Raw genomic sequence first — 83806 nt, forward strand, 5'->3', positions numbered from 1 at the left:
TCCCGAAGATCATCCGAAAAAGGTTTCGCCATCCAGACCAGCCTCCTGCACCGGCCAGAATGGTGAATCTGATTTGCACCACAAAGGGAATCCCTGTTCCGATTCCGACTAAAACAATCCCGCTCTAACGACATTTTGGGGACAGGTATTTGGCCGCATTCTGGCGGGTGTGACCTCGCCGGCAATCTTCTCTCCGGGCTTCGCCAGTCGATATGCGGGAGTCCCCAAACAACGCAGCAACAAGGCGCAAGCAAAGCGAGCCGCCCGGAAGCCCGAACGGGCTGGAGCGGCTCGATCGATCAGGCGGTCGCCTTGTTCTGCCGGTTGGCGATCAGATCGTCGACGACTGCCGGATCGGCAAGCGTCGAGGTGTCGCCGAGCGCGCCGAAATCGTCTTCGGCGATCTTGCGCAGGATGCGGCGCATGATCTTGCCAGAGCGTGTTTTCGGCAGGCCGGGCGCAAACTGGATCTTGTCGGGCGCAGCGATCGGGCCGATTTCGGCCCGCACATGTTTTACCAGTTCCTGGCGAAGCGTATCCGATCCCTCGTGACCGGCCATCAGCGTCACGTAGCAATAGATGCCCTGGCCCTTGATCGGATGCGGATAACCGACGACCGCGGCTTCCGAAACCTGATTGTGCGAGACCAGCGCGGATTCCACCTCCGCCGTGCCGAGCCGGTGGCCGGAGACGTTCAGCACGTCGTCGACGCGGCCGGTGATCCAGTAATAACCATCTGCGTCGCGCCGGCAGCCGTCGCCGGTGAAATACTTGCCCTTGTAGGTGGCGAAATAGGTCTGGATGAAGCGCTCGTGATCGCCATAGACCGTGCGCATCTGGCCCGGCCAGCTGTCGGTGATGCAGAGATTGCCGTCGGCCGGGCCTTCGAGCACCGTGCCTTCATTGTCGACGATCTGCGGCTTGACGCCGAAGAACGGCGTCGTCGCCGAACCGGGCTTCAGATCGGTGGCGCCGGGCAGCGGCGTGATCATATGGCCGCCGGTTTCCGTCTGCCACCACGTATCGATGACCGGGCAGCGCTTGTCGCCGACGACATTGTAATACCACTCCCAGGCCTCCGGATTGATCGGTTCGCCGACCGTGCCGAGCAGCCGCAGCGAAGAGCGCGAGGAGCGCGTGACGAAGTCGTCGCCGGCACCCATCAGCGAGCGGATCGCCGTCGGCGCCGTATAGAAGATGTTGACCTTGTGCTTGTCGATGACTTCCCAGAAACGGCCCTGATCCGGGAAGTTCGGCACGCCCTCGAACATCAGCGTCGTCGCGCAATTCGCAAGCGGCCCATAGACGATATAGGAGTGGCCGGTGACCCAGCCGACATCGGCCGTACACCAGTAGACGTCGCCGTGGTGATAATCGAAGACATATTCATGCGTCATCGCGGCATAGACGAGGTAACCGCCGGTCGTATGCAGCACGCCCTTCGGCTTGCCGGTCGAGCCTGACGTATAAAGAATGAAGAGCGGGTCCTCAGCCTTCATCTTCACCGGCGGGCATTCCGCCTTCACCGTGGCAATTTCCTGGTGATACCAGAGATCGCGGCCGGACGCCCAACCGGTCTTGCCACCGGTGCGGCGAACGACCAGCACCTTGCTGACATTGACATGCTGGCGGGCGGCGATATGGATCGCCGTATCGGTATTGTCCTTCAGCGGCACCGGCTTGCCGCCACGCAGGCCTTCGTCGCAGGTGATGACGAAGGTGGATTCGCAGTCGACGATGCGCCCGGCCAGCGCCTCGGGCGAGAAACCGCCGAAGACGACCGAATGCACCGCGCCGATGCGGGCGCAGGCGAGCATCGCATAGGCCGTTTCCGGGATCATCGGCATATAGATGGTGACGCGATCACCCTTCTTGACGCCGTGCTTCTTCAACACGTTTGCCATCCGGCAGACATGCTCGTAGAGCTCGTTATAGGTGACCTTCTTGTCGATATAGGGGTTGTCGCCCTCCCAGATGATCGCCACCTGGTCGCCATTCGTTTTCAGATGGCGGTCGATGCAGTTGTAGGAGACGTTTGTCTGACCGTCCTCGAACCACTTGATCGACACCTTGCCGGTAAAGGAAGTGTTCTTGACCTTGGTATAGGGCTTGAACCAGTCGATCCGCTTGCCGTGCTTGCCCCAGAACTTGTCCGGGTTCTCGACGCTTTCCTCGTACCATTTCAGGTACTTTTCCTTATCGATCAGGGCGCGCGCCTTCACCGGCTTCGTGACCGGATAGATCTTCTCCGACATGCAACTCCTCCTCATGGGACATGCGACGGGCCGCGTGAGCTAGCAGGGCCCGGACTTGAAATCACGGCAATTCATAGCAGTTCGCACCGTCACGGCAATTAGACGAAGGTCATTTCATTTCGGAAGAATTGCAATTCTGCGACAGTGCGGTTATATAGCGGCATATTTCCCGGACATTGTGGTGACAATCCACGGACCGCGACCGGCGCGGACGATAGAAGGACTATATCCATGGCTCAAACACTGCTCATGCCGAAGGCGACAGCCATCTGGCTCGTCGACAATACGGCACTGTCTTTCGACCAGATTGCGCAGTTCTGCAAACTGCATCCGCTCGAAGTCAAGGCGATCGCCGACGGCGAAGCGGCGCAGGGCATCAAGGGCCTCGACCCGATCTCGACAGGACAGCTTTCCCGCGACGAGATTGCCCGCGCCGAGGCCAATCCGAACCACAAGCTGAAGCTTTCCGAACCGAAGGTGCGGGTGCCGGAATCTAAGCGCCGTGGTCCGCGTTATACGCCGGTTTCCAAGCGTCAGGACCGCCCGAACGCCATTCTCTGGCTCGTTCGCAACCATCCGGAATTGAAGGACGCGCAGATTTCCCGCCTCGTCGGCACGACGAAATCGACTATCGAGCAGATCCGCGAGCGCACCCACTGGAACTCCGCCAACCTGGCGCCGATGGATCCGGTCACGCTCGGCCTCTGCAGCCAGATCGATCTCGACATGGAAGTGGAAAAAGCTTCCAAGGGTCGTCCGCTGCCGACTGCTGCCGAGCTGGGTGCAACGCTGCAATCGGCACAGGAAACCGAGCGCCTGACCCCGAGCTACGAGCGCGAGGAGGAAAAGGAAAAGGAAATCGACGCCGACGCCGTCTTCCGCAAGCTGAGCTCGCTGCGCTCGGCCCCGAAGGACGAGGACGACGATCAGTACTGAGATATCAGTAATTTCATGAAAACCCCGCCGGTATGAGCTGACCGGCGGGGTTTTTTGTTGCGAATTGCCTGTTTCGAATTAGCTGCGGAACAGGGTGAGAATGTTCTGTGCCGAACTGTTGGCGATCGAGAGCGACTGGACGGCGAGCTGCTGCTGTGTCTGCAACGCCGAGAGCTTGCTCGATTCCTCTTCCATATCGGCATCGACCAGACGACCGACGCCGGAGTCGATCGAATCGTGCAGACCGCTGACGAATGTTTCCTGCAGCTGGATACGGGTCGAGATCGAACCCAATGCCGAGCCGGCGGCGGTCATAGCGCCGAGAACCAGTTCGACACCGGTCAGGGCTGCGTCCAGCTGACCCTGGGTGAAACCGGTGATGTCGAGATCATATATTGACGCCATGACGATGACGGTGCCGCCATAGGTTCCGTTGAAGGCCGTGCCGATGATACCGCTGGACGTCTCGATCGCACCGGTGCTCGTCATGCCGAAAAGCACGTTTCCAAGCGAGCCCGAATCGAGCACGTAGTCCGTCATCTTGACGGAGACCGCATTGCTGCCGTCGCGGACGAAGGACGAAACGACGCTCTTCGTGCCGGAGGCGCCGGCAACCCAGTTCTCGCCGGAGAAGGACGCCGATTGAGCGATGCTGAGCAGCTGCTCCTGCAGCTGGTCGAGTTCTTGCTGGATCTTCGTCTTGTCGACGCCCTTTTCCGTGGCGGCGACGATCTTGGCCTTGATGTCGCTGACGACATCGAGTGCGCTGTCCATGGCCGAGTAGGCAGTATCGACCTTGGCCGCGCCGAGACCGAGCGCGTCGGAGACGGCCGAAAGAGCCTGGTTGTCGGAACGCATGGTCGTAGCAATCGACCAGTAAGCGGCATTATCAGCCGCCTTTTCGACGCGATAACCCGATGAAACGCGACCCTGGGTGTCCTTGAGGCTATTGTTTACGCCGCGCAAAGTCTGCAGCGCTGCCATGGCAGCGTTGTTGGTAAGGATGCTTGTCATGATCCGTTCCACAATCGTTGAGAAAGGGGCAATCCGGACTACAGCGCGGCGCGTCTTTCAGACGCGCAAAGGACGCTGTAGCACTTCAACTGCTGCATAATTTTGTCGTTAAATTCCGATCTCAGGAATTATACAGTAGGCCGGTAACGGCGATCGCGTCATGCAAAGCCTGCTATGCAAGCCATTGCCGTTAACAAATGCTTGCATCAACATGGTTAACAATTCCTCAATTAGCCTTACCGAAAGTTTAATTTCACATCGGCAGTGAGCCCAAACCGCGCCCACGCAGCGCCTCGGCAATTTCCTCCAAAATCGTTGGATCATCAATGGTTGCAGGCATTTTCCACGGTATGCCGTCGGCGATCTTCTGCATCGTGCCGCGCAGGATTTTGCCGGAGCGTGTCTTCGGCAACCGGTTAACGGTGATGGCCGTCTTGAAGGCGGCGACGGGCCCGATCGAATCACGAACCATCGCCACGACTTCTGATTCGATCGCCGTCACGTCACGGGAAACATGTCGTTTCAGCACCAGGAATCCGCAGGGCGCCTGACCCTTCAGTGCATCGATCACGCCGATAACAGCGCATTCGGCGACATCCGGATGACGCGCGCAGACCTCCTCCATCGCCCCTGTCGAGAGCCGATGACCGGCGCAATTGATGATGTCGTCGGTACGCGACATGATGAAGAGATAGCCGTCTTCATCGACATAGCCGGCGTCGGCCGTCTTGTAGTAACCGGGAAACTCATCGAGATAGGCCGATCGGAAACGCTCGTCCGCGTTCCAGAGGGTCGGCAGACAGCCGGGCGGCAAGGGCAGCTTGACGACGATATTGCCAAGCGTTCCTGCCTCGATCGGATGACCGGCATCGTCGAGCACCGCAATATCATAGCCGGGCATCGGCAGCGCCGGCGAACCGTGCTTGATGGGAAGGGCGCCGAGACCGAGCGGATTTGCCGCGATCGGCCAGCCGGTCTCCGTCTGCCACCAATGATCGATGACGGGTATGCCAAGCATGCGCTCCGCCCATTTCAACGTTTCGGGATCCGCCCTCTCGCCGGCCAGAAACAGCGCCCGTAGATCCGGCATGGGATATTGGCGCATCAGTTCACCGTCACCGTCCTCCCGCCGGATGGCGCGGAATGCCGTCGGCGCCGTGAACAGCACCCGCACCTGATACTCCGAAACGATGCGCCAGAATGTGCCCGCATCCGGAGTGCCGACCGGCTTCCCCTCGAAGATCAGTGTGGTTATGCCTGATAGCAGCGGGGCATAGACGATATAGGAATGTCCGACGACCCAGCCGATGTCCGAAGCCGTCCAGAAGACCTCGCCCGGCTTCAAGCCGTAGATATTCCGCATCGACCAGTTGAGCGCGACCATATGGCCGCCATTGTCGCGCACGACGCCCTTCGGCTGGCCCGTCGTGCCCGACGTATAGAGGATATAGAGCGGATCGGTCGCCTTGACGGAGACGCAGGCGATCTCGGCGCCACGATGCTGCGCCACCGCCGCCTCGAAATCCTGATCGCGGCCGCTGGCGAGATCTGCCCGAAGCTCCGGCCGCTGCAGCACCAGACAGCGCTCCGGCTTCGAACGCGCGATCTCGATCGCCTGATCGACCAGGGGCTTGTAGGCGACGATGCGACCAGGCTCGAGCCCGCAGCTCGCAGTGATCACCAGCTTCGCACCGCAATCGTCGATGCGCGCCGCAAGTTCGCTGGCGGCAAACCCGCCGAAAACGACGGAGTGAACCGCACCGATGCGGGCGCAGGCGAGCATGGAAAAGACCGCCTGCGGCACCATCGGCATGTAAAGGATGACGCGATCGCCTTTGCCGATGCCGCGCTCGAGCAGCGCTGCTGCGATGGCCATCACCTCGCGAAGCACCTCATCATAGGTGAAACGGCGCTTCTCGCCGTTCATTGCGCTGTCGAAGATGACCGCAGTCTCGCCGCCGCGGCCGGCAGCCACATGCCGGTCTACGCAATTGTGGCAGGTATTGGTTTCGGCTCCAGAGAACCAGCGGCCATAGACGCCCTCATTGGGCGAAAAAATCCGCTCTGGCGGCTTGAACCAGTCGATGCCGACGGCTGCCTCGCGCCAGAAGGCTTCGGGATCGCGTTTCCAGGCCGCATAGGCCTGATGATAGCCGTTCTGCATCTGCTCCTCCCCAGGACATGCAAACCTCGATACCAATCTAGGCGGCATTAAGGGGAACAGGAAGCCCGACCAAAGCCGCGTATCAGCGCGCGCCGAAAATCGCTGACCCCACCCGCACGCTGGTGGCGCCAAAGGCGATCGCCGTCGCGTAGTCGCCCGACATGCCCATCGAAAGTTTTTCGATGCCGCATTTGAGCGCGAGCTTTGCCAGCAGGGCGAAATGCGGCCCGGGATTTTCCTCGGCCGGCGGAATGCACATCAAACCTTCGATCGAAAGACCGAGTTCATCGCGGCAGAGGTCGACAAAGGCCGACGTCTCTTCCGGAGCGATGCCGGCCTTCTGCGGTTCGAGTCCCGTGTTGACCTGGACATAGAGCCGCAGCGCCTTGCCTTGCCGCTTCATCTCCTCGGCAAGCGCGCGGGCGATCTTTTCCCGATCCACCGTCTCAATGACGTCGAAAAGCACTACCGCATCCGCCGCCTTGTTCGATTGCAGCGGGCCGATCAGATGCAGCTCGATATCCTGATGCTCGGCTTTCAGCGCCGGCCACTTGCCCTGGCTTTCCTGCACCCGGTTTTCGCCGAAGACACGCTGCCCGGCTTCGATGGCCGGGCGGATCGCGTCCGCGTCGAAGGTCTTCGACACCGCGACGAGCTGAACGGAACCCGCCGGACGACCCGCTTCGCGTTCCGCGGCGGCGATCCGCGACCGCACGTCGTTCAAGCGCTCTTGAAGTTCCATCAATCTGCCTCGGCATATCAGCATGAAAAGGATCGGCAATGCCAGATCCGGATGATTTTAGGCCAGACCGGCCTAAAATCTGAATCCGGATCTAATCAAAGAAATAGAGCATGGTGTCGTCCGAAAACCGCTCACACTTTTCGGCATCATGCTCTAACGAGCCAATCTGTGCTTGCCAAGTCCCGCCTTGGCGAAATCGCTTGGTGACGATCAAGATCGGACGCTTGCAGTGCCTGCAAAACTTGACGCTACGGTGGTTTCATGGTGAAGGTCTCGACCAACTCCCCTGATTTTCCGGAAATACGAATACCATGGCCACCGAACGTTATAATCCGCGCGACGCCGAGCCCCGCTGGCAGCAGAAATGGAATGAAGACAAGGTCTTCGAGACCGACAACGCCGATCCGCGCGAAAAATATTACGTCCTCGAAATGTTCCCCTATCCGTCGGGGCGCATCCATATGGGTCATGTCCGCAATTACGCCATGGGCGATGTCGTCGCCCGATATAAGCGCGCCCGCGGCTACAACGTGCTGCATCCAATGGGCTGGGACGCCTTCGGCATGCCGGCGGAGAATGCCGCCATGGAGCGTGGCGTTCACCCCGCCTCCTGGACGTATCAGAATATCGCCTCGATGAAGGCGCAACTGAAGGCCATGGGGCTTTCGCTGGACTGGAGCCGCGAATTCGCCACCTGCGACGTCGAATATTACCAGCACCAGCAGCATCTCTTCGTGGATTTCCTGGAGAAGGGCCTGGTCTATCGCAAGCAGTCCAAAGTCAACTGGGATCCTGTCGATAATACCGTGCTCGCCAACGAGCAGGTAATCGATGGCCGCGGCTGGCGTTCCGGTGCGCTGGTCGAACAGCGCGAATTGACGCAATGGTTCTTCAAGATCACCGACTTCAGCCAGGATCTGCTGGACGCGCTCGATACGCTCGACCAGTGGCCGGAAAAAGTCCGCCTGATGCAGAAGAACTGGATCGGCCGTTCGGAGGGCCTGACGATCCGCTGGGAGATCGTGCCGGAAACGGCACCTGCCGGCGAGAGCGAAGTCACGGTCTATACCACCCGGCCGGACACGCTCTTCGGCGCCTCCTTTCTGGCGATCGCCGCCGATCATCCGCTGGCGAAGGATGCCGCCGCGAAGGACCCTGATATCGACGCCTTCTGCGAGGAGTGCCGTCGCGCTGGCACGTCGCTCGCAGCGCTCGAGACCGCCGAAAAGAAGGGCATGGATACCGGTATCCGCGTCCGGCACCCGCTTGATCCCTCTTGGGAGCTGCCCGTCTATATCGCCAATTTCGTCCTGATGGATTACGGCACAGGCGCGATCTTCGGCTGTCCGTCGGGCGACCAGCGCGACCTTGATTTTGCCCGCAAATATGACCTGCCGGTCGTGGCCGTCGTCATGCCGAGGGATGGCGATGCCGCAAGCTTTTGCGTCGGCGACACCGCCTATGACGGCGATGGCGTGATGATCAATTCACGTTTCCTCGACGGCAAGACGCCGGAAGAAGCCTTCAATATCGTCGCCGATCGACTGTCGGGCGCTTCGCTCGGCAATGCGCCGCAGGGCGAGCGCAAGGTCAACTTTCGTCTGCGCGACTGGGGTATTTCCCGCCAGCGTTATTGGGGCTGCCCGATCCCGGTCATCCATTGCGATGATTGCGGTGTCGTGGCAGTGCCGAAGGAGGACCTGCCGGTCAAGCTGCCTGACGACGTCGCTTTCGACCAGCCCGGCAATCCGCTCGACCGTCATCCGACCTGGCGTCATGTCTCTTGCCCGAACTGCGGCAAGGATGCACGCCGCGAGACAGACACAATGGATACTTTCGTCGATTCGAGCTGGTATTTCACCCGCTTCACCGCGCCCTGGGAAGACAAGCCGACCGATCCGGAAGCGGCAAACCGCTGGCTGCCGGTCGACCAGTATATCGGCGGCATCGAGCACGCGATCTTGCACCTGCTCTATTCCCGCTTCTTCACCCGCGCCATGCGCGCGACCGGTCACGTCGCCGCCACCGAACCTTTCAAGGGTCTCTTCACCCAGGGCATGGTGGTCCATGAAACCTATAGCCGCGGCGGCGGCGCCGGCCGCGAATGGGTGGCACCCGCCGATATCCGCATCGACGAACTCGACGGCAAACGCCGGGCTTTCCTGCTGACGAACAACGAGGAAGTTGCGATCGGCTCGATCGAGAAAATGTCTAAGTCGAAGAAGAACGTCGTCGATCCTGACGATATCATCGCCTCCTACGGCGCCGATACCGCCCGTTTCTTCGTTCTGTCCGACTCCCCGCCGGAGCGCGATGTCATCTGGTCCGAGGCAGGCGTCGAGGGCGCCCATCGCTTTACCCAGCGTTTGTGGCGCCTGATTTCCGAAGCTGCGGACGCGCTCTCCGCCGTCGCACCTGCGCCGGCAACCGATGGGGAAGCGCTGTCAATCTCGCAGGCTGCCCACAAGACGTTGAAGGCCGTGCAGAACGACTATGACAAGCTCTGGTTCAACAAGGCCGTTGCCCGAATTTATGAACTCGTCAACGCCCTGGCCGCACCGATGACGAAGGTTGCGGCAGGCGAGGGTGATGCCACCTATCGCGCGGCGGTGCGCGATGCCGCCGAAATCCTGATTCAGCTCGTCTCTCCGATGACGCCGCATCTGGCTGAGGAATGCTGGGCCGCACTCGGCAACGAAGGGCTGCTTGCCCGGGCAAGCTGGCCGCAGTACGACGAAACGCTCGTTATCGAAAATGATGTCGTCCTGCCGGTACAGATCAATGGCAAGAAACGCGCTGAATTGACAATTTCTCGCGATGCAGATCAGGATGCCGTCACCGACGCCGTACTGGATCTCGATGCAGTGAAGAACGCCTTGAACGGACAAGCACCGAAAAAGATCATCGTGGTTCCCCAAAGGATTGTAAACATTGTCGTCTGATATCGCTTGCAAGCTGGCCCGCAATGCCGGCATCGCCATGATCCTTGCCTCCGCGGCTTTTCTCTCCGCCTGCCAGGTTCGTCCGCTCTACTCCGAGAGTTCCGGTGTCACTGAAAAGCTTTCCTCGGTCGGCTTTTCCCCAGCAGGTAGCCGCGTCGAACAACAGGTTCGTAACCACTTGATTTTCCTAGCGTCCCGTGGAGCCGGCGAGCCGGAAAAACCGGAATATCTCGTCGAGATGCACGCCTCGTCGATCGTTGCCGATACGTTGCTGAGGGACTCCGACGACACGTCGCGAGCCGGTCGTGTGACCGTCAGCGTCACCTACACGCTACGCGCGGCGACCGACAATCATGTCATCAAGGCCGGCAGCCGCGCGACCACGGCGCTGGTGGATTTCCCTAACCAGGAATTCGCCAAGCAGCGCGCAATCCGTGACGCCCAAAACCGTGCGGCAGATCAGGTAGCGGAATTCGTGGGGGCCGATATCGCCGCTGCCCTCAGCCGCTGAGGGCGGAGATGTGGCCGAGATAAAATCCCACGAATTCGAGACTTTCCTGCAGAAATCGGCACGGAACTATCGTATTTTCGTCATCTACGGGCCGGATCGCGGCCTCGTTTCCGAACGAGCAGGCTTGCTCGCCGGCAAGAGCGGCGTCGCGCTCGATGATCCCTTCTCGCTGACGAAACTCGATATCGGCGACCTGCAGAAGGATCCTGGGCGGTTGGTCGACGAGGTCCAGTCGATCGGCTTGTTCGGCGGTGAGAAACTGATCTGGATCCCCGGCGCCGGCAACGAGAAATACCTCGTCGATTCCCTGGCACAGCTGGCCGAAAAACCACTCGAAGCCGCCTATTTGATCGTCGAGGCCGGCGACCTGAAGAAGGGCTCGCTGCTGCGCAAGACCGCCGAAGCCGCACGAACTGTCATGACGATCCCGTCCTACGCCGACGACAGCCGCGCCTTGAATGCCTTGATCGATACTGAACTTAGCGCAGAGAAGCTCGGCATTACGCCGGCCGCACGCCAGGCGCTGATCGCGTTGATCGGCGGCGATCGAATCGCTTCGCGAAACGAGGTGCGCAAGCTCGCTCTCTACTGCCGCGGCTTCGATACCGTCGAAGAACATCACGTTACCGAAATAATCGGCGACGCCAGCGCCATTTCGGTCGACGACGCCGTCGACGCCATTCTCGGCGGTGATCTCAATGCCTTTCTGCACGCAATGCAAAAGATCAGCAGCTCGAAAACCGCGATCTTTCTGGTTCTCCAGGCATGCCTGAAACAATTCCAGCTTCTGGATTCGATGCGCGCCGAAATGGATGAAAAACGGCTGCAGCCGCCTCAGATCATGCAGACGATGGGGCGGCATTTGCATTTCCGCCGCAAGCCGATCATCGAACAGGCACTGCGCCAGTGGACTGCGGAAAGCATCGCTCGAGAATCCAACCGGCTGCAGGCCGCTATTTTGCAAAGCAGACGACGACAAGTGCTGGAGGATAGCGTTGCGATGCAAACGCTTCTATCCACCACCCTTCAATCCGGCCGGAAATCCGTCTGATGAGCGCATCGACCCGATAGTCGAGACTGATTATCGGACAGCACATCGCGAGGGTTGAAGTTAGAGCGTCCTTTGGCGCCCGCAGGACGCACGGCGCTCTAACGCCTCTCGAGCAAGCGGCAGATTTCCTCGAGCTGCTCCAGCGACTTATAGGAGATCTTGATCTGACCGCCGCTTGCCTTGTGATTGATCGCGACATCAAGGCCGAGCGCATCGGAAAGTGTCCGTTCCAGCGCCAGCGTGTCGGAATCCTTCTGATCTCGCCGCAAGGCCGCCTGGTGTGGTTCCGATTGGGCCTTGATATTGTTTTGTGCCAGCTTTTCCGCGTCACGCACCGACATGCCCTTGGCAACAATCGTACGGGCAAGACTTGCTGGGTCAGATGTCGAAACCAGTGCGCGCGCGTGCCCGGCCGATAAGCTGCCGGCGGCAAGTAAATCGCGAACCGGATCAGGCAGCTTCAGCAAGCGCAGGGAATTGGCAACGTGGCTGCGGCTTTTACCAATGATTTCCCCGAGGTCGTTCTGAGTGTAACCATATTCAGCAATAAGCTGCTCGTAGCCCAACGCCTCTTCGAGCGCATTAAGATCCGCGCGCTGCACGTTTTCGACAATGGCGATTTCCAGCGCCGTTTTATCATCGACGTCACGGACGATGACAGGAATCTCGACCAGCCCGGCAAGCTGAGCTGCGCGCCAACGTCGCTCACCGGCGATGATTTCATATCGATCGCGCGACATCGTCCGCACAACAATCGGCTGAACGATACCGTGTTGACGAATGGAACTTGCGAGATCATGGAGCTCAGCATCATCGAAGAAACGACGAGGATTGCGGGGATTGCGGCTGACGAACTCGATCGGGATCATCCTGTCGGCACTGACAATCCGCTCGGCTTCCACCGGGACAGGTTGATCCATTTCACCAATTAGCGCCGCAAGGCCGCGGCCCAATCGCCTCTTCGATACATCGTCATTCATGATCTACACTCACCTACACCCCTAAAATGATATCACGCGGCCAGTCTTTGGCGCTCCCGTTGGATGACCTCGGAGGCCAGCTGCAGGTAGGCCTGGCTGCCCGCGCACTTCAAATCATAAAGAATAGCCGGCTTGCCGTAGGACGGCGCCTCGGAAACCCGGACGTTGCGCGGAATTAACGTGTGGTAAACCTTTTCCCCAAGATGCGTGCGCACGTCATTGACCACCTGTTGGGCAAGATTGTTGCGCGCATCGAACATCGTCAAGACGATCCCTTGAATATCCAGACGCGGATTAACCGTTCGCCGGACCTGGCTGACGGTCTCAAGCAGCTGGCTCAATCCCTCCAGCGCAAAGAATTCACATTGCAATGGCACCAAAACCGAATGCGCCGCCGCCATGGCATTCATCGTCAGCAGATTGAACGACGGTGGGCAGTCCAGAAGAATATAGGAAAATGCCATGGCTTCGGGCGAAGACAAGGCTTTCCGCAATTTGAAGACCCGATCGCTCTGCTGCGAGATCTCCATCTCGATGCCAAGCAAATCCATCGTCGACGGGACGATAAAGAGATTAGGAACCGCTGTCTCGAGAGTCACTTCGGGGATGCCCCGATCTCCAACCATCAGATCGTAGGAGGAGAGTTTACGATCACGACGATCGATACCGAGGCCGGTGCTGGCATTACCCTGCGGGTCGAGATCGACGATCAAGACGCGCTCGCCAATGGCAGCAAGCGCTGTTGCCAGATTGATTGCTGTGGTCGTCTTGCCAACGCCACCCTTCTGATTTGCGATGGTGATAATCCGATGTCGTTCGCCAGCCATTGCCGCAATATCCGATCTGTTAAACCAAGCGCCGGAGATTTGATACTTCTAAAATAACAGATTCCTGCCCGACGGCGCTCTTATGTTCTAACAGATCGAATTCCCACCGACCACGTGCTTTGTCGATTTCCTTCTGGTAATCCCGGCCTTTATGAAAAAAGCCACGACAATATTCCTTGCCAAGCATCCAAGGGGCCGAATATCCGACGAGCCCATCAAGATCGGTAAGCGCACGCGCTGAAATCGCACCGCATTCGCCAACCACCCTATAAGCATCTTCGATTCGAATGCTATGCACGCTGCCGCGCGCATTTGTCTCTCGCAGCGCCGTGCGCAGAAACGCTGCCTTCTTATGGCTGCTTTCGACCAGATGGACCCATCCACCTTGCAGCTCGGCCAGAAAAATCGCCGTAATAACGCCAGGGAAGCCACCTCCGCTGCCGAGGTCAACCCAGGTAACAGGCTGCGGATGAATCTGAAAGATTTGGCTGCTATCGGCGATGTGCCGGTGCCATAGATCATCGAGGGTCGATGGCGCCACCAGATTAATTGCTTTCGCCCACTTCTGAAACAGCACTGCGAAGTGTTGCAGCCGTTCCTGTGTTTCACGTGAAACACGCAAACCGTTTAATTCCATTCTGAAAGACTCTCAAATCTTGCAATCAGGCGCTACGGCGAGCTGAGGCGGGTAGGCGACGCAAGTGCACAAGCAACAATGCGACCGCCGCCGGCGTCATCCCTTCAACGATCGCAGCCTGGGCGATGTTGAAAGGGCGAGCAGCGCTCAGTTTCGCCTTGAGTTCGTTCGAAAGGCCGGAGAGTACGTCATAATTGAAATCAAGTGGTATCTGCCGGTCTTCGTCGCGTTGCTGATCGGCAATCGCCGTGGCTTGCCGATCCAGATAAACCGAATACCCAGCCTCGATGTCCAATGCTTCCGCGACTTTCGGCTCGATCGCGTCAAGCGCCTCCGGCCAAACATGCCGGATCGCGGCCAGATCATAATTCGGATAGGACAACAAGTCATAGGCAGTTCGGCGCTGCCCATCGAGATTAATATTCAAGCCAGCACGGCGGGCCTCGTTTGGAGTAACCGTCAGCGACTGCAGCAGCCCTCGACCACTTTCAATTTCTGCCTGATAGGACGTGAATCGCTGTACGCGCTCGCCGCTCACGCATCCAAGCCGCATGGCCAGGGGCGTCAAACGCATATCGGCATTGTCAGCCCGTAAAGTCAGCCGATATTCCGCGCGGGACGTAAACATTCGATACGGTTCCGTAACGCCACGCGAGGTGAGATCGTCAATCATGACACCGATATAAGAGCTCGTTCGACTAAAATGGAACGGATCCGAATCGCCGCTTCGTAAGGCGGCATTCAACCCGGCTGCCAGACCTTGGGCGGCTGCCTCTTCATATCCGGTGGTCCCATTGATCTGACCGGCAAGAAACAGGCCCCTCAACCGTTTGACCTCCAACGATGGCGTCAGCTCCCTCGGATCGACATGATCATATTCGATCGCATAGCCCGGTTGCAGAATTCTGGCCACTTCAAGCCCCGGAATCGTTTTGATGAATTCAGCCTGAACCTCCGCCGGCAAGGAGGTGGAAATCCCGTTCGGATAGACCGTGTCATCGTCCAGTCCCTCGGGCTCGAGAAAGATCTGATGTCCATCCCGCTCTCCGAATTTCACCAGCTTGTCTTCGATAGACGGACAATAACGAGGCCCGACGCCTTCGATCTGCCCGGAATACATTGCCGAGCGCATGATATTGTCGACGATAATACGGTGGGTCGCTTCCGTCGTCCTGGTGACCCCGCATTCGATCTGTGGCGTGGTAATCGCGTCGGTCATGAAGGAGAACGGAACAAGCTCGTCGTCAGCCCCTTGTCGGCCGACGGATTGCCAGTCGATCGTCTTTCCATCCAGCCGCGCTGGTGTTCCGGTCTTCAGACGTCCTAACCGCAATCCCAGGCGGGCGAGGGTCGCAGACAATCCGATCGACGGCGCTTCACCAACACGCCCTGCTGGTGTCTTTTCCGAACCGATATGAATAAGGCCCCGCAGAAAGGTTCCAGTGGTCAAAACCACCGACGGCGCTTTCAGGGTTCGACCATCCTTCATAATCACGCCGGCGACCTGGCCATCAACAACGTCCAGATCAAACGCATCGCCTTCGATGATATCCAGGCCTGACGTCGCTTCGATCGCCGCCAGCATTGCCAAGCGATAAAGCTTTCGATCGGCCTGCGTCCGCGGACCCCGAACCGCTGCGCCCTTCTTCTTGTTCAGCATCCTGAACTGAATGCCCGCGACGTCGGCAACACGACCCATCAGGCCGTCCATCGCGTCGATTTCCCGAACCAGATGGCCCTTGCCAAGCCCACCGATCGCCGGATTACACGACATGACGCCAATCGTGTCTCGTCTATGCGTAATTAGGGCGGTTTTCGCCCCGAGGCGCGCAGCTGCGCTGGCAGCCTCCGAGCCTGCATGGCCGCCACCTATCACAATCACATCGAAGGCATTATCCGTCATTCAAGACTCCAGATCCAGCGGACGTTTCACGTGAAACCAGCGCAGGCCGGCGCCCAGAGTTTCACGTGAATCATTTGCCGATACAAAACTCCGAGAAGATCACCTCGAGCAGCTGTTCGACGTCCACTCTTCCAGTAATTCTGCCCAAATATTCAGCGGCAATTCGCAGCTGCTCGGTCCGCAGTTCGAGATTCACATCCGTCTGCGATATTGCCGCATCGAGCGCCGTTAAACATCTCGTTAGCGAATCCTTATGCCGTTGGCGGCTGGGGATTGCCATAGATAGGCCGGCAAAACGTTTGTCGACAACATTGCCGATCAACCAGCGTAGTTCCGTGAGACCGTCACCCGTCGCCGTCGAAATCTGCAGATCATACCGATCCGCTGCGATATCGATGAGATCCTTCTTTGTCCCGACAGTAACATGTGGAGAGGCTTGCTCCAAGTCGTCAGGAATCTGAGGATCCGTCATGTCAACCAGCATCAGGACGAGATCGGCATCGCGAAGCGCAAGACGCGCGCGCCGCACGCCTTCCATTTCGACCCTGTCGTCCGCCTCACGAAGTCCCGCCGTGTCATAGAGCTTGATCAGAAAACCATTAATATCGAGATCTACCTGAAGGACATCGCGCGTGGTTCCGGCAATCTCCGTAACGATTGCCACATCACGACGGGCCAAAGCATTCAACAGGCTCGATTTTCCAGCGTTCGGAGCGCCGGCGATGACTACCTTGAAGCCGTCTCTGATAATCTCGCCGGCCGAGGCTGCCGCCAGGTGATGCTCCATATCACTGCGAAGCTTCCCCATATCGGCCCAGACCATATCCGACACCGACCCTGGAACGTCATCCTCGTCGGGGAAATCAAGTTCCGCCTCGATCAGCGCTCGGGCGCGCGTTAATCGTTCCGCCCACGAATCGTAAAGTATGGAAAGCCCGCCTGCGCTGTGTTCGACCGCAAGGCGTCGCTGCATTTCAGTCTCGGCGCCAATGAGGTCGGCCAGTCCCTCCACCTCGACGAGATCAAGTTTGCCGTTTTCAAAGGCCCGGCGGGAAAACTCGCCCTCGACTGCCATTCGAACACCTGGGATATCGCCGAGTGCGTGAAACAACGCCGCCAGCACCGCTCTGCTGCCGTGGATCTGCAGTTCGGCAACATCCTCGCCCGTAAACGAATTCGGGGCAGGAAAAAACAGCACCAGGCCGCTATCGATCGGCTGATCGTTACGAGTCCGAATCGTTCGGTAAGATGCCTGCCGGACTGTCGGCACGGATCCAATGAGCCTCACCAATATGTCTTTGGTCAGGGGACCGCTGATCCGAATGACTGAAACCCCGGAAGGCAGGGCGCCGCTCGATAGCGCATATATGGTATCATTCAACACGGCCATATCGCTTGGTCCATTGGAATCGAAATCGATTCAAATAGAAAAGCTGGCGACATCATCACAATGCCTCCAGCTCTTACACGGTGAATCCGGCTAAGGATTAAGTGTTCATCGAGTCGAAGAAGTCGGAATTATTCTTCGTCTGCTTCAGCTTGTCGATAAGGAATTCGATCGCATCGGTCGTGCCCATCGGAGCAAGGATGCGGCGGAGCACGAAGATCTTCTGCAGATCCTGGCGTGGAACGAGAAGGTCCTCCTTGCGCGTGCCGGACTTCAGGATGTCCATCGCCGGGAAGATGCGCTTGTCGGCGACCTTGCGGTCGAGGACGATTTCCGAGTTGCCGGTACCCTTGAACTCTTCGAAGATCACTTCGTCCATGCGGCTGCCGGTATCGATCAGCGCAGTTGCAATGATCGTCAACGAGCCGCCTTCCTCGATGTTACGCGCCGCGCCGAAGAAGCGCTTCGGCCGCTGCAGAGCGTTGGCGTCCACACCGCCGGTCAGGACCTTGCCTGACGAGGGAACGACCGTGTTATAGGCACGGCCCAGGCGCGTGATCGAATCGAGCAGGATGACAACGTCGCGTCCGTGTTCGACAAGGCGCTTGGCTTTCTCGATGACCATCTCGGCCACCTGCACGTGACGCACAGCCGGTTCGTCGAACGTCGAGGAGATAACCTCGCCGCGAACCGAGCGCTGCATGTCGGTCACTTCTTCGGGGCGTTCATCGATCAGCAGGACGATCAGATAGCACTCCGGATGGTTGGCAGTGATCGAATGCGCGATGTTCTGCAACAGCACGGTCTTACCGGTGCGCGGCGGCGCGACGATCAATCCACGCTGGCCCTTGCCGAGCGGCGCCACCAGGTCGATCACACGCGGCGACAGATCCTTGGTGGTGGGAATATCCAGTTCCATCTTGAAGCGCTCGTTTGGATAGAGCGGCGTCAGATTGTCGAAATGAACCTTGTGACGGATCCTTTCCGGATCGTCGAAATTGATGGTGTTGACCTTGAGTAGGGCGAAATAGCGCTCGCCTTCCTTCGGTCCGCGGATGGGGCCCTCGACGGTATCGCCGGTTTTCAGTGAGAAACGGCGGATCTGCGACGGGGAGATATAAATATCGTCCGGGCCTGGCAGGTAGTTTGCATTGGCCGAACGCAGAAAGCCGAAACCGTCCTGCAGCACTTCGACGACGCCTTCGCCGATGATTTCGACATCCTGGCTGGCAAGCATCTTGAGGATCGCAAACATCAGCTCCTGCTTGCGCATCGTGCTTGCATTCTCGACCTCGAGCGATTCGGCAAATGCCAGCAGATCCGTCGGGGATTTACTCTTAAGTTCCTGAAGCTTCATTTCAGCCATGAAGTGACCAATACTCTTTTCAATTTCAAAGGGGAAAGGCGATGTTGGGTCGTATTCGGTACCGCGAAAGGGCTCGCAGACGACTGAACTCTACACACATGCCACGTAGATGAGATGCGCGGAAAATAGCGACTCGCAATCGCCGCCGCAAGAGGCCTGCTTAAAATGAAGCAAATTTAACCTGAAGTCGATTTTCCTCAGAACGGCTTCACCACGACGAGGATGACGATCAGGATCATCAGCACCGTCGGCGCCTCGTTCATGAACCGCCAATAACGCGCCGAGCGGCGATTTTCATCCCGCTCAAAGGCCCTGACGGCGCGGCTGAAGAACATATGAACACCGGTCAGCAGCACGACGAGACCGATCTTGGCATGCAGCCAGCCGCCGTGGAATCCGTAGACCGACCAGGCGAGATAGAGGCCGAGAATCCACGTCAACATCATCGCCGGCGTCATGATGATTCGAAGCAGCCGACGCTCCATCAGCTTGAAGGTTTCCGATTGCACCGAACCGGGCTCCGCATCGGTGTGATAGATGAACAGCCGCGGCATATAGAACAGCCCGGCCATCCAGGAAATGACCGCGATGATGTGCAGCGCCTTGATCCAGAGGTAGAGATTATCCGGGTTCCAAGCAAAAAGCCCGACCGCCATCAGCGCAAAGAAGACCAGCGCAAAATGGGCCCGGCGCCGGGCGTAAGCGCCAGATCTCCGATCGGTCTGCTTTTCCATCGTCACGCCCCGCCTCGCACGCGCCCGCCTCGCACGTGATCGACCAGCAGACGCACATGCTCGGGGTCGGCCTGCGGCGTAATGCCGTGACCGAGATTGAAGATCAGCGGTCCATTGCCGAGATGCAGCAAAATATCGTCGATGCCCTCTTCCAGTGCCCGGCCGCCGGCAACGACGCGCATCGGATCGAGATTGCCCTGAATCGGTCCGTCTTTCTGAAGTTCGGCGGCAAAGGCCAGCGGGACCGACCAGTCGAGGCCGATCGCATCAGCATCCGTCTTCTGACGATAGGTTTTCAGCTGGTAGCCGGCGCCCTTGGCAAAAGCGATGATGCGAGCATGCGGCCGTTGCGACTTGACCGAAGCGATCATCCGCGCAACCGGCCTGATCGCAAACGCCTCGAACTCCTTCTCGCCGAGGACACCAGCCCAGGAATCGAAGATCTGCACGGCATCGGCGCCGGCATCGATCTGGGCGACGAGATAATCGGCTGATACGTCGGCCAGCAGCATCAGCAGATGCTCGAACGCGCGGGGATGCCTGTAGGCGAAGAGACGCGCAGGAGCCTGATCCGGCGTGCCGTGCCCGGCAATCATGTAGGTCGCAACCGTCCAAGGCGCGCCGCAGAAGCCGAGCAGCGTCGTCTCAACTGGCAACTCGTCCCGCAGCCGCCGCACCGTCTCCAGAACCGGCCTGAGATAATCGACAACCTCTTCGCCATTCAATCTGCCGATCCCGGCTTCATCGATCGGATCCATCTCCGGGCCATGGCCCTCGGTGAACCGCACATTCCGTTTCATTGCATCGGGAATGACCAAGATATCGGAAAACAGTATGGCCGCATCGAAACCATAGCGGCGGATCGGCTGCAATGTCACTTCGACGGCGTATTCAGGCGTGTAGCAGAGATCGAGAAAACTCCCTGCCTTTGCCCGCATCTCCCGATATTCCGGGAGATAACGTCCTGCCTGTCTCATCAGCCAGAGAGGAGGAGGGGAGAGGCTCTCGCCACTCAAAACCCTCATGATCTTTCGCCGCGTATCGCTCAAGCGCTTCTTCCCTATAAAAAAACAAAGATATTTTAAAAGGTTTCTATTTCTTAGAGTCGGTGACTATCAAGGATTAAAATCCATCCACTGCCGTTGCCATTTGTCGCGCGCCTGCAAAACAACATCGGAAAGATTTGTCCATCTCGTCCGAATCTCGGGGAGAAGCCGAATCTGAAAATGATTCCAATTCTTTCCGGATCAGCAATTTTTCTTATAGCTGTGGATAGGCTGTGGACAGGCTTTCGACAAATAGATCTCTTCCCCATCGTCCACAGGGCCAATCAAAACCGACCCGCGAAATCCGAAATGTGGATAAGGAGGCATGTTTTCCCTTGCCGGAGACTGCCTCGCCGCCGTAGCTCTGTTTCATCCAGTCTTTTCAACAGGCAGCGGAAAATAGCGTGGAGAACAGAACGAACTTCTTCCATCTGCATCTGATTTCTGACTCAACGGGAGAGACTCTGATCTCGGCCGGGCGCGCCGCGTCGGCGCAATTCAGATCAGCGCAGCCGATCGAACATGTCTATCCGTTGATCCGCAATCGCAAGCAGCTGCTGCCGGTTCTGCAGGCGATCGATGACGCCCCCGGCATCGTGCTCTACACCATTGTCGACCGGGAGCTGGCAAGCCTGATCGATGAGCGCTGCATCGAGATGGGCGTCGCCTCGGTGAATGTGCTGGAGCCGGTGATGAATGCCTTCCAGATCTATCTCGGCGCTCCGTCGCGCCGTCGGGTCGGGGCCCAGCATGTGATGAATGCCGGCTACTTCGCGCGCATCGAAGCGCTGAATTTCACCATGGATCACGATGACGGCCAGATGCCCGACGATTACAACGACGCCGATGTCGTGATCATCGGCATCAGCCGCACGTCGAAAACACCGACCAGCATCTACCTCGCCAACCGAGGCATCAAGACGGCGAACATTCCGATCGTCTATGGCGTGCCATTGCCGGAGAGCCTCTTCGTCGCGAGCAAACCGCTGATCGTCTGCCTGATCGCCACCACCGACCGTATTTCCCAGGTGCGGGAAAATCGGGTGCTCGGCGTGACGCAGGGCTTCGATCGCGAACACTACACCGATCGCGCCGCGATTTCGGAGGAGCTGAAATATGCCCGCTCGCTTTGCGCCCGCCATAACTGGCCGCTGATCGACGTCACCCGCCGCTCAATCGAGGAAACGGCCGCAGCAATCGTTGCCCTGCGGCCGAAGCTGCGCTAAGCGCTGACGAAAAGCCGGCACGCCGAGGAACCCATGACGCCGAAACTCATCCTTGCATCGTCGAGTCCCTTTCGCCGGATCCTGATGGAAAATGCCGGTCTTGCCTTCGAGGCCCATGCCGCAAGGATCGATGAACGGGCGGTAGGAGCGCCACTGGAGAAAGCTGGCGCTAAGCCTGACGCCGTGGCGCTCGTCCTCGCCAGGGCCAAGGCCGAGGAAGTCAGCAGCCGTTTTCCGGATGCCCTGGTCATCGGTTCGGATCAAACGATGTCGCTCGGCGATAGCGTCTTCCATAAGCCGAAGGACCTGGCCGACGCGGCTAGTCATCTTCAAGCCCTTTCGGGCGTAAGCCACCGATTGAACAGCGCCGTCGCCATCGTCAGCGATGGCGTGGTCTTGTGGGAACATCTCGCCCATGCCGAGCTGACGATGCGGCCGCTGACGGCGGAATTCATCGCCAGACATCTGGCCCGGGTTGGCGAACGGGCGCTTTCCAGCGTCGGCGCCTATCAATTGGAGGGGGAGGGCATCCAGCTCTTCGAGAAAATCGAGGGTGATTATTTCACCATTCTCGGCCTGCCGATGCTGCCGCTCCTAAAAAAACTGCGAGAACTGGGAGCGATCGATGGGTGATTCACGTGAAACATTCGGGCCGAAGGCGTTTGTCACGGGCTTTCCCATCAAGCATTCGCGCTCGCCATTGATCCACGGATATTGGCTGAAGACGCTCGGCCTGCCAGGCAGTTATCGCGCTCATCAAGTGGCACCCGAGGCCTTTCCCGCTTTCATTCACTCGTTGAAGGATGGCAGTTCCGGCTTTACCGGAGGTAATGTCACCATTCCCCACAAGGAATTGGCGTTCCGGCTCGCCGACAAGCCGGACGCGCTATCACAAGAACTCGGCGCCGCGAACACACTCTGGCTGGAGGATGGCGCCCTGCATGCAACGAATACCGACGGTCGCGGCTTCATCGCCAATCTCGACGAACGCCATCCCGGCTGGGACCGGCATGGCACGGCCGTCGTCTTCGGCGCCGGCGGCGCCAGCCGCGCGATCATCCAAGCGGTCCGTGATCGCGGTTTCCACGAGATCCACGTCGTCAACCGCACCGTCGACCGCGCGCGCGAACTCGCGGATCGTTTTGGCCCGCGTGTTCTGGCCCATCCGGCCGGTGCGCTTGCCGAAGTGATGAAAGGAGCCAGCCTCTTCATCAATACCACCTCGCTCGGCATGGACGGCGAGGCAGCGCCGCAACTCGATTTCTCGCCTCTTGCAGCTGATGCCGTCGTCACCGATATCGTTTATGTGCCGTTGAAGACGCCCATCCTGGCACAGGCGGAAGAGCAAGGATTTCCCATCGTCGATGGCCTCGGCATGCTCTTGCACCAGGCCGTGCCCGGATTCGAGAAATGGTTCGGCCAGCGTCCCATCGTCGACGCGCCGCTACGCGCGCTCATCATCGCGGATATGGAAGCACACTGATGCTGAAGATTGGTCTCACCGGCTCCATCGGAATGGGAAAATCGACGGCGGCAAAGCTCTTTGCCGATGCAGGAATCCCGGTGAATGATTCGGATGCCGTGGTCCACGATCTCTATGCCGGCGAGGCTGCACCCCTGGTGAATGCTGCCTTCCCCGGCACGATGAAGGATGGAGCAGTCGACCGGCATGAACTCGGCCGCCAGCTCGCTCTTGATCCTGCCGGCTTCAAACGCCTGGAAGCGATCGTCCATCCGCTGGTTCGCAAACGCGAGACGGAATTTTTGGAGCGGCAACGGGCCGCCGGCGCCGACATGGTATTGCTCGATATTCCATTACTTTTCGAAACCGGCGCCGAGGCAAGAGTGGATGTGATCGTCGTCGTCAGCACTGATCCACAGATTCAGCGCCAAAGGGTGCTTGCGCGCGAAGACATGACCGAGGAAAAATTCGAGATGATTCTCGCCCGCCAGACGCCGGACGCCGAAAAACGGCGGCGGGCCGATTGTCTGGTCGATACCAGTCACAGTATCGCGACGACGAGGGAACGAGTGCTTGAGATCGTCGCCGACCTGAAAACGCGGATTGCCAAGGGAGATTTCCGGAATGCGTGAGATCATCTTCGATACGGAAACAACCGGCCTCGACAACCGCGCTGACCGCATCATCGAAATCGGTGGCATCGAGCTCTTCAATCATTTCCCCACGGGCAATACGATCCATATCTTCATCAATCCTGGAGACCAGAAGGTTCATCCGGATGCGCTCGCCGTGCACGGCATCACCGATGAATTCCTAAAGGACAAGCAGCCTTTCGCCGAGGTTGCCGAACGAATCCTTACCTTCTTCGGCGATGCCAAGTGGATTGCCCATAACGCCACCTTCGATATGGGCTTCATCAACGCGGAATTCGCGCGGATCGGTTTACCGCCGATCCTGCCGGAACGGGTGCTCGACACCCTGTCGATGGCGCGGCGCAAGCATCCGATGGGACCAAATTCGCTCGATGCGCTTTGCCGGCGCTACGGCATCGATAATTCGCACCGTACCAAACACGGCGCGCTGCTCGACTCCGAACTGCTTGCCGAAGTTTATATCGAGATGATCGGCGGCAGACAGGCAGCCCTTGGCCTCGGCATGGCCGGCAAGTCCAACCGGGCAGATCGCGGTGACATGGCGATGGAAGACGATGTGGTAATTGCCGCCGTGCTCGAGCGGCCCCGGCCGCTCGCCCCGCGCCTCAGCCAAACCGAGGAGCAGGCGCATGAGGCGCTCGTCGCCAAGCTCGGTGAAAAAAGCGTCTGGGCGAAATACGCCAACCTCGATTAAAGCGGCCCTCAATTGAAAATGCCCGGGACCAGCCCGGGCATCCGCATTTCAGCCAAGAAAGAGCCGGTCAGTTCGGAACAGCCTGAACCTTGGCGCGGGCCTGTTCTTCGGCAACGCGCTGAGCGAACATCTGCGTGAAGTCGATCGGGTCGATCATCAGCGGCGGGAAACCGCCGTTGCGGGTGACGTCGGCGATGATCTGACGAGCGAAGGGGAAGAGCATGCGCGGGCATTCGATGAAGAGAACCGGCAGCATGTGTTCCTGCGGGAAACCGGCAACGCGGAAGACGCCGCCATAGGTGAGTTCGGCATGGAAAACCGTCTTGTCGCCGTCCTTGGCTTCGGCATTCAGCGACAGTACGACATCGAAATCCGTATCGGAAAGCGGGTTGGCGTTGACGTTCACATTGATGTTGATCGTCGGCGCCTTGTCGCGGGCCTGCAGAGAACGCGGCGCACCCGGATTTTCGAAGGACAGATCCTTGGTATATTGCGCAAGGATTGAAAGGGTGGGGTTGGCCGCACCGTTGCTGTTGTTATCGTCTGCCATTGGCTTTTCCTCGAGGGGCATGGGAATGGTGCCGCCATCTAACATTTCAGGGAAGGGCTTACAACCCTGGGCGATTGCGCGGTTGATCAGCCGCAGTGCCTCAGTCGCCGATATGCTTGCCGGACCACGGCGAGTTGCGATCCGGCTCTCTATGATAATCCTCCTCGTCGAGATCGACCACCCTCGAGTTCGGCTTGCGGTCGCGGAGATCGGGTTGCGGGCCAGAGGAAGGGCCGCCCTTGGCATTGACGACGACGAAGCGTTTGGCGATCGCCCGCCAGACGAGATCGCGCACCGGCGGAATGAGAATGAGGATGGCGATAACATCTGTGAGGAAGCCGGGAATGATCAGGAGCAGCGAGGCAATGACGTTCATCGCCGGCCGCAGCAGGTCGCGGCCCGGCATCACCCCATTTCGTCCTTCGCTCGACATTTGGCGCAAAATGCCAATGCCCTGCCGGCGCAGCAGAACTACGCCGAGAACGAAACCCAGCATGACGAGCGCGAGCGTCAGCCACAATCCGATCGCCCGGCCGACAACGACGAAACCGGCAATTTCGGCGAGCGGCAACAGCAGAATGGAAGCTGGCAGGATCGAAAAACGCATGTCGGTCATGTCCCGGGCTCACCGGTCTCCTCTTGGCACCGGCGAAGATGCCAGCCATCATTTGAATCATCTGTATAGGCAGACTATATGGGAGTACAAATCAGAGATGTTAACGGCGGCTGCGATACGATATGAGTTCGAACGACTTCATCACATTGTTTTTCCTGGTGGCGGCTGTGCTGATTTTCTTTCAGCTCCGCTCCGTGCTCGGACGCCGCACAGGAAATGAGAAGCCGCCGCGCGATCTCTATACACCGCGGGATGCGGCTCCGGCCGAAGCCGCCGATGCCGGCAAGGTCGTGACGCTGCCGCGCCGCGATGCGACGACGGAGGATGAGGATCGCTTCGCTGCCATCGATGCTTTCGCGGCACCCGGAACTCCGCTCAACGAATCGCTGCGCGCGCTGAACAAGGCCGATCCCGCCTTCAGCCCGAAGGAGTTTCTGAACGGCGCCCGCATGGCTTACGAGATGATCGTCATGGCCTATGCCGATGGCGACCGGAAAACGTTGAAGAACTTGCTGTCGCGCGAAGTCTATGACGGCTTCGATGCGGCGATCGGCGAGCGCGATGCCCGGGGCGAGAAGGTGAAATCTACTTTCGTCGGCATCGACAAGGCCGAAATCACCCATGCGGAGACGAAGGGCAGCGAAGCGCAGATCACCGTGCGCATCGTCAGCCAGCTGATATCGGCCACCTACGACAAGGCGGATGTGCTGATCGAAGGCGACGCCGAAAACGTCGCCGAGGTCAACGACCTCTGGACCTACGCCCGCGACACCCGCTCGCGCGATCCGAACTGGAAACTCGTGGCGACCGAATCGGAACATGAGTGACCACGCATCGGACTTCGTCCCGCAGGCCATAAGCTTCGAAACTCTGGAAGGCTGGAAGGATGATGATCCCTCCGGCCTTTTTGAAGTCATGCGAAGCTGCCGCCGGCAGATCACCGATGTCAAACCGTACCGAACCGGATCGCTGGGCCTGAGCTCGGAAGACCTGCTTCCGCTTCTCGCTGCCGCCGAAGATTTCACGCCGTCATCTCCGGCGTCGGCGCGCGCCTTTTTCGAGATGCACTGTCGGCCCTTTCTGATCCGCCGCAAGGACGGCAATTCCGGCTTCGTCACCGCCTTCTACGAACCCGATATCGACGTGTCGGAGCGGCCGGACGAAATTTTCCGTTTTCCTTTCTACCGGCGGCCGGACGATCTGATCGACCTCGACGATGCCAATCGCCCCGCCGAGCTCGACAAGGCCTATGCTTTCGGCCGTCTGCATGACGGCCACGTCACTACCTATCCGGACCGCCGCGCCATCGATCAGGGGTTTCTCGAAGGCCGTGGCCTCGAAATCGCCTGGGCGAAGTCGAAGGTCGATGTCTTCTTCGTGCATGTGCAAGGTGCCGCCCGCTTGCGTTATGAGGATGGTCGTATCGGCCGCATCACCTATGCGGCCAAAGCCGGTCATCCCTTCTCGGCGATCGGCAAGCTGCTGATCGAGCGCGGCGAGATCGATCGGGCGGAGATTTCGATGCAGGCGATCCGTGCCTGGCTGGCGCGAAATCCCGAGCGCGTTGACGAGGTGTTATGGCATAACCGCTCTTATATTTTCTTCCGTGATGCACCCGTTGCCGATCCGCAGGCAGGTCCGATCGCAGCCGCCAAGGTGCCGCTTCTCGCCGGGCGCGCGCTTGCGGTCGACCGGATGATCCATACCTTCGGCTTTCCCTTTTTCATTCGCGCCGAAAGCCTCACCCATCTCGACGGCCGGCCGTTCCGCCGGCTGATGCTGGCGCTCGATACCGGCTCGGCGATCGTCGGGCCGGCTCGGGGTGATATCTTCACCGGCTCGGGGGACATGGCCGGGGAACATGCCGGCACCGTCCGCAACGACGCCGATTTCGCCATCCTCATTCCCAATGCCGCCGCCGGACGATTCGACTGATGGCCAGGGATCGCAAGCTGAGCACGGATGAGAGGATCCTCTGGGGCAAGGTCGCCCGCAGCACGCGGCCGATGCCCGGCAAGGCGGGCGAGTTGACCGAACTCGATGCCTTTCTTGCCGAAGCCGAAGCGGCAACCGAACGGGAGCAGGAAAAGCAGGCGCCAGCCACATCTATGCCGCTGCAGCCGGCAGCACCGTCAACCGCGAAGCCATCGGCCCGGGTGCATCATCCGCTGGAAAAGCCGGTCAAGCGTAAAATCGCCAAGGGCCGGCTGGCGCTCGAAGCGCGGATCGACCTGCACGGGCTGGTGCAGAGCCAGGCCCATGCCATCCTTCTCGATTTTCTGATCCGCGCCCACGAGCGCGGCATGCGCCATGTGCTGGTCATTACGGGCAAGGGCAGCTCGATGGGCAGCGACGGCGCGCTGAAGCGGGCTGTGCCTCTTTGGTTCTCGAAGCCGGAATTCCGCTACCTGATCTCCTCCTATGAACCGGCTGCACAGCATCATGGTGGTGAGGGCGCGCTCTACATTCGCCTGGCGCGGCGGCATGGGGAAAGGCCATGACACCCTTCGGAGAGGCGGTTCGCAGGCTGAGAGCGCGCAAGGGCGTCTCGCAGAAGCAGATGGCGGAAGCCCTGAATGTCTCCCCTGCTTATCTCTCGGCGCTCGAACATGGAAAACGTGGGCTGCCGACATTCGATCTGCTGCAGCGCATCGCCGGTTATTTCAACGTCATCTGGGATGAGGCCGAGGAACTGTTCCTGCTCGCGCGCTCATCCGACCCGCGCGTCGTGATCGACACCTCCGGCCTGCCCCCCGAATATACCGAATTTGCCAACCGGCTGGCACGCCGAATCCGCAGCCTTGACAGCGCCGAGATAGGCCGGCTATCGGCTCTTCTCGAAAATGGCGGCAAAGGCGACGGAAAAGCGTCATAATCCCCTGTTTTATGCCTTGTATTAGGGGCTTGCCATTGGGAAGTGGGTTCAAAAAACCTATATACAAGAGTGAAGAAAGCCGGTGATTCGCAAGGCGCGCCGCAGCTTTACGACAACAGGGAAAATCTCGACAGAATGAGCGATACATCCGCGACGGAAAACGGCGTAAGCACCGAATATGGCGCAGATTCCATCAAGGTTCTGAAGGGCCTCGATGCCGTGCGTAAACGCCCCGGCATGTATATCGGCGATACCGACGATGGCTCCGGCCTGCATCACATGGTCTATGAAGTCGTCGACAACGCGATCGACGAAGCGCTTGCCGGCCATGCCGACATCGTCACCGTCACCCTCAATCCGGATGGCTCGGTGACCGTCACCGACAATGGACGCGGCATCCCGACGGACATTCACACGGGTGAAGGCGTCTCGGCGGCCGAAGTTATCATGACGCAGCTTCATGCCGGCGGTAAGTTCGACCAGAATTCCTACAAGGTATCCGGCGGCCTGCACGGCGTCGGCGTCTCCGTCGTCAACGCGCTGTCCGTCTGGTTGAAGCTGAAGATCCGCCGTCACGACAAGATCCATGAAATGAGCTTCACCCACGGCGTGGCCGATGCTCCGCTGAAGGTCACGGGCGATGCGCCGAATGAGACCGGCACGGAAGTGAGCTTCATGCCGAGCACCGGCACCTTCACCATGACGGAGTTCGACTACGGCACGCTGGAGCATCGCCTTCGTGAGCTCGCCTTCCTGAATTCAGGCGTCCGCATCCTGCTGACCGACAAGCGCCATTCCGATATCAAGCAGGAAGAACTCCGTTATGACGGTGGCCTCGAGGCTTTCGTCGCTTATCTGGACCGCGCCAAGAAGTCGCTCGTCGACAAGCCGGTTGCCATCCACGGCGAAAAGGATGGCATCACCGTCGAAGTCGCGATGTGGTGGAACGACAGCTATCATGAGAACGTGCTGTGCTTCACCAACAACATCCCTCAGCGCGACGGCGGCACGCATATGGCCGGCTTCCGCGCGGCGCTGACGCGCCAGGTCGTTTCCTATGCCGACAGCTCCGGCATCACCAAAAGGGAAAAGGTAACGCTGCAGGGCGAAGATTGCCGCGAAGGCCTGACGGCGGTTCTGTCGGTCAAGGTGCCGGATCCGAAATTCTCCTCGCAGACCAAGGATAAGCTCGTTTCCTCGGAAGTCCGTCCTGTTGTCGAAAGTCTCGTCAACGAGGCACTGAACACCTGGTTCGAAGAACATCCGAGCGAAGCCAAAATCCTCGTCGGCAAGGTGGTCGAGGCCGCCGCCGCCCGCGAAGCGGCCCGCAAGGCCCGCGAGTTGACCCGCCGCAAGGGCGCCCTCGATATCGCTTCGCTGCCGGGCAAGCTTGCTGACTGCTCCGAGCGTGATCCGACAAAATCCGAAGTCTTCCTCGTCGAAGGCGATTCTGCCGGCGGCTCGGCCAAGCAGGGCCGCTCCCGCGAGAACCAGGCGATCCTGCCGCTGCGCGGCAAGATCCTGAACGTCGAACGCGCCCGTTTCGACAAGATGCTGTCGAGCCAGGAAATCGGCACATTGATCACCGCGCTCGGTACCGGCATCGGCAAGGACGAGTTCAATGTCGAAAAGCTGCGTTACCACAAGATCATCATCATGACGGACGCCGATGTCGACGGCGCCCATATTCGCACCCTGCTGCTGACCTTCTTCTTCCGCCAGATGCCGCAACTGATCGAGCGCGGTCATCTCTATATCGCCCAGCCGCCGCTCTATAAGGTCTCGCGCGGCAAGTCGGTGCAGTATTTGAAGGATGAGAAGGCGCTCGAAGAATATCTTATCAGCCAAGGCCTGGAAGATGCGTCGCTGAGGCTCGGTAGCGGCGAGGTTCGCGCCGGCCAGGATCTGCGCGAGGTCATCCTCGATGCTCTGCGCATGCGCGCGCTGCTCGACAATCTCCATTCGCGCTATAATCGTTCCGCCGTCGAACAAGCGGCGATTGCCGGAGCACTCAACGCCGAGCTCGCCAGCGATCCGGGGAGAGCGCTGGCGCTGGCAAACGAAGTGGCAGGGCGCCTCGACATCATCGCCGAGGAAACCGAGCGCGGCTGGCAGGGCGATGTGACAACCGATGGAGGGCTGCGCCTTGAGCGCATGGTCCGCGGCGTCAGGGAAATCGTCGTGCTCGACATGGCGCTGATCGGTTCCTCGGATGCCCGTCATATCGACCAGCTGACGGCACGCCTCAAGGAAATCTATCAGACGCCGCCGTCACTGCATCGTCGCGAAGGCGATGTCGAAATCTCTGGCCCCCGCGACCTGCTCGACGCGATCTTCGCAAGCGGCCGCAAGGGCCTCACCATGCAGCGCTACAAGGGCCTTGGCGAGATGAATGCAGAGCAGCTCTGGGAAACGACGCTCGATCCGAACGTGCGCTCGCTGCTGCAGGTCAGGGTCAACGACGCCACCGACGCCGATGGTCTCTTCGCCCGCCTGATGGGGGACGAAGTCGAGCCGCGGCGCGAATTCATCCAGGACAATGCGCTAAGCGTCGCAAACCTTGATATCTAATTGATTTTTCGAAAGTAAGCCCGCCGTCCCTGGACGGCGGGCTTTCGTTCGCCTGGCTACGGCTCAATTCGCGACGAAGCTGCCGTTGAAGGCGACCTCTGAGAGCGGCTTGCGCTGGCTGGGGAATTCGCGGGCCTGATTGCGTTCGGAAAGAACGCTCTTGTCGGCCAGCCGGCCGACGGCGACGCCTGCTTCGACCCGGTATCCCTCGGGAATGCTGAATGCCTGGCTGATTTCCTGGTGTTTGATGCCGCCCATGCCATGGGCGTAAAGGCCGGAGAGCCGCGCTTGGATCGCCAGATACCCCCATGCCGCACCGGCATCGAAGGAATGGGTGTAGCTCGGCTTTTCCTCAGCCGAGCCGGCAGCCCCGGTGAAGGCACGGGACACGACGAAGATCAGCGCCGACGCATTCCTGGCCCATTCCTGGTTGGCGTCGACGAGCAATGCGACGAATTTCTCCCAATGCTCCGAGCCCTTGAGGGCATAGATGAAGCGCCAGGGCTGCTGGTTGGAAGAGGACGGCGCCCAATGGGCGGCGTCGAGCAGGCTGAGCAGCTGTGCTTCCTCGATGATTTCGCCGGTGAAGGCGCGAGGCGACCAGCGATCGAGAAACATCGGATCGATCGGATAGTCGGATTCGCGGTTATTGCTCTTCGTCATGCTTGTTCCAGGGTTCGGGGCAGAATATTTGGATCGGGGATGGGCTTAGTCCATCCAGACGATGTCGAGTTCTTCGCGGAAAGCGAAGCGCTTCAGATGATCGTCGATGACGTGCTGCATCCTTTCCTGTTGCGAGGGATCGGCGACGGAAAGTGTCATGGTCAGCGTCGCATCGTCGGCCGCAAACGTCACCTCGGCGGTATCGCTGAACGGCACCCGGCCCTTCAGAGGATCAAAATCGACGCTGAACTTGTGGCTCCAGTGTTTGCAGAGCTGCTGCAGGTAGCGGCTTGCATGTTCGGTCGGTACGACGGCCTTCGAGAGATGCATTTCGAACTCCACGTCATTTTGTATGGCAAAGACATATTTCCTGCTTCACCGGCTTGGCAAGCGCAGCATCGTCGCAGTTGGAGTGTACAGACTGTCTTCATAAAAGCGGCCTCACGCCGGCGTCGAAGCAGGATAATAAACCGTTTAGTCAATCGATCGGGGAGTTGCGCATGCTGGTGAACGGAAAATGGACGGAAGACTGGCAGCCCGTTCAGGCAAAGGACGAAAAGGGCCGCTTCGTCCGCCAGACCTCGAGTCTCCGCAATTGGGTGACCCCGGATGGCAGCGCCGGGCCGACCGGCGAAGCCGGCTTTGAAGCCAGCGCCGGCCGCTACCATCTCTATGTCGCCTACATCTGCCCCTGGGCCTCGCGCACCCTGATCGGCCGCAAGCTCAAGGGTCTGGAAGACATCATCTCGGTCTCGGTGGTCGAACCGCTGCTGAGCAAGCAGGGCTGGCGCTTCGGTGATTATCCCGGCGCGACGGAGGATCACGTCAACGGCGTAACCTATATGCATGAAATCTATACCAGGGCGGCGCCGGATTTCACCGGCCGGGCCACCGTGCCGGTTCTCTGGGACAAGCAGAAAAAGACCATCGTCAACAATGAATCCGCCGATATCCTGCGTATGCTAAACAGCGGCTTCGGCGATCTGGCAAAAAATCCGATCGATCTTTACCCGGCGGAGAGACGCACCGAGATCGATGCTTTCAACGATCGCATTTATCCTGATCTCAACAATGGCGTCTACCGCGCCGGTTTCGCCACCACGCAGATCGCCTACGAAGAAGCCTTTGCCGATGTCTTTTCCTGCCTCGGCTGGGTCGAGCCGCAGTTCGAGGGCCGGTCTTTTCTCTTCGCCGATCATCCCACCGAGAGCGATATCCGGCTTTTTGTAACGCTGGTGCGCTTCGACGTCGCCTATCACGGCATCTTCAAATGCAATCTGCGCCGGCTTTCCGACTATGCCAATCTGCGCGCCTTCTGTCGCCAAATGCTGGATTGGCCGGGCATCGGTGAAACGGTGAATCTCGATCATATCAAGCGCGGCTACTATTCGATCGAAAGCCTCAATCCGACGAAGATCATTCCCTCCGGCCCGGATCTGGCGGAAATTTTTTAGAGCATGATGCCGGCAGGTACGGGCGGCTTTCGGCAGAAAATCATCCGAATTGCGGCGAAGCCGTACCGCTTCCGGGCAAAGCCGTAATGACACCGATGAATAATTCGTTCATAGGTGGCTGCAAAATCCGTTTTCGATGAGGAGGAATTCCATGAAGCTGATGCGTGTTGGCGAAGCAGGCAGTGAAAAACCCGCACTTCTCGATGCCGACGGCAAGATCCGCGATCTCTCCGGTCATGTCGCCGATATCGGCGGTGAAGCGATCACACCGACAGGCCTTGCAAAGATAGCGGCAATCGATCCGAAGAGCCTTCCGGAAATCGCGCCCGGCCGCATTGGCGCCTGCGTCGCGGGCACTGGCAAGTTCATCTGCATCGGCTTGAATTATTCGGATCATGCTGCCGAAACCGGTGCGACCGTGCCGCCCGAGCCGATCATCTTCATGAAAGCAACATCCGCAATCGTCGGACCGAACGACAACGTCATCATCCCGCGAGGTTCGGAAAAGACCGATTGGGAAGTCGAGCTCGGCGTCGTCATCGGCAAAACCGCCAAATATGTGACGGAAGCCGAAGCGCTGGATTATGTCGCCGGTTATTGCGTTTCCAATGACGTTTCCGAGCGCGCTTTCCAGACCGAGCGTTCCGGTCAGTGGACCAAGGGCAAATCCTGCGACACCTTTGGCCCGATCGGCCCCTGGCTTGTGACCAAGGATGAAATTGCCGAACCGCAGAACCTCGGCATGTGGCTGACGGTCAACGGCCAGAAGATGCAGAACGGTTCATCGAAAACGATGGTTTACGGGGTTGCGTTCCTCGTCTCCTATCTCAGCCAGTTCATGTCGCTGCATCCTGGCGACGTGATCTCGACCGGCACGCCTCCGGGCGTCGGCATGGGCCTCAAGCCGCCGCGCTATCTCAAGAACGGCGACGTGGTCGAACTCGGAATCGAAGGTCTCGGTACGCAGAAACAGACCTTTGTAGCGGATCGTTAACGACGCTTCCTGTTGAGAAACTTAAGTTTTCAGGTCGATTATGATGCCGGAGATCAATTCTCCGGCATTTCTTGTGTATGTCTGGTTCGCCAATGTTGCTGTGCAATAAAAACCTGTTAGGCTGCGCAACGTGCCCGCGTTACGAAAAGGTCCGATGCCTCTCAATCGGTGTCATCTTTTCGATAGAGAAAGGTGGCGCCTTCCGTGTTTTATCAGCTTTATGAATTGAACCATGCCGCCATGGCGCCGTTTCGCGCCGCGGCCGATATCATGCGATTTGCCTATGCCAATCCGCTGAATCCGTTCTCCCACACGCCGTTCGGCCGGACGATGGCGGCAAGTCTCGAAATGTTCGAACGTACGACGCGCCGCTACGGGAAACCGGAATTCGGATTGAAGCAGACAACGATCGGAGAAAAGACGATGTCCGTCCGAGAAGAGGTCGTCTGGTCGCGACCCTTCTGCAATCTTCTGCATTTCGCCCGCAGTGTTCCAGCCGCCCGCGGCAATGATCCGCGCATTCTGATCGTCGCGCCGATGTCCGGTCACTACGCCACGCTGCTGCGCGGCACGGTCGAGGCGCTGCTGCCGAGTGCCGATATCTACATAACCGACTGGATCGACGCTCGCATGGTGCCGATGACGGAAGGCACGTTCGATTTCGATGATTACGTCGACTACGTCATCGAGATGCTGCATTTCCTCGGTCACGACACGCATGTCATCGCCGTCTGTCAGCCTTCCGTCCCGGTGCTGGCTGCCGCTGCCGTGATGGAAGAAGCCAGGGATCCGCTTTCGCCGGCGTCGATGACGCTGATGGGCGGCCCGATCGACACGCGCATTAACCCGACGGCGGTCAACAAGCTCGCCCAGGAGCGGTCGCTGCAGTGGTTCTCCGACAATGTCATCATGAACGTGCCCTGGCCGCAGCCGGGCTTCATGCGCCCGGTCTACCCAGGGTTCCTGCAGCTTTCGGGCTTCATGTCGATGAATCTTGATCGCCACCTCGTCGCGCACAAGGAATTCTTCATGCATCTCGTGAAGAACGACGGCGAGCCGGAAAGACATCGCGATTTCTACGACGAATATCTCGCCGTCATGGATCTGACCGCCGAATTTTATCTGCAGACGGTGGAGGAGGTCTTCATCAAGCATTCGCTGCCGAAGGGCGAACTGATGCATCGCGGCAAACGCGTCGATCCGACGGCAATTCGCAATGTGGCGCTGCTGACCGTCGAAGGTGAGAATGACGATATCTCAGGGGTCGGCCAGACAATGGCGGCGCAAACCATCTGCGTGAACATTCCCGAAAATATGCGCATGCATTATCTTCAGCCGGATGTCGGCCATTATGGCGTTTTCAATGGCTCGCGTTTCCGCCGCGAGATCGCGCCGCGCATCATCGATTTCGTCCGCCAGCATTCCCGTTCTGCCGTCAAGCCTCCACTCCCGCGTGTAATCAAAGGCGGCCGGGCGGGCTGAATCAGGGATAGCTGAATTAGCAAAACGGATTCAAGGTGTTGTCCGATTTCGCGGGCAATCGTCTTGAAGGCGGTTATTGCGGTAACCACATCGATTTCAGCGTTCGGTATTCTGCCGGGCGCGGAAAGCGAGGGATACCCGCACGATGAACCAGTCAGCATTGCTTCGACCGGATTGGACTCCGGCTACCATTGCCCTGATGATTCTCGGCTTCATGGTTTTCTGGCCTCTGGGTCTTGCCATGCTTGCCTACATCATCTTCGGCGACCGTCTGCGTGGCTTCAAGCGTGACGTCAACCAGGCGACCGATGGCATCTTTGCCTCCTGCCGCCGCCCGCATGGCCGTCATCGCCCGCATTTTTCGACCGGCAACGTCGCCTTTGACGACTGGCGCAAGGCCGAACTCGACCGGATCGAGGAAGAGCGCCGCAAGCTTGACGAAATGCGCGAGGAATTCGACACCTATCTGCGCGAGCTCCGCCGCGCCAAGGATCAGGAAGAGTTCGACCGCTTCATGCGCGACCGCAGGAACGCCAAGCGCGATGACAACGGCCCGGTCGCTGAGTATCAGACGCCGTAAACGCCTGAACGATGAATTGATGACCGGCATCTCCCGATGCCGGTTTTTCCATGTCTGCCCTTCCGCCGATCATTTAGATTTGCCGGCGAATCGTATAGAAAACACGCATGTTCTCGCTTCTGAAAACAAGGTCGAAGGCGCGAAAGCCGGCTCCGCCCGAAATGCGGACGCTCGATGTCGCCGGCCGGCTCATGCCGCTGACGATCAAGCAGCATGACCGGGCGACACGCATCACGCTGCGCATCGAACCGGGTGGCCGCGCCTTGAAGATGACGGTGCCGAAAGGCCTTGCGGCGCGTGAGGTCAATGCCTTCCTCGATCGTCACCAGGGGTGGCTGCTCACCAAGCTTGCCAAGTTTTCGACCGATGCCGGCCTGCGTGACGGCGGCGAAATCCTCCTTCGCGGCGTTTCCCATCGCATCCAGCATAGCGGCAGCTTGCGCGGGCTGACGGAGGCGGTGTCCATAGATGGCATCCCGGTGTTGCGCGTCAGCGGCATGCCGGAACATGTCGGACGGCGCGTAGCGGCCTTTCTCAAGAAGGAGGCGCGCGCTGATCTCGCAAGACTGGCCACGATGCATGCCGCAACGATCCGGGCGCCGATCCGTTCGATCTCGATGAAGGATACCCGCAGCCGCTGGGGCTCGTGTTCGTCGGAGGGAAATCTGAGCTTTTCCTGGCGTATCGTCATGGCGCCGCCGTCGGTGATCGATTATCTCGCCGCCCATGAGGTCGCCCACCTCAAGGAAATGAACCACGGTCCGCACTTCTGGGCGCTCTGTGGCAAACTTTGCCCCGGCATGGACGAGGCGAAATCCTGGCTCAAGCGGCATGGCAGCCAGTTGCATGCCATCGATTTCGACTAAAGCATGTCGCGCAAAAGTGTGCAGCGGTTTTGCGCTAACGACATGCGTAAAAACAAAAGCTAAAGCGCGACAAGCGAATCTGAAAGATCGCGACGCGCTTTAGCGCATAACCCCGAAAATCGAATCGGTTTTTCGAAAAGGATTATGCGCAGATTTAAAGTGATAGAGCGTCCTTTGGAAGCGCGGCGCTCTAGCTGAGAGCCGCGCTAAATTCAGCGTCCGTCGCAAATTGGCTCGACTCTTTCCGCATTTCGTGTCACTTCGCTGCCATGAGACCGGATATCAAGATCTGTGGTTTGAAGACGCCTGAGGCTGTCGATCGCGCGCTGAAGCGCGGCGCGACCCATATCGGTTTTATCTTCTTCGAAAAGAGCCCACGTTATATCGAGCCAGACCTGGCGGCAAAACTTGCCGAACCTGCGCGCGGCAAGGCGAAGATCGTCGCCGTCGTCGTCGATCCGACCAATGACGAACTCGATGAGATCGTATCGTTGTTGAAGCCGGATATGCTTCAGCTTCACGGCAATGAGAGCCCCGAACATGTGCTGACCATAAAGGCGCTCTATGGTCTGCCCGTGATGAAGGCCTTTTCGGTACGCACGGCAGACGACCTGAAGCGCGTCGAGGCCTATATCGGCATCGCCGACCGTTTCCTCTTCGACGCCAAAGCGCCGAAGGGTTCGGAACTGCCTGGCGGCAACGGTATTTCCTTCGATTGGAGCCTTCTCAGCTGGCTTGACGGCAGCGTCGACTACATGCTTTCCGGCGGGCTGAACAAGGACAATGTCGCCGAGGCGCTTTTCATCACCAAGGCACCGGGTATCGACGTCTCCTCGGGAGTCGAAACCGCGCCTGGCGTGAAAAGCGTCGCGAAGATCGATGAATTTTTTGACGCGGTCGAAAAGGCGAATGCGCCGATGATGGCCTCAGGGAGTTGAGAGTGAACGAGACGCCTAAACCGAATTCCTTCCGTTCCGGCCCCGATGAAGATGGCCGTTTCGGCATTTATGGCGGTCGTTTCGTCGCCGAAACGCTGATGCCGCTGATCCTCGACCTGCAGGATGAGTGGAACAGGGCAAAGAACGATCCGGCATTCCAGGCCGAATTGAAGCATCTCGGCGCGCATTATATCGGCCGCCCGAGCCCGCTCTATTTCGCCGAGCGGCTGACGGCCGAACTCGGCGGCGCGAAGATTTATTTCAAGCGCGAGGAGCTGAACCACACCGGCTCGCACAAGATCAACAACTGCATCGGCCAGATCCTGCTCGCCAAGCGCATGGGCAAGACCCGCATCATCGCCGAAACCGGTGCCGGCCAGCACGGCGTCGCCTCCGCGACCGTTGCAGCCCGCTTTGGCCTTCCTTGCGTCGTCTATATGGGCGCCACCGACGTCGAGCGTCAGGCGCCGAATGTTTTCCGCATGAAGCTGCTCGGCGCGGAAGTCAAACCGGTCACGGCAGGCAGCGGCACGCTGAAGGACGCCATGAACGAGGCGCTTCGCGACTGGGTCACCAATGTCGGGGATACCTATTACCTGATTGGAACGGCAGCCGGCCCGCATCCCTATCCGGAGATGGTCCGCGATTTCCAATCGGTGATCGGCATCGAAGCGAAGGAGCAGATGCTGGCAGCCGAAGGCCGTCTTCCGGATCTGGTCATCGCTGCCGTCGGCGGCGGCTCGAACGCCATCGGCATTTTCCATCCTTTCCTGGATGATCCCTCTGTCAAGATCGTCGGCGTCGAAGCCGGCGGCAAGGGTCTGCAGGGCGACGAACATTGCGCCTCGATCACTGCCGGTTCGCCGGGCGTGCTGCACGGCAACCGCACCTACCTGCTGCAGGATGGTGACGGTCAGATCAAGGAAGGCCATTCGATTTCGGCGGGTCTTGATTATCCCGGCATCGGCCCCGAACATTCCTGGCTGAACGATACCGGCCGCGTCGACTATGTGCCGATCATGGATCACGAAGCGCTCGAGGCTTTCCAGATGCTGACCCGCCTCGAAGGCATCATCCCGGCGCTCGAGCCTTCGCACGCGATTGCCGAGGTGATCAAACGCGCACCGACGATGGGCAAGGACGAGATCATCCTGATGAACCTCTCCGGCCGCGGCGACAAGGATATCTTCACCGTCGGCAAGATTCTGGGAATGGGACTGTAAGACATGACCGCACGCATGGACAAACGCTTTGCCGAGCTGAAGGCCGAGGGCCGTCCGGCGCTTGTGACCTATTTCATGGGCGGCGATCCTGACTACGACACCTCGCTCGGAATCATGAAGGCGCTGCCGGAAGCAGGCTCCGACATCATCGAACTCGGCATGCCCTTTTCCGACCCGATGGCCGACGGCCCGGCGATCCAGCTGGCCGGCCAGCGGGCGCTTAAAGGCGGCCAGACGCTGAAGAAGACGCTGCAGCTGGCCGCCGATTTCCGCAAGACCAACGATGCGACGCCGATCGTGATGATGGGTTACTACAACCCGATCTATATTTACGGCGTCGAGAAATTCCTCGACGACGCGCTCGCCGCCGGCATCGACGGCCTGATCGTTGTCGATCTGCCGCCCGAGATGGATGACGAACTCTGCATTCCGGCGATCCGCAAGGGCATCAATTTCATCCGCCTGGCGACGCCGACAACCGATGAGAAGCGCTTGCCGAAGGTCCTGAAGAACACCTCCGGCTTCGTCTACTACGTCTCCATGAACGGCATCACCGGTTCGGCGTTGCCCGATCCGTCGCTGGTGTCGGGCGCGGTCGAGCGCATCAAGCAGCATACCAAGCTGCCCGTCTGCGTCGGCTTCGGCGTCAAGACGGCGGAACATGCAAAGGTCATCGGCGGCTCGGCCGACGGCGTCGTCGTCGGCACCGCGATCGTCAATCAGGTTGCGACCAGCTTGACGCATGACGGAAAGGCAACGGCGGACACCGTTCAGGCGGTTGCCACGCTGGTGCGCGGTCTTTCCACGGGAACACGTTCGGCGCGCCTTGTTGCTGCCGAATAGTTTGCCCACATTGGCAATAAAGCATGTCGCGCAAAAGTGTGCAGCGGTTTTGCGGCAACGGCATGCGGGAAACTAGGACCTAAGGCGTGGCAGCCAATCTGAAAGATTGCGGCGCGCTTTAGACTATCAGGAGTATTCGAGTTGAACTGGATCACCAACTACGTTCGCCCGCGGATCAATTCCATGCTGGGCCGTCGCGAAGTGCCGGAGAACCTCTGGATCAAGTGCCCGGAAACGGGCGAGATGGTCTTCCACAAGGACCTGGAAGGCAACAAGTGGGTCATTCCGGCGTCCGGTTATCACATGAAGATGCCGGCCAAAGCGCGCCTTATCGATCTTTTCGACAATGGCGAGTTCGAATCGCTGCCGCAGCCGAAGGTCGCGCAGGATCCGCTGAAGTTCCGCGATTCGAAGAAATATAGCGATCGCCTGCGCGACAGCCGCCTGAAGACCGAACAGGAGGATACGATCCTCGCCGGTGTCGGAAAGGTGCAAGGACTGAAACTCGTGGCCGTTGTGCACGAATTCAACTTTATCGGCGGTTCGCTCGGCATGGCCGCCGGCGAGGCGATCGTCAAGGCTTTCGAGCGTGCGACGTCTGAAAAGTGCCCGCTGGTGATGTTCCCCGCTTCCGGCGGGGCGCGCATGCAGGAAGGCATCCTGTCGCTGATGCAGTTGCCGCGCACCACGGTTGCCGTCGACATGCTGAAAGAATCCGGCCAGCCCTATATCGTCGTGCTGACCAACCCGACGACGGGTGGCGTCACCGCCTCCTATGCCATGCTTGGCGATATTCATCTGGCCGAGCCCGGCGCCGAAATCGGCTTTGCCGGCAAGCGCGTGATCGAACAGACGTTGCGTGAAAAACTGCCAGAAGGCTTCCAGACCGCCGAATATCTACTGGAGCATGGTATGGTCGATATGGTCGTCAAACGCCACGATATTCCGGAAACGCTGGCGCGCCTCTTGAAGATCCTGACGAAGAAGCCGGTTTCTGCGGCGAACGACATGAATGGCGGCGCGATTGCCCTGGCGGCGAGCGCCTGATAACCGACAAGCAGGCGGGGTGCCGAATTGATACCCAGAGGCCAAACCGCGGTGAGCGAGGCAGCACAGGAGATCGACAAGCTCATGGGATTGCATCCCAAGGGTTTTGATCTGTCGCTCGATCGCATCACTCGTCTTCTCGATCAACTCGGCAATCCGCACAAGAAACTGCCGCCGGTGATCCATGTCGCCGGCACCAACGGCAAGGGGTCGGTCACCGCCTTTTGCCGCGCCCTGCTCGAAGCCGGCGGCTACAGCGCCCATGTCCACACCTCGCCGCATCTCGTCAATTGGCACGAACGGTACCGCATTGGCGTCAAAGGCGGACGCGGACAGCTTGTCGACGACGCGGTCTTTGCCGAGGCCGTGCGTCGCGTGGCCGTTGCCAATGCAGGACAGCACATCACCGTCTTCGAAATCCTGACGGCGGTCACCTTCATCCTGTTTTCCGAACATCCGGCCGATGCCGCGATCATCGAAGTCGGTCTCGGCGGCCGGTTCGACGCCACCAATGTCATTTCCGATCCGGCCGTCTCGGTGATCATGCCGATTTCGTTGGATCACCAGCCCTATCTCGGCGACAGGGTCGAGCTGATCGCGGCCGAAAAGGCCGGCATCATGAAGCCGGGATTTCCCGTTGTCATCGGTCATCAGGAATATGACGCAGCACTCGATGTGCTGATGTCGACGGCCGAACGGCTGCATTGCCCGAGCGCCGTCTTCGGGCAGGATTTCATGGCGCATGAAGAATATGGCCGGCTCGTCTACCAGGACGAATTCGGCCTGGCCGACCTGCCGCTGCCGCGCCTTCCCGGCCGCCATCAATATGCCAATGCCGCCGCCGCCATTCGTGCCGTAAAGGCGGCGGGTTTCACCGTCACCGAGACGATGATGGAAAAGGCGATGAGTTCGGTCGAATGGTCGGGCCGCCTGCAGCGTCTGAGCGAGGGCCGGCTGCTGTCGCATGCGCCCGCCGGCGCCGAGATCTGGATCGATGGCGGACATAATCCCGGTGCCGGCGAAGTGATCGCCGAAGCCATGGCCAATTTCGAGGAGCGCCAGTCTCGGCCGCTTTTCCTGATTACCGGCATGATCAATACCAAGGATCCGGTCGGCTATTTCAAGGCCTTTACCGGCTTGGTCGAGAAGGTTTTCTGCGTGCCGATCCGCGGCAGCGAAGCGATGATCGACCCGGTGATATTGTCGAATGCGGCTTATGATGCCGGTTTGGTTGCCGAACCGATGTCGACGGTCGGCGATGCGCTGGAAGCGATCAAAGCCGTTCTCGATCCGGAGGCATTGCCGCCGCGCATCCTGGTCGGCGGCTCTCTCTATCTTGTCGGCGACGTACTCGCCGACAACGGCACGCCCCCGAAATGAAGGCTGCGAAATGAAAAAGCCCGGTCGAGCCGGGCTTTTTCGTCAATGTGATACAAATTCGTCGATATCAATCAGGCAGCGCTCGAAATCCAGTTGGAAAGAGCCGTCTTCGGCTTTGCGCCGACCGAGATATCGGCAACTTCGCCGCCCTTGAAGATTGCAAGCGTCGGAATGGAGCGCACACCGAACTGTGCAGCGAGTTCCGGATTCTCATCGATATTCAGCTTGGCGACCTTGACCTTGCCTTCCATCTCGACGGCGATTTCTTCGAGGCTCGGAGCAATCATCTTGCACGGGCCGCACCATTCGGCCCAGAAATCGACGACGACGGGTTCTGCGGATTCCAGAACTTCCGACTGGAAGTTATTGATATCGACTTTTACGGTAGCCATGGGCTGCTCCTTTACCGGAATTGGGTGTTGAACCACATGTGATGGTGCGGTGCCGAATTTTCAATGTCCGGTATTTCACTTTGTCTTGACCGCTGCAAGCGCCAAACCGAGCGCCTTTTCGCTCAGCGTGAAGAGCGAAGCGTTCTCGGTATAGACAAGCATGCAATCGATACGCTTGTCAGGATAGAGCGGCGTCAGGATCTCGCGATAGATCGCCAGCTGCGCCCGGTGCGCGAAGGGGATAGCCTCCTCTGTTGCCGGCGGCACCCGATTGGTCTTGTAGTCGAGAATGACGACGCGATCGGCAAGGACGGCAAGCCGGTCGATGCGGCCGGAGACGGCATAGCGCCGGTCTTCGAGCGTCAATGTTCCCATGATCGAGACCTCGGGCTGGGCCTGCGCACTGAGGACAGCCTGCAGACCTTCCTCGTCCAATAGTTTCAGAACCGAATCGACAAGCTTGCGCCTTTCGGCTTCCGGCCAGAATCGTGCCGCCCTTTCGGCATAGCGGCTCGCCGCATCAGGTCGCTCGCCAAGCGGAATTTCGGGAAGCGCCTGCAGCATGCGATGGATCAGCCTGCCTTTCTCCAGCGAACGATCGCTGCGCTCCTTTTCGCTAAACAGCGGCGAGACGACCAGCAGGCCGCCCTCGTCTTCATCGATGATCGTCCCGGCGCCGGAAGGGCTGAGCGGCCGGGGCAGCTCAGCCTGCGTCGGCAATGGCCGCAACAGGCCGGCCGGCAAGGTCTCCTCGCTGCCACGCTCTTGGCTGCGATCGATGCGTTCGAAGCGTCGTTCCACCCGCGGCACGCGCCATTTGATGCCCGGCCATTCCCCATCGGAACCGGAGAATATGGTCGCCTCCACATGCGGATGGTCGTCGCGCAATGCCGTCGAAATCATCATATGCCAAGTGTCATTGTTCACACGCACGCCACGATAGCCGCAGACGACCAGCCGGTCGGCGGCGCGCGTCATGGCGACATAGAGCAACCGGCGGTATTCTTCTTCCGCCAGCATCTGGATACGCGCGGCATCGTCCTGGGTCAGCGAATTGGCAAGATCGGAGACAGGAACCCAGACGGGCATCGGCGGCTCGTCGACACCGGTCTCGATCAGGCGAAGCTTCGGCAGATGCGTATGGGTGAAGGCCTTCGAACCACCGTCGACAAGGAAAACGATCGGTGCTTCAAGACCCTTGGAGGCATGCACCGTCATGATCCGCACCTCGTTGCGCCCCTTGTCCTGCTCGCGCTTCATTACCGGGGCTTCGAGTTCCAGCGTCGAGATGAAGGATTGCAGACCGGGAAGGCCGGAGCTCTCATGGTCGAGCGTGAAGGTCAGGAATTCGTCGAGGATATCGCTGACCTCGGTGCCGAGGCGGGCAAGGAATTGCCGCCGCCCGCCATAGCTGCTCAGCACGCGCGCATAGAAATCATGGACCGACAGGCTCCTGGACTGCCGGAGAAACAGCTCCAGCCTCTCGACGGCAGCGCGAAAACGCTCGGTGCCGTCGGCGGCGAAGCTTTTGAGATGGCTCCAGACGCTTTCACTGTCGCCGCGCAATGCGGCGATCGCAAAGATGTCGTCCTCGGAGAGATCGAAAAGCGGGCTCTTGAGCACGGCGGCGAGCGAAAGATCGTCTTCCGGCAGAAGCAGGAAACGGCCGAGCGCCAGCAGATCCTGCACGGCGATATGGCTGGTCAGCACCAGCCTGTCCGCACCGGCGACGGGAATATCGCCGCGGCGCTTCAACGCGCGCGTCAACGCATTGACGAAGGCATCGCGCTTGCGCACCAGCACCAGGATGTCGCCGGCCTCGATCAGGCGCTCCTCGCCTTTGTCGATGATGGTTTCACGGCCAACAAGCGTGCCGATCGAGTGGGCGATCCGCCGCGCGAGGATTGCGGCCGGCGCGCTTTCCGGCGTCGCGTCGAAGGGCGCCGTCCAGTCCTCTTCCTTCACCACTGCTTCCGGCGCAACCATCTCCCAGAGATCGACGGCGCCGGGATGTCCGATGCGGCTGGAACGATGCACGACCGGTTCGCCGAGCGCGCTAAGGCCGCGCGCGTTCTCGGGTGTCTTGAAAATGTGGTCGACCGCCTCGAGCACGTCGGCAGTCGAGCGGAACGACAGCGGCAGCCGCACCGAAGAAAAACTCTGCCCGCTATCGGAAACGCGCCGCCGCGTCCGGTCGCTCTCCTCGGAAAAACGCTCGGGCCTTGCCCCCTGGAAGGAATAGATCGACTGCTTTTCGTCGCCGACGGCAAAAAGCGTGCGCACGATCGGCCGGGCGCTTTCGCCGGAGAAGAAATCTTCGGCGAGCGACTGGATGACGCTCCACTGGATCGGGCTGGTATCCTGCGCCTCGTCGACGAGGATATGGTCGATGCCGCGATCGAGCTTGTAGTGGATCCAGGGACCGACGCCACTTTTGGTCAGCAGGTCGGCGGTGCGGGTGATCAGGTCCTCGAAATCGAGCTGGCTGCGCTGCTTCTTCAACTCCTCATAGTCGTGATTCAGCCGATCGGCGAGCACGAGCGCTGCATGTGTGGCGCCGTACATCCGCATCAGTTTCAGTCGGTCGCGGCTTGCTGCGACATGCGCTCGGGCAATGGCGATGGCCTCCGCCAGCTGCGGTGCCTCGGCAAGCATGGCCTTGACGAAGAATTGCGAGTCCGCCTTGGGCTCGCCCTTCAGGGTCAGAAAGATTTTCTCGAGAAATTGCGCGCGCCTTGCGTCATCGCGCTCCCGTCCGGCGAGCCTGAGGCCATAGGCAACCTCCTGCGCCTTCGCACCGCCCTTCTGGTCGGCAAGCGAGAGATAAAGCTCCAGCGTACCGCCCGAAAGCTCCGGCAAAGGCCAATATTGCGCTGCAATTCTTTCTTCCGTGTCGCCGACGGCAAGGCCGAGCCTTTTGCGCAGGACCTTCTCCACACCTCCTTGCTGTTCGGCCGTCGCGGTGAAACGACGAATGGCATTGCGGTTGGCGACGATGTCGCCGAGCAGGTTCTCCAGCCCGGATTCGTCGCCGAGATTGAGCACGTAGGCGAATGCCTCGGCAAGGGCGCTGTCTTCGTCAGGTGCCGTTGCCGTCAGCAGCGCCCGGCGCGCATCGGAAAGCAGCGCCACCGCCGCGCGATCGTCGAGAACCGAAAAATGCCCGGCAACGTTGGCCTCCAGCGGGAACTGATGCAGCAGTGCCTCGCAAAAGGCATGGATCGTCTGGATCTTCAGTCCGCCGGGTGTTTCCAGCGCCTTGGCAAACAGCCGGCGTGCCTCGGCAAGCTTCAGTCCGTCGGGAGCCGTGCCTTCGATCTGTGTGATGCGCCGGCCGAGGTCCTCATCGTCAAGCACCACCCATTCCGCCAGCCGTTCGAAGACGCGGTTCGACATTTCCGACGCTGCGGCCTTGGTGTAGGTGAGGCATAAAATGGCGGAAGGCCGCGCACCTGATAGCAGCAGCCGGATGACGCGCTGTGTCAGCACATGCGTCTTGCCGGACCCGGCATTGGCCGAGACCCATGCTGAACGCAGCGGATCGGAGGCAATCGCTTGCTGGATCGTCGTCCAGCCGATCCAGGCGCCCGGATCGTCATCGTTGGGAAGGGCGGTCACATCACTCATCGCCGCCCTCTTCGGTTTCGGCCGTCGACCATTCGGAGACGCGGGCGAGATGATCATAGTCGCCGCCGAAATCGAATTGCTGGGCCGGGATCAGCCGCGAGGTAAAGCCTCTTTCGCTGGATTGCAGCAATCCCACGAATTTGACCAGCTGGTCGATCGATTCGGCGGCGAGATCCATCGCCGATTTCGCCTTGTCGCTGCGGACCGCGCTCTCGTTGTTGACGGTATCGACTTGAAAGCGATTTCCCGGGCGCAGACGCACATAGAGAAGATCCTGCGGCACGAGGCTGCCGGCATCGCGAAAAGCGCCGGCGCTCAAGGCCGCCGCTTCAAGCGCAAGCTGCGGATCGAGAAGCACGCGCGCCTGCGCCGGTGAGGGATTGTAGCCAGTCTTGTAGTCGATGATATCGGCCGAGTGTGGTCCTGTTATGTCGATCCGGTCTGCGACGCCGGTGAGCCGGATATTGATTGGCTCCAGCTCCATGCCGCCCCGCACCTCCGTCAGCGTTTTTAGGATGCCATGCCGGCGTCCAGCCTCCCATTCGAGGAAGGCGCGGGCCACCGCGCGAAAGCGCGGCCGCCACACGGCATCGATATGCGGCGGCAACTTTTCCATGTCGAAAAGCTCGGAAAGGACGTGCTCCATCGCCGCTGCCGCATCCGGCGTGCCGGCGATATGGGCTTCGCGGATGAACCGGTCGATGATCTTGTGGTAGAGCGTTCCGCGTTCGGCCGCACCCGGATCGCTATTGAACGGGTCGACCGGGTCGAGCCGCAGGATGCGACGGGCAAAGATGGCATAGGGATCTCGGCGCAGCCGGCCGACTTCGCTGAAGGAATAGGATTTCGGCTGCAGCGCCAGCGGCGGTTTCGGCGAGGGTCGTTGCGCCGGCGCTTGGGCCTCGCCTCGATCGATGAGAGCGGCCCATTGGAGAAACCGACCACCGCGAGCCCTCAATTCCGCTTCGAACGCCTCTCCGCCGAGCGCCAGCAGCCGCTGCAGCCAACGCGAGGCAACGGTCGGCGTCGAGCCCTGGCGCAGCGCGCGCGAATAGATCAGATGGCGTGTGCCGTTTGCCATCTCGAAATCATGCGCCAGCTGGCCGATGCGCCGCTCCGGCGGCTCGAGGCCGATTTCCGTCTTCATCATTCGCGGAATGAAGGGATTGTTAGCGGTCTGTCCCGGCCAGGTGCCTTCGTTCAGGCCGCCGAGGATCAACGTATCGACGCTCTGCAGGCGGGCTTCCAGCGTGCCGAAGATGAAGAGGCGAGGATGGCTGAGCGCCCGTGGCTTCACCGCATGACCGGCGGCAAGAGCTGCCATGATGTCGATCCATTGCGGTCCGTCGGCCTCCATCTGGCCGTCCGTGTCGATCACTTCACCGAGCAGGGCGGCGAGGGCATCTCCCGCTTCGTTCGACCAGAGATCGGCGAGATTGCCGTGCGGATCGACTGCGATTGCTTCCAGCGAACGGCCGGTGCGCTCTGCCCATTCGGACAATGTGAAGCGCACTGTTCTTCCGCGATCTTCCGCCCGCTCCCGCATCAGTGCCGAAGCCAGAGGCTCGGTTGCTTGTGTGACCCGCCGGGCAAGGTCGTATGCGGCGTCCGCGGCCTCGGGCGAAAGCGCTTTTCGCCATTGCGGCGCGTGCCTGTCCAGGGCCTGTTCGGCAAGTTGGTGGGCGAGCAGCGGTTCCAGCGTGCTGATATCCACCTCTGCCACGCCGCCGCGCAGTGCCAGCAGCTCGAGCGCCTCGGTAGCGGAAATCAATGCGCCGCGCTCCAGGCCGAAGCGGGCAAGCGGATGTTTGAGTAGCGAGACGATCGCCACCGGATCGCCCGGCCGCAGCGCTGCCTCCAGCAGCAATTGCAGCAAGGTGCCCTGCGGCATGGCCGAAAGCGGTGTGCCGGCCGAATCGTCGGCGAGGATGCCGAAGCGGGAAAGCTCGGCCATCACCCGCCGCGCGAGATTGCGGTCCGGAGTGATGAGTGCTGCCCGGCTCTCGCTGTCCTGTCCCGGCCTCTCCAACGCAAGCCGGAGCGCGATGGCAATGGCGGTTGCTTCCTCGCGCTCATTGGCGGCTTCAATCAGCGAGATATCAGAAAAGGCAGAAGACAGCGCGCCTGCCGGCAGGTCGTTTTTCCACGCTCCCCAGTCGCTGGTCGCCTCCGCCGGGGCAAGTGCCCGCGACACGATTTCGGCACGCCGCTCAACATCGGCCTCCGGTCTGTCGAGCAGCGTGACGTCGGCCCGCGTCAGCTTCAGCCGCTTGAGCAGAGACGACAGACCATATTGCGGATGGCTCCGGCTTGCCGGATTGGCATGTTGGCCGGGCGCCGGTTCCGGCGCGACCATCTGCCAGTGCTTCTCGGGCATGGAGAGATCGAGGCCCGGAAGCACGATCACACCTTCCGGCAGATGGGCGACGGCGGCGATGAGATCGGCGGTGGCGGGAACGGAACCCGTCGAACCGGCGATGATGATCGGCCCGGCGGGTTTCGTTGCCGAAAGCCGGCTTGCTTCGGCCCGGAGAATGGCGTTTCTGTGCCGCGCCGGCGAGGATTTGCCGAGTTCGGAAAGCCGCTCGGGCCAGAAGGCGCTGGCGATCTGCAGGAACTCCGCCGTCAACTGCCACCAGGCGGCATAATCGCCGGTATCGAGTTTCGACAGCTCCGACCAGTCGAGATCCTCGGTCTCGATGGAATCGATCAACTCGGCAAGATTGCGGGCGAGCCAGATCGCATCCGCCGGGCTTGCCGGCGCGACGAGCGGCGAGTCCGAGTGAATGTGGCGGACGATCTCCGGCAGCTTGTTTCGCCAGGCCAGGATCAGACGCGCCAGCTCCAGCAGACGGGCGGTATTCGACAGCGGCTGGGCGAGATCGATCGTTGCCGGCAGCGCCTCGTCGAAATAGCCACTATCGTCATCGGTTTCGCCAAGCGGACGGATGACGGGGAGGATCGCCGAGCGGCCGCCGAGCAGGTCGACGAATTCGGACCGCAGCACACGCACGGCGCGCCGGGTCGGCAGGTAGATCGTCACTTTGGCAAGCGATAGCGGATCATCGGCGTCGTGCCGGAAAATCGGCGTCAATCGGCCGTCGCAAAGTGTCGTCGCCAGCGTTTTCAGGAAGGAGAGGCCCGCCGGGATCGTCAGGATGCGTGGCTGGTGCCGCTCCGCCATGGCTTACGCAAACGCCCGTAATCGCCGGATCGTTTCCTCTGCCTCGCCGATCGCTTCCGGCGTGCCGACCGTCAGCCAGTGGCCTTCGAGCACCATGCCGAAAAGCCGTCCGCGCGCGATCGCCTTGTCGAAATAGAGATTGAGGTTGAAGGCATCCTTCGGTGCATCGTCGAGCAACGACGGGTTCATGACGATCGCTCCGGCATAGACGACGGGATTGGACGGATCGTCACGATAACGCGTCAGCCGGCCATCGGTTGCCAGGCTGAAGTCGTTCTTGCCGTTGTGACCCGTCGTATCCTCGATCCCAACGCAAAGCAGCGCCATGTCCATGCGCTCGGCATCGAAGAATCCGGCTAAACGTTGTAGGTTCGTCGGTCGCCCCGGCTGTTCGCCGATCCAGAAGAGATCGGCATTCATGACGAAGATATTGTCGCGGCTAAGCAACCTCAGCCCCTTCGCCAAGCCGCCGCCGGAATTCATCAGCGCGTCCCGCTCGTCTGATATGACGATGTCGAGGCCGTGATAATTCCCGAGATGGTCGAGCATCTGGTCGGCGTGGTGGTGAACGTTGACGACGGCGCGTTCGATGCCGGCCGCCACCAGGCAATCCAGTGCGTAGTCGATCATCGGCTTGCCGTCGATCTTCACCAGCGGCTTCGGGATCGTATCGGTGATCGGGCGCATGCGGGTTCCGAGACCCGCGGCCAGTACCATGGCTTGTCTGATGGTCATTCTGATCCGGAACTTATGATTCGCTCTGGCCTATTCCAGCCCTTGCGCACCAATCGCGCAAGGGGGCAAGCGTTTCATGCTGAAGCGCGACGTTCAGATAGGAAAGCGTGCGCGGCATGTGTTTCAGGTAGCCCGGCTTGCCGTCGCGCTGCAACAAGCGCACCCAAAGACCGGCAAGCTTGCAATTGCGCTGCGCCGACATGATCGCCCAGGCCTTCATAAATCCCGCTTCGTCGAAACCGCCCTGTCCGTGGCGAAGCGTCAGATAATCATCCATCAGCTGCCGGAAGAGGTCCGGCTCGATCGTCACGCGCGCATCCTGGACGATCGAGGCAAGGTCGTAGGCCGTCGGGCCGATCATCGCGTCCTGGAAATCGATGAGGCCGATCTTGCGAATACCGCTTTCATGTTCGCGCCAGATGATGTTCGGCGAATGGAAGTCGCGCAGCAGCAGGTTGTTCTCGGCCGTTGCGAGCTCGTCGATGAGCGCGTCCCAGATCGCCAGATATTCCGTCCGTTCGGCTTCCGTTGCGGGTGCGCCCTGGCGCTTCCAGGGCAGGTGCCAGTCGAGCACCAGCCGCACCTCCATCTTCATCGCCGTCCGGTCGAAATCGGGAATATGGTGGATATGGCCCTTTCCAACGGGGATGTCTTGCGGAAATTCCAGGGCGTGCAGCTTAGCCAGGCAGGCAACGCTTTCGCGATAGCGTTCTGTAACCGGCTGTCCCTGCGCATCCAGCACGCCTTCGCTGCCGAGATCTTCGATCAGCAGGATACCCTTATTATAATCCACCTTGTAGACTTCGGGCGCCGCAAAACCATCCGTGCGCAGCGTATCGGCGATCGCCACGAAGGGATAGGCGTTTTCGGCAAGATGCGCGACTTTGGGATAGGGTTTGCCGTCGAGAACCGGCGGGCCTTCAGCAAGCGGCGGCCAGTCCATCAGGATGATGCGTTGGTTCCCGGCTTGCGGATAGATCGCCTCATAGGCGCGCAGCGAGGCATCACCGGTCAAGAAGCGGCGTCTCGCGGCGGGGTAACCGCCGGCATCAAGGAAATCGCGGATCGCCAGGACGCGGCGGATGCGTGTTTTTTGCGCGCCAGCGGCTTCGATCGTTGCCCGGCGGCCGCTGCCTTCGTGCGCCAGCGTCAGCGTGATGCGCTGCGCGGGCAGTTCGCTCAGCGCCATCTCAGGCCATTCGACGAGACAGATACCGTCCTGCAGCGCCTCGTCGAAGCCAAGCTCCGTCAGTTCGGCCGGATCACCGAGCCGGTAGAGATCGAAATGCGAAACGGCGATGCGCAGATCGTAGGATTGCACCAGCGTGAAGGTCGGGCTCGGGACCTCAAGCCCCTCGTCATCGGCCATGGCGCGCAGGATCGCGCGGGCGAGCGAGGATTTCCCCGCGCCGAGATCGCCGGAAAGGGCGATGCAATCGCCGGCCTTCAGGGCCAGTGCCAGGTCCTCGCCGAGGCGGATGGTAGCCGCCTCGTCTTTCAGGAAAAGCGAGATCGCATCACTGGTCGTCATTCGGCGGCGGCGGAATGCGGGACATCGACCGAGGGGATACGGCAGACGACGGTCGTGCCCTTGCCCGGCTCGCTGTCGATCGTCACATCGCCATGATGCAGACTGACGAAGCTGTCGACGATCGAGAGGCCGAGGCCGGCGCCGCCGCGTTTGCCGCTTTTCGCTCCCGTGGCAAAACGGTCGAAGACGGTCGCGATCATGTCAGGTGAGATGCCGGGGCCGCGATCGCTGACGGCGAAGACGAAATCCGTGCCTTCGCGACGGCATTCCAGCGAGATCGAGGTGCCTTCGGGCGAGAAATTCGCCGCATTGGACAGAAGCTTCAGAAGGATCTGCTTCAGACGCTGCGGATCGGCAACGATCGAGCCGAGATAGGCAGGAGCGGTGATTTCAAGCGCGACGCCGCTTTCGTGGAGGCGATCGGCGATCTGCATCGAGACGTCGTCGAGCAGATCGTTGAGATCGATATCCGCATAATTGAGGCGCATGATGCCGGCGTCGACGGTCGCAAGGTCGAGAATATCGTTGACGAGCGTCAACAGAACCGAGGACGAGGTCGAGATGTGGTCGATATATTCGGCCTGCCGTTCGGTAAGCGGCCCGACGCCCGGCGTACGCAGGAGATCGGTGAAGCCGATGATGTTGGTCAGTGGCGAACGCAGTTCATAGGAAACGTGCTGGACGAAGTCGTTCTTCAGCTCGTCGGCCTTGCGCAGTGCTTCGTTCTTCTCGGTCAGCGCGCGCTCGGCACGCACGCTGTCCGTCATGTTGACGAAGGTCAGCATGGTCTGGGCGTTCGGCAGCGGGATGACGGCGTAGTCGAGCACGAGGCCAGAGAAGAGTTCCAGCGTTCCCTGGCCCGAGCGGCGTTCGTCGTCGAAGCTGGTGATCAGTTCCGCGAAGGTCTTCCAGCCGTCCGGCCGGTCATAGGACGGCGCGCAGGCCTCGCCCAGCGCACGGATATGGGTGCCGGGCTTGGCTTGGGTTTCGGTGATCCCCCAGAGCGCACGGAAGGCCGGGTTGGAAAGTCGGATGCGTCCATCAGGACCGAAAACCGCCACACCTTCGGAAAGGTGGTCGATCGTTTCGCCCTGCACCTTGACCAGCGTGTTGTAGCGCGTTTCGAGATCGACCTGCTCGGTCAGATTTTCGAACACCCAGGTGGCGCCGCCCTGCGGATGAGCGGTGGCGAAGACCCGCAACGTCTGTCCGTTGGGCAGGTGCCAAAGATCCGTTTGCGTGTCGAGCGCGCGATAAACGGAAAGCGCCGCCTCCTTCCAGCTTTTCCAGTTGAGCTGGTCCGGCAACTTCTTGGCGGCGCGCAGCCGCTCGAGCAACTCGCTATTGTCCGGCCGGCCTTCGAGGAAGGCGATATCCAGTTCCCAGAGCGCGACGAAGGCCTGATTGTAGAATTGCAGCCGGCGCTCGCCGTCGAAGATGGCAACCGGCGTGGCGAGATGGTCGAGCGTTTCGGCATGGCTCTTCAGCGTCCGTTCCAGCTCGGCGCGCACTGCCTCTATGTCGGATACATCGATCGCGATGCCGGCCGAACCGCCGGGAACCCTGACGTCGACGACGTCGAAGAATGTCCGATTGCCGCGCACGACGGTCGAGATCTTGTCGTGGAAGGGCGATTCCGGCGTCGTCGTGGCACGAATTCGTTCGCGCGCGACGGTCGTCAGCATCTCGCGGCCTTCATTGATCGCCTGCTGCGGCGATCGCGCTTCGACCGCCTCGCCATAAGCCTGGTTGACCCAGGTCAGGCGGCCCACCGGATCGCGCTGCCAGGCCGGCATGTCGATCGAGTCCAGCATGGTCTGGAAGGCAGAGATCGAGGTCATCAGCCGGTCGCGCTCGATCCTGAGCTCTGCGAGCTCGGCGCGCAGATTGTTGAGCGCCACGAAACGGACGAACGCGCGCCCGCCGGAAACCCGGCCCTGCGCCTCGAGGATTTCGTCGCGGATGGTTTCGACCACCATGTCGAAGCTCTGCGCCTCGTCGCGCAACCGGTCGATCGCCTTTTCCAACTCGGAAGCCGAACGTGACTTCAGCCACAGGCCGAAGGCCAGGAATTCGCCGTCCTGCGGCGCGCCGGTCTCGGGCGGAAGCTGGCCGAGCAGTTCGGGGCGCGCATTGCCGTCCCAGATGACGATCCGCCGGTTCTTGTCGGCGATCAGAGCCTGGTATTGCGAAATGCGCTGCTGGGCATCGGAGAGCGCTGAGCGGATTTCCCGGCTCTCGTTTTCCAGATTGCCGCGCTGACGCACCAGCCACAGCGTCGACAGCAGCGCTGCCGATATGACGCCGATGACGACGGAAACACCGATCACCTGCGAGGATGTGAAGAGGTGAGTCGAGGCCGCCGCCTGCTGCTCCGCCTGTGCCAGAGCCGGCCGCGCCAGCGCGGCAAGCGCCGTGCCGGCGGCGCAGCTTTTCAGGAAGCGCGCCAGTGGTCCGTGCTCTTGCTTTGCGGCCTCGTGTGCCGTTGCAAATTTATATCCTCGGCCTGCCATGAGCGGGCGGTGATCGGCGCGACCGCCATCATCCGCCTGACCGGGCAGGCTGCTTCTTATTTCCGACATCCGCGGTATGTCTCCGTCCTTCAATGTGCCGCATTACGACAAGACATCCCATTTTCGCAGCGGTCGGACAGGGTCCGGCGCCACGAATCAAGTCTTAAAACAATACTTCGGAAGGGAATTTGCGGGAAGGGAGCGTCCAAAAAATAAGCCGCGGCATTTGTCAATGCCGCGGCTTCTACATCTTGTGGATATTAACGATCAAATCAGTATCTGTAGTGGTCGGACTTGAACGGGCCCTTCGGCGAGACGCCGATATAGGCAGCCTGTTCCTCAGAAAGCTCAGTCAGCTTCACGCCGAGCTTGTCGAGATGCAGGCGTGCGACCTTCTCGTCGAGATGCTTCGGCAGGATATAGACCTGGTTGGAATACTGGTCGGGCTTGGTGAAGAGCTCGATCTGCGCCAGCGTCTGGTTGGTGAACGAAGCCGACATCACGAAGGACGGATGGCCGGTGGCGTTGCCGAGGTTGAGCAGACGGCCTTCGGAAAGAAGGATGATGCGGTTGCCCTTGGGAAATTCGATCAGGTCGACCTGCGGCTTGACGTTGGTCCACTTGAGATTGCGCAATGCAGCGACTTCGATCTCGTTGTCGAAGTGACCGATGTTGCCGACGATCGCCATATCCTTCATCGCCCGCATATGGTCGATGCGGATGACGTCCTTGTTGCCGGTGGTGGTGATGAAGATATCGGCCGAGGAAACGACGTCCTCGAGCAGAACGACTTCATAACCGTCCATCGCAGCCTGCAATGCGCAGATCGGATCGGCTTCGGTCACCTTGACGCGGGCGCCGGCGCCGGAGAGCGAAGCGGCAGAACCCTTGCCGACGTCGCCGTATCCGCAGACGACGGCAACCTTGCCGGCCATCATGACGTCGGTGCCGCGACGGATGCCGTCGACCAGCGATTCCTTGCAGCCATACTTGTTGTCGAATTTCGACTTGGTGACCGAGTCGTTGACGTTGATTGCCGGGAAGGGCAGCAGGCCCTTCTGGCTGAGCTGGTAAAGGCGGTTGACGCCGGTCGTCGTTTCCTCGGTGACGCCCTTGATCCCGTCGCGCTGCTTGGTGAACCAGCCAGGCGAAGCGGCAAGGCGCTTCTTGATCTGGGCGAAGAGGATTTCCTCTTCTTCGGAATGCGGATGAGACAGCACGTCCTCGCCGGCTTCTGCGCGGGCGCCAAGCAGGATGTACATGGTGGCGTCGCCGCCGTCGTCGAGGATCATGTTGGAAAGGCCGCCGTCAGCCCACTGGAAGATCTTGTCGGTGTAGACCCAGTAATCTTGGAGCGACTCGCCCTTGATGGCGAAGACAGGCACGCCGGAAGCGGCGATCGCGGCAGCGGCATGATCTTGCGTCGAGAAGATGTTGCACGAGGCCCAGCGGACTTCGGCGCCAAGCGCGACCAGCGTTTCGATGAGTACGGCCGTCTGGATGGTCATGTGCAGCGAGCCGGTGATGCGCGCGCCCTTCAACGGCTTTGTCTGGCCGAATTCGGTGCGGCAGGACATCAGCCCCGGCATTTCGGTTTCGGCGATCGTAATTTCCTTGCGGCCGAAATCCGCAAGCCCGATATCGGCGACGACATAATCTTTTTCAGTGCTCATAGAGGCCTCCAGGCTGAAAAAAGTCTCAAAATTGGCGCAGGCGCGACGATGATCGCGCGACGGATGGGCCGCATGCTCATGCATCTCGCCGGAAAATGTGCAGCGGTTCCGGGACAACGACATGCATAACAACAAGAGCTAAAGCGCATTGCATGAATCAAGTTCGATGCGACGTGCTTTAGCGCACGGCATGTCCGCCGTTTAGCAGGCTTCGCCCGGGATGGCAATAAGGATATAAAGAAGTCTTTATATGTTTATATGAGCCCGCCGGCGCTCACATTTCTTCGCCGAACCTGTTCTGGATCAGCTGATCCAGAGCATTCAGCGCTTCCTCGGCCTGGCTGCCGCTCGCCGAGACCATGACGCTCGAGCCGGGGCTCGCCGCAAGCATCATCAGCCCCATGATGGAGGTGCCGCCGACCGTCATCCCGTCCTTGGAAACGGTGATGGCGGCATCGAAGGTCTCGACCATCTGTACGAATTTGGCGGAAGCGCGCGCGTGAAGACCGCGCTTGTTGATGATGAGGAGTTCCCGGGAGAGCGATGTCATGAATGCTCGTTATTTTCCGCTAAGCACACGGCTCGCGACATTGATATATTTCCGCCCGGCTTCGGAAGCTTCCACCAGCGCCTTCTCCATGTTGTTCTCGCCGCGCACGCCGGCAAGCTTGATCAACATCGGCAGATTGACGCCGGCAATGACTTCGGTATGGCCGCTGCTCATGACCGATATGGCAAGATTGGACGGCGTGCCGCCGAACATGTCGGTCAGGATGACGACGCCATGGCCATCATCGGCACCGGAAACAGCTTCCAGAATATCCTGCCGTCTCTGGTCCATGTCGTCTTCGGGGCCAATACAGACCGTCTCGATGAATTTCTGAGGACCGACGACGTGCTCGACAGCATGACGAAACTCTTCAGCCAGCTTGCCATGAGTGACAAGCACAAGTCCGATCATGATATTACTGCTCCCATAGACGCAAACGGTGGACCCAATATCGCAATGCAGCAATTACGTCCACCGGTGGGGGCACATCTTGGCTATGAAAAGCCGAAGTGCAAGATAAAAATGCGACTATATAAGGCAGATTGACCAATCCGGAAGGCCTCAGCGCCCGATATCCGGCACTTTTGCCATCAAGATAGCAAGGGGTGAGGAAACGCCCGTGAGCAACCGCAATGCGGGAAGCGAAAATCCGGTCGCAAGACTGACGATTTCGCCTTCAGGGGGCACCCGGTTTTCACCGGCAGCGCTGCCCGGAAGCACGGCATAATGCATGGCCGCCTGGGGAACATGGTCCTGATGAACAATACCGGTGCCGCGAAGCTCGATCAGTCCGGCGATCGACGGCGGGCATGCGGCAATGACCGTGCCGGCCTCTCCTGACAAAAGGACCTGGTCGTCGGCGACCAGCGCCGTGAACAATCCGAGGCGGCGCGCTTCCGTCATGCAGGTGAAGGCCAGCATCGATTTGCCCCAGCCGGAAGGCCCGCTGAACAGCAGTCCCGTCTTGCCGACGACGATCGCGGTCGCATGGATGTTGAAAGCTGCGTCGGTCATGCTGTGGCGCCGACTGGCAAAGCGAGGATAAAGCGAGCGCCGAGGACATGTCCGCTTTCGGCATCGGTAATGTTCTCTGCTCTCAGCGAACCGCCGTGGGCTTCGGCGATCTGCCGGCTGATGGAAAGGCCGAGGCCCGAATTCTGGCCGAAGCCTTCCGATTCAGGCCGGTCCGTATAGAAGCGCTCGAAGATTCGATCGATATTTTCCGCCTGGATGCCGGGACCGTTGTCTTCGATCGTGGTGATGCAGCGCGAACGTGTCCGCACCAACCGCACTGTAATCTTGCCGCCTTGCTCGGGTACGAACGAGCGGGCATTCTCGATCAGGTTGGCGATGATCTGGCCGATGCGCAGATCGTGGCCGTTGACGACAAAGCGCGTCTTGACGTTCGGTTTGCGTTCGACGGCATATTCGATCTGCACCTGCTTCTTGCTGCTCCTGACCTGTCGTGACACCTCGATGAGGTCGCGCAGCAGCACCTCCATGTCGACCGAGCCGGCATCGACGCGTGCGAGTTCGGCATCAAGGCGCGAAGCGTCGGAGATATCGCTGATCAGCCGGTCGAGGCGGCGGACGTCATGCTGGATGACGTCCATCAGCCGTTTCTTGGAATCGTCGGATTTGGCAAGCGGCAGCGTTTCGACGGCGCTGCGCAGCGAGGTCAGCGGATTTTTGAGCTCGTGGCTGACATCGGCCGCGAAACTCTCGATCGCATCGATGCGGTCGTAGAGCGCCGTCGTCATCTCGCGTAATGCGATGGAAAGATTACCGATTTCATCCTGGCGGGCGGAGAAGTCGGGGATCTCTTCACGCGCCTTGGCCCCACGCCGGACGCGGATGGCAGCCGCCGAAAGGCGGCGCAGCGGATTGGCGATCGTCGATGAAAGCACCAGCGACAGCAGTACGTTGACGAGCGTCGCGACGCCGAAGACGCGCATGATGGCAAGCCGCTCGGCATGAACGATATTGTCGATGTCGCCCGCCTGCGTCGACAGCAGCAGCACCCCGAGCACGGCGCGGAAACGCTGGATCGGCACGGCGACGGAAACGATGAGTTCGCCTTTCTCGGTGGTGCGCACGACCGCACCGCGCACGCCGGTCAGCGCGTTCATCACTTCGGGATAGATCGAGCCATCACCGCCCGGCGCTTCCTTGTAGAGCGGCAGATTGCCGGGTTGCAGTGCCTTGTTGAACAGAGTGGCGAACCACTCGCTCCAGGTTTGTTTCGCCTCTTCAACAGGCGGCAGGTCGAAGCGCAGCACCTGGCCGCGCGAATAGAGATGGCGCGAATCGAGCAGCAGATTGGCGTCGGCATCGAAGATTCGGGCGCGTGTGCGCGTCGGAGAGATCAGCCGGCGCAGCACCGGCGCGACCTTTTCAGGATCGATCGGGAATTCGAGGTCCTCGTCGTTCGGCACCGGGGTGATGCTCTGGCCGGCCTGTAGCTCGAGCAGCTTCTGCGGATCGATGGTGATCGAGTTGGTATCGACCGAGGCGGAGGCCGAAACGGCGCCGGCGATGATCTCGCCCTGCGTCAACAGGCTTTCGGCGCGGGCGTCGATCAATCCCTCGCGAAACTGGTTGAGATAAAGGATGCCGCCGACGAGCACCACCAGTGCGACGAGATTGAAGAACAGGATGCGCCGCGTCAGGCTCGAAAAGACGGCATTGCCGAAGATCCGGCGGATCAGTGTGAAGGGATGCGACCAGCGGCGGCCTCGGACGCGACGGGTGCTCACGCCCTCCGCATCGTCCAGATCCCTTTCCTGCACCAACTGTGCCAATGACAGGCCCTTTCGAAGGGCGGGGCCGGATGGACCAGCCCGCAGCCCTCAACATTTCTGACAGCGCCGCGCGTCTTTTCAGACGCGCAAAGGACGCTGTGACATTTTGAACTGCTGCATAATTTGATCCTTAAATCGATGCCGACTTAGGAGATTATACAGGAGCGCGCTGCGCCGCTCGGGGCTCAAGCTGCTTCGCGGAAGCGGTATCCCACTCCGTAAAGTGTTTCAATCATATCAAAGTCGGTGTCGACCATCTTGAATTTCTTCCGCAGCCGCTTGATGTGGCTGTCGATGGTTCGGTCGTCGACATAAACTTGCTCGTCATAGGCTGCGTCCATCAGCGCGTCGCGGCTTTTGACGACGCCGGGGCGCTGCGCCAGCGAATGCAGGATCAAGAACTCGGTCACCGTCAGCGTCACGGCCTCACCCTTCCAGGTACAGGTATGGCGTTCCTGGTCCATGACCAGCTGACCGCGCTCCAGCGAGCGGGCCTGCTGCACCGCGCCGGTCTTCGGCGCGCCAGTGGGGCTGGTGCCGGCGGCAGCGGCTTCACGGCTTGACGCGCGGCGCAGGACAGCGCGCACGCGCTCCACCAGCAAACGCTGCGAAAAAGGCTTGGTGATGAAATCGTCGGCGCCCATCTTCAAGCCGAAGAGCTCGTCGATCTCTTCATCCTTGGAGGTGAGGAAGATGACGGGAATATCCGACTTCTGCCGCAGGCGGCGCAGCAGTTCCATGCCGTCCATACGCGGCATCTTGATGTCGAAGATCGCCAGCTGCGGCGGTCGCGCCAGCAGGCCGTCGAGCGCCGAGGCACCGTCCGTATACGTCTCGACCTTATATCCTTCGGCCTCCAGTGCGATCGACACCGAGGTAAGGATGTTGCGGTCGTCATCAACGAGCGCGATTGTCGGCATGGTGTTGGTCTCCGTCATCAGTGCGCAATCTCCCGGATTTGCTCTCCCCAGGCGGTCTCAGTGACCGGATGCGCTTATGGAGGATAAAGGTGGAACAAATTGTGGCAAAGATAAAGGGGAGGATTGTCGTAAAATTTGCCGTCAATCTTAAGTAGTGCGTCGAAATGTTTAAACGCAGCCATTTCAAACGATTTAAAATTGAGCGGTTAAATTTAAATCGATTAATTGTTTGATATCACTGAACTTTCTCAAGTTTTTCATCTTGTGTTTTAAAATTTCTGCCCGTATTTTCACGCTCAGTTTTAACGGCAACGAGCCTGAGCGAAGGGAACTAGCCATGGAAATGTTCGGAGTTCATAACCCGGCAATAGAGCTGGCAACGGTTGGATTGGGCGGCGCAGCCAGCGTTCGCTACAACTTTTCCGCCGCCGCGCTCTATGAAGAAGCGATCCGCCGGGGCGAAGCCGAACTGACCGCTCAGGGTGCGCTGCGGGCTCTCACCGGCCAGCACACCGGCCGTTCGCCGCGCGACAAGTTCGTCGTTCGCGATATCAATACCGACAGCGAAATCTGGTGGGACAACAACAAGCCGATCTCGCCGGAACATTTCGCCCTCTTGCGCGACGATATGCTGGCGCATGCCGCGGGCAAGGAGCTTTTCGTCCAGGATCTCGTCGGTGGCGCCGAAGAAGGCCATGCCCTGCCGACCCGCGTCGTGACCGAGTTCGCCTGGCATTCGCTGTTCATCCGCAATCTGCTGATCCGTCCCGACGCCGCAGCGCTGTCGAGCTTCGTCCCGAATCTGACGATCATCGATCTGCCGAGCTTCAAGGCCGATCCGGCTCGCCACGGCTGCCGTTCGGAAACGGTGATCGCCTGCGATCTCACCAACGGCCTCGTCCTCATCGGCGGCACCTCCTATGCCGGCGAAATGAAGAAATCGGTCTTCACCGTGCTCAACTACCTGCTGCCGGCCAAGGGCGTGATGCCGATGCACTGCTCGGCCAATGTCGGCCCGGACGGTGACGCGGCGGTTTTCTTCGGCCTGTCCGGCACCGGCAAGACGACGCTTTCGGCCGATCCGGCCCGGACGCTGATCGGAGACGACGAACACGGCTGGAGCGAAAACGGCATCTTCAACTTCGAAGGCGGCTGCTACGCCAAGACCATCCGCCTCTCAGCCGAAGCCGAGCCGGAAATCTATGCGACGACGCAGCGCTTCGGCACCGTACTGGAAAACGTCGTGCTGAACGAAAGCCGCGAGCCGGACTTCGACGACGGGTCGCTGACCGAGAACACCCGTTGCGCCTATCCGATGGACTTCATCCCGAATGCTTCGGAAACGGGCCGTGCCGGGCATCCGAAGACGATCATCATGCTGACCGCCGATGCCTTTGGCGTCATGCCGCCGATCGCCCGATTGACGCCTGATCAGGCGATGTATCACTTCCTCTCCGGCTACACCGCCAAGGTGGCCGGCACCGAAAAGGGTGTCGTCGAGCCGGAAGCGACCTTCTCCACCTGCTTCGGAGCTCCTTTCATGCCGCGGCATCCGGCCGAATATGGCAATCTGCTCAAGGAGTTGATCGGTCGGCATGGCGTCCAATGCTGGCTTGTCAATACCGGCTGGACCGGCGGCGCTTACGGCACCGGCAAGCGCATGCCGATCAAGGCGACGCGTGCGCTTCTCGCTGCCGCCCTGAGCGGCGAACTTGGACAGGCCGAATTCCGTGCTGACACGAACTTCGGCTTCGCCGTGCCTGTCTCCGTCGACGGTGTCGACGGCGGCATTCTCGATCCGCGCTCGACCTGGGCCGACAAGGCAGCCTATGACGCGCAGGCCGAAAAGCTGGTCTCGATGTTCATCGCGAACTTCGCCAAGTTCGAAAATCATGTCGACGGCGGCGTCCGCGATGCAGCCCCGGGCGTGAAGGTCGCTGCAGAATAAGCAGATCAAACTTCTGACTCACGTGAAACCCGGCATCGCAAGATCGCCGGGTTTTCCATGTCACAGCCGATATTTTCAATTCGCCGCCGATGTGAGATAGAACGCCGCATGGCCAGCGACGCACTCTATATCGATGACAGGATCACCATCGCGGGATGGGAGCTGACGGAACAGTTCGTTCTGGCGGGCGGTCCCGGCGGGCAGAATGTCAACAAGGTCTCGACCGCTGTCCAGCTGTTCTTCAACATCGCAAATTCGCCGTCTCTCAATGATCGTGTCAAAACCAATGCGATCAAGCTCGCCGGCCGGCGTTTGTCGAAGGACGGCGTGTTGATGATTGAGGCGAGCCGGTTTCGCAGCCAGGACCGCAACCGCGAGGATGCGCGCGAGCGGCTCAAGGAACTGATCCTGGAGGCCGCCAAGCCGCCGCCGCCGCCGCGCAAGAAGACCAAGCCGACCAAGGGTTCGGTCGAACGCCGCCTGAAAGAAAAATCCGGTCGCTCCGAAGTTAAGAAAATGCGCGGCCGCCCCGGCGGCAGCAGTGGTGAATGACATGGCCGAGCTCTTGAACGGCATTCGCCATCTCCCGGGCTATCTCGACCGCGCGCGTCAGCAGGCATTGGTCGAGATTATCCGCATTGTCGTCGCCGAAGCGCCGCTTTATGTGCCCGCCATGCCCGGCACCGGCAAGCCGATGTCCGTGCGCATGACCAATTGCGGGCCGCTCGGCTGGGTGACGGACAAAGAACGCGGCTATCGCTACCAGCCGACACATCCGGCAACCGGCAGGCCCTGGCCTGATATGCCGCAGCAATTGCTCGATATCTGGAATGACGTTTCAGGTTACGACAAGCCGCCGGAGGCCTGCCTCGTCAATTTCTACTCCGACGAAGCGCGCATGGGCCTGCATCAGGACAAGGATGAGCAGGATCTCAAGGCCCCAGTGGTCTCGATCTCGCTCGGCAATAGCTGCCTCTTTCGCGTCGGCGGCCTCAATCGCGATGATCGTACGCTATCTTTCAAGCTTTCGAGCGGTGATCTGGTCGTACTGGGCGGCGAGGGGAGGCTGTGTTTCCATGGCGTCGACCGCATTCACCCGGCGACTTCGACGCTGCTGAAGAATGGCGGCCGCATCAATCTGACGCTCCGCCGCGTCAATTCCTAAAACACAATCGCTGCTACAGTTTTCGCAGCGCGACCTGTTCGATCAGGTGATCCTTGCCCTTTTTCAGGATGAGATCGGCGCGTGGACGCGTCGGCAGAATGTTCTGCCGCAGGTTCTTCAGGTTGATGTTGGCCCAGAGATCCTCGGCGATTTCGAGCGCTTCCGCGTCACTGATCGAGGCATAGCGATGGAAATAGGAATTCGGATCGCGGAAGGCGGTCTCGCGCAGCCGCATGAAGCGCGTGACATACCAGTTGTGGATCTCGTCTTCGGCGGCATCGATATAGATCGAGAAGTCGAAGAAGTCGGAGACCATCGGCACGATCCTGCCGCCGGCCGGCAGGTCGCGCGATTGCAGCACGTTGATGCCCTCGAAGATCAGGATATCCGGCCGGTCGACGATCTTGTATTCGTCCGGCAGCACGTCGTAGACGAGGTGCGAATAGCTGGGCGCCTTCACATCGGGCTGTCCGGCCTTGATCGCCGAGAGGAAGCGCAGGATCGCAGCCGTGTCGTAGCTTTCCGGAAAGCCTTTGCGCTGCATCAGCTTTTCCCGCTGCAACACGGCGTTCGGATGGAGGAAGCCGTCGGTGGTGACGAGATCGACCTTCGGACTGGAAGGCCAACGCCCCAAGAGCTCCTTGAGGATACGGGCGGTGGTCGATTTTCCCACAGCGACCGAGCCGGCGATGCCGATGACGAAGGGCGTCTTCGTCACATCAGACAGGCTGAGGAAGCGGTTGCGCTGTTCAAACAGCATCTGCGAGGATTCGACATGTGCCGAAAGCAGGCGCGATAGCGACAGATAGATGCGTCGAACCTCGTCGAGATCGATCGGATCGCCCATCGAGCGCAGTCGCTTGACCTCGTCGCTCGTCAGCGTCAACGGCGTGTCGGCGCGGAATTTCGCCCATTGCTCGGAAGAGAAGAAGTGGTAGGGCGAATAGGATTCCGACTGGAAATGATCCAACGTTTCCGGCACCCCGATAATCTCAGTCGCGATACTCATGAACTCTGCCGGCCGGCCTTTTCCTTGAGGCCGGACTGCGCGGTTCTGCGCTCGAGTTCGGCCATGACATTCTCTAACGGTATTTCAGCAATCTTCAATACGACCAATAGGTGATAGAGCACATCGGCGGCCTCGTAGGTCAGATTGTCGCGGTCGCCGGCTACAGCCGCCATCACGGCTTCGATCGCCTCTTCGCCGAGTTTCTTTGCCGCTTTCGGCTGACCGGCGGCCACGAGCTTGGCTGTCCAGGATTGCTCCGGCGAGGCTTTCGATCGCTCTTCGACGATGCTTTCGAGATCGGAAAGGGAAAATCCGCTCATATGTCCGCTTTCAAGGTTCAGTCGAGACGCATGTCGATGCCGCACTTCGACATATAGTGCTTCGCCTCGCTGACGGAATAGGTGCCGAAGTGGAAGATCGACGCGGCAAGCACGGCATTGGCATGGCCCTCCTTCACCCCGGCAACGAGATCGTCGAGATCGCCGACGCCGCCGGAGGCGATCACCGGCACACGCACCGCATCGGCGATCGCTCGTGTCAGTTCCAGATCGTAGCCGACCTTGGTGCCGTCACGGTCCATCGAGGTGACCAAGAGCTCGCCAGCGCCGCGCGCCACCATCTTCTGGGCGAATTCGATGGCATCGATGCCGGTCGCGTTGCGGCCGCCATGGGTATAGATTTCCCAGGCGCTGAGATTGTCGCCGCCGACCGCCTGGGTGCGCCTGCGCTTGGCATCGATCGACACGACGATGCACTGGTCGCCGAACTTGTCGGCCGCCTCGGCAACGAAGTCGGGATTGCTGACGGCTGCCGAATTGATCGAGACCTTGTCGGCACCGCACAGCAGCAGCTTGCGGATATCAGCGATGGTACGCACCCCTCCGCCGACCGTCAGCGGCATGAAGCATTGGTCGGCCGTGCGCGACACGACATCGAAGATCGTCTCGCGATTGTCCGAGGAAGCGGTGATGTCGAGGAAGCAGAGCTCATCGGCGCCTGCCGCATCATAGGCCTTTGCGGCTTCGACGGGATCGCCGGCATCGACGAGATTGAGGAAGTTGACGCCCTTGACAACACGGCCGTCCTTGACGTCGAGGCAGGGGATGACACGGGCCTTGAGGGTCATTTACGCGGTCTCCCTTGTCCGGGCCGCCTTGATCAGCGCCAGCGCTTCCGTGGGATCGATACGGCCGTCGTAAAGCGCACGGCCTGAAATCGCCCCTTCCAATTTCCTCGCATCGGGCTGCAGCATGCGTCTAACATCGTCGAGAGAGGCAAGGCCACCCGAGGCGATGACGGGAATGGAGACGGCGTCGGCGAGTTCCAGCGTCGAGGTCCAATTGATCCCGGCAAGAATGCCGTCACGGTCGATATCGGTGTAGATGATCGCGGCGACGCCAGCGCCCTCGAATGTCCTGGCGAGCTCGATGATCCCGAGCTCGGAGGCCTCCGCCCAACCCTCGACGGCCACCTTGCCGCCCTTGGCATCGATGCCGACGGCGACATGACCGGGAAATTTCCGGCAGGCATCGATGACCAGCGCCGGATTTCTGACCGCGACGGTGCCGAGAATGACGCGCCGCAGCCCGCGTGACAGCCAGGCCTCGATATGATCGAGCGTGCGAATGCCGCCGCCGAGCTGCACGGGATTGTCAGTTGCCTTCAAGATCGCTTCAACAGCATCGCCATTGGCCGAATGTCCCGCAAAGGCGCCGTCGAGATCGACCACATGCAGCCATTCGAAACCCTGGTCTTCGAAGGATCTCGCCTGGGCGGCCGGATCGGTGTTGTAGACCGTCGCCTGTTGCATGTCGCCGAGCTTCAGGCGGACGCATTGGCCGCCTTTCAGATCGATCGCGGGAAAAAGGATCATGTCGTCTTACGTCCGTAGAGTGGTCGATACTATCAGCGCATTCCACGCATCTACGATATCCGAGCGGAAAAAGACAGCGGCAATGGTAGCCGCGCCGAAAAGCAGAAGCAGCAGCAGGGTGACGGCAAAGCCGGCACGAACCTGGCGCCAGAAGCCCAGGCGCCTCTTCATGGATTTCTCGATGTTTTGCACCTGGCGCAACGCATCGCTGTTGACGGCGGACAGCCGGATCTGCGGCTCCATCGCCTCGACATAGGTTTCGGCATAGCTCGACAGGATCTGCGAGGCGCGGTCGCGCAACGTATTGCGCAGATCGGTCGAGAGATAATTGCTATTGACGGCGGCAAGTTCGGCATCATCGGGTGAACGGCCGGCATTTCGCTTGCGGTGACTGAGAACGAAATCGCGCTTTTGCCGCTCGTAGAGTGCATAGGCGAGCAGGCCGATCAGATCGTCCTCACCTTCGATATAGAATTCCAGCACGGCCTCGGCGATGTCGCCTGCGCTGACCCCGTTTTGCCGCCGGCTCGAACCGTCGTTTGCGGGGAAAGAATCATGGATCATCGGTCCAGCCTTTCTTTCAGCGTCTTGGCTGCATTGGAAAGCGCTTTCCTGTGGATGGCTTCGTCGACGCGGCGGATGATCGTGCCGCCGGGAAGCTTGATATCGGAAAAGGGGGGCAAGCCTTCCCTGGAGGGCCGCAGCGTGTAGAACACCTTGCCTGATTTCCGTGAAGCCGGCATCGAGCGCACTCCTGTTCCGCCGTTTCAAGGCCGGTTCGGCCTAAAATCTGAATCCTGTTCTACATTATATAGTCAGAGCATGATGTCGTCCGAAAACCGCGCACGCTTTTCGGCATCATGCTCTAGGGAAATAAGGCGGCTGTATTAAAAGCCAGCCCTTGGAGCAATTCCAGCAAAAGCGTGTAGCCGTTTTGCTCCGGATTGCGTGAATAATGCTCTACGGATTCCAGCGCAGGAAATTGGCGATCAGGGCCAGGCCGAGCTTCTGGCTCTTTTCCGGGTGAAACTGTGCTCCGACCATGTTGTCGCGGCCGACGAAAGCGGTCATCGGACCGCCATAGTCGGCTGTCGCAATAACATCCTCGGCGTTTTCGGCGGCAAGATGGTAGGAATGCACGAAATAGGCGTGCAGTCCCTGCGACCCCGTCGGAATTCCTTCGAAGAGCGGATGTTCGCGCTTCAGGTCGAGCGTGTTCCAGCCGATCTGCGGGATCTTGAGTGCCGGATCATCCGGCGTCATCTCGACGACGTTACCGGGAATCCAGTTAAAACCGTGCGTCACGGTCTTCTCGAGGCCGCGCGAGGACATGAGCTGCATGCCGACGCAAATGCCGAGGAACGGCCGTGCCTTCTTCTCGACAGCTTCGATCAGCACCTCGACCATATCAGGCACGGCATCGAGGCCGCGCCGGCAATCGGCATAGGCGCCGACACCGGGAAGCACGATACGATCGGCCGCGGCAACATCCTCCGCCCTGTCGGTGAGATCGATATGGGCATCGATGCCAGCTTCGTGGGCGGCACGCTCGAAAGCCTTGGTCGCCGAGCGCAGGTTACCGGAGCCATAGTCGATAATCGCGACGCGCATCGTCAGCTTCCTCCATCAAAACCAAAGAGACCAAGCGATGTTGCATCGCCGTGCGGGCCGTTCGGACGGGCTTTGTTCTGCCAGTCCGGTGCCGGGGCGTCGTCACTAACTGCGATAGCCGCCCTGTCCGAAAAATAGACCTGCTCAGCAATGCCGATCGTATCGGCCGCAATGAATGCATCTTCGTTCCAGCCCTTGGCAGCAAGGTTGCGGACTCGGAAATTCTGGCCCTCGAGACCGACCAGTATATTCACGCCCAACAGGATTGCCGCTCCCGCCGGCCCGAGGCCGGGTTCGTCCATCAGCGCACCACCAATCCCCTGCAGCAGAAAGGCCGCGGCCGCATGCAGCCAAAGCCGATGCGCCAGCAGCCAAACCCATGGAAACAGGAAGCCGACCAGCGTGAAGCCGTCACGGATGGTTCGCGTCTCATCGGCCGTGGCGCTCGTGCTACCGGGCGGTGTCAGGAAGATATAGCTGGATGTCATTGCCGCCGCTCCCTTGAAGGGCTCAGACGAGCGTGCCCTTGGTCGAGGGAACACGGCCCGCCTGTCTCGGATCGATCTCTGTCGCCGTGCGCAATGCACGCGCAACGGCCTTGAAGCATGTCTCGGCAATATGGTGATTGTTGGCGCCATAATGGTTGAGAATATGCAAGGTGATGCCGGCATTCTGGGCGAGCGCATGGAAGAATTCGCGAACGAGCTCGGTGTCGAAAGTGCCGATCTTCGGCGCGCTGAAGGTGACATTCCAGACGAGGAACGGCCGGCCGGAAAGATCGACCGCAGCCTTGGTCATCGTCTCGTCCATGGCGAGATCAATCGACGCGTAGCGGGTGATCCCGCGCCGGTCGCCGAGCGCCTTGGAGATCGCCTGGCCGATGGCGATGCCGGTATCTTCGACCGTATGATGGTCGTCGATATGCAGGTCGCCCTTGGCATCGATCTCCATGTCGATGAGGGAATGTCGCGAAAGCTGGTCGAGCATATGGTCGAAGAAGCCGACGCCCGTCGAGATCGTCGATTTGCCGGTGCCGTCGAGATTGACGGAAACGGAAATCGAGGTCTCATTGGTCTTGCGGGAAACGCTGCCGGTGCGGCTCGCTGCGGTCTCGGCCATATGGCCCCTCCATCGGGAATAAGGCCGTTCCTTATCAGGCGCATCGGGAAATATCCAGAAGCCGGGCAAGAGAAAAGCCGGCCCATTTGCAATCGGCGCCAGTCCACTTACATAGGGCTCAACGGGGCCGGCATGCGGCCCGGCAGACAGGTGTTTTATGACAACAATCATTACAGTTCGAAAAGGCGGCAAGGTGGTGATGGCGGGCGATGGCCAGGTGAGCCTCGGCCAGACCGTCATGAAAGGCAATGCCCGCAAGGTGCGCCGCATCGGCAAGGGCGAAGTCGTCGCCGGTTTCGCCGGCGCCACCGCCGATGCCTTTACCCTGCTCGAAAGGCTTGAAAAGAAGCTTGAGCAATATCCCGGTCAGCTGATGCGCGCCGCCGTCGAGCTCGCCAAGGACTGGCGCACCGACAAATACCTGCGCAATCTCGAAGCCATGATGCTCGTCGCCGACAAGTCGATCACGCTGGCGATCACCGGCAATGGCGACGTTCTGGAACCGGAGCATGGCACGACGGCGATCGGTTCCGGCGGCAATTTTGCTCTCGCCGCCGCCCTTGCACTCATGGATACCGACAAATCGGCCGAGGAGATCGCCCGCCGCGCCCTCGATATCGCCGCCGACATCTGCGTCTACACGAACCACAACGTCGTGGTGGAATCGCTGGATGCCGAAGGCTGAACCCTATGCCTTCCGGCCGCTTGCCGCGACTGACCTGCCACTCCTCGCCAAATGGCTGGAGAGCCGGCATGTCAGGCGCTGGTGGAGCGATCCGGCCAAGGCGCTGGCTTCGATGGAAAAGCATATCGATGCGGACTCGGTCTCGTGCTTCATCGTCACGCTGAATGGAAAGGACTTTGCCTTTATCCAGGCGGCCGGTCTCGACGACGTGGACGATAAAGCGCTCGCCGGTCAGCCGAAGGGCACCTACGGCATCGACCAGTTCATCGGCATCGAGGAACTCGCGGGCAAAGGTCACGGACCGGCCTTTATGATAGGGTTCTGCGATATGCTCTTTGCAAAGGGCGCGCAGCGGATCCTGGTCGATCCGCATCCTGACAATGCATTCGCAATCAGAGCCTATACCAAGGCGGGCTTTCAAGGACTTGGCGAAACAACGACTAATTACGGCCGGGCACTGTTGATGGCCCTGGACCGCCAGGAGAATGATACGCAATGACCACTTTTTCCCCCCGCGAGATCGTTTCCGAGCTCGATCGCTATATCATCGGCCAGCATGACGCCAAGCGCGCCGTTGCGATTGCGCTGCGCAACCGCTGGCGCCGCCAGCAGCTCGACCCGAGCCTGCGCGACGAAGTCATGCCGAAGAACATCCTGATGATCGGCCCGACCGGCGTCGGCAAGACGGAAATCTCCCGCCGCCTGGCAAAGCTCGCCGGCGCACCTTTCATCAAGGTGGAAGCCACAAAGTTCACCGAAGTCGGCTATGTCGGCCGCGACGTCGAGCAGATCATCCGCGATCTGGTCGAGGTCGGCATCGGCCTGGTGCGCGAGAAGAAGCGAGCCGAGGTACAGGCCAAGGCGCATGTGAGTGCCGAGGAGCGTGTTCTAGATGCGCTGGTCGGCACGACAGCATCGCCTGCCACGCGCGAAAACTTCCGCAAGAAGCTCCGGGACGGAGAACTCGACGACAAGGAAATCGATATCGAGGTTGCCGATGCCGGCTCCGGCATGGGAGGCTTCGAAATTCCCGGCATGCCAGGCGCCAATATCGGCGTGCTGAACCTGTCGGAAATGTTCGGCAAGGCGATGGGCGGCCGCACCAAGAAGGTCCGCACCACAGTCAAGGCCTCGTATAGTGACCTGATCCGCGACGAATCCGACAAGCTGATCGACAACGAAGTGATCCAGCGTGAAGCCGTTCGCTCCACCGAGAATGATGGTATCGTCTTCCTTGACGAAATCGACAAGATTGCAGCCCGCGACGGCGGCATGGGCGCCGGCGTTTCGCGCGAAGGCGTCCAGCGCGACCTCTTGCCGCTCGTCGAAGGCACGACGGTCTCGACCAAATATGGGCCTGTGAAGACCGACCATATCCTGTTCATCGCCTCCGGCGCCTTCCATGTCTCCAAGCCTTCGGATCTGCTGCCGGAATTGCAGGGCCGCTTGCCGATCCGCGTCGAATTGCGTCCGCTGAACAAGGATGATTTCCGCCGGATCCTGACCGAGACGGAAGCAAGCCTCATCCGCCAGTACCGCGCGCTGATGGAGACGGAAAGCCTGAGCCTCGAATTTACCGACGACGCAATCGACGCGCTTGCCGATGTCGCCGTGCATCTGAACTCCTCCGTCGAAAACATCGGCGCACGCCGTCTGCAGACGGTGATGGAGCGGGTGCTGGACGATATTTCCTACAACGCGCCGGATCGGGGCGGGACGGCCGTGACGATCGATGCCGCCTATGTGCGCGAACATGTCGGCGATCTCGCACAGAATACCGATCTCTCGCGCTTCATTCTGTGATATCGGCGCACCGGTCCATGTCTTTACCGATGTGAAGACCGGTTGTGGCGAACGCAACGCTCGACAACGGGCCTTTTACTTTCTAGTGAAGGCCCGTTTTGTTTCCGCTCGGCTTTATTCGGCCAAGATTCTGGTCCAGGCAGCCGCATCACAAACAGGACGATGGAACGGACGGGATAACGGATCGTGCGACGCCTTTTGACAAGCCTTATGATTGCCGTTGCCCTGGTGAATTCGGCGCCTGCCTTCGCAATGCAGACGGTGCCGGCGGGCAATCGTCATGCCGAGCAGCCGGATATTCCCGGCGCTTCGGTGCGGCGCACCAAGGGCACCAAGAGCAGCTTCGATCTGAAATACGAAAAGGTTCACGAGCTTCTGGCGACCGACCGCGAGCTGATGGGCAAGATCCGCAAGGTCTCCAGCGCTTACGGCATCAATCCCGTCCATGTCGTCGGCGCGATCGTCGGCGAACACACCTATAATGTCGATGCTTACGACCGGCTGCAGGCCTATTATGTCAAGGCTGCCTCCTATGCCGGTGAAAGCTTCCGCTTCTCCTATGATGGCGAAAGCGTCGACGAATTCGTGGCACGGCCGCAATTTTCCGAATGCAAGGGCAAGAGCGATTCCTACACGCTCTGGTCCTGCCGCGAAGATGTCTGGGAAACCGATTTCCGCGGCAAGACGGTGGATGGTACGAGCTTTCCCAACAACCGTTTCAGCGCGGTCTTCTTCCAGCCCTTTTATGCCGGCCAGACCTTCGGCCTCGGCCAGGTCAATCCGCTGACGGCGCTGATGCTCTCCGATCTCGTGACCCGCGTGTCCGGCTATCCGAAGCTGAACGAAAAGAATGCCGGCGCCGTCTACAGGGCCATCATGGATCCCGATATCTCGCTCGCCTTCGTCGCGGCCTCGATCCGCAGGTCGATCGACGATTACAAGGAGATCGCCGGCATGGATATCTCGGGCAATCCCGGCCTGACGGCGACGCTTTATAATGTCGGCAATTCGCGCCAGCGCGCCGCAGCCCTTGCTGCGAAGAACCGCGGCGCCGGTGCGACGGTCTGGCCGGAAGAGAATTATTACGGCTGGCTGATCAACGACAAGCTGGACGAACTCAAGGGCCTGCTCTAGCTTCAGGCCTGCCGGGAAGGCTTAGATCTTCCCCGAAAGGCTTTGATGATGGACATGCGTCCGGACCCCTTCGTCCCGCCAGCGCCGCTGCCGCGTACCGTGCCGCCGAGCCGGTTGGAAATTATCCGCATCATCCTGCGCAATCCGCTCGAACTCTGGGGCGAGCCGTCCTACACGCTGCCCTGGATCCGCACCAATTTCTTCGGCCAGAGGACGCTGATCGTCAACGATCCCGGCCTGATCAAGCACGTGCTTGTTGATAATGCCAATAACTACCGCATGTCGGATGTGCGCCAGCTCGTCCTGCGTCCGATCCTGCGCGACGGCCTTCTGACCGCCGAAGGTCCTGTCTGGAAAAGATCGCGCAAGGCGGTGGCACCTATTTTCACGCCCCGCCATGCCCAAGGCTTCGCCGGGCAGATGCTGCGCCAGTCCGAAGACTATGCCTGCAAATATGAGAGCGGAGGCGAGGCAGGCGCCATTTTCGATATCAGCACCGATATGACCGAGCTGACCTTCGCGATTCTCGCCGACACATTATTTTCAGGCGAAATCGTCACCTCGAGCGGCCATTTCGCCGACGATGTCAACGAGCTCCTGCATCGCATGGGTCGGGTCGATCCGATGGACCTGATGCGCGCTCCATCCTGGGTTCCACGTGTGACACGCATCGGCGGGCAGAAGGTGCTGGAGAAATTCCGTGCCATCGTGCGCAATACGATGGATATGCGGCTCGCAAAGATGAAAGCGAATCGCAGCACAGCGCCGCAAGATTTCCTGACCCTGCTCCTGGAGCAGGCTGGCCCCGAGAGGCTGACCAAGGAAGAAATCGAAGACAATATTCTGACCTTCATCGGCGCGGGGCATGAAACCACAGCCCGGGCATTGGCCTGGACGCTGTATTGCGTATCGAACAGCCCGCATATCCGCGAGGGGATGGAAGAAGAAATCGACGCGGTGCTCGCCACCGGGGCCGAACCTGTGGAATGGCTGGATATGATTCCGCAGACGCGCGCCGCCTTCGAGGAGGCTTTGCGCCTCTATCCGCCGGCGCCATCGATCAATCGCGCCGCCATATCAGATGATTCCTGGACAAGCGCCAAGGGCGAGCGGGTCGTAATCGAGGCCGGCGTCACGGTGCTGATCATGCCCTGGACGTTGCATCGCCACGAACTTCACTGGGACAGGCCGCGCGCCTATATTCCCGAACGCTTCCTGCCGGAAAATCGCGGCTCTATCGGCCGCTTCCAGTTCCTGCCTTTCGGCGCCGGCCCGCGTGTCTGCATCGGCGCAACCTTTGCGCTTCAGGAGGCGGTGATCGCCCTTGCTGTCCTGATGCATCGTTATCGCTTCGATTCCACCGATCAGACCAATCCCTGGCCAGTGCAGAAGCTGACGACGCAGCCGCAGAACGGACTGCCGATGCGGGTGACGCCGCGCATAATTTCCACGAAGGCATAAATCTTTCGAATTATTGCAGAATTGACTGTGAATGAAAGCCGGGCAAAGTGGCAGCATTCAAAAGTCGTTGCCAGGGAGAATGTCGCATGAGCCGCGTTGATAAGAACGGTCTTGCCATCGAAACCGTCCTTCATGATTTCCTCGTCGAGGAGGTGCTTCCGGGTCTGGCGGTCGATGCGGACAAGTTCTTTGCCGATTTTTCGGCTGTAGTCCACGATCTCGCCCCGAAAAATCGGGCGTTGCTGGCAAAACGCGACGAGCTGCAGGTAAAGATCGACGACTGGTATCGCAGGCACGGCGCCCCGGCGGATATGGACGACTACCAGTCCTTCCTCCGCGAAATCGGCTATCTCCTGCCCGAAGGCTCGGACTTCCAGGTTTCGACCGACAATGTCGATCCGGAGATCGCCTCGATCGCCGGCCCGCAGCTCGTCGTTCCCGTCATGAACGCCCGTTACGCCTTGAACGCCGCCAATGCTCGCTGGGGCTCGCTCTATGATGCGCTCTACGGTACGGACGCGATTCCCGAGAGCGACGGCGCCGAAAAGGGTAAGGGCTACAATCCGAAGCGCGGCGAGAAGGTCATAGCCTGGGTCCGCGATTTCCTCGATACGTCAGCGCCGCTGCAGGACTGCCGCTGGAAGGACGTCGGAAGCTTTGCCGTCAAGGATGGAGCGCTGGTCGTCAGATCGATCGACGGCGAGCAGGCAATGCTGACGGACGGCAGCCATTTTGCCGGCTACCGCGGAGATCCGACCGCTCCAACGCATATTCTCCTGAAGAACAACGGCATTCACATCGAAATCGTCATCGATGCGGCGACAACGATCGGGAAAGCCGATCCGGCTCATATTTCCGATGTCAGGCTGGAATCGGCAATCACGACAATCATGGACTGCGAGGATTCGATTGCCGCTGTCGATGCCGAGGACAAGGTCGTCGTCTATCGCAATTGGCTCGGTCTGATGAAGGGCGACCTGCAGGAAGAGGTGGCAAAGGGCGGAGCGAGCTTCATCCGCAGACTCAATCCGGATCTGCAATATTCCGGTCCGGACGGCACCTCCTTCGAGGTGCATCGCCGCTCGCTGATGCTGGTGCGCAATGTCGGCCACCTCATGACCAATCCGGCGATCCTCGACCGCGACGGCAACGAGGTGCCTGAAGGCATCATGGATGCTGTGATCACCGGCTTGATTGCGCTTTACGATATCGGCCCATCCGGGCGGCGGAAGAATTCCCGCACCGGCTCCATGTATGTGGTCAAGCCGAAGATGCACGGCCCCGAGGAAGTCGCCTTCGCCGTCGAAATCTTCTCGCGGGTTGAAGATGCGCTTGGCCTGCCGCGCAATGCCATCAAGATGGGCATCATGGACGAGGAGCGCCGCACGACCGTCAACCTCAAGGAATGTATCCGCGCTGCCCGTGAGCGCGTCGTCTTCATCAATACCGGCTTCCTTGATCGCACCGGAGATGAGATCCACACCTCGATGGAAGCCGGCCCGATGATTCGCAAGGGCGACATGCGCCAGGCGGCGTGGATTTCCGCCTATGAGAACTGGAATGTCGATATCGGCCTCGAATGCGGCCTTTCCGGCCACGCCCAGATCGGCAAGGGCATGTGGGCGATGCCGGATCTAATGGCGGCGATGCTCGAACAGAAGATCGCCCACCCGAAGGCCGGCGCCAACACCGCCTGGGTGCCGTCGCCGACGGCTGCAACCCTGCACGCCACCCATTACCACCGGGTCAATGTCGCTCGTGTCCAACAGGGACTGAAGGACCGCGCCCGCGCCAAGCTGTCCGACATTCTCTCCGTGCCGGTCGCGGTGCGGCCGAACTGGACGCCGGAGGAAATCCAGCGCGAGCTCGATAACAATGCCCAAGGCATTCTTGGTTATGTTGTGCGCTGGGTCGATCAGGGCGTCGGTTGCTCGAAGGTGCCCGACATCAACAATGTCGGGCTGATGGAAGATCGCGCTACATTGCGCATTTCGGCCCAGCATATGGCGAACTGGCTGCACCACAAGGTTGTCAGCGAAGCTCAGATCGTCGAGACGATGAAGCGTATGGCCGCCGTCGTCGATCGGCAGAATGCGTCGGATCCCGCCTATCAGCCGATGGCCGGCAATTTCGATGGTTCGGTCGCCTTCCAGGCCGCCCTCGATCTCGTCTTGAAGGGTAGGGAACAGCCGAACGGCTACACCGAGCCGGTGCTTCACCGTCGCCGCCTCGAACTCAAGGCGAAACAGGCCGCGTGACGGTTTGACGGAGAATGCGAAAAGGCCGCCGGGACGACAGTCCGGCGGCCTTTTTTATACCGAATTCGATAATTAGCTTACTGAATGACGACGACCTTGGACGTGCCTTTGCCGGGACGGACGCGGCTGTACAGGTCGATGACATCCTGGTTCATCAGGCGAATGCAGCCCGAGGAAGCGGCGGTGCCGATCGAGGCCCATTCCGGCGTGCCGTGCAGGCGGAAGAGCGTGTCCTTGCCGTCCTCGTTGAAGAGATACATGGCGCGTGCGCCGAGAGGATTGGTGAGGCCCGGGCCCATACCGTCTTCGACGTACTTGGCGAGATCGGGCCGGCGGACGGCCATTTCCTTTGGCGGGTGCCAGTTCGGCCATTCCTGCTTCCAGGCGACGTAGGCGGTGCCGGCCCATGCGAAGCCCTGCTTGCCGACGCCGATGCCGTAGCGCATCGCCTTGCCGTTGGCCAGGATGTAGTAGAGGAAGCGCTCGCGCGTGTTAACGATGATCGTACCGGGGCGCTCGGTGGTCTGGTAGCTGACGACCTGGCGGCGGAACTGCGGCTTGACCCTGTCGATCGGTATCGCCGGCAGGGAGTATCCGGCATCCTTCGTCACGCCGTAGGCCTCGTTGAAGATCTGTGCTGTCTGTACCGTCGGGCCTGCGCCCTTGTCGTCGACGGATGCGCTGTCTGATGTCGTTGAGCAACCGGCCAGAGCGAGCGTCGCCAGCAGGCCAAATACAGGGAATGCATTGCAGATGCGCATTGATGACTCTTGAAGTTTTGGGGCAAGGGAGAATGGTCTTTCGACCATCGTTGATTATGGTTTATTTTCGATTAACTTGCGCTTTGCAAGGCTACTGCAGCGCGACAAATCCGTCTGCTGCGCAAATTAGAAGCGCATGGTTTTTTTGCAACAACGCGCCAGCCCCTCCGATGGTTATCCATGACGATTTTGAGCGTTTACAATAACAATCCGTTAATCGATGGCCGGCAATCGGACAGGGCCATGATGGTGCGGCGCGGAACGCAGATATTGCTGCATGAAATGCGTCACGCCGTGCTGCCCGAACTGCCGCTGGCCAGCGGCCGCCGCGCCGATCTGATCACTCTTTCGGAAAAGGGCGAAGTCTGGATCATCGAAATCAAGACGTCGATCGAAGATTTCAGGGTGGATCGCAAATGGCCGGAATACAGGCTGCACTGCGACCGCCTGTTCTTTGCGACTCACAAGGACGTGCCGATCGAGATCTTTCCCGAGGAATGCGGGCTGTTCCTGTCGGATGGTTATGGCGCGCATATGATTCGCGAGGCGCCGGAGCACCGCATGGCGCCGGCAACGCGAAAGTCGGTCACGCTTAATTTCTCGCGTGCCGCCGCACAGAGGCTGCTGATGGCCGAATGGGCGAACGGAAAACCGTTCAACGTGGATGATGTCTGATGCCGCGCTATGCTGTCTATTTCGGCGCGCGTTTGGCAAGGATACGCTGCAGCGTCCGCCGGTGCATGTTGAGCCGGCGCGCCGTTTCGGAAACATTGCGCTCGCACATTTCATAGACCCGCTGGATATGCTCCCAGCGTACCCGGTCGGCCGACATCGGATTTTCGGGAAGCTCGGCCTTTTCGCCCGGCCGCTGCGTCAGCGCCGAAAACACGTCGTCGGCATCCGCAGGCTTTGCGAGGTAGTCGACAGCGCCGAGCTTCACGGCCGTCACCGCCGTTGCGATATTGCCATAGCCGGTCAGCACGATGATCCTGGTGTCGTCGCGTCGCTGGCGGATCGCCTCGATGACGTCGAGCCCATTGCCGTCGCCGAGCCGAAGATCGACCACCGCATATTTCGGCGGCCGGCCTCTCGACTTCGCAACGCCTTCCGCCACTGATTCGGCCGTCTCCACCTGGAAGCCGCGCGTCTCCATCGCCCGCGCCAGGCGGCGCAGGAACGGCCCGTCGTCGTCGACGATCAGCAGGCTGGCGTCGGGACCGATATGATCCTCGTCCGACGCGGCGAAATTGTCATGATTCTGTTCTGTCATCGTCTCGGTCCCGGCGGTTGAGCGCCCGATCTGCGTTAACCGCTATATCCTGTTTATGCCGACAAAGTCATTTTGTCGAATTTGCGTCGATCAGCATGCGCGGCCATTCGATTCGGATACGCGCGCCCGCACTTTCCGGATCGCGGTTCTCGAAAACCAGCGACGCCCCCGAGCGCTCCAGCAGGGTTTTGGCGATGAAAAGCCCGAGCCCGAGGCCACCGGCCGTATCCTCCTTCTGCCGCTTGGTCACATAGGGCTCGCCGATCCGCGTCAGAATATCAGGCGCATAACCGTTACCGTCGTCCTCGATGACGATCAGCACTTTGTCGTGATCGTGCTCGACTGTGACGGTCACTTTCTCCCGCGCGTAATCGACGGCGTTTTCGATCAGATTGCCGAGCCCGTACATGATGCCGGCATTGCGGTCGGTGACCGGCTCACCCTTGCGCGGGCTCTTTTCGATGAGCTCGAGAGCGATACCGAATTCCCGGTACGGCCCGACGATCTCCTCGATCATCGAGGAAAGCGGCAGCCGGCGCATATGCGCCTCGCCTTCGGAGGAAAGCGTCGTCAGCCGCCGCAGGATGTCGCGGCAGCGTTCGCTCTGGCTGCGCAGCAGCATCACGTCCTCGCGGAAACGATCGTCGTCCTTGAGCTCCCGCTCCATTTCCTTGGCGACGACGCTGATCGTTGCAAGCGGCGTACCGAGCTCATGGGCGGCCGCGGCCGCCAGTCCGTCGAGTTGGGATAGGTGCTTTTCCCGCTGCAGCACCAGTTCGGTCGCTGCCAGCGCATCGGCAAGCTGGCTCGCTTCCATCGAGACCCGATAGGCATAGAAGGCGGCAAACGCCATCGTCGAGGCGATCGAGCACCAGACACCGAACTGCATGACGTTGTGCACATTGATCTCGACCCCGTCGAACCAGGGCAGCGGGAAGGGCGAAAAGGCAAGCACCGTGATCCAGACCATTGCAAAGCCGATCAGCGCGGTACTGTAGCGGATCGGCTGCGAGGCAAAGGAAATGATGACGGGCACGCAGACGAGCGCTGCGAAAGGATTGGCAAGGCCGCCGGTGATGAAGAGCAGCGCGCAGAGCTGCAAAAGGTCGAAGCCGAGCAGGGCAAAGGCGGCTGGCGGTTCCAGCCGATGCGTCGGTGGATAGCGGATCGTCAGGTAAAAATTCACCCAGGCAAGCGCGGCGATCAGCGAAGAGCTGGCAATCAGCGGCAGGGGAAATTTCAGCCAGAAGGCAACGATGAAAACCGTCAGCGCCTGTCCGCCGACGGCAAGCCAGCGCAGCCGCACCAGTGTCTGCAGGCGCAGCCTGCGGCTGTTGTGCCGGTCCTCTAACGTATAGCCTTCCGTCTTGTCGATCATGCCAGGCTTGTCGATCATGCCGAGGGCTCCTTGAATGGCCCTCATGTACCACGCGGTTTTGCCCGTGTCGTCGGCAACGCATCCTCCGGTCGCTCCGGCCAGGGATGCCGGGGATAGCGGCCGCGCATGTCTGCACGCACATCCCTCCACGAGCCGGCCCAGAAGCCCGGCAGGTCGCGGGTCGTCTGGATCGGCCGGTGCGCCGGCGAGGTGAGTTCGAGCAGCAGCGGCAGGCCGCCGCCGGCAATGGCGGGATGCTGCTTCAGTCCAAACAGCTCCTGCACGCGGATCGTCAGCACCGGCTCCTCGCCCTCATATTGGATCGGATGCCTTTGGCCGGTCGGCGCTTCGAAATGGGTTGGCGCAAGCCGGCTAAGGTCGCGCTGCAATTCGTGCGGCACCAGCGATATCAGCCCGTTCGAAAGCCCGGCTGTGGAAATCTCGGAAAGGCCGCGGGCCTCGGTCTGAAAGGGGCCGAACCACTCGTCCAGCCGGGAAAGCAGGGCGCCGTCGCTGACATCAGGCCAGGGCTCGCCGATCATCCTGTGAAGGAATCCGATCCGCTCGCGAAGCTGCATGGCCTCCTTCGAGAAGGCAAGCTGATCGAGCCCCAGCTCGCGCACCCCCTCCACCAGTGCCTGGGTGACTGCTGGCCCGGAGGGTCGCGGCAAGGGCGTCTCTTCGAAGACGATCGCGCCGAGCCGGATTGCCCGCCGCGCCCTCACTTGCCGGCTCTGCCGGTCGAAGAATATCTGGTCGCCGGTTTTGATCGCGCCGGGAAGCTCGGCTTCGACGTCGCCACGCGTCACCTCAGCTGCCGCCAGAATCCGCGCCTGGGCTGCCCGTCCGGTCAGGTCGGCAATCACCAGCATCTGGCTGCCGGCCAGCCTCTCGGTTTCCGGCAGCTCCGCTCCGCGCCCGTTCGCCATCACGAACCGGCCGCGCCCGCCGCGCTGAAGCGCGATTCGATCCGGGAACGCATGCAGCAGCAGCTGGCCTGCAAGCGCCGGCGCCGCTGAGGCAACCCTGTCGAGGCCGCTCGCCAGCCGCCCCGCCAGCCGCCGCGAGGCCTCTGCTCTCTCGCCCCGCTCGGCCTTGAAGCGTCGCAGCCGCTCCTCGATATCGACACTCGTTCCGCCAAGCCCCTGTTCGGTGAGAAGCACGGCGATCATCGCCGCATCCCGAGCGTGTCCCGCTTCTCCCGCCGAGACGACCATGGCGGCAAGCCGCGGCGGCAAAGCGAGGTCGCGCATCACCTTGCCGCGCGTTGTCAGCGCTCCGTCCTTGTCGAGGGCGCCAAGCTGGCCAAGCAGCACCCGCGCTTCCCTCAGCGTCGTTTCCGGCGGCTGATCGACGAAGGCAAGCGATGCCGGATCTTGAACGCCCCAATGCGCAAGGTCGAGCACCAGCCCCGAGAGATCGCTGGAAAGGATCTGCGGCGGGGTGAAGGCTGGTAGCGCTGCCGTCTGTCCCTGGTGCCACAGCCTGACGGCGATGCCCGGTTCCGTTCTCCCGGCGCGGCCCGCCCGCTGATCGGCGGAGGCCCGCGACACGCGCACCGTCTCCAGCCGTGTGATCCCGGTCGAGGCCTCGAACACCGGCAGACGCTGAAGCCCGCTGTCGATCACGATCCTGACGCCGTCGATGGTAATCGACGTTTCGGCGATCGATGTCGCAAGGACGATCTTGCGCATCCCTTTGGCTGCCGGCCGGATCGCCGCATCCTGCTCCTTCAGGCTGAGATTGCCGTAAAGGGGCGCAATCAGCGTTTCGGCTCCGCATCGCCCATGCAGGCGTTCGACGGTCCGGGTGATTTCCGCCTGGCCGGGCAGGAAGGCGAGGATCGAGCCCGCCTCATTGGCATGGGCATCGAGTATCGCCCGCGTCACCGCATCCTCAATGCGTTCGCCGCCCGGCCGATCCTGGTAACGGATATCGATCGGAAAGCTGCGCCCCAGGCTTTCGATCACCGGTGGGTGGTCGAGCAGGGCGGCCACGCGTTCGACGTCGAGGGTGGCCGACATGACGAGGATGCGCAGATCCTCGCGCAGCGCCGACTGGACGTCGAGCGCCAGAGCGAGTCCGAAGTCTGCGTCCAGCGAACGCTCGTGGAATTCGTCGAAGATCACGACCGAGACGCCGTTCAGTTCCGGGTCGTCGAGGATCATCCGGGCGAAAACCCCTTCGGTCACCACCTCGATCCGTGTCGCTGCCGATATCCTGTTGTCGAGGCGCATGCGGTAGCCGACCGTCTCGCCGAGCTGTTCGCCGATGAGCGATGCCATCCGGCTTGCCGCCGCCCGCGCCGCCAGCCGCCGTGGCTCCAGCAGGATGATCTTGCCGTCGCCGCGCCAGGTCTTGTCGAGCAGGTAAAGCGGTACCAGCGTCGTCTTGCCGGCGCCGGGCGGGGCGGAAAGAACGGCGCGTTTTTGCGTTTCCAGCGCAGCAGCGACGGCCGGCAGGACATGTGAAACCGGAAGTTCCGGCAAGGATGCACTGATTGTCACTTTCGGCCCGTCACTGTCTCATAGGCAAGAATGGCGCCGGCGAGATCCTCCAGCGCCGCACCCACCGACTTGAACAGCGTGATTTCTGCGTCATGGCTTCGTCCGCCATGGGCGCCGCTGACGAGTTCAGCAAGTTCTGCCCTGATGTCGGCTTCCTTCAACACGCCGCTTTTCAGCGGCTGGACGATGTCGCCCGCCTCGGCGCCGGCGCCGGCGCGGGTATCGACATAAACGGAGGCGCGGCGGATGGCTTCGTCGTCGCTTTCGCGCATGCTCGGCTTGAAGGCGCCGACGAGATCGAGATGGGCGCCGGGCTTCAGCCATTCGCCTGATATCAGCGGCGCGCTGGAAAGCGTGGCGCAGGAAATGATATCGGCTGTCCGCGCTGCGGCTTCAGCATCCGCGACCGCCTCGGCATTCAGGCCGAGCGCCCGGGCTTCGGCTGCGATCTTTTCCGCCGCTTGCCCGTTGCGGCCCCAGACCCGGTACCTCTTGATCGGCCGGGTCGTGCCATGGGCAAGCATCAGGTTGAGCGACAGCCGCCCGGTTCCGCAGACGAGCAGCTCTTCCGCGTCGGAGCGGGCGAGATGACGGGCCGCCAGCGCCGATGCCGCCGCCGTCCGCCGCGCGGTCAGCTCGCCGCCGTCGATCGCGGCAAGCATCTCGCCGGTGGCGCCGGAGGAAAGAAGATAGGTTCCGAAGATCGCCGGCAGGCCCCGCCGCACATTGCCTGGAAAGACCGAGACCGTCTTTACCCCGGCATAGCGTCCGGGAACCCAGGCCGGCATCAGGAGCAGTGTGGCGCTCTCCTCATCCGGCACCTCCATCTCATGGTGATGACGCACCGGCATCACGCATTCGCTCTGGAACATGCGGGCAATCGCCTCGATCAGTTCCGGCCAGGGCAAGGCCGCGCGCGTCTGTTCTTCATCGAGGACAAGCATTCTTCACTCCGCCGGATCTTTCTTCATCACCAAACTAGCGAGTGAGGCGTGGCATAGGCAAGCGCCCTGGAATTCCGCGTCAGGCGCCCCATATAAGCCTCATCCCCTTCGCCGAAGCCTATCCTTCAGGATTCGGCAAAAACGAATCTCAAAAACCGTCCGATCGGGCGGCGGTTTGCTCGTTTTTGGAGACGGGCGATAAAAGCCCTTCATTTTCAACCTGTTACAAAAATGTCAAAAAACTTTGGTTGGGTGTGTTGACGGATGAGATTGGTTAGTTCTATAAGCCCACTCACTGAACGAGGGCGGCGGCGCTGCTGGCGACGAAGTCTTTCGTTCTAA

The 83806-nt window shown here is 60.4% G+C and carries 76 protein-coding genes; 34 read left to right on the forward strand and 42 right to left on the reverse strand.

Annotated elements, in window-relative coordinates; genetic code table 11:
• Positions 1-299 precede the first annotated feature (299 nt).
• Entirely contained in the window at positions 300-2255 is a 1956-nt protein-coding gene (acs, locus tag HFO99_RS29510; protein ID WP_222365213.1) for an acetate--CoA ligase, read from the reverse strand.
• A gap of 231 nt (positions 2256-2486) precedes the next feature.
• Here acs and HFO99_RS29515 point away from each other — a divergent pair, with 231 nt between their 5' ends.
• On the forward strand, positions 2487-3191 hold the full coding sequence (locus HFO99_RS29515; protein ID WP_007632151.1) for a DUF1013 domain-containing protein: 705 nt from the start codon (positions 2487-2489) through the stop codon (positions 3189-3191).
• A 78-nt stretch (positions 3192-3269) separates the two neighbouring features.
• Here HFO99_RS29515 and HFO99_RS29520 read toward each other — a convergent pair whose 3' ends face one another.
• The 3 genes from HFO99_RS29520 to HFO99_RS29530 form a co-directional block, all read right to left on the reverse strand.
• Positions 3270-4205 carry a flagellin gene (locus HFO99_RS29520; RefSeq protein WP_222365215.1) on the reverse strand — a complete coding sequence of 312 codons (936 nt, stop codon included), beginning with the start codon at positions 4203-4205 and terminating at the stop codon, positions 3270-3272.
• 253 nt (positions 4206-4458) lie between these two features.
• Complete coding sequence (locus HFO99_RS29525) at positions 4459-6369, reverse strand: propionyl-CoA synthetase (protein ID WP_222365217.1); 1911 nt, start codon at positions 6367-6369, stop codon at positions 4459-4461.
• An 82-nt stretch (positions 6370-6451) separates the two neighbouring features.
• Positions 6452-7111: a YggS family pyridoxal phosphate-dependent enzyme gene (locus tag HFO99_RS29530; protein ID WP_222365219.1), complete on the reverse strand. Its 660-nt coding sequence runs from the start codon at positions 7109-7111 to the stop codon at positions 6452-6454.
• Positions 7112-7422: 311 nt separating this feature from the next.
• Between HFO99_RS29530 and leuS the strand changes: the two genes are divergently transcribed.
• Genes leuS through holA form a run of 3 tightly spaced genes read left to right on the forward strand, consistent with a single transcriptional unit; the run spans position 7423 to position 11615 of the window.
• Positions 7423-10053 carry a leucine--tRNA ligase gene (leuS, locus tag HFO99_RS29535; RefSeq protein WP_222365221.1) on the forward strand — a complete coding sequence of 877 codons (2631 nt, stop codon included), beginning with the start codon at positions 7423-7425 and terminating at the stop codon, positions 10051-10053.
• Positions 10043-10564 carry an LPS assembly lipoprotein LptE gene (gene lptE / locus HFO99_RS29540; RefSeq protein ID WP_222308568.1) on the forward strand — a complete coding sequence of 174 codons (522 nt, stop codon included), beginning with the start codon at positions 10043-10045 and terminating at the stop codon, positions 10562-10564. Before leuS ends, lptE begins: the two co-directional genes overlap by 11 nt.
• Positions 10565-10574: 10 nt before the next feature.
• Positions 10575-11615: a DNA polymerase III subunit delta gene (holA, locus tag HFO99_RS29545; RefSeq protein WP_222365222.1), complete on the forward strand. Its 1041-nt coding sequence runs from the start codon at positions 10575-10577 to the stop codon at positions 11613-11615.
• A 98-nt stretch (positions 11616-11713) separates the two neighbouring features.
• Here the strand turns inward: holA and HFO99_RS29550 are convergent, their stop codons facing one another.
• From HFO99_RS29550 to hemE, 8 genes are all read right to left on the reverse strand, one after another.
• A complete protein-coding gene (locus HFO99_RS29550) occupies positions 11714-12595 on the reverse strand; it encodes a ParB/RepB/Spo0J family partition protein (protein WP_064247591.1) in 882 nt (293 codons plus the stop codon).
• Positions 12596-12627: 32 nt separating this feature from the next.
• Entirely contained in the window at positions 12628-13422 is a 795-nt protein-coding gene (locus HFO99_RS29555; RefSeq protein WP_017966014.1) for a ParA family protein, read from the reverse strand.
• 19 nt (positions 13423-13441) lie between these two features.
• Positions 13442-14059: a 16S rRNA (guanine(527)-N(7))-methyltransferase RsmG gene (locus tag HFO99_RS29560; protein ID WP_222365224.1), complete on the reverse strand. Its 618-nt coding sequence runs from the start codon at positions 14057-14059 to the stop codon at positions 13442-13444.
• Between the two features lie 25 nt (positions 14060-14084).
• Entirely contained in the window at positions 14085-15962 is a 1878-nt protein-coding gene (gene mnmG, locus HFO99_RS29565; protein ID WP_222365226.1) for a tRNA uridine-5-carboxymethylaminomethyl(34) synthesis enzyme MnmG, read from the reverse strand.
• Positions 15963-16032: 70 nt separating this feature from the next.
• On the reverse strand, positions 16033-17352 hold the full coding sequence (mnmE, locus tag HFO99_RS29570) for a tRNA uridine-5-carboxymethylaminomethyl(34) synthesis GTPase MnmE (RefSeq protein ID WP_222365228.1): 1320 nt from the start codon (positions 17350-17352) through the stop codon (positions 16033-16035).
• A gap of 97 nt (positions 17353-17449) precedes the next feature.
• Positions 17450-18715, reverse strand: a complete 1266-nt coding sequence (rho, locus tag HFO99_RS29575; protein ID WP_205937062.1) for a transcription termination factor Rho — start codon at positions 18713-18715, stop codon at positions 17450-17452.
• 197 nt (positions 18716-18912) lie between these two features.
• Complete coding sequence (hemJ, locus tag HFO99_RS29580) at positions 18913-19449, reverse strand: protoporphyrinogen oxidase HemJ (protein ID WP_222249265.1); 537 nt, start codon at positions 19447-19449, stop codon at positions 18913-18915.
• Between the two features lie 2 nt (positions 19450-19451).
• Positions 19452-20498, reverse strand: coding sequence for a uroporphyrinogen decarboxylase (hemE, locus tag HFO99_RS29585; RefSeq protein WP_222365230.1), 1047 nt, complete (start codon positions 20496-20498; stop codon positions 19452-19454).
• A 401-nt stretch (positions 20499-20899) separates the two neighbouring features.
• Here hemE and HFO99_RS29590 point away from each other — a divergent pair, with 401 nt between their 5' ends.
• The 5 genes from HFO99_RS29590 to dnaQ are packed head-to-tail and all read left to right on the forward strand — an operon-like array spanning position 20900 to position 24530.
• A complete protein-coding gene (locus HFO99_RS29590; RefSeq protein ID WP_011649834.1) occupies positions 20900-21721 on the forward strand; it encodes a pyruvate, water dikinase regulatory protein in 822 nt (273 codons plus the stop codon).
• A gap of 33 nt (positions 21722-21754) precedes the next feature.
• Positions 21755-22354, forward strand: a complete 600-nt coding sequence (locus HFO99_RS29595) for a Maf-like protein (protein WP_222365232.1) — start codon at positions 21755-21757, stop codon at positions 22352-22354.
• On the forward strand, positions 22347-23204 hold the full coding sequence (locus HFO99_RS29600) for a shikimate dehydrogenase (protein WP_222365233.1): 858 nt from the start codon (positions 22347-22349) through the stop codon (positions 23202-23204). The genes HFO99_RS29595 and HFO99_RS29600 overlap by 8 nt, the downstream gene beginning before the upstream one ends.
• Complete coding sequence (gene coaE / locus HFO99_RS29605) at positions 23204-23815, forward strand: dephospho-CoA kinase (protein WP_222365234.1); 612 nt, start codon at positions 23204-23206, stop codon at positions 23813-23815. Before HFO99_RS29600 ends, coaE begins: the two co-directional genes overlap by 1 nt.
• Positions 23808-24530 carry a DNA polymerase III subunit epsilon gene (gene dnaQ, locus HFO99_RS29610; protein ID WP_222365235.1) on the forward strand — a complete coding sequence of 241 codons (723 nt, stop codon included), beginning with the start codon at positions 23808-23810 and terminating at the stop codon, positions 24528-24530. Before coaE ends, dnaQ begins: the two co-directional genes overlap by 8 nt.
• Before the next feature lie 67 nt (positions 24531-24597).
• Here dnaQ and secB read toward each other — a convergent pair whose 3' ends face one another.
• Both secB and HFO99_RS29620 read right to left on the reverse strand, forming a co-directional pair.
• Positions 24598-25080 (reverse strand): protein-export chaperone SecB, encoded by a 483-nt coding sequence (gene secB / locus HFO99_RS29615; RefSeq protein ID WP_003544086.1) that lies wholly within the window; start codon positions 25078-25080, stop codon positions 24598-24600.
• Between the two features lie 100 nt (positions 25081-25180).
• A complete protein-coding gene (locus HFO99_RS29620; RefSeq protein WP_315857379.1) occupies positions 25181-25687 on the reverse strand; it encodes an FxsA family protein in 507 nt (168 codons plus the stop codon).
• 131 nt (positions 25688-25818) lie between these two features.
• Between HFO99_RS29620 and HFO99_RS29625 the strand changes: the two genes are divergently transcribed.
• The 5 genes from HFO99_RS29625 to gyrB all read left to right on the forward strand — a co-directional run bounded on the left by HFO99_RS29625 (position 25819) and on the right by gyrB (position 31142).
• Positions 25819-26523, forward strand: a complete 705-nt coding sequence (locus HFO99_RS29625) for a Tim44/TimA family putative adaptor protein (protein ID WP_222365236.1) — start codon at positions 25819-25821, stop codon at positions 26521-26523.
• Positions 26516-27631: a murein transglycosylase A gene (locus tag HFO99_RS29630; protein WP_222365237.1), complete on the forward strand. Its 1116-nt coding sequence runs from the start codon at positions 26516-26518 to the stop codon at positions 27629-27631. Before HFO99_RS29625 ends, HFO99_RS29630 begins: the two co-directional genes overlap by 8 nt.
• Positions 27631-28197 (forward strand): Smr/MutS family protein, encoded by a 567-nt coding sequence (locus HFO99_RS29635; protein WP_222365238.1) that lies wholly within the window; start codon positions 27631-27633, stop codon positions 28195-28197. The genes HFO99_RS29630 and HFO99_RS29635 overlap by 1 nt, the downstream gene beginning before the upstream one ends.
• Entirely contained in the window at positions 28194-28571 is a 378-nt protein-coding gene (locus tag HFO99_RS29640; RefSeq protein ID WP_222365240.1) for a helix-turn-helix domain-containing protein, read from the forward strand. The genes HFO99_RS29635 and HFO99_RS29640 overlap by 4 nt, the downstream gene beginning before the upstream one ends.
• Before the next feature lie 135 nt (positions 28572-28706).
• The gene (gyrB, locus tag HFO99_RS29645) at positions 28707-31142 is read left to right on the forward strand and encodes a DNA topoisomerase (ATP-hydrolyzing) subunit B (RefSeq protein WP_222365242.1); all 2436 of its coding nucleotides are present in this window, start codon (positions 28707-28709) and stop codon (positions 31140-31142) included.
• A gap of 63 nt (positions 31143-31205) precedes the next feature.
• On the opposite strand, the gene HFO99_RS29650 is transcribed toward gyrB, so the two are convergent.
• Entirely contained in the window at positions 31206-31805 is a 600-nt protein-coding gene (locus HFO99_RS29650; RefSeq protein ID WP_222365244.1) for a nitroreductase family protein, read from the reverse strand.
• A 45-nt stretch (positions 31806-31850) separates the two neighbouring features.
• Positions 31851-32135: a DUF2218 domain-containing protein gene (locus HFO99_RS29655; RefSeq protein ID WP_222365246.1), complete on the reverse strand. Its 285-nt coding sequence runs from the start codon at positions 32133-32135 to the stop codon at positions 31851-31853.
• 170 nt (positions 32136-32305) lie between these two features.
• Between HFO99_RS29655 and HFO99_RS29660 the strand changes: the two genes are divergently transcribed.
• From HFO99_RS29660 to HFO99_RS29705, 10 genes are all read left to right on the forward strand, one after another.
• Positions 32306-33259, forward strand: coding sequence for a glutathione S-transferase family protein (locus HFO99_RS29660; protein WP_222365247.1), 954 nt, complete (start codon positions 32306-32308; stop codon positions 33257-33259).
• A 151-nt stretch (positions 33260-33410) separates the two neighbouring features.
• Positions 33411-34253 carry a fumarylacetoacetate hydrolase family protein gene (locus HFO99_RS29665; protein WP_222365248.1) on the forward strand — a complete coding sequence of 281 codons (843 nt, stop codon included), beginning with the start codon at positions 33411-33413 and terminating at the stop codon, positions 34251-34253.
• Positions 34254-34457: 204 nt separating this feature from the next.
• A complete protein-coding gene (locus HFO99_RS29670) occupies positions 34458-35735 on the forward strand; it encodes a polyhydroxyalkanoate depolymerase (protein WP_222365249.1) in 1278 nt (425 codons plus the stop codon).
• Positions 35736-35880: 145 nt separating this feature from the next.
• Positions 35881-36315, forward strand: coding sequence for a DUF2852 domain-containing protein (locus HFO99_RS29675; RefSeq protein ID WP_222249293.1), 435 nt, complete (start codon positions 35881-35883; stop codon positions 36313-36315).
• A gap of 107 nt (positions 36316-36422) precedes the next feature.
• The gene (locus HFO99_RS29680; protein WP_222365251.1) at positions 36423-37181 is read left to right on the forward strand and encodes a M48 family metallopeptidase; all 759 of its coding nucleotides are present in this window, start codon (positions 36423-36425) and stop codon (positions 37179-37181) included.
• 269 nt (positions 37182-37450) lie between these two features.
• Complete coding sequence (locus HFO99_RS29685) at positions 37451-38119, forward strand: phosphoribosylanthranilate isomerase (RefSeq protein WP_222365253.1); 669 nt, start codon at positions 37451-37453, stop codon at positions 38117-38119.
• A 2-nt stretch (positions 38120-38121) separates the two neighbouring features.
• Positions 38122-39342: a tryptophan synthase subunit beta gene (gene trpB / locus HFO99_RS29690; protein ID WP_222365255.1), complete on the forward strand. Its 1221-nt coding sequence runs from the start codon at positions 38122-38124 to the stop codon at positions 39340-39342.
• A 3-nt stretch (positions 39343-39345) separates the two neighbouring features.
• Entirely contained in the window at positions 39346-40185 is an 840-nt protein-coding gene (trpA, locus tag HFO99_RS29695) for a tryptophan synthase subunit alpha (protein ID WP_029874599.1), read from the forward strand.
• A gap of 141 nt (positions 40186-40326) precedes the next feature.
• On the forward strand, positions 40327-41232 hold the full coding sequence (gene accD, locus HFO99_RS29700) for an acetyl-CoA carboxylase, carboxyltransferase subunit beta (protein WP_017962644.1): 906 nt from the start codon (positions 40327-40329) through the stop codon (positions 41230-41232).
• 27 nt (positions 41233-41259) lie between these two features.
• Positions 41260-42612, forward strand: a complete 1353-nt coding sequence (locus HFO99_RS29705) for a bifunctional folylpolyglutamate synthase/dihydrofolate synthase (protein WP_222365257.1) — start codon at positions 41260-41262, stop codon at positions 42610-42612.
• A 71-nt stretch (positions 42613-42683) separates the two neighbouring features.
• Here HFO99_RS29705 and trxA read toward each other — a convergent pair whose 3' ends face one another.
• From trxA to HFO99_RS29765, 12 genes are all read right to left on the reverse strand, one after another.
• Positions 42684-43004, reverse strand: coding sequence for a thioredoxin (gene trxA, locus HFO99_RS29710; RefSeq protein ID WP_003544118.1), 321 nt, complete (start codon positions 43002-43004; stop codon positions 42684-42686).
• Between the two features lie 75 nt (positions 43005-43079).
• A complete protein-coding gene (gene addA, locus HFO99_RS29715; RefSeq protein WP_222365259.1) occupies positions 43080-46631 on the reverse strand; it encodes a double-strand break repair helicase AddA in 3552 nt (1183 codons plus the stop codon).
• Positions 46624-49815, reverse strand: coding sequence for a double-strand break repair protein AddB (gene addB, locus HFO99_RS29720; protein ID WP_222365260.1), 3192 nt, complete (start codon positions 49813-49815; stop codon positions 46624-46626). The genes addA and addB overlap by 8 nt, the downstream gene beginning before the upstream one ends.
• A 3-nt stretch (positions 49816-49818) precedes the next feature.
• The gene (locus tag HFO99_RS29725; RefSeq protein ID WP_222365263.1) at positions 49819-50550 is read right to left on the reverse strand and encodes a nucleotidyltransferase family protein; all 732 of its coding nucleotides are present in this window, start codon (positions 50548-50550) and stop codon (positions 49819-49821) included.
• Positions 50551-50563: 13 nt separating this feature from the next.
• Positions 50564-52081 (reverse strand): tRNA (adenosine(37)-N6)-threonylcarbamoyltransferase complex ATPase subunit type 1 TsaE, encoded by a 1518-nt coding sequence (tsaE, locus tag HFO99_RS29730; protein ID WP_222365265.1) that lies wholly within the window; start codon positions 52079-52081, stop codon positions 50564-50566.
• Positions 52078-54663: a PAS domain-containing sensor histidine kinase gene (locus HFO99_RS29735; RefSeq protein WP_222365267.1), complete on the reverse strand. Its 2586-nt coding sequence runs from the start codon at positions 54661-54663 to the stop codon at positions 52078-52080. The genes tsaE and HFO99_RS29735 overlap by 4 nt, the downstream gene beginning before the upstream one ends.
• 203 nt (positions 54664-54866) lie before the next feature.
• Complete coding sequence (gene ahcY, locus HFO99_RS29740) at positions 54867-56267, reverse strand: adenosylhomocysteinase (RefSeq protein WP_222365269.1); 1401 nt, start codon at positions 56265-56267, stop codon at positions 54867-54869.
• A 274-nt stretch (positions 56268-56541) separates the two neighbouring features.
• The gene (locus HFO99_RS29745; RefSeq protein WP_018494233.1) at positions 56542-56817 is read right to left on the reverse strand and encodes an HPr family phosphocarrier protein; all 276 of its coding nucleotides are present in this window, start codon (positions 56815-56817) and stop codon (positions 56542-56544) included.
• 9 nt (positions 56818-56826) lie between these two features.
• The gene (locus HFO99_RS29750; protein ID WP_003544139.1) at positions 56827-57228 is read right to left on the reverse strand and encodes a PTS sugar transporter subunit IIA; all 402 of its coding nucleotides are present in this window, start codon (positions 57226-57228) and stop codon (positions 56827-56829) included.
• 150 nt (positions 57229-57378) lie between these two features.
• On the reverse strand, positions 57379-57831 hold the full coding sequence (locus HFO99_RS29755; RefSeq protein WP_222365271.1) for an HPr kinase/phosphorylase: 453 nt from the start codon (positions 57829-57831) through the stop codon (positions 57379-57381).
• Positions 57828-59618 (reverse strand): sensor histidine kinase, encoded by a 1791-nt coding sequence (locus HFO99_RS29760; protein ID WP_222365273.1) that lies wholly within the window; start codon positions 59616-59618, stop codon positions 57828-57830. The genes HFO99_RS29755 and HFO99_RS29760 overlap by 4 nt, the downstream gene beginning before the upstream one ends.
• A gap of 185 nt (positions 59619-59803) precedes the next feature.
• Positions 59804-60538 (reverse strand): response regulator transcription factor, encoded by a 735-nt coding sequence (locus tag HFO99_RS29765; RefSeq protein WP_003544146.1) that lies wholly within the window; start codon positions 60536-60538, stop codon positions 59804-59806.
• A gap of 337 nt (positions 60539-60875) precedes the next feature.
• Here HFO99_RS29765 and HFO99_RS29770 point away from each other — a divergent pair, with 337 nt between their 5' ends.
• The 3 genes from HFO99_RS29770 to HFO99_RS29780 all read left to right on the forward strand — a co-directional run bounded on the left by HFO99_RS29770 (position 60876) and on the right by HFO99_RS29780 (position 63651).
• Entirely contained in the window at positions 60876-62486 is a 1611-nt protein-coding gene (locus HFO99_RS29770; RefSeq protein WP_222365274.1) for a phosphoenolpyruvate carboxykinase, read from the forward strand.
• 108 nt (positions 62487-62594) lie between these two features.
• Entirely contained in the window at positions 62595-63038 is a 444-nt protein-coding gene (arfB, locus tag HFO99_RS29775) for an alternative ribosome rescue aminoacyl-tRNA hydrolase ArfB (protein WP_222365277.1), read from the forward strand.
• A gap of 1 nt (position 63039) precedes the next feature.
• Positions 63040-63651, forward strand: a complete 612-nt coding sequence (locus HFO99_RS29780; RefSeq protein WP_222308504.1) for an alpha-ketoglutarate-dependent dioxygenase AlkB — start codon at positions 63040-63042, stop codon at positions 63649-63651.
• 13 nt (positions 63652-63664) lie between these two features.
• Here the strand turns inward: HFO99_RS29780 and coaA are convergent, their stop codons facing one another.
• The 9 genes from coaA to hisB form a co-directional block, all read right to left on the reverse strand.
• A complete protein-coding gene (gene coaA, locus HFO99_RS29785; protein ID WP_018244189.1) occupies positions 63665-64660 on the reverse strand; it encodes a type I pantothenate kinase in 996 nt (331 codons plus the stop codon).
• Positions 64657-64980: a phosphoribosyl-ATP diphosphatase gene (locus HFO99_RS29790; RefSeq protein ID WP_222365279.1), complete on the reverse strand. Its 324-nt coding sequence runs from the start codon at positions 64978-64980 to the stop codon at positions 64657-64659. The genes coaA and HFO99_RS29790 overlap by 4 nt, the downstream gene beginning before the upstream one ends.
• A 17-nt stretch (positions 64981-64997) precedes the next feature.
• Entirely contained in the window at positions 64998-65786 is a 789-nt protein-coding gene (gene hisF, locus HFO99_RS29795; RefSeq protein WP_018068895.1) for an imidazole glycerol phosphate synthase subunit HisF, read from the reverse strand.
• On the reverse strand, positions 65787-66533 hold the full coding sequence (hisA, locus tag HFO99_RS29800) for a 1-(5-phosphoribosyl)-5-[(5-phosphoribosylamino)methylideneamino]imidazole-4-carboxamide isomerase (RefSeq protein WP_222365281.1): 747 nt from the start codon (positions 66531-66533) through the stop codon (positions 65787-65789).
• A gap of 6 nt (positions 66534-66539) precedes the next feature.
• The gene (locus tag HFO99_RS29805; protein ID WP_222334852.1) at positions 66540-67097 is read right to left on the reverse strand and encodes a hypothetical protein; all 558 of its coding nucleotides are present in this window, start codon (positions 67095-67097) and stop codon (positions 66540-66542) included.
• Positions 67094-67276 (reverse strand): hypothetical protein, encoded by a 183-nt coding sequence (locus HFO99_RS29810; protein ID WP_032985170.1) that lies wholly within the window; start codon positions 67274-67276, stop codon positions 67094-67096. Before HFO99_RS29810 ends, HFO99_RS29805 begins: the two co-directional genes overlap by 4 nt.
• 217 nt (positions 67277-67493) lie before the next feature.
• The gene (gene hisH, locus HFO99_RS29815) at positions 67494-68144 is read right to left on the reverse strand and encodes an imidazole glycerol phosphate synthase subunit HisH (RefSeq protein ID WP_222365282.1); all 651 of its coding nucleotides are present in this window, start codon (positions 68142-68144) and stop codon (positions 67494-67496) included.
• A 2-nt stretch (positions 68145-68146) separates the two neighbouring features.
• Complete coding sequence (locus HFO99_RS29820) at positions 68147-68632, reverse strand: DUF2628 domain-containing protein (RefSeq protein ID WP_222365289.1); 486 nt, start codon at positions 68630-68632, stop codon at positions 68147-68149.
• Positions 68633-68654: 22 nt separating this feature from the next.
• Positions 68655-69263: an imidazoleglycerol-phosphate dehydratase HisB gene (gene hisB, locus HFO99_RS29825; RefSeq protein WP_025396538.1), complete on the reverse strand. Its 609-nt coding sequence runs from the start codon at positions 69261-69263 to the stop codon at positions 68655-68657.
• Positions 69264-69420: 157 nt separating this feature from the next.
• Here hisB and hslV point away from each other — a divergent pair, with 157 nt between their 5' ends.
• The 6 genes from hslV (at position 69421) to HFO99_RS29855 (ending at position 76604) form a co-directional block, all read left to right on the forward strand.
• Positions 69421-69948, forward strand: coding sequence for an ATP-dependent protease subunit HslV (gene hslV, locus HFO99_RS29830; protein ID WP_017962666.1), 528 nt, complete (start codon positions 69421-69423; stop codon positions 69946-69948).
• Entirely contained in the window at positions 69935-70447 is a 513-nt protein-coding gene (locus HFO99_RS29835; RefSeq protein ID WP_222365291.1) for a GNAT family N-acetyltransferase, read from the forward strand. The genes hslV and HFO99_RS29835 overlap by 14 nt, the downstream gene beginning before the upstream one ends.
• On the forward strand, positions 70444-71751 hold the full coding sequence (gene hslU, locus HFO99_RS29840) for an ATP-dependent protease ATPase subunit HslU (protein WP_011649875.1): 1308 nt from the start codon (positions 70444-70446) through the stop codon (positions 71749-71751). Before HFO99_RS29835 ends, hslU begins: the two co-directional genes overlap by 4 nt.
• A gap of 186 nt (positions 71752-71937) precedes the next feature.
• Complete coding sequence (locus HFO99_RS29845; protein WP_222365293.1) at positions 71938-72885, forward strand: DUF1402 family protein; 948 nt, start codon at positions 71938-71940, stop codon at positions 72883-72885.
• 48 nt (positions 72886-72933) lie between these two features.
• Positions 72934-74346, forward strand: coding sequence for a cytochrome P450 (locus tag HFO99_RS29850; RefSeq protein WP_222365295.1), 1413 nt, complete (start codon positions 72934-72936; stop codon positions 74344-74346).
• Between the two features lie 86 nt (positions 74347-74432).
• Positions 74433-76604: a malate synthase G gene (locus HFO99_RS29855; protein ID WP_222365299.1), complete on the forward strand. Its 2172-nt coding sequence runs from the start codon at positions 74433-74435 to the stop codon at positions 76602-76604.
• Between the two features lie 77 nt (positions 76605-76681).
• Here HFO99_RS29855 and HFO99_RS29860 read toward each other — a convergent pair whose 3' ends face one another.
• Complete coding sequence (locus HFO99_RS29860) at positions 76682-77365, reverse strand: L,D-transpeptidase (protein ID WP_064247544.1); 684 nt, start codon at positions 77363-77365, stop codon at positions 76682-76684.
• A 180-nt stretch (positions 77366-77545) separates the two neighbouring features.
• Here HFO99_RS29860 and HFO99_RS29865 point away from each other — a divergent pair, with 180 nt between their 5' ends.
• Positions 77546-78040 carry an MmcB family DNA repair protein gene (locus HFO99_RS29865; RefSeq protein ID WP_222308484.1) on the forward strand — a complete coding sequence of 165 codons (495 nt, stop codon included), beginning with the start codon at positions 77546-77548 and terminating at the stop codon, positions 78038-78040.
• A 16-nt stretch (positions 78041-78056) separates the two neighbouring features.
• On the opposite strand, the gene HFO99_RS29870 is transcribed toward HFO99_RS29865, so the two are convergent.
• The 4 genes from HFO99_RS29870 to HFO99_RS29885 form a co-directional block, all read right to left on the reverse strand.
• Positions 78057-78635, reverse strand: coding sequence for an ActR/PrrA/RegA family redox response regulator transcription factor (locus HFO99_RS29870; protein ID WP_011649881.1), 579 nt, complete (start codon positions 78633-78635; stop codon positions 78057-78059).
• Between the two features lie 67 nt (positions 78636-78702).
• On the reverse strand, positions 78703-80031 hold the full coding sequence (locus HFO99_RS29875; protein WP_315860505.1) for an ActS/PrrB/RegB family redox-sensitive histidine kinase: 1329 nt from the start codon (positions 80029-80031) through the stop codon (positions 78703-78705).
• Between the two features lie 23 nt (positions 80032-80054).
• Positions 80055-82520, reverse strand: a complete 2466-nt coding sequence (gene hrpB / locus HFO99_RS29880; RefSeq protein ID WP_222365300.1) for an ATP-dependent helicase HrpB — start codon at positions 82518-82520, stop codon at positions 80055-80057.
• Entirely contained in the window at positions 82517-83464 is a 948-nt protein-coding gene (locus HFO99_RS29885; RefSeq protein WP_222249342.1) for an ornithine cyclodeaminase family protein, read from the reverse strand. Before HFO99_RS29885 ends, hrpB begins: the two co-directional genes overlap by 4 nt.
• Between the last annotated feature and the right edge of the window lie 342 nt (positions 83465-83806).

Source organism: Rhizobium leguminosarum (genome assembly GCF_019798305.1).
In the GTDB taxonomy this organism is placed as follows: Bacteria; Pseudomonadota; Alphaproteobacteria; order Rhizobiales; family Rhizobiaceae; genus Rhizobium; species Rhizobium leguminosarum_U.

Excerpts from the sequence above, each read along its gene's own strand:
- acs (WP_222365213.1), bottom strand. The coding sequence starts at position 2,255 with ATGTCGGAGAAGATCTATCCGGTCACGAAGCCGGTGAAGGCGCGCGCC.
- HFO99_RS29515 (WP_007632151.1), top strand. The coding sequence starts at position 2,487 with ATGGCTCAAACACTGCTCATGCCGAAGGCGACAGCCATCTGGCTCGTC.
- HFO99_RS29520 (WP_222365215.1), bottom strand. The coding sequence starts at position 4,205 with ATGACAAGCATCCTTACCAACAACGCTGCCATGGCAGCGCTGCAGACT.
- HFO99_RS29525 (WP_222365217.1), bottom strand. The coding sequence starts at position 6,369 with ATGCAGAACGGCTATCATCAGGCCTATGCGGCCTGGAAACGCGATCCC.
- HFO99_RS29530 (WP_222365219.1), bottom strand. The coding sequence starts at position 7,111 with ATGGAACTTCAAGAGCGCTTGAACGACGTGCGGTCGCGGATCGCCGCC.
- leuS (WP_222365221.1), top strand. The coding sequence starts at position 7,423 with ATGGCCACCGAACGTTATAATCCGCGCGACGCCGAGCCCCGCTGGCAG.
- HFO99_RS29550 (WP_064247591.1), bottom strand. The coding sequence starts at position 12,595 with ATGAATGACGATGTATCGAAGAGGCGATTGGGCCGCGGCCTTGCGGCG.
- HFO99_RS29555 (WP_017966014.1), bottom strand. The coding sequence starts at position 13,422 with ATGGCTGGCGAACGACATCGGATTATCACCATCGCAAATCAGAAGGGT.
- HFO99_RS29560 (WP_222365224.1), bottom strand. The coding sequence starts at position 14,059 with ATGGAATTAAACGGTTTGCGTGTTTCACGTGAAACACAGGAACGGCTG.
- mnmG (WP_222365226.1), bottom strand. The coding sequence starts at position 15,962 with ATGACGGATAATGCCTTCGATGTGATTGTGATAGGTGGCGGCCATGCA.
- mnmE (WP_222365228.1), bottom strand. The coding sequence starts at position 17,352 with ATGGCCGTGTTGAATGATACCATATATGCGCTATCGAGCGGCGCCCTG.
- rho (WP_205937062.1), bottom strand. The coding sequence starts at position 18,715 with ATGGCTGAAATGAAGCTTCAGGAACTTAAGAGTAAATCCCCGACGGAT.
- hemJ (WP_222249265.1), bottom strand. The coding sequence starts at position 19,449 with ATGGAAAAGCAGACCGATCGGAGATCTGGCGCTTACGCCCGGCGCCGG.
- HFO99_RS29595 (WP_222365232.1), top strand. The coding sequence starts at position 21,755 with ATGACGCCGAAACTCATCCTTGCATCGTCGAGTCCCTTTCGCCGGATC.
- HFO99_RS29600 (WP_222365233.1), top strand. The coding sequence starts at position 22,347 with ATGGGTGATTCACGTGAAACATTCGGGCCGAAGGCGTTTGTCACGGGC.
- coaE (WP_222365234.1), top strand. The coding sequence starts at position 23,204 with ATGCTGAAGATTGGTCTCACCGGCTCCATCGGAATGGGAAAATCGACG.
- dnaQ (WP_222365235.1), top strand. The coding sequence starts at position 23,808 with ATGCGTGAGATCATCTTCGATACGGAAACAACCGGCCTCGACAACCGC.
- secB (WP_003544086.1), bottom strand. The coding sequence starts at position 25,080 with ATGGCAGACGATAACAACAGCAACGGTGCGGCCAACCCCACCCTTTCA.
- HFO99_RS29620 (WP_315857379.1), bottom strand. The coding sequence starts at position 25,687 with ATGCGTTTTTCGATCCTGCCAGCTTCCATTCTGCTGTTGCCGCTCGCC.
- HFO99_RS29625 (WP_222365236.1), top strand. The coding sequence starts at position 25,819 with ATGAGTTCGAACGACTTCATCACATTGTTTTTCCTGGTGGCGGCTGTG.
- HFO99_RS29630 (WP_222365237.1), top strand. The coding sequence starts at position 26,516 with ATGAGTGACCACGCATCGGACTTCGTCCCGCAGGCCATAAGCTTCGAA.
- HFO99_RS29635 (WP_222365238.1), top strand. The coding sequence starts at position 27,631 with ATGGCCAGGGATCGCAAGCTGAGCACGGATGAGAGGATCCTCTGGGGC.
- HFO99_RS29640 (WP_222365240.1), top strand. The coding sequence starts at position 28,194 with ATGACACCCTTCGGAGAGGCGGTTCGCAGGCTGAGAGCGCGCAAGGGC.
- gyrB (WP_222365242.1), top strand. The coding sequence starts at position 28,707 with ATGAGCGATACATCCGCGACGGAAAACGGCGTAAGCACCGAATATGGC.
- HFO99_RS29650 (WP_222365244.1), bottom strand. The coding sequence starts at position 31,805 with ATGACGAAGAGCAATAACCGCGAATCCGACTATCCGATCGATCCGATG.
- HFO99_RS29655 (WP_222365246.1), bottom strand. The coding sequence starts at position 32,135 with ATGCATCTCTCGAAGGCCGTCGTACCGACCGAACATGCAAGCCGCTAC.
- HFO99_RS29660 (WP_222365247.1), top strand. The coding sequence starts at position 32,306 with ATGCTGGTGAACGGAAAATGGACGGAAGACTGGCAGCCCGTTCAGGCA.
- HFO99_RS29665 (WP_222365248.1), top strand. The coding sequence starts at position 33,411 with ATGAAGCTGATGCGTGTTGGCGAAGCAGGCAGTGAAAAACCCGCACTT.
- HFO99_RS29675 (WP_222249293.1), top strand. The coding sequence starts at position 35,881 with ATGAACCAGTCAGCATTGCTTCGACCGGATTGGACTCCGGCTACCATT.
- HFO99_RS29680 (WP_222365251.1), top strand. The coding sequence starts at position 36,423 with ATGTTCTCGCTTCTGAAAACAAGGTCGAAGGCGCGAAAGCCGGCTCCG.
- HFO99_RS29685 (WP_222365253.1), top strand. The coding sequence starts at position 37,451 with ATGAGACCGGATATCAAGATCTGTGGTTTGAAGACGCCTGAGGCTGTC.
- trpA (WP_029874599.1), top strand. The coding sequence starts at position 39,346 with ATGACCGCACGCATGGACAAACGCTTTGCCGAGCTGAAGGCCGAGGGC.
- trxA (WP_003544118.1), bottom strand. The coding sequence starts at position 43,004 with ATGGCTACCGTAAAAGTCGATATCAATAACTTCCAGTCGGAAGTTCTG.
- addA (WP_222365259.1), bottom strand. The coding sequence starts at position 46,631 with ATGAGTGATGTGACCGCCCTTCCCAACGATGACGATCCGGGCGCCTGG.
- addB (WP_222365260.1), bottom strand. The coding sequence starts at position 49,815 with ATGGCGGAGCGGCACCAGCCACGCATCCTGACGATCCCGGCGGGCCTC.
- HFO99_RS29725 (WP_222365263.1), bottom strand. The coding sequence starts at position 50,550 with ATGACCATCAGACAAGCCATGGTACTGGCCGCGGGTCTCGGAACCCGC.
- tsaE (WP_222365265.1), bottom strand. The coding sequence starts at position 52,081 with ATGACGACCAGTGATGCGATCTCGCTTTTCCTGAAAGACGAGGCGGCT.
- HFO99_RS29735 (WP_222365267.1), bottom strand. The coding sequence starts at position 54,663 with ATGTCGGAAATAAGAAGCAGCCTGCCCGGTCAGGCGGATGATGGCGGT.
- ahcY (WP_222365269.1), bottom strand. The coding sequence starts at position 56,267 with ATGAGCACTGAAAAAGATTATGTCGTCGCCGATATCGGGCTTGCGGAT.
- HFO99_RS29745 (WP_018494233.1), bottom strand. The coding sequence starts at position 56,817 with ATGACATCGCTCTCCCGGGAACTCCTCATCATCAACAAGCGCGGTCTT.
- HFO99_RS29750 (WP_003544139.1), bottom strand. The coding sequence starts at position 57,228 with ATGATCGGACTTGTGCTTGTCACTCATGGCAAGCTGGCTGAAGAGTTT.
- HFO99_RS29755 (WP_222365271.1), bottom strand. The coding sequence starts at position 57,831 with ATGACCGACGCAGCTTTCAACATCCATGCGACCGCGATCGTCGTCGGC.
- HFO99_RS29765 (WP_003544146.1), bottom strand. The coding sequence starts at position 60,538 with ATGCCGACAATCGCGCTCGTTGATGACGACCGCAACATCCTTACCTCG.
- HFO99_RS29770 (WP_222365274.1), top strand. The coding sequence starts at position 60,876 with ATGGAAATGTTCGGAGTTCATAACCCGGCAATAGAGCTGGCAACGGTT.
- arfB (WP_222365277.1), top strand. The coding sequence starts at position 62,595 with ATGGCCAGCGACGCACTCTATATCGATGACAGGATCACCATCGCGGGA.
- HFO99_RS29780 (WP_222308504.1), top strand. The coding sequence starts at position 63,040 with ATGGCCGAGCTCTTGAACGGCATTCGCCATCTCCCGGGCTATCTCGAC.
- coaA (WP_018244189.1), bottom strand. The coding sequence starts at position 64,660 with ATGAGTATCGCGACTGAGATTATCGGGGTGCCGGAAACGTTGGATCAT.
- HFO99_RS29790 (WP_222365279.1), bottom strand. The coding sequence starts at position 64,980 with ATGAGCGGATTTTCCCTTTCCGATCTCGAAAGCATCGTCGAAGAGCGA.
- hisF (WP_018068895.1), bottom strand. The coding sequence starts at position 65,786 with ATGACCCTCAAGGCCCGTGTCATCCCCTGCCTCGACGTCAAGGACGGC.
- hisA (WP_222365281.1), bottom strand. The coding sequence starts at position 66,533 with ATGATCCTTTTTCCCGCGATCGATCTGAAAGGCGGCCAATGCGTCCGC.
- HFO99_RS29805 (WP_222334852.1), bottom strand. The coding sequence starts at position 67,097 with ATGATCCATGATTCTTTCCCCGCAAACGACGGTTCGAGCCGGCGGCAA.
- HFO99_RS29810 (WP_032985170.1), bottom strand. The coding sequence starts at position 67,276 with ATGCCGGCTTCACGGAAATCAGGCAAGGTGTTCTACACGCTGCGGCCC.
- hisH (WP_222365282.1), bottom strand. The coding sequence starts at position 68,144 with ATGCGCGTCGCGATTATCGACTATGGCTCCGGTAACCTGCGCTCGGCG.
- HFO99_RS29820 (WP_222365289.1), bottom strand. The coding sequence starts at position 68,632 with ATGACATCCAGCTATATCTTCCTGACACCGCCCGGTAGCACGAGCGCC.
- hisB (WP_025396538.1), bottom strand. The coding sequence starts at position 69,263 with ATGGCCGAGACCGCAGCGAGCCGCACCGGCAGCGTTTCCCGCAAGACC.
- hslV (WP_017962666.1), top strand. The coding sequence starts at position 69,421 with ATGACAACAATCATTACAGTTCGAAAAGGCGGCAAGGTGGTGATGGCG.
- HFO99_RS29835 (WP_222365291.1), top strand. The coding sequence starts at position 69,935 with ATGCCGAAGGCTGAACCCTATGCCTTCCGGCCGCTTGCCGCGACTGAC.
- hslU (WP_011649875.1), top strand. The coding sequence starts at position 70,444 with ATGACCACTTTTTCCCCCCGCGAGATCGTTTCCGAGCTCGATCGCTAT.
- HFO99_RS29850 (WP_222365295.1), top strand. The coding sequence starts at position 72,934 with ATGGACATGCGTCCGGACCCCTTCGTCCCGCCAGCGCCGCTGCCGCGT.
- HFO99_RS29855 (WP_222365299.1), top strand. The coding sequence starts at position 74,433 with ATGAGCCGCGTTGATAAGAACGGTCTTGCCATCGAAACCGTCCTTCAT.
- HFO99_RS29860 (WP_064247544.1), bottom strand. The coding sequence starts at position 77,365 with ATGCGCATCTGCAATGCATTCCCTGTATTTGGCCTGCTGGCGACGCTC.
- HFO99_RS29865 (WP_222308484.1), top strand. The coding sequence starts at position 77,546 with ATGACGATTTTGAGCGTTTACAATAACAATCCGTTAATCGATGGCCGG.
- HFO99_RS29870 (WP_011649881.1), bottom strand. The coding sequence starts at position 78,635 with ATGACAGAACAGAATCATGACAATTTCGCCGCGTCGGACGAGGATCAT.
- HFO99_RS29875 (WP_315860505.1), bottom strand. The coding sequence starts at position 80,031 with ATGATCGACAAGCCTGGCATGATCGACAAGACGGAAGGCTATACGTTA.
- HFO99_RS29885 (WP_222249342.1), bottom strand. The coding sequence starts at position 83,464 with ATGCTTGTCCTCGATGAAGAACAGACGCGCGCGGCCTTGCCCTGGCCG.